This is a genomic window from Duganella dendranthematis, assembly GCF_012849375.1.
GTDB classification, from domain to species: Bacteria; Pseudomonadota; Gammaproteobacteria; order Burkholderiales; family Burkholderiaceae_D; genus Rugamonas; species Rugamonas dendranthematis.
The window spans coordinates 3,823,331-3,938,673 of the sequence record NZ_CP051684.1 but is presented as its reverse complement, the minus strand read 5'-3'; the positions used below and the strand labels follow the sequence as shown (position 1 = coordinate 3,938,673).

Annotated in this window: 95 protein-coding genes (2 of these 95 running past the window's edge); 30 read left to right on the top strand and 65 right to left on the bottom strand. The window is 61.3% G+C overall.

Annotated features, from left to right (window positions below):
* The 21 genes from HH213_RS17940 to HH213_RS29890 all read right to left on the bottom strand — a co-directional run.
* Positions 1 to 1,016: the 5' portion of a phage tail sheath subtilisin-like domain-containing protein gene (locus tag HH213_RS17940; protein ID WP_169113119.1), read on the bottom strand. It extends 466 nt beyond the left edge of the window; only the first 1,016 of its 1,482 coding nucleotides appear in the window; its start codon is at positions 1,014 to 1,016; its stop codon lies off the left edge, out of view.
* Entirely contained in the window at positions 1,016 to 1,216 is a 201-nt protein-coding gene (locus tag HH213_RS17935) for a DUF2635 domain-containing protein (protein WP_169113117.1), read from the bottom strand. Before HH213_RS17935 ends, HH213_RS17940 begins: the two co-directional genes overlap by 1 nt.
* An 8-nt stretch (positions 1,217 to 1,224) precedes the next feature.
* Complete coding sequence (locus tag HH213_RS17930; protein WP_169113115.1) at positions 1,225 to 1,860, bottom strand: hypothetical protein; 636 nt, start codon at positions 1,858 to 1,860, stop codon at positions 1,225 to 1,227.
* Positions 1,857 to 2,183, bottom strand: a complete 327-nt coding sequence (locus HH213_RS17925; protein WP_169113113.1) for a head-tail joining protein — start codon at positions 2,181 to 2,183, stop codon at positions 1,857 to 1,859. The genes HH213_RS17930 and HH213_RS17925 overlap by 4 nt, the downstream gene beginning before the upstream one ends.
* Positions 2,180 to 2,383 (bottom strand): hypothetical protein, encoded by a 204-nt coding sequence (locus tag HH213_RS17920; protein WP_169113111.1) that lies wholly within the window; start codon positions 2,381 to 2,383, stop codon positions 2,180 to 2,182. Before HH213_RS17920 ends, HH213_RS17925 begins: the two co-directional genes overlap by 4 nt.
* The gene (locus HH213_RS17915; protein ID WP_169113109.1) at positions 2,384 to 3,439 is read right to left on the bottom strand and encodes a major capsid protein; all 1,056 of its coding nucleotides are present in this window, start codon (positions 3,437 to 3,439) and stop codon (positions 2,384 to 2,386) included. It lies immediately after the preceding gene.
* Positions 3,440 to 3,511: 72 nt separating this feature from the next.
* Positions 3,512 to 3,925, bottom strand: coding sequence for a head decoration protein (locus tag HH213_RS17910; RefSeq protein ID WP_169113108.1), 414 nt, complete (start codon positions 3,923 to 3,925; stop codon positions 3,512 to 3,514).
* 28 nt (positions 3,926 to 3,953) lie between these two features.
* Entirely contained in the window at positions 3,954 to 4,505 is a 552-nt protein-coding gene (locus tag HH213_RS17905) for a hypothetical protein (RefSeq protein ID WP_169113107.1), read from the bottom strand.
* A 17-nt stretch (positions 4,506 to 4,522) separates the two neighbouring features.
* Positions 4,523 to 5,380 (bottom strand): S49 family peptidase, encoded by an 858-nt coding sequence (locus HH213_RS17900; RefSeq protein WP_169113106.1) that lies wholly within the window; start codon positions 5,378 to 5,380, stop codon positions 4,523 to 4,525.
* Positions 5,381 to 5,382: 2 nt separating this feature from the next.
* Positions 5,383 to 7,002, bottom strand: a complete 1,620-nt coding sequence (locus HH213_RS17895; RefSeq protein WP_169113105.1) for a phage portal protein — start codon at positions 7,000 to 7,002, stop codon at positions 5,383 to 5,385.
* Positions 7,002 to 7,265, bottom strand: a complete 264-nt coding sequence (gpW, locus tag HH213_RS17890; RefSeq protein ID WP_169113104.1) for a gpW family head-tail joining protein — start codon at positions 7,263 to 7,265, stop codon at positions 7,002 to 7,004. Before gpW ends, HH213_RS17895 begins: the two co-directional genes overlap by 1 nt.
* Positions 7,266 to 7,268: 3 nt before the next feature.
* The gene (locus tag HH213_RS17885) at positions 7,269 to 9,170 is read right to left on the bottom strand and encodes a phage terminase large subunit family protein (protein WP_308494546.1); all 1,902 of its coding nucleotides are present in this window, start codon (positions 9,168 to 9,170) and stop codon (positions 7,269 to 7,271) included.
* A gap of 112 nt (positions 9,171 to 9,282) precedes the next feature.
* A complete protein-coding gene (locus tag HH213_RS17880) occupies positions 9,283 to 9,780 on the bottom strand; it encodes a terminase small subunit (protein WP_169113102.1) in 498 nt (165 codons plus the stop codon).
* A 137-nt stretch (positions 9,781 to 9,917) separates the two neighbouring features.
* A complete protein-coding gene (locus tag HH213_RS17875) occupies positions 9,918 to 10,583 on the bottom strand; it encodes a hypothetical protein (RefSeq protein WP_169113101.1) in 666 nt (221 codons plus the stop codon).
* A 237-nt stretch (positions 10,584 to 10,820) separates the two neighbouring features.
* Positions 10,821 to 11,249: a hypothetical protein gene (locus HH213_RS17870; protein WP_169113100.1), complete on the bottom strand. Its 429-nt coding sequence runs from the start codon at positions 11,247 to 11,249 to the stop codon at positions 10,821 to 10,823.
* 195 nt (positions 11,250 to 11,444) lie between these two features.
* Entirely contained in the window at positions 11,445 to 11,942 is a 498-nt protein-coding gene (locus HH213_RS17865) for a hypothetical protein (RefSeq protein WP_169113099.1), read from the bottom strand.
* A 34-nt stretch (positions 11,943 to 11,976) separates the two neighbouring features.
* Positions 11,977 to 12,573, bottom strand: coding sequence for a hypothetical protein (locus HH213_RS17860; RefSeq protein WP_169113098.1), 597 nt, complete (start codon positions 12,571 to 12,573; stop codon positions 11,977 to 11,979).
* A 49-nt stretch (positions 12,574 to 12,622) separates the two neighbouring features.
* Positions 12,623 to 13,681, bottom strand: coding sequence for a YdaU family protein (locus HH213_RS17855; protein WP_169113097.1), 1,059 nt, complete (start codon positions 13,679 to 13,681; stop codon positions 12,623 to 12,625).
* Positions 13,682 to 13,698: 17 nt separating this feature from the next.
* Complete coding sequence (locus HH213_RS17850) at positions 13,699 to 14,142, bottom strand: hypothetical protein (RefSeq protein WP_169113096.1); 444 nt, start codon at positions 14,140 to 14,142, stop codon at positions 13,699 to 13,701.
* A complete protein-coding gene (locus tag HH213_RS17845; RefSeq protein WP_169113095.1) occupies positions 14,135 to 14,623 on the bottom strand; it encodes a YmfL family putative regulatory protein in 489 nt (162 codons plus the stop codon). Before HH213_RS17845 ends, HH213_RS17850 begins: the two co-directional genes overlap by 8 nt.
* Positions 14,624 to 14,727: 104 nt before the next feature.
* Positions 14,728 to 15,033, bottom strand: a complete 306-nt coding sequence (locus HH213_RS29890) for a helix-turn-helix domain-containing protein (protein WP_217363448.1) — start codon at positions 15,031 to 15,033, stop codon at positions 14,728 to 14,730.
* A gap of 27 nt (positions 15,034 to 15,060) precedes the next feature.
* Here HH213_RS29890 and HH213_RS17835 point away from each other — a divergent pair, with 27 nt between their 5' ends.
* The 10 genes from HH213_RS17835 (at position 15,061) to HH213_RS17790 (ending at position 23,503) form a co-directional block, all read left to right on the top strand.
* Entirely contained in the window at positions 15,061 to 15,840 is a 780-nt protein-coding gene (locus HH213_RS17835) for a LexA family protein (protein ID WP_229263051.1), read from the top strand.
* A gap of 148 nt (positions 15,841 to 15,988) precedes the next feature.
* Entirely contained in the window at positions 15,989 to 16,375 is a 387-nt protein-coding gene (locus HH213_RS17830; protein WP_169113094.1) for a zinc-ribbon domain-containing protein, read from the top strand.
* 581 nt (positions 16,376 to 16,956) lie between these two features.
* Positions 16,957 to 17,265: a hypothetical protein gene (locus HH213_RS17825; protein ID WP_169113093.1), complete on the top strand. Its 309-nt coding sequence runs from the start codon at positions 16,957 to 16,959 to the stop codon at positions 17,263 to 17,265.
* A 15-nt stretch (positions 17,266 to 17,280) separates the two neighbouring features.
* Complete coding sequence (locus HH213_RS17820; RefSeq protein ID WP_169113092.1) at positions 17,281 to 19,125, top strand: ParB/RepB/Spo0J family partition protein; 1,845 nt, start codon at positions 17,281 to 17,283, stop codon at positions 19,123 to 19,125.
* A gap of 111 nt (positions 19,126 to 19,236) precedes the next feature.
* Positions 19,237 to 19,881 carry a hypothetical protein gene (locus HH213_RS17815; RefSeq protein WP_169113091.1) on the top strand — a complete coding sequence of 215 codons (645 nt, stop codon included), beginning with the start codon at positions 19,237 to 19,239 and terminating at the stop codon, positions 19,879 to 19,881.
* Positions 19,878 to 20,102, top strand: coding sequence for a DUF4224 domain-containing protein (locus HH213_RS17810; RefSeq protein WP_169113090.1), 225 nt, complete (start codon positions 19,878 to 19,880; stop codon positions 20,100 to 20,102). The genes HH213_RS17815 and HH213_RS17810 overlap by 4 nt, the downstream gene beginning before the upstream one ends.
* On the top strand, positions 20,068 to 21,360 hold the full coding sequence (locus HH213_RS17805; protein ID WP_169113089.1) for a hypothetical protein: 1,293 nt from the start codon (positions 20,068 to 20,070) through the stop codon (positions 21,358 to 21,360). Before HH213_RS17810 ends, HH213_RS17805 begins: the two co-directional genes overlap by 35 nt.
* Before the next feature lie 170 nt (positions 21,361 to 21,530).
* Positions 21,531 to 21,893 carry a DUF6232 family protein gene (locus tag HH213_RS17800; protein ID WP_169113088.1) on the top strand — a complete coding sequence of 121 codons (363 nt, stop codon included), beginning with the start codon at positions 21,531 to 21,533 and terminating at the stop codon, positions 21,891 to 21,893.
* A gap of 60 nt (positions 21,894 to 21,953) precedes the next feature.
* Entirely contained in the window at positions 21,954 to 22,670 is a 717-nt protein-coding gene (locus HH213_RS17795) for a DUF3761 domain-containing protein (protein ID WP_169113087.1), read from the top strand.
* A gap of 470 nt (positions 22,671 to 23,140) precedes the next feature.
* A complete protein-coding gene (locus HH213_RS17790) occupies positions 23,141 to 23,503 on the top strand; it encodes a hypothetical protein (RefSeq protein ID WP_110847034.1) in 363 nt (120 codons plus the stop codon).
* On the opposite strand, the gene HH213_RS17785 is transcribed toward HH213_RS17790, so the two are convergent.
* Positions 23,500 to 23,907 (bottom strand): response regulator, encoded by a 408-nt coding sequence (locus HH213_RS17785; protein ID WP_158288068.1) that lies wholly within the window; start codon positions 23,905 to 23,907, stop codon positions 23,500 to 23,502. The two genes, HH213_RS17790 and HH213_RS17785, sit on opposite strands and share 4 nt — an antisense overlap.
* A gap of 184 nt (positions 23,908 to 24,091) precedes the next feature.
* On the opposite strand from HH213_RS17785, the gene HH213_RS17780 reads away from it, so the two are divergent.
* Entirely contained in the window at positions 24,092 to 24,448 is a 357-nt protein-coding gene (locus tag HH213_RS17780) for a hypothetical protein (protein WP_229263050.1), read from the top strand.
* Complete coding sequence (locus HH213_RS30195) at positions 24,403 to 24,540, top strand: hypothetical protein (protein WP_229263049.1); 138 nt, start codon at positions 24,403 to 24,405, stop codon at positions 24,538 to 24,540. The genes HH213_RS17780 and HH213_RS30195 overlap by 46 nt, the downstream gene beginning before the upstream one ends.
* Positions 24,541 to 24,857: 317 nt before the next feature.
* Here HH213_RS30195 and HH213_RS17775 read toward each other — a convergent pair whose 3' ends face one another.
* From HH213_RS17775 to dusA, 5 genes are all read right to left on the bottom strand, one after another.
* Positions 24,858 to 25,268 (bottom strand): hypothetical protein, encoded by a 411-nt coding sequence (locus tag HH213_RS17775; RefSeq protein WP_110847038.1) that lies wholly within the window; start codon positions 25,266 to 25,268, stop codon positions 24,858 to 24,860.
* A gap of 152 nt (positions 25,269 to 25,420) precedes the next feature.
* Positions 25,421 to 25,762 (bottom strand): energy transducer TonB, encoded by a 342-nt coding sequence (locus HH213_RS17770; RefSeq protein WP_110847039.1) that lies wholly within the window; start codon positions 25,760 to 25,762, stop codon positions 25,421 to 25,423.
* A 68-nt stretch (positions 25,763 to 25,830) separates the two neighbouring features.
* Positions 25,831 to 26,163, bottom strand: a complete 333-nt coding sequence (locus HH213_RS17765) for an energy transducer TonB (protein ID WP_110847040.1) — start codon at positions 26,161 to 26,163, stop codon at positions 25,831 to 25,833.
* A 111-nt stretch (positions 26,164 to 26,274) separates the two neighbouring features.
* Positions 26,275 to 28,026, bottom strand: coding sequence for a methyl-accepting chemotaxis protein (locus HH213_RS17760; protein WP_199240471.1), 1,752 nt, complete (start codon positions 28,024 to 28,026; stop codon positions 26,275 to 26,277).
* Between the two features lie 339 nt (positions 28,027 to 28,365).
* Positions 28,366 to 29,391, bottom strand: a complete 1,026-nt coding sequence (gene dusA, locus HH213_RS17755; RefSeq protein ID WP_169113086.1) for a tRNA dihydrouridine(20/20a) synthase DusA — start codon at positions 29,389 to 29,391, stop codon at positions 28,366 to 28,368.
* A 92-nt stretch (positions 29,392 to 29,483) separates the two neighbouring features.
* On the opposite strand from dusA, the gene HH213_RS17750 reads away from it, so the two are divergent.
* From HH213_RS17750 to HH213_RS17740, 3 genes are all read left to right on the top strand, one after another.
* Positions 29,484 to 30,371, top strand: a complete 888-nt coding sequence (locus HH213_RS17750) for a TIGR02285 family protein (protein ID WP_169113085.1) — start codon at positions 29,484 to 29,486, stop codon at positions 30,369 to 30,371.
* Positions 30,372 to 30,468: 97 nt separating this feature from the next.
* Positions 30,469 to 31,224: a helix-turn-helix domain-containing protein gene (locus tag HH213_RS17745; RefSeq protein ID WP_110847044.1), complete on the top strand. Its 756-nt coding sequence runs from the start codon at positions 30,469 to 30,471 to the stop codon at positions 31,222 to 31,224.
* On the top strand, positions 31,211 to 31,945 hold the full coding sequence (locus HH213_RS17740; RefSeq protein ID WP_169113084.1) for a hypothetical protein: 735 nt from the start codon (positions 31,211 to 31,213) through the stop codon (positions 31,943 to 31,945). The genes HH213_RS17745 and HH213_RS17740 overlap by 14 nt, the downstream gene beginning before the upstream one ends.
* On the opposite strand, the gene HH213_RS17735 is transcribed toward HH213_RS17740, so the two are convergent.
* Complete coding sequence (locus HH213_RS17735; RefSeq protein WP_169113083.1) at positions 31,942 to 32,541, bottom strand: hypothetical protein; 600 nt, start codon at positions 32,539 to 32,541, stop codon at positions 31,942 to 31,944. The genes HH213_RS17740 and HH213_RS17735 overlap by 4 nt on opposite strands.
* A gap of 75 nt (positions 32,542 to 32,616) precedes the next feature.
* Between HH213_RS17735 and HH213_RS17730 the strand changes: the two genes are divergently transcribed.
* A complete protein-coding gene (locus HH213_RS17730) occupies positions 32,617 to 33,069 on the top strand; it encodes a GNAT family N-acetyltransferase (RefSeq protein ID WP_169115249.1) in 453 nt (150 codons plus the stop codon).
* A 17-nt stretch (positions 33,070 to 33,086) separates the two neighbouring features.
* On the opposite strand, the gene HH213_RS17725 is transcribed toward HH213_RS17730, so the two are convergent.
* The 10 genes from HH213_RS17725 to scpB form a co-directional block, all read right to left on the bottom strand.
* Positions 33,087 to 35,327, bottom strand: coding sequence for a DUF3141 domain-containing protein (locus HH213_RS17725; RefSeq protein WP_169113082.1), 2,241 nt, complete (start codon positions 35,325 to 35,327; stop codon positions 33,087 to 33,089).
* A gap of 133 nt (positions 35,328 to 35,460) precedes the next feature.
* Complete coding sequence (locus HH213_RS17720; RefSeq protein ID WP_169113081.1) at positions 35,461 to 38,640, bottom strand: TonB-dependent receptor; 3,180 nt, start codon at positions 38,638 to 38,640, stop codon at positions 35,461 to 35,463.
* Between the two features lie 602 nt (positions 38,641 to 39,242).
* Entirely contained in the window at positions 39,243 to 41,075 is a 1,833-nt protein-coding gene (gene typA, locus HH213_RS17715; protein WP_110847050.1) for a translational GTPase TypA, read from the bottom strand.
* Between the two features lie 88 nt (positions 41,076 to 41,163).
* On the bottom strand, positions 41,164 to 42,090 hold the full coding sequence (truB, locus tag HH213_RS17710; protein WP_169113080.1) for a tRNA pseudouridine(55) synthase TruB: 927 nt from the start codon (positions 42,088 to 42,090) through the stop codon (positions 41,164 to 41,166).
* A complete protein-coding gene (rbfA, locus tag HH213_RS17705; RefSeq protein ID WP_161054032.1) occupies positions 42,090 to 42,491 on the bottom strand; it encodes a 30S ribosome-binding factor RbfA in 402 nt (133 codons plus the stop codon). The genes truB and rbfA overlap by 1 nt, the downstream gene beginning before the upstream one ends.
* Positions 42,492 to 42,569: 78 nt before the next feature.
* Positions 42,570 to 45,458, bottom strand: coding sequence for a translation initiation factor IF-2 (gene infB / locus HH213_RS17700; protein ID WP_169113079.1), 2,889 nt, complete (start codon positions 45,456 to 45,458; stop codon positions 42,570 to 42,572).
* Positions 45,459 to 45,504: 46 nt separating this feature from the next.
* Positions 45,505 to 47,070 carry a transcription termination factor NusA gene (gene nusA / locus HH213_RS17695; RefSeq protein WP_110847054.1) on the bottom strand — a complete coding sequence of 522 codons (1,566 nt, stop codon included), beginning with the start codon at positions 47,068 to 47,070 and terminating at the stop codon, positions 45,505 to 45,507.
* The gene (gene rimP, locus HH213_RS17690; RefSeq protein WP_110847055.1) at positions 47,067 to 47,555 is read right to left on the bottom strand and encodes a ribosome maturation factor RimP; all 489 of its coding nucleotides are present in this window, start codon (positions 47,553 to 47,555) and stop codon (positions 47,067 to 47,069) included. The genes nusA and rimP overlap by 4 nt, the downstream gene beginning before the upstream one ends.
* Positions 47,556 to 47,889: 334 nt before the next feature.
* Positions 47,890 to 50,103, bottom strand: coding sequence for a pseudouridine synthase (locus HH213_RS17685; protein ID WP_169113078.1), 2,214 nt, complete (start codon positions 50,101 to 50,103; stop codon positions 47,890 to 47,892).
* Positions 50,090 to 50,803 (bottom strand): SMC-Scp complex subunit ScpB, encoded by a 714-nt coding sequence (gene scpB / locus HH213_RS17680; RefSeq protein WP_161043751.1) that lies wholly within the window; start codon positions 50,801 to 50,803, stop codon positions 50,090 to 50,092. The genes HH213_RS17685 and scpB overlap by 14 nt, the downstream gene beginning before the upstream one ends.
* A 115-nt stretch (positions 50,804 to 50,918) precedes the next feature.
* Between scpB and HH213_RS30470 the strand changes: the two genes are divergently transcribed.
* Entirely contained in the window at positions 50,919 to 51,047 is a 129-nt protein-coding gene (locus tag HH213_RS30470; protein WP_255458127.1) for a hypothetical protein, read from the top strand.
* 19 nt (positions 51,048 to 51,066) lie between these two features.
* On the opposite strand, the gene HH213_RS17675 is transcribed toward HH213_RS30470, so the two are convergent.
* The 5 genes from HH213_RS17675 to HH213_RS17655 form a co-directional block, all read right to left on the bottom strand.
* On the bottom strand, positions 51,067 to 52,092 hold the full coding sequence (locus HH213_RS17675) for a glucokinase (RefSeq protein WP_169113077.1): 1,026 nt from the start codon (positions 52,090 to 52,092) through the stop codon (positions 51,067 to 51,069).
* Positions 52,093 to 52,335: 243 nt separating this feature from the next.
* The gene (locus tag HH213_RS17670) at positions 52,336 to 53,286 is read right to left on the bottom strand and encodes a VTT domain-containing protein (RefSeq protein WP_110847059.1); all 951 of its coding nucleotides are present in this window, start codon (positions 53,284 to 53,286) and stop codon (positions 52,336 to 52,338) included.
* A 25-nt stretch (positions 53,287 to 53,311) separates the two neighbouring features.
* Positions 53,312 to 54,982, bottom strand: a complete 1,671-nt coding sequence (locus HH213_RS17665) for an ABC transporter ATP-binding protein (protein WP_169113076.1) — start codon at positions 54,980 to 54,982, stop codon at positions 53,312 to 53,314.
* On the bottom strand, positions 54,979 to 55,962 hold the full coding sequence (locus HH213_RS17660; RefSeq protein ID WP_169113075.1) for an ABC transporter permease: 984 nt from the start codon (positions 55,960 to 55,962) through the stop codon (positions 54,979 to 54,981). The genes HH213_RS17665 and HH213_RS17660 overlap by 4 nt, the downstream gene beginning before the upstream one ends.
* On the bottom strand, positions 55,959 to 56,879 hold the full coding sequence (locus HH213_RS17655; protein ID WP_169113074.1) for an ABC transporter permease: 921 nt from the start codon (positions 56,877 to 56,879) through the stop codon (positions 55,959 to 55,961). The genes HH213_RS17660 and HH213_RS17655 overlap by 4 nt, the downstream gene beginning before the upstream one ends.
* Before the next feature lie 472 nt (positions 56,880 to 57,351).
* Here HH213_RS17655 and HH213_RS17650 point away from each other — a divergent pair, with 472 nt between their 5' ends.
* The 3 genes from HH213_RS17650 (at position 57,352) to HH213_RS17645 (ending at position 63,328) form a co-directional block, all read left to right on the top strand.
* A complete protein-coding gene (locus HH213_RS17650) occupies positions 57,352 to 60,129 on the top strand; it encodes a TonB-dependent receptor domain-containing protein (protein ID WP_229263048.1) in 2,778 nt (925 codons plus the stop codon).
* A gap of 190 nt (positions 60,130 to 60,319) precedes the next feature.
* Positions 60,320 to 60,451, top strand: a complete 132-nt coding sequence (locus tag HH213_RS30465) for a hypothetical protein (RefSeq protein ID WP_255458126.1) — start codon at positions 60,320 to 60,322, stop codon at positions 60,449 to 60,451.
* A 210-nt stretch (positions 60,452 to 60,661) separates the two neighbouring features.
* Positions 60,662 to 63,328, top strand: coding sequence for a TonB-dependent receptor (locus HH213_RS17645; protein WP_229263047.1), 2,667 nt, complete (start codon positions 60,662 to 60,664; stop codon positions 63,326 to 63,328).
* An 11-nt stretch (positions 63,329 to 63,339) separates the two neighbouring features.
* On the opposite strand, the gene aroG is transcribed toward HH213_RS17645, so the two are convergent.
* Entirely contained in the window at positions 63,340 to 64,419 is a 1,080-nt protein-coding gene (aroG, locus tag HH213_RS17640; RefSeq protein ID WP_110847065.1) for a 3-deoxy-7-phosphoheptulonate synthase AroG, read from the bottom strand.
* Between the two features lie 335 nt (positions 64,420 to 64,754).
* Here aroG and HH213_RS17635 point away from each other — a divergent pair, with 335 nt between their 5' ends.
* Together HH213_RS17635 and HH213_RS17630 are read left to right on the top strand one after the other, a co-directional pair.
* On the top strand, positions 64,755 to 67,388 hold the full coding sequence (locus HH213_RS17635; RefSeq protein ID WP_169113072.1) for a TonB-dependent receptor: 2,634 nt from the start codon (positions 64,755 to 64,757) through the stop codon (positions 67,386 to 67,388).
* A gap of 255 nt (positions 67,389 to 67,643) precedes the next feature.
* Positions 67,644 to 70,280 carry a TonB-dependent receptor gene (locus tag HH213_RS17630; RefSeq protein ID WP_229263046.1) on the top strand — a complete coding sequence of 879 codons (2,637 nt, stop codon included), beginning with the start codon at positions 67,644 to 67,646 and terminating at the stop codon, positions 70,278 to 70,280.
* A gap of 45 nt (positions 70,281 to 70,325) precedes the next feature.
* Here HH213_RS17630 and tldD read toward each other — a convergent pair whose 3' ends face one another.
* The 3 genes from tldD to HH213_RS17615 are packed head-to-tail and all read right to left on the bottom strand — an operon-like array spanning position 70,326 to position 76,810.
* Positions 70,326 to 71,786, bottom strand: coding sequence for a metalloprotease TldD (gene tldD, locus HH213_RS17625; RefSeq protein ID WP_110847068.1), 1,461 nt, complete (start codon positions 71,784 to 71,786; stop codon positions 70,326 to 70,328).
* Between the two features lie 42 nt (positions 71,787 to 71,828).
* Entirely contained in the window at positions 71,829 to 72,629 is an 801-nt protein-coding gene (locus HH213_RS17620; protein WP_169113071.1) for a carbon-nitrogen hydrolase family protein, read from the bottom strand.
* Complete coding sequence (locus tag HH213_RS17615) at positions 72,626 to 76,810, bottom strand: YhdP family protein (RefSeq protein WP_169113070.1); 4,185 nt, start codon at positions 76,808 to 76,810, stop codon at positions 72,626 to 72,628. Before HH213_RS17615 ends, HH213_RS17620 begins: the two co-directional genes overlap by 4 nt.
* Positions 76,811 to 76,898: 88 nt before the next feature.
* On the opposite strand from HH213_RS17615, the gene glnE reads away from it, so the two are divergent.
* From glnE to HH213_RS17600, 3 genes are all read left to right on the top strand, one after another.
* A complete protein-coding gene (glnE, locus tag HH213_RS17610) occupies positions 76,899 to 79,640 on the top strand; it encodes a bifunctional [glutamate--ammonia ligase]-adenylyl-L-tyrosine phosphorylase/[glutamate--ammonia-ligase] adenylyltransferase (RefSeq protein ID WP_169113069.1) in 2,742 nt (913 codons plus the stop codon).
* 71 nt (positions 79,641 to 79,711) lie between these two features.
* Entirely contained in the window at positions 79,712 to 80,161 is a 450-nt protein-coding gene (locus HH213_RS17605) for a cache domain-containing protein (RefSeq protein WP_110847072.1), read from the top strand.
* 248 nt (positions 80,162 to 80,409) lie between these two features.
* Positions 80,410 to 83,307 carry a TonB-dependent receptor plug domain-containing protein gene (locus tag HH213_RS17600; protein ID WP_169113068.1) on the top strand — a complete coding sequence of 966 codons (2,898 nt, stop codon included), beginning with the start codon at positions 80,410 to 80,412 and terminating at the stop codon, positions 83,305 to 83,307.
* A gap of 66 nt (positions 83,308 to 83,373) precedes the next feature.
* Here the strand turns inward: HH213_RS17600 and gap are convergent, their stop codons facing one another.
* From gap to HH213_RS17585, 3 genes are all read right to left on the bottom strand, one after another.
* Positions 83,374 to 84,384: a type I glyceraldehyde-3-phosphate dehydrogenase gene (gap, locus tag HH213_RS17595; protein ID WP_110847074.1), complete on the bottom strand. Its 1,011-nt coding sequence runs from the start codon at positions 84,382 to 84,384 to the stop codon at positions 83,374 to 83,376.
* Positions 84,385 to 84,432: 48 nt separating this feature from the next.
* Positions 84,433 to 86,427, bottom strand: coding sequence for a transketolase (gene tkt / locus HH213_RS17590; RefSeq protein WP_169113067.1), 1,995 nt, complete (start codon positions 86,425 to 86,427; stop codon positions 84,433 to 84,435).
* Positions 86,428 to 86,614: 187 nt separating this feature from the next.
* On the bottom strand, positions 86,615 to 89,578 hold the full coding sequence (locus tag HH213_RS17585; protein WP_229263045.1) for a TonB-dependent receptor: 2,964 nt from the start codon (positions 89,576 to 89,578) through the stop codon (positions 86,615 to 86,617).
* A gap of 613 nt (positions 89,579 to 90,191) precedes the next feature.
* On the opposite strand from HH213_RS17585, the gene HH213_RS17580 reads away from it, so the two are divergent.
* Complete coding sequence (locus tag HH213_RS17580; protein ID WP_169113065.1) at positions 90,192 to 90,920, top strand: 16S rRNA (uracil(1498)-N(3))-methyltransferase; 729 nt, start codon at positions 90,192 to 90,194, stop codon at positions 90,918 to 90,920.
* 93 nt (positions 90,921 to 91,013) lie between these two features.
* Positions 91,014 to 92,651 carry an NAD(P)/FAD-dependent oxidoreductase gene (locus HH213_RS17575; protein WP_169113064.1) on the top strand — a complete coding sequence of 546 codons (1,638 nt, stop codon included), beginning with the start codon at positions 91,014 to 91,016 and terminating at the stop codon, positions 92,649 to 92,651.
* 2 nt (positions 92,652 to 92,653) lie between these two features.
* Here the strand turns inward: HH213_RS17575 and HH213_RS17570 are convergent, their stop codons facing one another.
* Positions 92,654 to 94,003: a sensor histidine kinase gene (locus HH213_RS17570; RefSeq protein WP_169113063.1), complete on the bottom strand. Its 1,350-nt coding sequence runs from the start codon at positions 94,001 to 94,003 to the stop codon at positions 92,654 to 92,656.
* 312 nt (positions 94,004 to 94,315) lie between these two features.
* Here HH213_RS17570 and HH213_RS17565 point away from each other — a divergent pair, with 312 nt between their 5' ends.
* Positions 94,316 to 97,078, top strand: coding sequence for a TonB-dependent receptor (locus tag HH213_RS17565; protein WP_110847079.1), 2,763 nt, complete (start codon positions 94,316 to 94,318; stop codon positions 97,076 to 97,078).
* Between the two features lie 50 nt (positions 97,079 to 97,128).
* Here HH213_RS17565 and corA read toward each other — a convergent pair whose 3' ends face one another.
* The 3 genes from corA to HH213_RS17550 all read right to left on the bottom strand — a co-directional run bounded on the left by corA (position 97,129) and on the right by HH213_RS17550 (position 99,944).
* Positions 97,129 to 98,097, bottom strand: a complete 969-nt coding sequence (gene corA / locus HH213_RS17560) for a magnesium/cobalt transporter CorA (RefSeq protein ID WP_110847080.1) — start codon at positions 98,095 to 98,097, stop codon at positions 97,129 to 97,131.
* A gap of 71 nt (positions 98,098 to 98,168) precedes the next feature.
* Positions 98,169 to 98,954: an SDR family NAD(P)-dependent oxidoreductase gene (locus tag HH213_RS17555; RefSeq protein WP_110847081.1), complete on the bottom strand. Its 786-nt coding sequence runs from the start codon at positions 98,952 to 98,954 to the stop codon at positions 98,169 to 98,171.
* Between the two features lie 81 nt (positions 98,955 to 99,035).
* Entirely contained in the window at positions 99,036 to 99,944 is a 909-nt protein-coding gene (locus HH213_RS17550) for an AraC family transcriptional regulator (protein WP_110847082.1), read from the bottom strand.
* A 96-nt stretch (positions 99,945 to 100,040) separates the two neighbouring features.
* Here HH213_RS17550 and HH213_RS17545 point away from each other — a divergent pair, with 96 nt between their 5' ends.
* Positions 100,041 to 100,778 carry an SDR family oxidoreductase gene (locus HH213_RS17545; RefSeq protein WP_169113062.1) on the top strand — a complete coding sequence of 246 codons (738 nt, stop codon included), beginning with the start codon at positions 100,041 to 100,043 and terminating at the stop codon, positions 100,776 to 100,778.
* Positions 100,779 to 100,813: 35 nt separating this feature from the next.
* On the opposite strand, the gene ntrC is transcribed toward HH213_RS17545, so the two are convergent.
* The 4 genes from ntrC to glnA form a co-directional block, all read right to left on the bottom strand.
* On the bottom strand, positions 100,814 to 102,316 hold the full coding sequence (ntrC, locus tag HH213_RS17540) for a nitrogen regulation protein NR(I) (RefSeq protein WP_169113061.1): 1,503 nt from the start codon (positions 102,314 to 102,316) through the stop codon (positions 100,814 to 100,816).
* 63 nt (positions 102,317 to 102,379) lie between these two features.
* On the bottom strand, positions 102,380 to 103,492 hold the full coding sequence (glnL, locus tag HH213_RS17535) for a nitrogen regulation protein NR(II) (RefSeq protein ID WP_110847085.1): 1,113 nt from the start codon (positions 103,490 to 103,492) through the stop codon (positions 102,380 to 102,382).
* On the bottom strand, positions 103,489 to 103,974 hold the full coding sequence (locus tag HH213_RS17530) for a DUF4124 domain-containing protein (RefSeq protein WP_110847086.1): 486 nt from the start codon (positions 103,972 to 103,974) through the stop codon (positions 103,489 to 103,491). The genes glnL and HH213_RS17530 overlap by 4 nt, the downstream gene beginning before the upstream one ends.
* A gap of 119 nt (positions 103,975 to 104,093) precedes the next feature.
* On the bottom strand, positions 104,094 to 105,509 hold the full coding sequence (gene glnA / locus HH213_RS17525; protein ID WP_110847087.1) for a type I glutamate--ammonia ligase: 1,416 nt from the start codon (positions 105,507 to 105,509) through the stop codon (positions 104,094 to 104,096).
* 316 nt (positions 105,510 to 105,825) lie between these two features.
* Here glnA and HH213_RS17520 point away from each other — a divergent pair, with 316 nt between their 5' ends.
* Positions 105,826 to 106,284 carry a rhodanese-like domain-containing protein gene (locus tag HH213_RS17520; RefSeq protein ID WP_110847088.1) on the top strand — a complete coding sequence of 153 codons (459 nt, stop codon included), beginning with the start codon at positions 105,826 to 105,828 and terminating at the stop codon, positions 106,282 to 106,284.
* Between the two features lie 35 nt (positions 106,285 to 106,319).
* Here HH213_RS17520 and HH213_RS17515 read toward each other — a convergent pair whose 3' ends face one another.
* From HH213_RS17515 to HH213_RS17485, 7 genes are all read right to left on the bottom strand, one after another.
* Positions 106,320 to 107,699 (bottom strand): TAXI family TRAP transporter solute-binding subunit, encoded by a 1,380-nt coding sequence (locus tag HH213_RS17515; RefSeq protein ID WP_169115247.1) that lies wholly within the window; start codon positions 107,697 to 107,699, stop codon positions 106,320 to 106,322.
* Between the two features lie 178 nt (positions 107,700 to 107,877).
* Positions 107,878 to 110,952, bottom strand: a complete 3,075-nt coding sequence (locus HH213_RS17510) for a transglycosylase domain-containing protein (protein WP_169113060.1) — start codon at positions 110,950 to 110,952, stop codon at positions 107,878 to 107,880.
* A gap of 219 nt (positions 110,953 to 111,171) precedes the next feature.
* Positions 111,172 to 111,957 (bottom strand): competence/damage-inducible protein A, encoded by a 786-nt coding sequence (locus tag HH213_RS17505; RefSeq protein ID WP_110847090.1) that lies wholly within the window; start codon positions 111,955 to 111,957, stop codon positions 111,172 to 111,174.
* 3 nt (positions 111,958 to 111,960) lie between these two features.
* Complete coding sequence (locus HH213_RS17500; RefSeq protein WP_169113059.1) at positions 111,961 to 112,773, bottom strand: EI24 domain-containing protein; 813 nt, start codon at positions 112,771 to 112,773, stop codon at positions 111,961 to 111,963.
* A complete protein-coding gene (locus HH213_RS17495) occupies positions 112,773 to 113,735 on the bottom strand; it encodes a sterol desaturase family protein (RefSeq protein WP_169113058.1) in 963 nt (320 codons plus the stop codon). Before HH213_RS17495 ends, HH213_RS17500 begins: the two co-directional genes overlap by 1 nt.
* Entirely contained in the window at positions 113,732 to 114,487 is a 756-nt protein-coding gene (locus HH213_RS17490; RefSeq protein ID WP_169113057.1) for a polysaccharide deacetylase family protein, read from the bottom strand. Before HH213_RS17490 ends, HH213_RS17495 begins: the two co-directional genes overlap by 4 nt.
* A protein-coding gene (locus HH213_RS17485) for a YVTN family beta-propeller repeat protein (RefSeq protein ID WP_169113056.1) crosses the window boundary here: on the bottom strand, positions 114,487 to 115,343 show its 3' portion. Its footprint extends 97 nt past the window's final position; the window shows 857 of its 954 coding nt (coding positions 98-954); its start codon lies off the right edge, out of view; its stop codon occupies positions 114,487 to 114,489. Before HH213_RS17485 ends, HH213_RS17490 begins: the two co-directional genes overlap by 1 nt.

Genomic DNA, 115,343 nt, shown 5'->3' with positions numbered 1-115,343 from the left:
AGCAGGAAGCGCGACTGCAGCGGCGGCGCCAGCACGCCCTGAATCACCACCGTCTGCAGCGGCGTCGCCGGATCGACGCGCAGGCTGTTGGCGGCGGCGCCGGCCAGCGACGCGGCCCACAGCCAGGTCGGCGTCGGGCTGTCGTACGCGCCAATGATCGAGGTGTGCGGATCGTTGCGCAGCAGGCCGGCCGTGGTCAACGCGCCCACCGTGCCTTTCAGCGCCGCGAAGGCGTGTCCATACAGCTGCGTGGACCAGCTCCAGCGGCCGGTGGTGTCGTTCAGCAGCGCCTGCACAGCGTTCAGACTCGTCGCATCGGTGTACGGGCAGACGATGAAGTCGAACGCCTGATTGGCGAAGTTGGCGAACGCGTTGGTCAGATTCGGCGGGGTCGCACCGCCGGCCATCTGCGTGATGGTCGCCGCGAGGCCTGTCGGCGTCACCTCGCCGCCGCGCGTGCCCAGGTAATTCAGGCGCAGGTCGATGTCGTTGCCGCACGGCCCTTTGTTCAGCGCAGTCAGCGTGACCGTGGCGGTCGACGCCGTTGCGCTGACCGGCAGGCCCGGCGTCGCATTGATCGCCGCAGCAAGCGCCGTGGCCAGCGCCGCCGTGGTCTGCGTCGTCAGCACCGGCAGGGCAACCTTGACGCCACCGACGTACAGGTTCAGCGTGCCGTTGGCACTCGCCGCCGCCGTGAAAGCGATGGAACCGACAGCGGCCGTGGCGGCTGCGTCGTCGGCCAGCGGCAGATACCACACTTCCCCGAAGGTGTCGTTCAGGCGGTAAGCCTGTGTCATCAGGTGCAGCATCGAGCCGACGCCGCCGACCTGTGCGGCGTCGGTGACACCCTGCGACATCACCGGCACGTTGGCCACGCCATTGCCGGCGCTGGTCATCTGGCCGATGATCAGCGCGCGCTGCGTGGACTGGCCGCTGTTGGCCTGCGAGTTGTCCGTCTCGGCGTAGAACAGCGGCACGCGGATGTTGGCGGGAACGTTTTTGAAGCTAATCGCCATTATTGCTCACTCCCTTCGGTGACGGTTGGCGCCGGCTCCGGCGCCTCGTCTTGCGCTGGCGCTTCCGCCACGAAGACATCCTTGTCGCGCACGCGGCGCAACCAGTAATCGGTATCGGGCACCAAGCGGCCCGATTCCGGCAACAGGTCCTGCAGATCCGGGTCACGGATGCTCAGGCCCTGAGCGGGTATGACGTACATAACATCTCCTATTGAGGAAAATTGATAGACAGACCGCCTTCGTCGCGGCCATCCGGTCCGGCGCTGCGCGGCGCCGGCTTTACCGCGTCTGAAAACGCTGCGTTCGGATAGGTACGCGTGGGGTCATACACGTTGGCCAGATCGGCGTGCACATCCATGCCTTGGAACGGGATAGCGACCGGCTGCGCCCCGGACGGCGCTTCATAGATCGGATCGAACATTTCAGCCACCTCGCAGCGGATCGACCACTTCGAGCCGCCGTAGTGGTGGCGGCCCTCCGCGTTGATCTCGGATTCGATTTCGAAGCTCATTTGCTGCGTCATCGCCACCAGATTGTGGTTGGTCAGCAGCGCCACTTCGACTTCGGCGTCAAAGGATTCCAGCAGGTCCTGCGCCTCGGCGCCGGTCTTGCCCACCACCTTCGTCTCGATCTCGATCAGCACCACCGACGTGTACGACGGCGCACCGCGGCCTAATGGTTCTTTGCTGCCCCTCGGCGCGCGCACCTGAATTGCAGGCAGGCTGGCCAGCTGCGTCGTCCAATCGCCCGGCGAATCGATGTCCGTCGCGCTGGGCACATTTTTCAACGCCGCCACGACGGCAAGCCGGATCTCGCGCCGCGCGGTGATCGGTACGGCGCTCACAGGCCCGGCCCCACGTAGTTCAGGGACAGCACCACGCCACCCTTTCCGTCGTCGTCGACATCGCTTACGGCAAATTCTTCGCCCGTTCCTTTGATCAGGATACGGTCGCCGGTTTGCGGCTCGACCGGGAAGACCGACATCTGGCCGCTGACGATGGGGTTTGAGGAGTTGAGCGGCGTACCACCGGCCAGCGCCACATCCTTGTTGCCCTCGTCGTACACCAGATCGATTTCCACCGGGTCGCCGCCTACCGGCGTGAAGATGACCGGCTCACCGAACACCCCGACGCACGGCCCGATCACCAGTGCGTCCCAGTCGATCATGCTGCGGCGCTGCCGATCTGCGCGGGCTGGTCGCTGCCGTCGTCGTCGGGATCGACCACGAAGCCCTTGCCGTGCAGATCCTCGGCATCTTCCGGCGTCAGGTCGATCAGGCTGCCCGGACCTTTCAGTTCGGCGCCGACGTAGACGGATTTGCGCGGGGCCACTTTGACCGTGACCATGGTTTGATCATTTTTTGCCATTTAGAGCACCTGTGCGGACATGGCCGCGTTGACACGGGCCGGGATTACGATTGGGGCCGACTGCATCATCAGCATGCGCTGCGCCGGGTCTTTCTCCACCCAGGTCTTCGGCGCGTACGGCAGCGACTCGTAGTTGTGTTCGGGGTCGAGGATCTGTCCGAACGCGCGCGTACCCTGCAGCTGGGCGCCGGTCATCACCAGCGAACCGTCCGGAATCATCGGCTGCTCGACGTTGTTGTCGTCGACGTACCAGTCGTTGTAGACCCACAGGTCGTACTGACCCCACTTGCCTTGGTACTGGGCGCCCAGTTGGATCTGCGCGGCGGCGTTGATCGAGTTGCCCGAATCGCTCATCTTCGGATAGATGATTGCGCCCTGCAGCGCCGGGTCCAGCTTGAAGGCGTTGAACGCGCTGGTCGAGAACACGATGTCGGTCGGCGCGGCGCCCGATTTCTTCAGCATCTGCTGCGCCCAGGCGGCGACGTCGTTCGACGGCGACGCGGTGCCGGCGCTGATATTGGACTGCGTCCACTTGCCGGTGCTGGTCTTGGCCACGGTCAGAGTAGCGTCGCGGCCGTAGTCCACGACGACGGTAGGAAAACCCTCGCCGGTGATGGTGACGGTGCCGTTGATCAGCGCCTGAGCCGCCATCCACTCCAGACGGCGATCCAGCATGTCCAGCTGATCGGTCATTTCCAGCTCAACGTTGGCCGCCTCGCGCTCGGCGCCGGTCAGCGTGCCGCCGATCTGCTCACCGATGGCGCGGCGCACTGGCTTGCGCAAGTCAGGCGCGCGCTTGTCTTTGATGTAGGCCGGCTTGAACTGGTTGGTCTGCACGCGGCGCTGCTCGACCAGCTTGCCTTCGACCAGTGGCGAGACAAACGGCGACATGCGGCGCTTGCCGACGTCAACGTCGATGGACACATACTCGGTGTCGCTCATGGTGACGTTGGGGAAAAAACGGTCCAGCAGGAACTGCTGGGAGCGCTTCAGGTTCGGCACCACGGCAATCAGGGCGTTGGTGTCGAAAGCGAACGTATTACCACTCAATGGCATTGCGATTCCTTCAATAGGAGAGGATAAAAAAAATCCCGCGTGAAGCGGGACCTTGTGCGGCGCGGACGGGCGCTAGGCCGGATCGACCGCGCTGACCACGTTCTTCAGGAACATATCCAGCGGACGCAGCGCGGTCTTCAGCGTTGCCGGCGTCCAGGTCGCGTCGTAGGTCAGCGCGGTCACGTTGAACTCGCCGGTCAGGTACACGCCCGTGGTGACGGCGCCACCGCTGGCGTCGGTCGCGTCAGCCAGGATGGCGCTCGGCACTTGACTGCCGTCCGTGGCGCTCTTGACCGACAGGATGTAGTTGCCGCTAGCGGTGATCTGGCCCAGCACCGCGCCGCGCGGCAGGTTGCCCGCACCCAGCGTGACGGTGTCGGTCACCAGTTTGAAATTGCCGCCGATCAGCTGATCGGGATTGAACACTTGCGCCACGGCGCCCGGAAACTGCGGGTTCGCGCCGATGGTAGTAGTAGGAACGGCCATACTATCCTTTCGTTGTCAAAAAGAGGGATTACTTCTCGCCGCGACGCGCGCGGCCAGCGGCGAGGATCGCGTCAGCCGCCGCTTGCGTGGCGTTCGGCGCAGCAGCTGCGGCAGCGCTGGCGCCGACGTTCGGCACCTTGACGCCGGCCATACGGCTGCCCAGCGACTTGGGCTTGGCGGCACCGGCAGGAGCGCCGGCAGCGAAGGCGTTCAGCATGCCCACGGCCTGCTTGGCGCTCATGTCGGTCTCGAAGGCCAGGTGCGCGGCGAAATCGGGACGGGTAGCCGCAGCCTTGGAGCCAAAGATGGCGGCGCAGCGCGCGCGTTCGCTGGCGCGCGCAGCCTTTTCCTTGTCGCTCTCGCTCTCGTCCTCGACGTCGGGGTCGTCGTCGTCATCGTCCTCGGCTTCCTTCTTGTCCAGCTCTTCCATGCGCTTCGCGTATTCCTCGTCGGTTTCGCCGTCGCGCTGTTCGCGTTCGTCCTGCTCATCGCCGTCCTGATCGCCGTCAGCGCGCGCGGCGCCAATGCCGATCAGGTGAGCGAACGAGAACGCCTTCTTTACTTTGGTGCCCTTCTTCATGCTTGGTCCTTCTGTGGTTAGTTAATGTCTGCGAGCAAAGCCCTGAATGCCGCGTCCGGCGCCATCACGCCGTCTGCCAGCCCCTGCGATACACCGGCCGCCCCCATGTAAGTTGCGGCCTGAGTTGCCCGAACCTGCGAGGCCGGGATGTCTCGATTGCGGGCGACGGTTTCGACAAACAGTTCGCCCATGCTGTCGATCTGCGCCTTGAAGCGCGCATACGCTTCCGGCGACAGTTCGATTTCGGGATGGCCGTCTGCCTTGCTGTCGCCGTACGTCACAAACGTGACCTTGAAGCCCGCCGCATCTAGCGCCTTCGACCAGTCCATATGCATCCAGATCACGCCGATGCTGCCGGTGCCCCCAGTGCGCGGCACATAGATGCTGTCGGCAGCGCTGGCGATGGCGTACGCGGCGCTGTACGCGGCCTCGTTGAGGATGGCGCGGACCGGCTTCGTGCCGCGCGCTTTGTAGATCGTGTCCACCAGATCGAAGCAGCCGGCCACCTCGCCGCCGGGACTGTCCACGTCCAGCACGATGGCCTTGACCTTGGGGTCCGCCAGCGCGGTCAGGAAGTTTTGCCGGATGCCATCGTAGCCGGTCATGCCGGAATACGGCCGCAGCGTGCCCAGCTTTTGCACCAGCGTGCCGGCAACGGGCACGATGGCCGTGCCGGCGACCACGTCATAGCCGGTGCGCGGGTTGTCGCCCGGACCGGTATAGTCGTAATCGTCATCGTCCATCATGCTGACGCTGCGCTGCATCTGGGCGATGCCCATGCGCTCGGCCAGCGCCGCCATGATCACCTCTGCCTTGCCCGGCGTAATCGCCAGCGGCGTGTTGAACAGCCGCTGTGCCAGGAATGGAAATTTCATACTTATGCCTCCGATGATGATGTGGCGCCGCCCTCTTGCGCGCCGATAGCCCACTGCGGCAGAGCGATGCCGTGTTCCTTGAAGCGCTGGATCTCGATGGCGCGCTGCGCAACGTTCTCGCGCCAGTCGCTGCCGCCCATTTCGCCGGCTTCATCCTCCAGCGTGGACAGGCCCGAGTCCATGCCCAGCACGGCGCCCTGACGCTCTTTCAGCGAGTCGATCACGCCACGGCCCGGCCCCATCCACTTGGCGCGGGTGTAAGCGCCACGGAACAGGTGGAACGCGGGCGCGCCGGCCGGCAGCGGCAGATCGTCCACTTCCATCGCTTCCTCCGCGAACGCCGCCACAATCGGCTGACCAAAGCCGGCCCCAAAGTCATGCCGGCGCCGCGAGAGCGTTTTCCACGCCTCCAGCAGCGCACCGCGCGCCGAGGAGTAGTTCACGTCCGACCAGTCGTTGCTCAGCTGCTGGGCCGACAGGCCGGTGGCGGCAGCCGCGTTGCGCAGCACCGCCGCCTCGAACTGGCGGAAGTTCGGGTTCGGCCGCGTCGCCGTCACGGCGTTGATCTTTTCGCCCGGATACAGGATCGGCAGGCGCGCGTTGTTCAGCTTCAGGCCCGCCGACTGGTGGTACGCCACACGGTCTGTCTGGTAGGCGCCCAGGTCGTCGTCGCCGGCCAACGCGCCTTCGACCATCGCGTGGTCATAAGGCGATTCGATGTACGCAGCGAAGATCGCGTTGATCAGCGCCGCGTCCAGTTCGGCGCCGTCATATTTGGCCAGCATCTTGAGCCGCTGCAGCACAGGGGCAAAAATGCCGGCGCCGCCGCGATGCTGGCCGGCGCGCTCCAGATCGAAGTCGTGCACGACGATGGGGCGCCCCCACTCGGTTTCGCGCTCCACGCGGTCCCACGTCGCGGACTTGGCCGCCGCGAAGTAGTCGCCTTGGTGCGCGCGGCGGAAGTGATACGCGACCGCCGCGCCATAGGAATCGATCTCCACGCCGCCGCGCATGGTCTGCGTGTCGAGCTTTAGCTGGGGATTGGACAGCCGGTCAGGGTCCATGAGCTGCACCGCCGTGGCATAGCGTGCGCGGCCGGGCGCCACGCGGTCGGGCAACCAGTGGAGCATGGCGATTGCGTCGCCCTCCACCACCTTGTGGCGAAAGCCCAGCCGGAACATCTGCGCCAGTGTCTGGTTGCGCTGCGTGTCGCAATACTTGCCGACGTCGCCGGCCCACGTGCGGTAGCTGCCGCCCAGCTGCTGACTGAATTCGTCCGCCCACACGTGGTCAAACGCCTTGATGCCGGTGTGGGCCGCCAGCGCCAGATAGTCCGGCTTGAAGATCGGCCGGAAGTTGGCGCCGATCACGTTGTCCAGCATGCGCGTGACCGCGCCGGATGCCCAGCCGTCATTGCGCACCAGGTCGCGCACGCGGGCGACGATGATGTCGCGGTGCACGTTGAGGTCGCCGTCAGGCGAGCCCAGGTACGGATTCCATTCCGACATATGCTGGCCGGTGCGGTCGGCGGCGTCGTATGGCACGTTGCTGCCGTGGAGCATCGACGGGCGCCGGGACGCTATCGGCTTGCCGTGAGCGTCGAGCAACGAGACGGCTTCCATCAGAACCTCAGACCGATGGCGCGGCGCGGACGGGGCACGATGCCCAGCTGCACCTGTAACGACTGGATCAGCGCCGACAGTGCCGGCAGATCCGCCTTGGTGTACGTCACCGATTTTGAGCCGTCACCCTGCGTGTACGAGTACGACTCGCCCTTGGCGCCCGTGGACAGGTCGATGTACGCCTGCTGCGCGGCCTTGATCGCCGTTTGCAGTGCAGACGTCTGCATACCGGCCAGCAGGCCGCCGCGTGGATTGAATTGCATGTTTTACCCCTTATTCAGTAATCCGGCGAGCCGGCTTCGCTTCGCCGTCGGCGCGGCTTTCACCTGCACGGTTGGCCCCTCCTCGGCCACTTTCCTGACCGCTTCCAGCACCTGCACCACGCGCTCAGCCAACTCGCCCACAGGCAGCGGCTCCGCGACGCTGGCCTGAGTCGGCGGTGGACTGTCGAACAGGTCCGACATCGGCGGATTGACGACGCTTTCCAGCTTCGCCCACATCTTGTCGGTGTAGCGGTGCAGGTCCAGACTGTGCGCGGCGAAGACGGCGTACACGGTGCAGTCCAGCGCCTCGTTGCGCTGGCGCCGCTTCACCCAGCGGTACTGCTCGCCCGTGGCAGTTTTTTGCAGCACGCGGACCTCTGCGGTCAGCTGCTCATAAAATTCGTCGGACAGGCCGGCGCCGAAGTGGACGAAGCCGGCGCCGTGCTGCTCGACCTGCAGGCGGCCGTGGATCAAGTCCTTCGCCGTGTCGGTGCCAACCATCCACAGCTTTACGCCTCGCTTGATGACTTGGCCGCGATGATTCACGTCCTGCAAGCTGCTGCGGCCCTTCACAGGCTGGCCTTGTCGGCTGTCGCCCTTGACGGCGTACACCTTGCGGCGCGCACGCGTGCGGCAGAAGTTGTACGCTTGGTGCGTGAAGTGGCCACCGGTATCGATGGCCGTGCATTCAATCGGCAGCAGCTGGCCACCCTCATGGCGGAACACCAACTGCAGGTACGGATCGAGCTTTTCCTCCCAGTCGCGCTCGTCGGCCGGGTTGGCGTCGATGATGTGGTGGTCGACCAGCCACATTTCCTCGCCCCTGCCGTGTGCCCACACGACAATCTCAAAGCGGTTGCTTTGCACGTCCACGCCGGCAGTCAGCACCAAGCCGCCGCGCGGGACGGTGCGCAGCGCATACTGTTCGGCACGCCGCTTCAGCGCATCGGTTTCCGTCTGCTCCACTTCCTCCTGCCAGGTCTCGCCCAGCGTGGTGTTGGTGAACGTCTTCAGTTCGCTGGTGTCGCCGGCACGGGCCTTATCGACCGCAGCGAGGTAGTCACGCACCATCTGCTCCCATGTGGCCTGCGGGCTGTATCCGGTCCACACGAAGAACGCCACGGAGCGCGGCGGCGGCACAATGTCGCCGGCCTCATTTCGGAAGCGCGCCTCGGCATCGATCCACGTGCCGTCCTGCGCGATCCAGCGCCCACGCTGCCAGACGTTGAGGTAATCGGCCTGCGTGTACAGTGTGGCGCAGTGTGGGCAGACATGCCCCACCGTGGCAGGGTTGCGGTCCACCCACTTGAACCCGTAGCGCTTTTCCTTGCCGCCCCACTCTACCGAGTGGTATTCGTCGCATGACGGGCAAGGCACATGGAAGCGCATTTTCAGATCGCACTGTTCCTCACGCGCCTCGATCCGGCTGAAGCCTTTCAGCTTCGGCGTCGTCCCCATGATCTCTTTCGGGAACACCGCGCCCTCCACCCGCTTGCCGGCCAGCTTGTCGGGACTGCCTTCCTTCTCGATGTCGATATCGAAACCGTCCAATTCGTCCAGGATGGCGTAGTCCACCGAGATCCGGCGGTAGCTGCGCGCGGCCTTGCCGCCCTTGGTGTAAAGGCGCGAGCCCAGGAAAATCTTGCCGCTCAGCGTGTCGCGCTTGTCGTGCCCACGGCCCTGCGGGAACACCTCGCGCATGACCTTCACGTCGCGCAACATAGTGTCCAGTTCGGTTTTGACGAACTCGTCCGAGTCATCGTCGGTGGGCTGCCACACCGCCTGATTGCGGCGCTTGTGGTGCGCGATGTACGCGATTAGTGCCACCAGCATCTTCGTGTAGCCGATACGCGCCGACTTCTTGACGACAACGACCTCGATGTCGTCGTTGCTGAATGCGTCCATGATGCCCGGCTGAAACGGGTACGCTTCCCACTTCCCCTCGACGTAGGACGATTCGGCGCTGAGGTAGAAGTGCTTCGCCGCCCATTCCGACAGGCGGATCGGCTCTGGCGCCTCAAGCGACTTCAGGCCGCTCCGTATCGCTCTCTGAATCTCGCTTAGATCCATCGGGGTCCTCCATGTCGAACTGGGCCGAGGCGGCGATGTTGCGCGCCTTGTTGATTTCGGCGGTAATGATTTCGATGTCCTCGGCGGTCAGGTTCTTGCTGCGGCGTTTGATCTTCACCGGGACCGCCTCCAAGATCGCCGCGACTTTCCGGCCGACCGACGCCAGCGCGATTTCGAGCAGCACGACCGGCGCGCTCTCGCGCCGCGTTTCCGCGTTCTGCATCTCGATGCGTTCGGACTGGGCGCGCGCCAGGCGCGCACGCTCGCCGGCCAGATCCAGTTCGCCGGCAGCGGCGCGGCCAGCTGCTTGCTCGCGCAGGTGCGCACAATACTGATGGAGCCAGATTTCGCCAGTGCCGCCAGCGTGCAGCACCTCGCGGCGCAGCAAGTCGCTGACCGCTTGCTGACTGATTCCGACCAACAGGCCGAACGCTGTCTGCGTCATGGGAGACTGAAGGTCCACCATACAACCCCCTTAGAAAAGTTTTTGGCGTAGCGCGAGATCGCGGCGCGCAATGCCCGTGATACAGAGACCACCAGGAGGGACCCGTTGCACATCTATTGGGCAGTTGCGGCCTTCGCTCAGCGCGCGGTCGCAGTCGCGCGAGCCAGGGCGCGCGTGAATTCGGCCTGAAAGTTCCTATCGATGCTGGTCTTGGCTGTCGTCCGGTAGCCGAGGCGCTTGGTGGTCTGCTGCGGATCGGTGAAGCGCACCAGCAGCTTGAGCGCGCCGGAAGTGTTGTAGCCACGACCAAGCTTTGAATTGCCCCGCACCTTGCCGCTGCCGCCGCGCATGTACGGGCGCTGCCATACACCGTTGATTACCTCGCCGCCCTTGGTCTTGACCGGGCCGATGAACACATCAGAGCGCCCCTTCAACCGGGCAATGAGGTTGCGGGGCAAGTTGCCATACTGGTTGACCGGCGACGCTTTCGGGTTCAGCACCGCGCGGCCGTTGACCTTCTGGACGTCGCCGCTCTCGTACGGCGCCAGATACCCGGCGGCTTTATCCTTGACGTACACGATTGCGCGCAGATCGCTCTTGCGTGCAGCTTTGACGCCGACAGCGTTCAGCGTGAACGGCGTAGGCCTGTCCAGCACGCGGCTGAATTGCTTCTTCTCGTCCGCCTGCACATGCTTGCCCAGCGCGGTCAGTGCCGTGGCTGTAGCAAAGGGCAACTGCTTGTCGATGAGCGCACCAAACTGGCGCTGGATCTGCGGCAAGTTTGTCTGTACTGAGATGTCCATACGCACCCTTGTGCAGACGTCTGCACTACTGGAATAAAAAAGCCCGGAGGACCGGGCAAAGGAGAAACGCAGCTTGTATCCACCGCTTTACAGCGGATTGAGACAGATCACCACCTTTCGTCATTGAGAATTCTTGCGCTTTAGGTTATCGCCCAACGCCGCCGTGCTCATGGCCACGGCCGAAAAAAAAAGCCCGCGAGACGCGGGCTATATATAAGTCCATCTTACCGTGGATACCTATACAAAGAATGCATGAACCTCACGCTTCACTATTTCGTCGACGATATCAATTACTGGTTGAAGCGGTTGCGAAATCTCAGTCTCATCAGACCGCAGATCGACTGTTCGCACCTCATTCTTAAAACTAAATCGCAAGATCTTATCTTGGGGCAGGAGTTGCATACGTATGCCGACCTCGACTCTCAACGGCAGCAGATCGGTCTGAAGCTCCATATCATCGAATTTAAATGCCAGAATAAAATCTAAACCGCCATTTTCGTACTTTCCCCAATCGGCGGAAATATACCTGTCATCAACACCCGCGTCAGCCTGCATTCTTCCGACTAAGTTGCCCAGAACGTTCAAGAGCATTGTTTCATATCGCGGAGCAAGCTTCACCTGACTTACGACCCGCTTTCTTAGCGCTTCAAATTCGGTTTTGTCCATGATTTTCCTCGGTGATTAAGAACACCGATTGTATCGTCATGAAGCGGAACATCAAGAAAAAAGCCCAGTCAATATTTGACTAGGCTTTATCGGTCTCATACTACAGACGAACAAACGCCTCCATCAAGGAGACGCCTAATCGGCTGTAGGCACGGGACACCCCGGCAGGCAAGTTGAAGACCGAATGGTATTCGGCTATTCAAAACTTTTCAAGATCGTTTTCAAATTATTTTCTGCGCGAGCGATCACAAGGCGCACATGCGATCCACGGACGCCCTTGAGACGAGTGCGAGTTCTTGCGTCATCGAAGACGTAAATGTGGCGGCACTTCAACGCCATGCGGTCGTTGAAATCGCCAAGCTTGCGGTAAGCCTCCTCAACGAGCCAACCATCCAATTCATCGGCCGAAACCAGCGGACGTGGTGGCTTGTACTTCTCGTCCAGCACGTCCTGATGTGGCGGCGCCTCGGAGGTGCGAAGCGCGACATACCAGCGTGCCCAACTGGCGCACACGGCCGCCGATGATCCGCCGCCGCCCATCACCACGCGACGCCAGTTCTCCATGCGGGCGTGAAATTCACGCTGCGCCATCGGCGGCAGGCCGTGCGTGCGCACAGGCGCGACAGGTTTCCCCAACACGTCCGCCTTTTCTTCGACAAACACCAAGCCGTCAATCTCCAGCACTGCACCCATTACAACTTCCTTTCAACCCGTTCATTCGTATTCGTTATGGCCTGAGCCCTTTTGCCTGCTGCGCAAATTCCAGCGCTGCGATGCTGACGTTTTCACCTCGTTCGTGCCGCTCCAGCACGGCATCGGCCCAGTCCGTCTGCCGCAAGCCTGAGCGCATCGGCATCGACTTGACGCGCAGCTGCGCCAGCAACTCTCTCGCCCGCTCAGGTTGCAGCCGTGTCTTGCCAGGCGCCCCTAGCTCTTGCCGCTTCACCGGCACCGGAGGCAAATTCGGATCGTCCGCGTATTCCCTCAACACTTCCATCCACCGCTGCCGCAGCACCTGATACCCCTGATTCGCTATCGCGAACGCTCCAATCTTCACCCACGCCCAGTAAATCGCCGCATGCGACCAAACGTCTGGCTCATTCGGATTGCCCAACTCCCGCTTTCGCCCCTGCTCCAGCGCCTCATAGAACGCGACTTCAGGATCGAGATTCGGCCGGCACAACTTGATGAATTCCGGCAGCGTCGGCGGCCAATCGCGCGACTCCAACATCCGGTATCCGGTCGTCAATTCCGCGTTCGACAGTTCACCCAGCCTATGCGCCCAATACTGCTTCAACTCCACCGGATCGACACCTGCCCACATGTCCGCGAATCGGGAGCCGTATGCCCACGACATGCGTTTGAACAGCGATTCAACCCAGCTGATGGGCAGCGGTTGGTGTGTCGATGTCGATGATGTAGCCGGCTGCACCATGCACGCCTCCTCCCGTCAATCCTGCAATCGTTGCTGCTCGCGCAGCCGTTACACCGCCTACGGGCTGCCGGCCCTGTGGCCGCGCCCCTGCCACGCTGATCGTGGCGGCTTCACGCGACCAGCGCTCCAAGATGCCCTTGACGTAGCCCAGGTTCAAACCGTCCGGTTTTGTGCGCTTCGCCTCCTCGCACGCTGCCGCGACCGTCTCAGCCGTGACTCCCTGCGAAGCCATTTCGAGCAAGCGAGGGTCTGCCGGCTGAGTTTTCACGCCGTGCTTGCGAAACTCGATGCTGAGGGCCACCGCCCCGCGCGCGGGGTCTTCGCTCTGTGTTGACGGTGTTGGGGTGTTAACTTGGTTTTGGTTATGGTTTTGGTTTTGGTTTTGGTTGGCTTCAGCGTTTGATAAACGCGGATCAATCGCGGTTGCATCGCGGTTCGCTTGCGGTTCGATCACATCCGAACCGGGGTTGTACCGCGCATCAATCGCGGTTGCATCGCGGTTCTTTACCGGTTCAAAGTCGAATCCAGTTTGCGGCGGACGCTTCAAGCTGGCCAGCAGTTCGGTCATGGCTACGGTTTCAGGCGAGTCATCGAAGCGCTCTACAAATTCCAGCAGGCGCCGCTCAGCACTGACAATGTCACCAACCTTGATATCCGCACGCAGACGCTTTTCTTCGGCCGCCCAAGCGCGCGCGCGCCCACCAGCTGCTGCTGCTTTCAGATTCGCATGGTAGTCGGCAATGACCGCTGCGCAGCGCTCGTTGAACCATCCTTCGTCCGTGAGTGTAAAGAAGTCGGCCAGCACTTGCTGCGCTGCCTCGACTTCTTCGGGCGAAATCACCAGCAGGCGGCGAAACAGTGTTCGTTCGTCGGCGGGCAATGGGCGTTCCTTCTCGTAATACAGATCAAGCATGTCTCGGAAAATGCCGCGCTCCATGCGCGTCAGGTGCCGGGTCGAGCTATTGAAATCACCGATGTGATGTGGGTAGTAGTTCATATTGAGAGGGATAATTCCTATGTGACGGAGCCAGCTATCGCGCTGGCGGCGATCTGCCCTTTGTAGGCAACGGACTCAACGCCGATGCGAGAAGGCAGTTTCATATAGTCCAGCGCGCCGGCGCGAATAGGCCGCGGTGCGCAGTGGCGAGACAGATTCAGGGGGTTCTTGGTTCCGGCGTACGGTGCGCCGACTGGCTCAGGCGGTGGGCCGGATACGACTGGCGCCACGCCCAAATAGTCCAGGCCCTGCTTGGTCAGGACCAACCAATCGCCGGTGACATCGATCAGGCGGCAGCGCTTCAGGCGCTCGACCACGTCCACGCGGAAAGCGTCGGCCTTGCCACGCCAGTTACGCACGCGCATCAGATCCTGCACCGAGGCTTCGCTGCCAATATTGTGTAGTGCGCGCAGGAACAGGAAAGGCGTGCTGCTGCGGCGTGGAAGTTCGAAGTTATGCATGGGCCGCCTCCGCGTGCGAACCAACCTTTACTTCGCCAGTGTCGCGGCTATACATGCCCAACATGAGCGCTTGCAATTGCGCCACCGTGCGATGGAGTTCCGCGCCGTGGGCCTGAATATCTTTTCGTTCAGCTGAGTCGATCACGCCATCTTCTACAGCTGCCATAAAGAGCTTGAAATGCTCCCCCAGCTGCGAGTACATCTGGTTAAACATCACATGCACAGAGTCGTGCTCCAGCTTACCCATATCGGGCAAGCGCACGAAGGTGCCGCCGCTTGCAGCGGCAAAGGCCTCAACGAAATGTGTGGTCCCGGACAAGTCCTGCAATGCTAGCTTGTCGTTATCAGACAGTTGCTGCCCCTTTGTTTCATACACGCGGTTACGCAAGGCGTTTTCCGTCATGCCCAAGTGGGCGGCGACGACCGTCCACCCTCCATTCACGGAATTCACCATCTTCACTACTGCTTTACGGAGATCCATACAATTTCCAAAAAATTATGGTTTCAAAAAAATCTTATGAGGATTAAAGTCTCAAGTACGTCAGCTGCACAGCGACCTGAATCCCTGCTGATGCGGGCACGGCTTTAGCTCGTGCCCGTTCCGCTTTTCTCGCCAACAGCTGGCATCCGCCGTTCCGGGACCGTTCGCCGCTCACGACCTTGACGGCGCTCTGCGCGGATGTACGCCCAATCAACGCCGAGCGGGCAAAGTTCTTCACACAGCAAGGCGCGCTGTGATTCACGCTCTATGTTTATAGCGAGCGCAGGTTGACACTCACGATGTCCGTAAGCGATCTGACGAAGGTAGCCGACTGTAGTTGAGCATCGCTTTGCAAAACTTTCCTGATCAGCTACCGGCATTTTGTTTAGATAGTCGAGAAGTTTTTTCATGCCGCAACTTTAGCAACTGATAGGTATATGGTCAAGCAACTGATAGTGTCGCAAATGCTAAATTTCGTTTTTAATCCCGACATGGACATGAATTCAATCCGCCGCAAGAACCTCAGAGCCGAAATCAACCGTTGCACGGAAGGTAATGTCGCGGCGTTCGCCCGTCAGTTCGGCATTGACGAAGCCCGCCTGTCGCAAGTGCTATCGGAAAAATATCGAGGAGGCAAAAATTTCGGTGAAAAGGCCGCAAGAGCCATGGAAAAGGCAGCGGGACTAGCTCCACTGTCGCTCGACAAAGTGGAGTCCACGCCCGAAGTAATTAGTGGTAAATTACCGCCTCTTTCTGAGCGGAAAGAGGAATTCGACATCAACGTGGCAGCGGCCGCGTTAGGAAAAAGGGTAATACCCGTAATTTCGGCGATACAGGCAGGTGCTTTGAAGGAAATAACTCAACCGTATGAGGTGGGCGACGGCTTCGCCGCCATCTTCACCGACGAGACTTACTCGCAATGGGCATTTGCCCTTGTGATAGAAGGACACTCCATGTCCCCGGAGTTTATGCCCGGCGACATTGTGGTAATCGAACCAGAATGGGAGCCAAGGCCAGGCGAATATGTCGCTGCTAAAAACGGCCGCGAAGAGGCAACTTTCAAGAAGTACCGACCTCGCGGGATCGACAAGGACGGCAAGGAGGTTTTTGAACTCGCGCCCCTTAATGATGACTATCCCACGTTGCGCAGCGATACTGAACAATTAAGAATTATCGGTGTCATGGCAGAGCATCGCCGTAAAGCACGGCGACGCTGAAGTACCCCTCCTGTCCGCAAATGCGGACATTTTTTTGCATAATAGTGTGACATTTGGTTACATTTCCCTTTGGAAATTTTGATATCATCCAGTCACTATTATCGTGCATATAGGGATTGTCCCTGCGTGCCCACCAAAGAGGAAAAAAATGGCGTTACAAGCGTGCCACGAGTGCGGGACGAAGATCAGCAGCGAAGCTAAAACCTGCCCGCAATGTGGGGTTAAACCGAAGAATAAAACCAACACCACCTCTGCAATATTCGGTGGCTTAGTTGCGGTCGGCGTACTTTGGTTCTACTTCGGCGGCGGACTGGAGAAGCAAGCAGCAAAACAACTCGGAGACATTCATAATCAGGTGGCGGCTGACTCGGTTGCTCAGTACGAGATTGCTAAAGCTTCAGGCACCCCAATGGACCGCTGTGTCCAGGCCGGCTTGGTAACGGCAGCATACCTTCAGGCGAAAGACGACGCGAATTACAAAATTTGGAAGCAAGTGGAGAGTGCCGACTGCTCTACTGCTGGCGTCCCACGTTAGCACTTAGTGCGTTCCGATCTAGCCCGCCTTGAGCGGGCTTTTTTTCTATATATCCAAACGCGCACGATTCAGCGTGCCTTTATTCCAAAAAAGTCCTAGCAAATGATTTAGATAAACCTAGCATTTGCTTGTCCATAAAGCCTATCATTTGCTATAGTTTGTCTCAGGCAACTTAACCGTCTGAGAGGACTGAATGAATAGTGCAGGCTCCAAAACTTCTATAAGTGACCGTGTCCGCGTGATTCGGTGTGTGGACGATCCCTATGCAGGGCTCACAGGCCATGCCTACATCGCAGCACGCAAACTTAATCCGCCCGTTCAACGTGTGCAGACGTCTGCACATGGTCAAGCGCCGATCCAACCTCAGGTGCCCGCATGACTTCCGCTGACCACATTGCCCCACTCGCACTTGCGGAGTGTGCAGCAGCGGTCGCATCGTCGTTCGTCGCAGTTGCTGTCGCGGCCAGTAATGCCGTCGAATTGCTTCGCGCTAGCGGGAACGGCGGGCATCAGGTGACACTGCTGATGATCTGCGGTGCGCCGTCGAAAGCCAACAGCGTTTACTCAACGATTTCTGCGTAATGGTCCGCACTGCGGCCACGACGCTGACCTACCAGACGAAGGCAGCAAGCAGCATCGAAGCCTATGAAGCTGCCGCGCACAAGCAGGGCGAAACGCCTTGCGCTATCAGCGTGCGCCCGGCCGAACCCGACCGCGCGAGCCTCGAAGCAGCACGTAAGGCGTTGCGCATCGCGGCGCCGCTGGAGACGGCATTGAGCCATCCCACCTTGGGCGTCGCCGTTCGCACTTACGCCCGCAAGCCGCCACGTCGCAAATCCAGCCCCCAACAGATCGATTTCAAAAGCCTCGCGGCCAACGACCGCGATTAACTGAAAGCCCGAACCATGTCGAAACTTGTCGTACTTCCTGCACCCATTGTGCCCATGCCAGCCGACCGAGTCATTGTCGTTGACGAACTCGTGACCGAGGGCTATCAATTCCAACCGCTGTACGAACTCCGCGTGTCGCCCGACAACCGCAAGTGGTTCAACGAGCAGACCCTTAACGAGTTGGCCGAAAGCATGCTGTCTGTGGGCGTGCTGCAGCCGATAGTTATTCGCCCAGTTCCAATTACCTCGCAGCATCCGCAGCGCTTTGAAATCGTGGCGGGCGAACGTCGGTTCCGCGCCGCCATCATCGCCAAGCTTGCCATCGCACCGGTAATCGTGAAGCGTCTTAATGACCAGCAAGCAGCAGAAATTCGACTGCTGGAGAACATCCAGCGCGAGGACCCACATCCGCTGGAGGAAGCGGATAGCTATCAGGCATTGATGCAAGCCTTTAATTTCGGCGTGCCAGAGTTGATGAAAATCACGAAGAAGAGCAAGGCGTATATTTACGCCAGCCTGAAACTTTGCGCGCTGTCGCTGAAGGCGCGCGAACTGTTCATGGCCGACAAGGAAGCGCTGCCCGCATCTACCGCGCTACTCGTCGCACGCATCCCCGTACCAGAGCTCCAAAACCGCGCACTTGACGAGATCATGACGCCGCGCGGCAAGGCCGGGGCGATGTCCGTCCGAGAGGCAAAAGACTGGATTCAAGAGCGCTACATGCTCAACCTGAAGAAAGCCGCGTTCCCGATCAAGGATGCCAAGCTGCTACCCGAAGCTGGCAGCTGCACGGCATGCCCTAAGCGCGCCGGTAACCAGCCCGAGGTGTTCCAAGGCATTGGTGCAGACGTCTGCACCGATCCGAACTGCTTTGCTGACAAAGGCAAGGCGCATCAAGCGAACGAAGAAAAACGCCAGGCGTCCGTCGAAGTCCAGGCACGCAAAGCCGGTATTCCCGTATTTGAAGGCGACGCGTGCCGGCCCTTTTACAACCGAATCTTCGTGGCAGGATTTGATGAGGTAGGGATGGGCACGCCGCTATACACGTTCAAACGAGTGAACCCGAAAACCAAAATGGAAGGCAACGTCGCTACGTACCTGCGCGCCGACGATATGCCTCCGGCAATCGGCTACCTCAAGGAAGCCAGTGGGCTTGCCGCCCTGTACTCACGCGCTGCCGTACAAGCAGCGCTTGAAGCCGCGGGGGCCTGCCTCGCGGAAGCGCAACAACCTCCCGTGACGGACCAAGCTGACGCGTCCGCACCCGATCAACAGATCGCGGTCCAGGACACAGCAAAGGTTGATGCGCATGTCCCATCCAAACCTGAAGCGAAGGAATCGGTCGCCGCCGCGACGACCCGCCGCACCAATCTCTATCTCGCCATTCGCGGCCGGGCACAGAAACACGGCATGTCCACGCAGTTGCTGCGCGAATTAACGAAGCTGCTGCTCAGGGACTATAACAATAACTGCACGTTCCCTGACGACCTCATAGGCCACCTGTTTAATCCAGAGGACTTTGGGGGCAACTTCAGTGACGAGGCCGTCTGCAAATTTATCGACAACGCGCCGATGGCCGAGGTGCAGCTGCTGCTGATGGATATTGTCGTGTCTGAGCAGCTGAGCGCTGGCCTCTATGACAAGCGTACTGACTTGGCTGAGCGCACTTTGGACGCTATGGACGTCGCGATGCCAGATGCCGCAAGCGACGAGGCGCCCGTACGCAAAACGCTGACTCTGACGCGCAAGCCACCAGCGGGCACGCCGGAACCGTCCACAGCCGGACCTTCTGTCACCGTCAAGAAAACGCGAGTCATACCTCCGGCAGCGTGGCCATTTCCAACCCCAAGCCGAGCCTGACCCGTGAATAAAGAACTGATCCTTGATTTGGTGATGCTCGCCATTATGGCCGCCAGCAGCACCTACCTCGTGCTGTTGGTCACGGCTTAAAATCGTTACACGACAAACTTTATGACCAATCTCTATCCTCGCACCAATCCGGCCCTACCATTAGATAGCCAAGATCTAATTTACAGGCTCCGTACCGTCGCCGGTCAAACTGTCGTCCAGCCACCTGCACTGGACCTCGAAGCGGCAGACCACATCGAAAAGCTGGCCATTGCGCTGTCTGACCTGCGGTCCACCGTCGCTGCTGGCAACGAGCCTCAGCAGTCGCCTTACGAAGATATCACGCTTGCCAATCTGCGCGCGGGAAACCTGTCCGCCGCTAGAGTATATGTAGGCTACTGCGAAGTCAGCGAGGCGCTTAAAGCCGCAAATGGCGCGATTAAGCGCTACTCCGATCTTACCCAAGAACTGCGCCGCCGCGCTGCCGGCGGATGGACTAGCGTCAAGGACGCGCAGCCCAGCACCGGCCACGAATGCACCGGTCGAGAAATGATGGTCTCCAACAGCTTCTTTGTCCGTGGCGTCACTATAGATGGAAAAGAAGGGTTCGGCATGGCCGACTACCAAGAAGACGGCAACTGGAAGTGCTACGGCGGCGATTATGACTTCATGCATATCGCGGAGGTCACGCACTATCTCCCATGCTTGCCCAGTGAGAACACTCCCACCAAACAGCCTGACAAAGCGCCAGAAAGGACCGAACCGTGAACTATCTCACCGCCAATGAACTGGCCGAACTGATCGAGTGTAAGCCGAACCAGCGAAGCAAAATGGTTTCTTGGCTGACTTCGAACCGCTGGAAATTTGAAGTCGGCTCAACGGGCCTGCCACGCGTGGCCCGCGCGTACCACGACCGCAAGCTGGGTATCATCGAAACGAAAGTAACTATAAAACATGCCGAAGCACCAAACCTCACCGCGTTCGCGTAGGGAATTTCTGTCCGGCGCCGAGCGCATCCAGAAATATGTCGGAAAGCGTAAAGTCTCCTTCTACTATCAGCACGTCGATAAAACGACCGAAACGTTATCAACGGCGCCGCTTGGCGACCGCCAGGCCATTGCCGAGGCCGAACGCATCGCTCGTCGCAAAGCGCTGGACATTCAACAGGGTCAAGTGATCGCGGGGTCTGTTGCATCTCTGATTGAACGCTTCGAAGACGAGGTGGCGCCTACGCACTACCGCGATCAGTCCAAGGAAGGGAAATCAGTGCGGTCATCTGGCTACAAGAACCTTAAAGCGTTCTTCGGTCAGATGGCGCCGGCCTCACTCAAGACCGTGCATGGCTATCAGTATCTGGACGCGCGTGCCAATGCCGGCGCCCCAGCCAAGGCGAACAAAGAACTATCACTCATGTCTACCATTTGCCATTACGCTGTGCGGTGGGGCGTCATGGAGGCAAATCCTTTCACGGACATGATGCTGAACAAGACTGAAAAGAACACACGCAGCATCAGCCGGCGGCAAGTGGTCAGATTCTATCTCTGGTGCAGGCGGCAGGAAAATCGCACCACAAGGTTGATGGGCTGTATGGCACTGTTTACCTACCTGACCGGCTTCAGGACCGCAGAGGTCCGCCCCATGCAAAAAGCAGCATGTACACCACAGGGCGTCATCGCCACTGGCGCCAAACGAAAGCGCGGCGAAGCCGAGGTCGTGAAACTGCGCGAATGGTCGCCTCGCCTACGGATGGTCGTGAAGCGGATTTATCAGGCGCAAAGCTTCATGCCAGCAGTGCCAGTAGAGGTCAATGAACTGATGGCGCGCATTGCCATTCGAATAGCCAAAGGCGAAAGTGCGAAGCGTGCCACCGCCGCCGTCGGCATGAAAGAACCGACCTATTACTACTGGATCAAGCGTATTAAGAGCGACCACCGCGTTAGGCCAACGGAGTCGGCCTTCATGTTCCCAGCAGTTGGCGGACGGTGCTATACCAAGGGCGGTTTGACCTCCTCTTGGCAGGAAGTGATGTTCGCGTACGTCTCGACCATTGACGAAGCCGTCACCGAGAAGACCTTAACCCAACATGAGCAGTATTTTGCGCCGCTCGACATCAGGCCGGCCGCGATCACGACTAAGTTGGACAAGCGCTCAGCCGATGCATACGATTTTGCTGCGCACGCCAACCCGTCCACGACCCATCGACATTACGACCGCCGCAAAGTTCGCAAGGCAAGTCCAACGGAGTGACAGAATTTTATGCTACTAGCCCCACTTGGCCTAGCAACGATTCTAGGCAGACCGCTTTCGGCTACAATCTGCCGCTCGCCTTGTCGTAGCCATTGTGACAATTCACGTATATTCCCAGCAGGAAAGCAAGTAAGATATTGGAACGATAACTTATTTTACTGGGGAGTGATATGGACGAGCGCATTTTCTTCGAGTATGGCGATGTCAAAGTGACAAACTCACGTTTTATCAACGGCGGCCAGACCTACGCGATGAATAATGTCACCTCGGTCAAACCTTATGAAAAAAAACCTAGTCGAACTGCTGGAGTTATAGTTTTACTTATCGGCATCATCATTATGGTTAATTCTAGTTTGGCCGTGGGACTAATCATTAGTGCTGTTGCTGCTTACTATCTTTATCAACAAAAAACCATCTACCATATCTTGTTGTCTACCTCAGCCGGAGAGACGACAGCGCTGGTGACATACCAGCGCCATTATCTAAATGACGTTATCGCAGCCTTGAACAACGCAATTATTCATAGGGGCTAGAGATTGAAGATGAGAACCCATCCATTTAGTTCTTCACATCATCTACCTAGGTAAAATTTTATGAAATTTATTGCACATGTAATTGTTGCGATTACCATCTCTAGTGGACTTCTTGCGTGCGGAGGCGGAAGTGGTGGCGGGTCATTTGCATATTGCGCTGACGGGACTACGACCGAATCGGCAGGTAAGCAAGGTGCGTGTTCGCATCACGGAGGTCTTGCAACGACACCTACAACCCCTACAACCCCTCCTGTGGTGGTGACACCTCCTGTTGTGCAACCTTCCGTGCTTTATCGGGGATTTAAGAAACCAGTTATATCGGGATTGAACTATACAGATGCAACTGGTCAAAGTGGAACGACCGACAAAGACGGATTATTTCCTGTTACCGTTAACGGGACAAAACTTTTAGAATTTCATATCGGCTCAATTCGGCTATATCAGATGACCGAACTCAACGCTCAGGCGTTCACCTTGGAAAATTTGTACCAACTTGAATTCTTTGCAGTTAGCGGCATCCCTAATGATGATGCGGTGCAAAACCTACTCGCCTTCCTCATGATTGTTGACGACGATGGTGACTTGGCGAACGGCGTAAATATCCCAAGCGCTGTTGTGAATGCTGCAGCGGGGTTATCCATCAACTTCAATGTAAGTTCCGCTTCATTCTATGCAGATTCGTCGGTGCAGAAGACTGTTCAGCTTCTGTCGAGTCACACTTCTAAGGGAGTGCGGCCTCTTCCACCGTTAACTGAAGTAAAGGCAGCGTCGAGATAACCTCAATAGTGTGCCTGCGGTAGTCTTCGTGGCTGTGGCGGCTTTGAGGCGCTAGCGGCCCTTCCCACTGACGGATAAAAGTGTAATGCCGCCGTTAAAATTTACCGACACCCCTCACCAAACCCGCATGGTTTGGTGAGAAAAATCGTGTTGGCGTCGGAAAAACTTATCGAAAAAACCGATGACAATCAAATACTTAATGTCAATGTGCAGCGGGATTGTGATTCCTGTTGTCGTGGGTTCGAGCCCCATCAGCCACCCCAAAGAATTAAGTGAAAAGCCCAGTCTTCGGACTGGGCTTTTTGCGTTTCAGGCCGGCGCTTGATCCACCTCTACGTCTGCGCCGACAGCGGCATGTATGCGGCATCGATAACAAGACGGAGGCTGCCATAGCGCACACGAGCTTGCTTGACATCGAATCAGAGGGGCCAGATGATCATTCATCTTCTACAGAAAGAAAGTCTGCGGCCATGGACGATCTCATCACGTCGGTTGCGGTTATCAAATCCAATTACGCGACCAAGGAAGAACTAGCCATTATGAGCGGCAAGCTGGATGCCCTTCTGAGCCTCCAGCACAGCTACGCCACCAAGGAAGAGCTAGCAGTCATCAATGGCAAACTTGATGTTCTCATCAGCCTCCAGCAAAACTACGCCACCAAGGCGGACGTGGTCGCCATCAGCTCCAATCTGCAGGCGTTCCAGACGCACGCTACTCAAACGTTTGCCAGCAAGGCCGAACTATCCGATGCGATTTACCACCTCACTTGGCGCATGGCAGGCTTCGCCGTGGCGATCATTGGCGCGATGGTGGCTTGCGTGCGCTATCTTTAGGCTTTGCCGGCGGCGCGCTGGGCGTGGATTTGGGCGGCGATTTTATCCAGCGTATTCATCACGGTGCCGGGATTGAAGGGTTTGACGATGTAGCCCTTGGCGCCGTTGCGCAGGGATTGTTCGACCGTGCTGCGGTCGGTGCTGGCGGTGACCATCAGCACGGCGGCCTTAGGCTGCTTCTCGCTGATCCAGTTCAACAATTCCAGGCCGTTACCATCCGGCATCACCACATCCAGACAGATGATGTCGGCGCGTAGCGAGCGCAGTCGCAAGCGCGCCGATTCGGCGGTGCCGGCGTCGCCCACCACATCGTAGTGGTCGCCGTGTATGATCACGCGCAACAGGCTGCGCGTGATGCCGTCGTCGTCGATGATGAACACGCTTAGTCGCTGGTGTGCTGGCATGCCGGCCTCCGTCGCTATCATGTTGCCAACTATAGCCGAATGTCCTTACTAATGCGTAACGTTACAACATTTTGACCACGTCTATTGCCCGTTGGAACTAGGTTAACGCTACAATAGAACGGTCGTTTGCATCCCCATGCAAACCCCGCCTAGCTCGACTTATCCCCTGAAAACGCGTAAGTGTATGTCACAAGAAAAACCTATTATTGAAGTCAGCACCTATAGCAAAGACACGCCGATTGGCCGTCCGGATACCGACGGTCGCGCCGCAGTCTTTGTCCCGTCCGAAGCGTTTGACGCCGGCAACAACGCCGCCATCCGCATGGGCTCCGGCATCGTTGGTTTCGGCAACCCGGATGGCACGCTGACCGTTTATTTCGAAGCCAACCGTTTCGACGAAACCAGCCTGCACAAGTGGGAGAACAAGGCGCGCAAGGCCTACGACCGCATGGTCATGGGCGCCCCACCGTCTCCAAGGCCAAGATCAGCGCCAGCATGCTGGAACAGATTGGCATCATCGATGGCATGGGCATTCACCTGAAACAGCCGGAACGTCTGGAGCAGTGGCTGAGCGTGTCCAACGCGCTCGACACCGCCCCCGCCGGTCCGGTCACCCTGTGGAAAACCAAATAAAGTTGTTGAAAAGCTAGAGACGAGCTTTTGTCCTACATTTTGTCGGACATTCGGCTGATGCCTGAAACGTGGATCGTGGACTATTCTGAAGTCATTCCAGTTTCCACCTTCTTTTCAGGAGCCCGTCATGGCACGCTATCTACACATCGCATTTGGTGCTTTGCTGCTTGTCGTGGCGGGCGCTTCGGCTTACGAGTTATGCTCGGAAAACGTCCTGAGCCAGGCATCGATCTACGTGCTGCGTTAAGCGGCGCTATAAAAAAAAATCCCGCTGTGCGCCCCAAGGCGCCAGCGGGATTTTTTACGTCCGCAACTGCTTAACGGCGGTGATAGCCACCCCAGCCGCGACCACCCCAACCACGGCCACCGCCACAGCACCAGCGGCCGAACGAGAAGTCGAGGCCGATCGATACCGGAGGGTAATAATACGATGGTGCCGGAGCGTAATATACCGGCGCCGGCGCGTAGTACGCCGGCTGCGTCACATAGACCGTGCTGGTGCTATAGGCCGGCTCGGTGCTGTAGACTACGCGCGACTGCTGCTGCGGCTGCGGCGGCAATTCCTCGGTCCACGTGCCCGATTGCGCCTGCGAACCCGACGGCAACACCGACACGGTGTGCCATTGATACGGATCCTGCACGCGGGCAGTGGTGTAATAAGCTGGACGCTGCGTAGCGCAGCCGGTCAGCGCCGCCAGCGCGGCAACGGCGATAACAAAAGTTTTCATGGCGGTTTTCTCCTCAATCCAGATCGTACTATATAAGGAAGTCGCGCGGCACTCTTGCGCCATTACAGTTGCTTACAACCCTCATGAGAGCCGAAAAAAAAGGAACCGCAGTCGGTTCCTTTTTGCTCAGCACGCGGCCACCTTCGGCCAGATTAGTCCAGTTTCCAGGCGTAATCAACCTTGGTCCAGGTTTCGGCCGGTGCGCCGTCCTTGGTGCCTGGTTTGAACTTGCAGGCGCTCAGCGCCTTGATGGCGGCCTTGTCCAGATTCTTGAAACCGCTGCTTTTGTCGACTTTGGAATCAGCAACGCTACCGTCCGGCTTGACCAGGAAGGACATCGACACGGTACCCTGCTCTTCATTCATCAGGGAGGCTTTTGGATACTCAGCCTTGCAGTTCTTGGCATCGAACGATGCAGGAACTTCGGCGGCAAAAGCGGTGCCCGACATCAGCACTGCTGCGATCACACTCAACCAACGCTTATTTGTAAACATCTGATTTCCCCAAAAGTGTAAGAATCCGGCGTGCAGGCTCTACCCATGCAGAGCCTGTTTGAGACTAATTACAGCTTCCAGCTGTAGTCGACCTTGGTCCAGGTCTGGGCTACAGCGCCATCCTTGGTGCCTGGTTTGAATTTGCAGGCGCTCAGTGCTTTCAGCGCGGCTTTGTCGAGGTTTTTGTAACCGCTCGACTTTTCCACTTTGGAATCCATCACGTTGCCGTCGGCGCCGACCAGGAAGGACATCGAGACGTCGCCCTGCTCTTCGTTCAGCAGCGAGGCTTTTGGATATTCCGCTTTGCAGTTCTTGTCGGACAGCGAGGCTGGCACTTCAGCAGCAAACACAGCCGAGGTGGCGACGGACAGGATGACAGCGGCGAATACAGACTTGTTCATATTACGATTTCCCAACAATTTGTTATTAATGACTGGTTAAACGAACTCCACAGCGGGCCATCTGTCCACAACAGCGGACGGCAGACTGCGGCAAATAATTTTCAGAACTGCTTAGAACTCTTCCCACTCATCGCTCCCGGCGGTGCTGGCTGCTGCGGCGACTTTTTTCGGTTTGGCGGCCGGTGCAGGCGCCGGCTTGGCAGCCAGTTTCTTCACTGGCGTACGGGCGGCAGCGATAGGCTTGACCACGGCTGCTCTGGTGGCCATTGCGGGCGCTGCCACCGGCGCGCGCTCCTCGCCTTCCACCAATTTGAAGACACTGACCACGCGCGACAGCTCGCTGGCCTGATCTTGCAAACTTTGTGCTGCGGCGGCGGCTTCTTCCACCAGCGCGGCATTTTGTTGGGTCATGCTGTCCATCTCGATGATCGACTGGTTGACCTGGGCGATACCGGCGCTCTGCTCCTGGCTGGCGTTGGCGATCTCACTCATGATGTCGGTCACGCGACGCACCGACGACACTACCTCATCCATCGTCACACCGGCCTGGCCGACCAGCTTGGTGCCGGCGCCGACCTTCTCGACCGAGTCATCGATCAGCATCTTGATTTCTTTTGCCGCACCGGCCGAACGTTGCGCCAGGTTACGCACTTCCGACGCCACCACGGCGAAGCCACGACCTTGCTCACCGGCACGGGCTGCTTCCACTGCGGCGTTCAGCGCCAGGATGTTGGTCTGGAAAGCGATACCATCGATCACGCCGATGATGTCAACAATCTTCTTGGCCGATGCATCGATCGAGCTCATGGTGTCAACTACTTGCGAAACCACCTGGCCACCCTTGACCGCCACATCCGAAGCGGCCGAGGCCAGTTGGTTGGCTTCACGGGCGTTGTCGGCGTTTTGCTTCACGGTCGAGGTCAGCTCGTCCATGGCCGATGCAGTTTTTTCCAGCGACGATGCCTGCATTTCGGTACGCGACGACAGGTCGACGTTACCGGCGGCGATTTCACGCGAGGCGGTGCCGATGGTTTCGGTACCGGTGCGCACCTGGCTGACGATGTCGCGCAGGCTGTTGCGCATTTCACGCATTTCCACGACCAGGCTGTTCTTGTCGGCGCCGGTGGTGTTGATCGAGATCGACAGGTCGCCAGCGGCGATGCTGCCGGCGATCGAGGCGGTATAGTCCGGCTCGCCGCCCAGCTGCTTCAGCAGGCCGCGGGTGATGACCAGCGCCGCCACCACCGAGATCGCCACGGCCAGCAGGCCCATGATGATCATGAAGGTACGGGCGCTGGAGAAGCCATTGGCGGCATCCACCTGCATCTGCGCGTTCATCTTGTCTTCCAGCGCGCCCAGTTGTTCCAGCGACGCCATCCATTTTTTCTGGGCTGGACGAATTTCTTTCACCAGTACGCGGGTGGCTTCTTCAGGCTTGCTGGCCAGCCAGAGTTCCGACGCTTTGGCGATCGCCGGCATGGCGACCGATTCCGCTTCCTTGACCGCGATCAGCAGGTTTTTCTCTTCCGGCAGCGATTCTTCCGCGAACTGCTTGCTCAGCTTGTCCTGGAACTCGGTGTAGGCGCCGGACAATTCCTTGATGCGTTTCATGTCCTGTTCCATGTCGGCCGGATCGGCGATCATGGTCAGCACGCGCAGCGAGTTAATGCGCTCGGCGACGTTGTTGCGCATATCCAGCACCAGGCGGGAGACGACGTTGTTGACGCTGATAACGTGGTCCAGACGGTTCTGGATCTGCGACATGCGCAGGATGCCGACGGCAGTCACGGCCACCAGGAACACCAGCACCAGGGCGAATCCAAGGCCCAGACGGGTACCGACTTTCATTTTTGCTAAATTCATTTCGTCTTCTTCTTAAGGGACACAGTTGATAGAAGTTGCCATGGATGACACCACCCTTAGGGATGCCATCGGAACAAAACCCTTGCTGCTAAGTAATAAGCTATGACAGTAGCAAACAATGACTGCGAATGCAAAAATTTGCAGCTCCACCAGCAGAATGCGTGTCGTTTTTTGGAACCCCAATACAGCACGAAAGTCGGTGGATATGTGTGTATATTCAGGAATTATAGATGCAAATTTTGCCTCAAAGCAAGCAATTACTGCCCGGAAAATACGCAAACGAACTTTCTGTGTGGAAATGCCACCACAGCCAATGAAAGTTTGTCAATATACGTAGTTCTACGCAGCAATACGCAGCCGGGCTGCGGCTTCGAGCAGGAGATTGGCGTCGCCGAGGGCGAGCTTTTTGGAGTTGGACAGGGTCTGGCGGAACGCGCGCGCGCCCGGTAGGCCGGTCATGATGCCGAGCATATGACGGGTGATGGAGTTGAGCTTGAGGCCCAGCGGGCCATACTGGGCCTGCTGCGCCTGAATGTAGGGAATCATGGCTTCCAGCACCTGTTCGCGGGTCAGCGGCGCTGTGGTGTCTCCGTAGTAGCGCTGGTCGAAGTTTGCCATCACGAACGGGTTGTGATACGCCTCGCGGCCGAGCATCACGCCGTCCAGATGTTTCAGGTGCTCATCGATTTCGGCTTCGGTCTTGATGCCGCCGTTGATGATGATTTCGAAGTCAGGGAAGTCGCGCTTGAGCTGGTAGGCATAGTCATACTTCAGCGGCGGGATTTCGCGGTTTTCCTTCGGCGACAGCCCTTTCAGGATCGCATTGCGGGCGTGAACGATGAAAGTCGTACAACCGGCATCCGCCACTTTACCGACGAAATCGCGGACGAAGTCATAACTTTGCACGTCATCGATGCCGATGCGGTGCTTGACGGTGACGTCGATCGACACCGCGTCGCGCATCGCCTTGACGCAGTCAGCCACCAGCTGCGGTTCGGCCATCAGGCAGGCGCCAAACGCCCCCTTCTGCACGCGTTCGGACGGGCAACCGCAGTTGAGGTTGATCTCGTCGTAGCCCCACTTTTCGCCCAGTTTGGCGCTGGTGGCCAGATCGGTCGGATCGCTGCCGCCCAGTTGCAGCGCAACCGGATGCTCTTCCTCGTTGAAGCGCAGGTGGCGCTCAACGTCGCCATACACCAGCGCGCCGGTGGTCACCATCTCGGTGTACAGCCACGTGTGCTTGCTGATATGACGGTGGAATACGCGGCAATGGCGGTCGGTCCAGTCCATCATCGGCGCCACGGACAGGCGGCGGCTTGGCACTACGGGTGCTTGGTCGGCGGTCGGCAGAGTGATGATGGTCATGATGGCTACGCAGTGGAATCGCGGAAGGGTCGACATTATAGCGCAACTTCAGTTACCCTTACCGGACACCTCCCCAAGCAAGGACGCCAGCCGTGTGGTTGTTACTCACTTCCAGTGCACTCATCGCCGCACTGATGCTGGCAAATGCCCCTGCGCGGGCCGCCGAGACCATCACCTGGCTGATGTCGGACTTTCCGCCGGTCGGCGAACTCATCGACGGCAAGCCGGGCAATGGCATGGCCGATCAGGTGGTCCGCTATCTGGTCAGCCGCTGGCCGCAAGCCGAGCACCGCTTCTTGTATGCCAATCCCAACCGTGTGTGGTCGCAGCTCGCTTCGGGCCAGCATGCCTGCTTTGCCAACGCGCTGCGCACGCCCGAGCGGGAAAAGCTGGCGTATTTCCGCAATGCCTACCTGCTGCCGCCACCGCAACTGATCGTCCGGCCGGCGGTGCTGGCCGCCCTCCCCGTCAATGCGCGCGGCGAGGCCGATCTGGCGGCCTTGCTGCGCGTGCCGCAACTGCGCGGCCTGGTGGTGGAAAAGCGCTCCTACGGTCCCGCCATCGATGCGCTGCTGGGTGATGCCGCTTCGGCTCCCGGCCTGAAACGGGTCGCACCCGGCAACTATGGCCGCAACATCCTGACCATGCTGGCCCTGAACCGCGCCGATTACACCATCGAACTGGACTTTGTGATGACGCACGCCATCCTGCAAAGTCCGGAACTGGCCAGCCTGAAATCGGTGCCGCTGGCCGGCGGGCCGGGGTTGCTGGTGGGTGGCATTGCCTGTCCGCGTACCGCCTGGGGCCGCGAGGCGATCCGCCACCTCGATCGCCTGCTGGCCTCGCCCGAAGGCGCCGCCGTGCTGTCGCAGGCGCAGATGCGCTGGATCAGCAAGGATGCCACGCAGCGCTATGGCGCCGCCATGAAGGAGTTCTTCCGCCAGCTGGAAACGCCTCAAGTGCAGGAATACCGCCGCTAAACGCTGAAATTCTTGCATATTCCACCATATTCACCTTTCCATTCTTGCATGAATACCCAAGAATACGTTTCATGTCCACCCTGGAAAGGTCTTGAGAATGAATTTTGGAGAGAAGCTGAAACAGATCCGCACCGATAAAAATCTGACGCAGCCGCAATTCGCGGAAGCGATCGGCATCGAGCAGTCGTATCTGTCCAAACTGGAAAATGACAAGTCGCAGCCGTCGGCCGATATGTTCAGCACCATCGTTAAATCGCTGCAACTGACGCCAAGGGATTTGCTGGCCGATATCGACCGCACCATTCTGCAAAGCTCGTTGCGCCACATTCCGGAAGTCAGCCAGTTCCTCAACGGCGAGGTGCAGCGCCGTGTGCACGACACCCGCAAATACGTCTGGAGTGCGGCGGCCGCCTGCCTGCTCGGCTTTGCGATGATGCTGGCCGCCAACGACGGCATTTTCTTCGCCAACAATCTGTATAAATACAAGTCGCAGGGCGTGATCCTGGACGGCGAATCGGACCAGATTTTCGAACAGTTCCCCAAAATCGAGAGTCTGAAAACGGCGGCGCGCGCGGTCACCGCACAGGAATCGCTGAAATCGCAGGCCGACTTCGAAGCCAACCGCGTCAAGGTGCAGACCATCGAGGTCTGGGGCAATCGCGGCGGCGTGTTTTTCGAGCCTGCCAGCAACGGCAAGCGCAAGTTTGAGCTGGCCGACGTCGCCTATGTGCATCCGATGCAAAACAAGATCCTGCAATATCTCGGCGCCCTGCTGATGTTTAGCGGATTCTTGCTGGTGGTGGTCGAATGGCGCATGCGCAAAGCCGGTGGAGGTCGCCATGTCGCAGCTTAAGGCCTTCTTTGCCGGCGCCGCCACCATGGCCGGCGGCCTCATCGCCGTAGTCCTGCTGACCGGCGCGCGCGATCCGGGCAAGCATGCCGAGTTTGACGAAATCACCGTCGGCCGCATCAACATCGTCGAACCGGACGGCACCAAGCGGCTGGTGATATCGAACCGCGCGCAATTCCCCGGCGACTTCATGCAAGGCAAGGAAGGCGCACGGCCCGACCGCCGCGCCTTCGCCGGCATGCTGTTCATCAACGACGAAGGCACCGAGAACGGCGGCCTGATCCAGAAAGGCAGCATCAGCGACGACGGCAAGGTCTCGTCCGGTCTGTCGCTGACCTTCGACCGCTTCCGCCAGGACCAGGCGCTACAGCTGATGAACAACGACAGCGCCAACCACCAGCAAACCGGCGTCAAAATCAACGATGTGCCCTACTTTCAGAAAACCTCGATGGCCGACATCCAGCGTTTCGGCGACGAAGCGCGCAAACTGCCGGCCGACCAGCGCGAGGCCTACTGGCAAAAGCTGAGCGCTGAAGAACGCCTGAGCGTCAACCGCATCTGGCTGGGCAACACGCGCGACAAAGGCTCGGCGCTGCAACTGAAGGACGCCCAGGGCCGGGTGCGCATGATGCTGCTGGTCAGCGCCGACGGCGCGCCACTGATCCAGATGCTCGACGAACACGGCAACGTCAGCAAAACAATTTCGCCAGGCTCGAAGGACTAGCCTGCAGGACGAGGACGGCGGAGTTCGCTATGCAGGTAAATGCCGACGCCCGCCGCCCCCATCCAGCCGAATAGAACGGCAATCAGCGCCAGCGCCAATGCCAGCAGCTGTCGCTGGCTGCGCGCGGCGATCAGGTAGACCAACACGGCGTTGAGTACCAGCATGAGCAAGGTCAGCCACCGCAGCGCCGTATCCGCCGCCGGCGACAAGTCGACATGGGTGAACGCCAGCAACAACGGCAATAATTGCGCCAGCAAGGTGAGCGCCAGCACCACGCGCCACTGCGTCACCAGGCGCGCTGGCGGCGCGGCGGCCGGTACGACAGCAGCGTCCCGCCCGCGACGGAAATACAGTGCGGCGGCACCGAGAAATAACAGCGGCCACAGCAACACGGCCACGCCGGCAGCGGTCCACAGCGCACCGTAACCGCACGCCCCTTCAAAACTGGAGCCGAACCATTGACACGGCATCCACTCCAGCGCGAGATAAGCGACGATGACGGTCACCAGGCCGGATAACAATAGCATTGCCACCAGCATGGCGATGGAACGGGCGGGCGTGCGGGGCGACGGATGGGGAGCAATAGGCAGGTTCATACGTCAATGGTAGCGCGTGAATTTATTCCGGTCCACGCGATACGCCCGGCGGCGCCGGCGGCTATACTGACGCGCATGCACATCACCTTTGAATCCCCCAACCAGCCGGAGGTCATCGCCCTGATCGCCGATCTCGATGCCTACCATCTGACCTTGTATCCGCCGGAATCCGTCTACGCGCTCGACCTGAACGCGCTGATGCAGCCGGAAGTAAAGTTCGCCGTCGCGCGCGATGTGGAGGGCGTGATCGTCGGCTGCGGCGCGGTGGTGCTGTCGCCGGAATATGGCGAGATCAAGCGCATGTACGTGCAGCCGGCGGCGCGCGGCCAGGGCCTGGCGCGCCGGCTGATGGACACACTGGAACAGGCCGCGCGCGACGCCGGCTGCCCGCTGATGGTGCTGGAAACCGGGCCGTCGCAACCGGAAGCCATCGCCCTCTACCAGCGCCACGGCTTCGAGCACTGCGGCCCGTACGGCGGTTATCCGGATGATCCCCACAGTGTCTTCATGCGCAAGGAGCTGCGCTAGAACGCTGTGTGGTCTGACTAGCCGCCCTTCTTCTTGCCGTTCACCACCGCCAGCTTGGGCGCCGACGGACCGAACATTTCCGCAATTCGCTCCAGCCGTACCGCAGCGTCGCCAGTCAGCGTGCCGGTGGCGCCAGCAACCTGGCGCACGATGCCCAGCGCGTTGGTGCGCGCTTCCGGCTCTTCCGGCAACAGCAATGGCAAATCAGCCAGCGCCGCCGCCTCGTTCAACTGCAGCATCACGTACTGCTCGCGCACGATCTGCTTGAGCGAGGTCACGCTCATTTCCTTGTCATCCGAGGTGCGCAAGCGCAACTGGCGTATTGCCGCAAACGCGCGCTCGTCGGCCGCGCTCATTTCAGGACTGCGGAAGATGTACAGCAAGCCGCGAATGATGGCTTCGGTCAGGCCGCCCTCTTTGGTCCTCAGCGCCGCCGCCGCGCGATTGGCGCTGGTGGCGGCTTCGCGCGCGATGTCGCGACCGATGCGCCGCGGCTTGCCGCCGTCCGTGCTCAAGCCCACCAGCGCCTGCAACACCGGCGAACCGTAGACGCCGAGGAAAATGCTTTCAGTGGCCTGGTCGCGGATATCGCGGTAACGGTCCAGCGACTCGACGATCTGCTTCGACCACGCCTCCTGCATCTGCAGGAAGACATTGTCCTTGGCCACCGGCCGGCGTTCGGCGCGCACCTTTTCGGCCAGCGCCGGAATATTGTTGAGCAGCGGATTCTTGCTGGAGAACGCCGTGTAGCGGCGGCGCAGCGGATGCGCCTCGCGCAGGTGTTCGGCGCTGGTTTCGGTCACCAGGCTTTTGACGAGCGGACTGGCGAAGGTCTGGTACAGACCCTTGTTGATTTCCGACACGCGGGCGACGGTGGCGAAGCGGCGCTCATCGGCCACATCGTTGCCGCCCAATGCGCGCAGCGCGTCCAGGTTGCGGCGTTCAAACCGCATCACGTAATCGCCGGCCGCCAGGTCGCCGGCAGCAATTTCCGCTTGCAGCATTTCCTCGTCTTTATCGAGGAACACCGCTTCGTACAGGCCGGGCGGCATGATGTCGATCATGTCCATGGCGGCGGTGAATTCCTCATGCTCCTTGTTGGCCACCGAGGCCGATACGAAGATGCCCAGGTGACCTATGCTCTGGTGCATGGAATAGATAATGGTCTGGCCGCCGGCCACCAGCGCCGCGTCGTCCTCGTACAGGTCCAGCACCCAGCCCAGCGCCTGCTGCGGCGGCGTGATGTCGTCACCCCACGAGCAGAACACCACGATCGGCGACTTCACGTTGCGCAGGTCGATGCGGTGGCCGGCGCTGTCGAGCAGCGCGGCGTCGCTCAGTCGGTTGCCGACGAACAGCGAGTCGGCGATGTACTGCATTTCGCCGGCGTTCAGCAGCACCGGATTGCCCCACCATTTTTCAAAGTCGAGGAAGCGCTGCGCTTCGGTATCGATCTTGGAGTAGACGTTGTAGTTCTTGCTCCACAGTGTATTAGACGGATTCATCTTCTCGAAATTTTCGACCAGCTGCGCGCCGTCGAAAATGCCGTTGCCCAGGTCGCCGGCCAGCGCCGTCATCCAGGTGCCGCCGAGGATGCCGCCGAGATAGCGCAGCGGATTCTTGCCGCGCACGCCAGCCCAGTACGACAGCGGCGCACCGGCCAGCACCAGCGGCCCGACCAGGTCGGGATTGAGCGCGCTGGTCATCATGATCTGCCAGCCGGCCTGGCAATTGCCGATCAGCGCCGGCTTGCCGTCGGCGTGCGGATGCAGCTCGGCCACCTTGGCGATGAATTGCGCTTCGGCGCGGCACACGTCTTCAATCGTCTGGCCCGGCACAGGATGCGGCGTGAAGCCGACGAAATAACATGGATGGCCGGCTTTCAGCACCACGCCGATTTCACTGTCATGCTTCATGCCGCCGATGCCGGGACCATGACCGGCGCGCGGGTCGAACACGATGAACGGACGCTTGGTGGGATCTGGCTGGACGCCGTCCGGCTGCTGGATGTGCAGCAGGCCGTAGTTGACCGGACGCTCCAGGTGACGGCCGTCCATCACCACGTCGAAGGCAAAGGTCAGCACGTGCGGCGCGGTCTGCTCGGCACGGTGGTTGCGTTCATCGCCGCGCTGGCGCAGCACGTCCATGAACAGGACCGAGCGCTGCGCAGCGTCGATCCAGTAATCGCTTGCCTGCTGGGCAAGGTTGAAGGGATTGCCTGGCCAATTCAGCCAGGGATTGCTCTTGTCTTCGCTCACCGAGATCCTCCGTTGCGTTTATGCTGCCACGCACAAAAGTACCCAGCGGAACGGAAAAGGCAAACAAAAACCGCAGCCGAGGCTGCGGTTTCTGGTGGAGTGGCGCCCTGTTGCCGGCGCCATTACACAGGGCTTAGAACTTGTGGTTGTATTCCACCGTGAACTTGGCATAACGTGGCGATTGGTAGCTCATCACTTCACCGTATTTGGCGGTGATCACGCTGCTATCGCCGTCATCATAGGTTGGGTTGGTGCTGATTGGCACTTGCTTGTTCAACACGTTGAACACGTCCACTTTCACCGTCAAACCTTTGATCAGTTGTGGCGAGTAAGCCAGGTTCAGATCCAGACGTTTTTCCCAAGGCATACGACCCAGGCTGCCGCGTGGGCTTGGCTTGTCGCCGCAGTAGTAGTACTCGGCGCCATAACCAGGACCGCCGTAGATCTGACCCAGCGGGTAAGCCGGATCGCTGCCGTTATCGGCCGCGTCGTTGGTGCCCAGGCACAGCTTAGGACGACCCGATTGCAGCAGCGCGAACGCACCCACGGTCACTTCAGGCGTGATCTGGTAGAAGCCGTACATCTTCAGCTGATGCTTGCGGTCGTTCGGCAGCAGGCCGTCCGAACCCGGCGCAAACTCTGGGAAGTCCCAGCCTGCCGAAGTGCCGACGTCGGTCTGGCCGGTGTCGGAACGGGTCTGGCCTTCCATGTTGCCGGTGCTACGCGACAGCGTGTAGTTGATGCGGCCATACCAGCCGTTGCGCATCGGGTGCTCGGCGAAGAAGTCCAGTGCGGCGTAGGTACGCTTGGCGTCTGGCTCGCCGATTTCCGCAGCGGTGAAGTGGGCAATCTGGCCTTTGCCGGTGACCACCGGATTACCGGCTGCATCGTTGCCGTCCACCCACAGGCTGACATCGCGGCCTGGATTGAAGATGAAGCAGTTGACGGCCCCGGTGTTCTGAATATCGATACCGTGTTCGGCTGCGAATTTCAGAATTGGACGGGTATCGCAGCTATCATCGATACCAGCGCCCAGTTTGCGGTAGGTGCCTTTGACGCCGAAGTTCAGGTCAGGGCTGAAGGCTTTTTCGAAGCCCAGCGTGATTTCGTCCTGATAGTTAGGCTTCAAATCGGCCGCCACCACCGACTGCACGTTCTTGGCCTGGCCGTATTCGCCGTCCGACGAGACCGGGGTGTTGACTGCCTTCAGGCCCAGCGGTACGCCGGTATTCGGATCGATGCCGGTGTAGGTGAACTCCTGGGTGGTGTAGGTCGAACGGCTGGCGGCACGGGCAGCTACCTGGGTTGGCAGTTGCAGGTAGTAACGACCGGCGCTACCGTAGATCTTCAGCGAGGCGTCGCCGTTGGCATCCCACGACGCCGAGAAGCGTGGCGCCACTTCGTGCTTCATGTCGACGAATTTGGCGCCGTCACCGGTGGAGTTGCTGTACGAATCGTTACGCAGACCCAGCGTCAGCAGCAGATCCTTGCGCACTTGCCAGCGGTCTTCCACATACTGCGCCGATTGCTTCGCAGCAGCCGAGGTCAGCGAGTTGAAGATCGATTGCGACACGTAGTAGCCGGCGGTACCGGAGCCGCCGAAGTCGGCGACGTTGCCAGGACGGGCGCCCGACAGGTTGATGGTCTGGCCGACGTTGGCGGCGCCAACGTATTTATATGCCCACGACGAACCGCCACTGCGGACCTGACCGGCTGCCGATGTATTCAGCTTCGCGGAGTCGATACCGGCGCGCAGCGTATGGTTGTCCAGCTTGTATTCCAGATCGAAACGTGCCGCTTTGGTTTCATCTTCGCCTGGGCTGCTGATGTAGCCAGGGAAGATATTGTAGTTGCGGTACAGCGCAGGATCGATCGCGCCCCACTTGGCAGTGGTGCCGTAAGTAATGGTCGGCGGTACGCCACCGGTGCCGGCATTCGCGCCCAGTGCTTCGTAGCTGACGCCGTGTTTGCTCTTCAGTACGCCGTACAGGCCGGTGATCACCAGGTTGTCGGTCAAGTTGCCGGTGTACTTCAGCATGTTGACGGTGGCGCCTGGGGTGCCTGGGAATTCAGGATCGGTTGGCCCCAGGTTTTTGCCCACGGCCGAGGAGTACAACTGGCCGTTCGGTACGCCGTCCAGCTGCGCGGCAGCGTTAGGATTGTTCGGATTCAGCGTGTAGCCGTATTTCTGGTAGCGGGTCTGGCTGCTGTCGCCGGCGCTGGTGAACTCCAGGCGGTGATCGTCATTGATGTTCCAGTCCAGCTTGCCCAACCAACGGTTTTCCTGCGAACGGTTCTGGTTCCAGCCGCTCTGGTTGATGGTGGCCGGGTTGGTGACCGAGGTCGAACCGACATACGAATCCTTGCCGATGGTCTGATCACCGGCAATGAACATGAACAGCTTGTCCTTGATGATCGGGCCACCCAGGTAGGCGCCATACTGCTGGCTGCTGACCGAACGGTTGTCGCGGCGCAGGTCCAGCTTGCCGTCGGTGCCAACGTTGTTGACGTCGCCGGTCTTGGCGTAGTTGATGTTTTTATAGGAAGCGCGCATGCTGGACGGCTCGATGCTGTACATCGCGCCGCCTTCCCAGGTATTCGTGCCGCTCTTCGAGGTCACGCTCAACACGCCGCCGATCGAACGGCCGTATTCGGCGCCGAAGCCGCCGGTCATCACCGATGCTTGCTGGATCGCGCCGAATGGCAGTTCCATCGAACCCAGCTGGCTCAGCGGATTGGTGATCGGGAAGCCGTTCAGGTAGAACGAGTTTTCCGACACGCCCGAACCACCAAACGACGAGGTGTTGCCGAACGCGGAATCACCCTTGGTGGTGTTCGGTGCCAGCAGCACGATGGCATTCAGCGTCTGGGCGACTGGCAGTTTTTCCAGTTCCTTGGCGGTGAAGATGGCGCCGTTGTTGGTGTTGGACACGTCGATGCGGTTGCGGCGACCGGTCACTTGCACGGCCTGGACGGCGGCAGCGGCGAAGGACGCGTTGGCGCCTTGACCAGCCAGAACATCGACTTCGGTGGTTTGCGCAACTTTGCCATCGCGCAGCAGTTCCACGCGGTAGTGGCCGGCTGGCAGCGCGGTTGCCTGGTAACGGCCACTGGCGTCCAGGCTGATGGCACGCTTCAGGCCGGTTTCGGTGTTGGTCAACGATACCGAGGCGCCGGCTGGCGCATCGATCGAGCCGTAGATGTTACCGCTGGAGTTCGACTGCGCCATAACTGGCTGGACGACACCCGCAGCGACGATAACGCTACCAAACGCGATTGTTAAAGCGCGCGCGATCACAGTTTTTCTCAACATAGTTTTTTCAATTCCCGATTAGTAGGCTGGCGGTAGTAAGTGGGTGTGTTTTCCACCGTCCAGCTTTTTTAGTAATACGACTCTTTGTAACCAAAAAGCGCTTTTTCTACCAACTTTTAGAGAGCGTTTCTTAACAATCTAAGAATGAGCCCGTGGAATGATCAGACCATGTTGCCTAAAGTGATGTCAATTGCACAGGAATAATTTCATCATTAATACAACGTTGCAGTGTTGTTTTGATGAGAAATGTACCACGCTGGTGCACAAAATCACCATTTTGCAGCGTCACTGCACCGCTATTTTTAGGCATTTATTTTACTTAACATGGATTAACAACGTTTTAAATTAGCTTAAACAAAATATTTAAGAATTTAATTTAGATAAATACGCTTTAACCAAAATGGTGCATCCCGGATACGAAGCGCCATATGCGTCCCATTGTATCGTCATGCACCGTTTTGTATCGCGGGTAACGGAATGTAAATTCCTGCGTAACGTAATGTAACCGCCAGTAACGCCAAGTATCGAAAAATACCGTTAGAAATAAAAAAAACCGCCCGGTTTGCACCGGACGGTTTCTTTAAAAGCGCTCTCAGGGAGGCTTATGCTTCGCGCGAAGCCTTCTTGCGCTCGTGCTCTTTCAGGAAGCGCTTGCGCAGACGGATCGATTTCGGGGTGATTTCCACCAGCTCGTCGTCGTCGATAAATTCCACGGCGTACTCCAGCGACATCTGGATCGGCGGCACCAGGCGCACGGCTTCGTCGGTACCCGACGAACGCACGTTGGTCAGCTGCTTGCCCTTGATCGGATTGACCACCAGATCGTTGTCGCGCGAGTGGATACCGATGATCATGCCTTCGTACACTGGGTCGTTGTGGACCACGAACATACGGCCGCGATCCTGCAGTTTCCAGATCGCGTAGGCCACAGCGGCGCCGTCGTCCTGCGAGATCAGCACGCCGTTACGACGGCCGCCCAGTTCGCCCTTGGTGTTGTCTACCGGAGCGTAGGCGTCAAACACGTGCGACATCAGGCCGGTACCGCGGGTCAGGGTCATGAATTCGCCCTGGAAGCCGATCAGGCCACGTGCTGGAATACGGTATTCCAGACGCACACGGCCTTTGCCGTCCGATTCCATGTTTTGCAGATCGCCACGACGACGACCCAGTTCTTCCATCACGCCGCCCTGATTGGCTTCTTCAACGTCAACCGACAGTTGCTCGAACGGCTCATGGCGCACGCCATCCACCATTTTGAACACCACGCGTGGACGCGATACAGCCATCTCGAAACCTTCGCGACGCATGTTTTCGATCAGGATGGTCAGGTGCAGTTCGCCGCGACCCGAAACTTCGAAGGTGGTGTCGTCTTCGGTTGCCGCAACGCGCAGTGCCACGTTGGCTTTCAGTTCTTTGTCCAGACGGTCGCGCAGTTGACGCGAGGTCACGAACTTGCCTTCGCGGCCAGCCAGTGGCGAGTTGTTGACCATGAAGTTCATGGTCAGGGTCGGCTCGTCGACGGTCAGCATCGGCAGCGGATCAGGGGTGTCGGTGGCGCACAGCGTCGAACCGATACCGATTTCATCGATACCGTTGATCAGGCAGATGTCGCCGGCAACCGCTTCGTCCACCAGCACGCGCTCCAGGCCCTTGAAGTTCAGCACCTGGTTGATGCGGCCCTTGATTGGGGTAGCGCCTGGGCCATTGATGACCAGCACGTCCTGGCCGACCTTGACGGTACCGCGGTTGACGCGGCCAATGCCGATCTTGCCGACGTACGACGAGTAGTCCAGCGAGGTGATTTGCATCTGCAGCGGACCGTCCGGATTGTCGTCACGGACTGGCACGTGTTCCAGGATGGCGTCGAACAGCGGCTTCATGTCGCCCGAACGTACGTCTTCGGTCAGGCCGGCGTAGCCGTTCAGGCCCGAAGCGTAAACGATAGGGAAATCCAGTTGTTCGTCAGTGGCGCCCAGCTTGTCGAACAGTTCGAAGGTCTGGTTGATGGCCCAGTCGGCGCGCGCGCCCGGACGGTCCACCTTGTTGACCACGACGATCGGCTTCAGACCCAGGGCCAGCGCCTTGCGGGTCACGAAACGGGTCTGTGGCATTGGGCCTTCCTGGGCATCCACCAGCAGCAGAACCGAGTCAACCATCGACAGCACACGTTCCACTTCGCCGCCGAAGTCGGCGTGGCCTGGGGTGTCAACGATGTTGATGTGGGTGCCTTCGTACTCAACCGCGCAATTCTTCGACAGAATCGTAATGCCGCGCTCTTTTTCGAGGTCGTTCGAGTCCATCACGCGGGTATCAACCGCCTGGTTTTCGCGGAAGGTGCCGGACTGGCGCAGCAGTTGGTCAACCAGGGTGGTTTTACCGTGGTCAACGTGGGCGATGATTGCAATATTGCGAATTGCGCGTTTAGTAGTAGACATGGTCGTTATCTTGGGGAAAAACTTCAGGTGCGTACAAGTCGTACGGGTAGCCAGCTAGTATAGCATGTTGCGATGCAACTTCACCGCTTTATTCGGCGACGAAGGCGATTAATCGTTCCGGCTGCAGGATGCTGTATTCGCCGAGGATGGCCGTGCCCAGCAGCTTGGCGTCCAGGTACACGCGTACCCGGCCCTGCTGGGCCGGCACGCTGACCGACGGTTCCTTGCCCAGCGCCAGGCGCTGGCCATTGAGGAAGCGCTTGGCCAGTTCGGCGTTCAGTTGCACCGCCGGGAAGCTGGACAGCAGCGCGTCGACCGGCGACAGCAGCGTCAGCGGCGTTTCGTGGGCGACCAGTTCATCCAGCGTAATCATGTGCTCGGTGGTCAGCGCGCCGACTTGCGTGCGGCGCAGCGCGTTCAGATGGGCGCCGCAGCCGAGCGCTTCGCCGATGTCCTGGCCCAGCACGCGGATATAGGTGCCCTTGCTGCAGGTGACCGACAGCTTCAGGAACGGCGCTTGATACGCAATCAATTCCAGCTTATGGATGGTGACGTCGCGCGCTTCGCGTTCCAGCGTGATGCCTTCGCGGGCGTATTCGTACAGCGGCTTGCCGTCGCGCTTGAGCGCCGAATACATCGGCGGCACCTGCTTGATCGGGCCGCGGAACTGCGCCAGCACGGCGTGGATCTGCTCCAGCGTGACGTTGACGTCGCGCGTGTCGATCACTTCGCCTTCGGTGTCGCCGGTATCGGTGGTCTGGCCCAGGTGCACGGTGGTGTCGTAGGTCTTGTCGGCTTCCAGCAGGTCCTGCGAAAACTTGGTGGCCTCGCCGAAGCACAGCGGCAGCAGGCCGGTGGCGAACGGATCGAGCGTGCCGGTGTGGCCGGCCTTCTTGGCGTTGAGCACGCGCTTGGCCTTGATCAGCGCATCGTTGCTGGAAAAGCCCACCGGTTTGTCGAGCAGCAGCACGCCGTCCACCAGATCGCGGACGCGTTTGGTACGGGCTTGGTTCATTACGCTTCGCCGTCTTCCTTGCCGTCGTCCAGCGAGCGGGTGCTGTTGGCCTGGTCGATCAGCGCCGACATCGCCATGCCGCGCGCGGCCGAGGTGTCGTGCACGAAGTGCAGCTGCGGCAGCGTGTGGATATGCAGGCGCTTGCCCAGCATATTGCGCAGGTAGCCGGCGGCGGCGTGCAGGCCGGCCAGCGTGTTTTTGACCGATTCCGGATCATCCTTCAGCATGGTGAAGAAGATTTTCGCGTGCGCGTAATCCGGGGTGACTTGCACCTCGGCCAGCGTGATCATGCCGACGCGCGGGTCCTTGAGTTCAAAAACGATCAGTTCGGACAGGTCTTTCTGGATCTGATCGGCCACGCGCAAACCGCGCTGGGGGATGTTTTTACTATGTTTTGCCATGATGATTCCATAAACGGCAAGTGGACGGGAGCTGATGCCCCCGTCCACTTTACCAGATGCTGCTGTGTGCGTCCGAAATTACAGGGTACGAGCGATTTCCTGTACTTCGAACACTTCCAGGGAGTCGCCCACCTGGATGTCGTTGTAGTTCTTCAGCGACAGGCCGCACTCCAGACCGGCGCGTACTTCCTTGGCGTCGTCCTTGAAGCGTTTGAGCGAGTCGATTTCGCCAGTCCACACCACGATGTTGTTGCGCAGCAGGCGAACCGACGACGAACGTTTGACCACGCCATCGGTGACCAGGCAACCGGCAACCGCGCCGACTTTCGACACCAGGATAACCTGGCGTACTTCGACCTGACCGATAACGGTCTCGCGCTTCTCTGGCGCCAACATGCCCGACAACGCCGATTTGATCTCGTCGATCGCATCGTAAATGATGTTGTAGTAGCGAATGTCCACACCGTTCGACTCGGCCAGCTTGCGGGCCTGGGCATCAGCACGGGCGTTGAAGCCGATGATGACTGCTTTCGAGGCCACCGCCAGGTTGACGTCCGACTCGGTGATGCCACCGACCGCAGCGTGGACGATCTGGACCCGAACTTCCGAGGTCGACAGTTTCTGCAGCGAACTGACCAACGCTTCCTGCGAACCCTGCACGTCGGTCTTGACGATCAGCGGCAGGTTTTTGACTTCGCCTTCGGCCATCTGGCCGAACATGTTTTCCAGCTTCGCCGCTTGCTGCTTGGCCAGTTTCACGTCGCGGAACTTACCTTGACGGAACAGACCAATTTCACGTGCTTTACGCTCGTCGGCCATGACCATGACTTCTTCACCGGCTTGCGGCACTTCGGTCAGACCCTGGATTTCGACCGGAATCGATGGACCCGCTTCGTTGATCGGCTTGCCGTTCTCATCCAGCATCGCACGAACGCGACCGAAGGACGAACCCGCCAGAATCACGTCGCCGCGTTTCAGCGTACCGGACTGCACCAGCACGGTCGCAACCGGACCCTTGCCTTTATCCAGACGGCCTTCGACCACCAGGCCACGGGCCGGCGCATCGATCGGCGCTTTCAGTTCCAGCACCTCGGCTTGCAGCAGCACTTGCTCCAGCAGGTTGTCGATGCCTTCGCCGGTCTTGGCCGATACCGGCACGAATGGCGATTCGCCACCGTATTCTTCCGGCACCACACTCTCGGCAACCAGTTCTTGCGTCACGCGGTCGACGTTGCCACCTGGTTTGTCGATCTTATTGATCGCCACCACCAGCGGTACACCGGCTGCTTTCGCGTGAGCGATCGCTTCTTTGGTCTGCGGCATCACGCCGTCGTCGGCTGCCACCACCAGGATCACGATGTCGGTCGCTTTCGCACCGCGGGCACGCATCGCCGTAAAGGCTTCGTGACCCGGCGTATCCAGGAAGGTGATCATGCCGCGCGGGGTGTCCACGTGGTATGCGCCGATGTGCTGGGTAATGCCGCCGGCTTCGCCCGACGCCACTTTGGCGCGGCGGATGTAATCCAGCAGCGAGGTCTTACCGTGGTCGACGTGACCCATGACGGTGACCACCGGTGCGCGCGGCACCGATTCAAAGTGCGCATGCTCGCCCTGGTCGGCCAGGATCGCTTCCGGATCGTCCATCTCGGCAGCGTGGGCTTTGTGACCCATCTCCTCGACCACGATCATCGCGGTTTCCTGATCCAGCACCTGGTTGATGGTGCACATCTGGCCCAGCTTCATCAGCTGCTTAATGACTTCGGACGCCTTGACCGACATCTTGTGCGCCAGTTCGGCCACGGTGATGGTTTCCGGTACGTGCACGTCTTTGATGACGGCTTCGGTCGGGGCCTGGAAGTTGGTCTCGCGATCATCCGACTGATGATGACGACGACCGCCGCCCTTGCCACCGCGCCAGCTGTCGCGACCGGTGCCGGCGCCTGGACCGCTACGGCCTTTGTTCGGGCCGCCTGGTGCGCCACGTTTCTTGGCGTCGTCCGACCAGGTCGACGACACATTGGCCGACTTGATCGATTTCTTGTCCGCAGTGCCGACCGCAGGTTTCTTGTCGCCTGGCTTGTCGCCCGGCTTGGCGGTCGCGCCGGTGGCTGGCTTGTGCAGCGTGCCTTCGGCGACTTTCGGCTTGACTGGCGCAGGCGCAGGCTCAGGCGCCTTGATGGCGCGGCGTGGCGCGTTCATCATGGCCTTGATCTGGGCCACTTCGTCGGCAACAGCCTGACGGGCGCGCTCAGTGGCAGCGGCTTGATCAGCAGCTTCCTTGGCGACGATAGCAGCCTTTTTCTTGGCTTCTTCGGCAGCAGCTTTTTTCTTCGCGTCTTCCGCCGCGGTGTCGACCGCAGGCGCGGCCGGCGCAGCCGAAGTCGGCGCAGCAGTCGCGGCCTTGGCGGCGGCGGCAGCTTTCTTGGCTTCTTCCTTGGCTTCGGCTTCCGCTTCCTTCTTGGCGGCGGCGGCGGCTTCGGCGTTGGCTTTGTCCTGGGCGGCTTTATCCGCTTCCAGCTTGGCCAGACGCTCCTGCTTTTCGCGCAGTTCCGCTTCCTGACGGGCGATCAGTTCAGCTTGTTTCTTGACGTCCTCTTCGCGGCGTGCGACTTCGGCCGCATCGACCACGGGCGCAGGCGCTGGCGCCGGCGTGGTGGTCAGCGGTTCGTCGCGCTGCACGAAGGTACGCGTCTTCTTGACGGCGACCTGGATGGTGCGGGCCTTGCCATTGGCGTCGGCCTGCTTGATCTCGGTGGTTTCCTTGCGCGTCAGCGTAATTTTCTTCTTCTCTTCAGCACCGGCGCCATGGGTACGGCGCAGGTGATCGAGCAGCTTATCCTTATCCTCTTTCGACAATGGATCTGACGCCGAACTTTTTTCGACGCCGGCAGAACGCAGCTGCGTCAGCAGCAAGTCTGCAGGCATCTTCAGTTCGGTGGCAAATTGGGCTACGTTGTTACTCGCCATTCAGTCCTCTTTTCTATGTGTCGCGGAGATGATAAAAATAATCAAATTAAGCCTTTGCAGATTCAGTCAGACTCCAGGCCTTGGCTTGCAAGCCTTTGGCACGGTCGTCGTACTTCGCATCAACCAACTTCATCTCATCGTCGGTCACATCTTCAAATTCACTCGTAATCAGTGCGCGTGCACGGTCAGACGACAGGGCCAGAATGGCGCCGAACTCGTCATAAGCCAGGCCGGCAAACGCTTCTACCGTTTTGATACCAGCCAGGCCCAGCTTGCCGGCGGTGATGCGGTCCATACCTTCCAGACCGACCAGCGCCTCGTCCATGCCTTCCAGGCCTTCTTCCGAAGCGATCGCTTCGGTAACCAGGGCGTCACGGGCGCGGGTGCGCAGTTCGTTGACCGTATCTTCGTCAAACGATTCGATTTCCAACATTTCGGAGATCGGCACGTAGGCGATTTCTTCCAGGCTGGCAAAGCCTTCTTCCACCAGGATGTCGGCCACTTCCTGGTCGACATCCAATTTTTCCATGAACAGCGCGCGAATCGCGGCGGTTTCCTGGGCTGCCTTGTCGGCCGATTCCTCGGCCGTCATGATGTTAATTTTCCAGCCGGTCAGATCGGACGCCAGGCGCACGTTCTGGCCCGAGCGGCCGATGGCGATGGCCAGGTTTTCCTCGTCCACCACCACGTCCATGGCGTGCTTCTCTTCGTCAACGACGATCGAGGACACATTGGCCGGGGCCAGTGCGCCGATGACGAACTGCGCCGGATCTTCCGACCACAGCACGATGTCGACGCGCTCGCCGCCCAGCTCACCGGTCACGGCCTGCACGCGCGAACCGCGCATGCCGACGCAGGTACCGATCGGGTCGATGCGTTTGTCGGCCGTGTAGACCGCGATCTTGGCGCGCACGCCAGCGTCGCGCGCCGCCGATTTAATTTCCAGCATGCCCTGTTCGATTTCCGGCACTTCCAGCTCGAACAGCTTGGCGATGAATTCCGGCGCGGTGCGCGACAAGATCACTTGCGGGCCGCGCATATTGCGGTCAACGCGCAGGATGTAAGCCCGCACGCGGTCGCCGATACGCAGATTCTCTTTCGGGATCATCTGGTCGCGTGGCAGGCGGGCTTCGATCTTGCCCGATTCCACGATGGCGTCGCCGCGCTCCATGCGCTTGATGGTGCCGGTGACCAGCGAGTCGCCGCGTTCCAGGAAGTCGGCCAGGATCTGTTCACGTTCAGCATCACGCACGCGCTGCAGGACCACCTGTTTGGTGTCTTGCGCGAAGCGGCGGCCGAATTCCACGGATTCGATCGGCTCTTCGATGTGGTCGTCCACTTCGATATCGGCGATCTGTTCCTTGGCTTCGAAATGCAGGATTTCCTGGTCCGGCAGTTGCAGGCCAGCTTCATCCGGCACCACGTGCCAGCGGCGGAAGGATTCGAACTCACCCGACTCGCGGTCGATCGAAACGCGGATGTCTACTTCACCCTCATACCGTTTCTTCGTGGCTTGCGCCAACGCGAATTCCAGTGCGCCGAAAACGACATCTTTATCGACGTTCTTCTCACGCGCCAGCGCGTCTACCAATAACAAAACTTCGCGACTCATGCTTTGCGTCCCTTAAAATCCACCTGCGGCACCAAGCGTGCCTTATCCACATCGGCGAGCGTAAAATCCAACTGCGCCGGACCTTCATTACTTTCAAATTCCAACGACAAATTCTCGCCGACGGGTTCCAGCAGGACACCCGTGAACGATTTCCGGTTGTTCGTACCCGGCATGGCTGCGCGCAGTTTGATCACGACTTCACTGCCGGCAAAACGGCTGAAATCGGACAGCTTGCGCAGCGGACGATCGAGGCCCGGCGACGAGATTTCGAGACGCTCGTAATTCACGTTCTCGACCGTCAGCACGTGCGACAACTGATGGCTGACCGTGGCGCAATCTTCCACGGTGATCATGCCTTTTTCTTCGGCATCTTCCGCGTTGAAATCGATAAACACGCGCAGCAGTCCGCGCTCGGCCCGTTCGACATCAACTAGCTCGTAGCCCAGACCGACAACGGTCTTTTCAATTAAATCCAGAAGCTGCAAGAAATTCTCCAGTCCAAGGCTTGTTTATATGGTGCAAAACAAGCCGTTTAAAACGGTTCAACAAAAAAAAAATGGGCATCTGCCCATCTTTCTAAAACACCCAGCCAGATGAAGAGTTCCGCTGCGAGACGCAATTGGAACTTCTACTAGGCTGCATATTATAACCTTATATGAAGTTCGCTGCAATGCCGCACAGGCGGCATAGCAGACTTACAACAAGGCGAAAGCTGCCTGAGGTTGCTTCAAAATGCACGCAGCGAGGCGCGGCGACGAAGGCAGTGCACCTGCACGACGAGGAGCCGCAACGAAGCTGCGGGCTTTTTGAAGCGACCTCTCAGCCTTTGCGGCGACGTGGCATGCCATGATCGGCAGCACCGCCGCGCGGCGGTTGGCCACGGCGCGGCGCGCCACTGGATGCGCCGAAACCGAAGGTGGTTTGCAGCGGATCCGGCTGACGCGGACCACGGCTCGGACCCTTGGCTTGCTGACCACGTGGCTGACCCTGGCCGCCCTGGCCCTGACCGCCCTGACCTTGCGGACGACCGCCCTGACCTTGCGCGCGCGGCGCCGGGCCTTCGCCCAGCGGACGGCCGCCGGCGTAACCGCCGATACCCTGCGGACGACCACCCGGACGGCTGGACGTCTGCCCCTGGCCGCCTTGGCCAGCCGGACGACCTTTGCCGCCGCGACCGGCATTGCCGCCGCCGGCGCCACCGCCAAAACCACCACCCTGGCCACGACCGCCGTTGCGGGCTGGCTTGCCGAATGGCAACGCGTTGGCGTTGCTGGTGTCGGCGCGGTTGAAGTTCGGCTCGTTCTCGTCATCTTCGTCGTCATCGTCGAAGTCACGCTCGTCGCGACGGTTACCGCGTTCAATATGCTGATCGCCCTGACCGTTGCGGCCGCGCTTTTCCGGCCCCTTGTTCTGGGCAGGCTTGGCTTGCTGCTGGCCCTTGCCGCGCGGCGCGGCGGCAGCCGCAGCTGGCGCAGGCGCATCGCCACCACCTTTTTTCTCGATGCTGTAGGCAGCCATCAGGCCGCGCACCGCATTCTCTTCCATCTCTTCCCAGCGGCCGCGTTTCAGGCTGCTTGGCAAGGTCATCGCGCCGTAACGGGTACGGATCAGACGCGACACGGTCAGGCCGATCGCTTCAAACATGCGGCGCACTTCGCGGTTACGGCCTTCGCCGATGATCACGCGGTACCACTTGTTGATGCCCTCACCGCCGCCGTCGGCGATCTTGGAGAACTGCGCCACGCCGTCTTCCAGCTCGACGCCGCCCAGCAGTTTCTGGCGCATGCCTTCTTCCAGCGGCCCCAGGGTACGCACCGCGTATTCGCGGTCGATGCCGTAGCGCGGGTGCATCAGGCGGTTCGCCAGGTCACCGGAGGTGGTGAACAGCAGCAGGCCTTCGGTATTGAAGTCGAGGCGACCAACGGCCAGCCATTTACCAGCCTTCATGGTCGGCAGGCGATCGAACACCGATGGGCGGCCATCCGGATCATCCATCGAGACGATCTCGCCGGCTGGCTTGTGGTACACCAGCACGCGCGGCGGCTTCTTGCTGACGCGGCGCTGGATCAGTTTGCCATTGATGCGCACAGCATCGGTCGGCAGGATGCGCTGGCCGATGTGGGCCGGCTCGCCGTTGACCGACACGCGGCCGGAAACGATCAGCTCTTCCATGTCGCGGCGCGAACCCAGGCCGGCTTCCGCCAGCACCTTGTGCAGCTTTGGCGCATCGTCATCCGCCGTCAGGTCGCGGCGGGCCGCTTTCTGTGGCTGGCGACCCTTGCTGTCGTCACTGTCGAACGCGTCCGACGTCACGTAGGAGAACGCGGCATCCGCGTCGTTTGGCTTGCCGCCGGCGTTCTGACCGCCGCGCTGCTTGCCGTTCTTGCCGCCGTTGCGCGGCGGCTTGCCGTTGCGCGCATTGTTGCGGTCGCCGCGCTCGTGGCGTGGTTTGCCGTCGGTAGCGGCTGGTGCTGCACCTTCGGCGCCCTCAACCCCGCTCGGCGCTTGCGCCTCGCCCGCTTCAACGGCGACTGGCTCAGGACGCGGGTTCAGCGCCTCACGGACAGCGCGCTGTTCGCGCATCTGGCGCGGACCACGTGGACGCTGCTGGCGCTCAACGCGCTCACCGGCCTCGGCCGGCGCTGCATCAGCGGCAGGCGCCGATGCCGGCGCGGCGGATGCCTCGGCGACAACCGCATCAGCGGCTGGTGCGGCTTTCTTTGCTCGCGGCTTGGCGGCTGGCTTGGCGGCCGGCTCGGCAGCTGCTGCTTCCGCTGCCGGTGCGGCGGCTTCCACGGCGACGTCGGCTTTCTTGGCGCGCGCTTTTTTCACTGGCGCCAGCGTGTTGGAAGCGACTGCTTCAGCAGCTTCCGCTTTTGGCTTGGCCTTGGCTTTCGGCTTGGCGGCTGGCGCGTCACCGGAAGTGGCGGCGGCAGCGTCGGCCTCGATTTGGGCTTTGGTACGGCGCTTAGGCTTGGCGACTACGTCCGCCGCGGGTGCGTCGATGATCTCTGGGGTATCAGGTTTGTTCATTATTCGTTTCTTGGTTGTGCTCAGCGTCAACCGTTAAATCTGGCGCAGGGCCGGGTTCTTGCTCAATGTCCGCATGGTCGGCACCGTCCTGCTGCGCCGCTTTCTCAAAGTTCTCTTGCAGAGCCGCTTCCAGGGTTTCCATCGCGTTCTGACCATCACTGATTTGCTGCAACGGCGGCAGCTGGGACAGCGAATTCAAGCCCAAATCATCTAAAAACTGTTTGGTGGTGCCCAGCAAGGCTGGACGGCCGACCACATCGCGATAACCGATGGCGTCGACCCAACCACGGTCTTCCAGCATCTTGATCGTCTGCGAATTGACGGCCACGCCACGGATTTCCTCGATGTCGCCGCGCGTCACCGGCTGGCGATAGGCGATGATGGCCAGGGTTTCCAGCGTGGCCCGCGAATACTTCGGCGGCTTTTCCGGATTCAGCCGTTCAAGATACAGCTTCATCTCCGGCCGGCTCTGGAAGCGCCAGCCGGTCGACAGGCTGATTACCTCGACGCCCTTGCCGGCCCAGTCCAGCCGCAATTCTTCCAACAATTCCTTGATCGTATCGGCGCCTACACCGGGGCCGCGCGGCCGGTCCTGATCGTCCAGCTCGACAAACAGTTTTTTCAGACTGTGGATCGACAACGGCTCACGGGCGCATAGCAAGGCGGTTTCGAGGACTTTTTTAGCCTCAACTGTATCCATAAGCAAAATCGAAAGAAATCAATCACATTCAGTGAGTCAATGACACGTGCGGGAGGACTCGCTGAACTGCTTTTCCGACACCAAGGCCTATGCGCACCCGGCGGGAAGGAGGGACTTGCCGGCAACCGCCGAAGCTGTTGCTTTCTACGTAAAACGTGGGCAGGAAGCCAGACGTTTCATCCAACAACGCGAATTGTACCTGATAAAAGCACAAAAAGCGCATTTCACCGACATCGAAATGTAACGGAAGCTGGCAATCTAACTTACACGGCGGCAAGTCGATCCGAAAGAATGGCAGAAACGCCAACAAATGCCGGGTATTCCGCAGTAATCACCCAGGTCGGCACCGCCGCCAGGTATTTGTCGAAACGGCCTTTGGCTTCAAAGCGGGCACGGAAACCGGAGCGGTCGAAACGCTCGCCCAGCTTCGGGACGATGCCGCCGCCAATATAGATACCGCCCTGCGCACCTAACGTGACGGCGATATTGCCGGCAATCGTACCCAGCATGCAGCAGAACGCCTCGATGACTTCGTCGCACAGTGCGCATTCGCCGGACAGCGCGCGGCGCGAGATTTCGGCGGCGCTCAGCTTTTCCGCCGGCAGGTCGCCGATATCGGCCAGCGCGCGGTAGATCAGTTCGATACCGGCGCCGGACATCAGGCGCTCGGCCGACACGTGTTCAAATTCTTTCCATGCAAATTGCAGGATCGCCAGTTCGGTCGGATTGGCTGGCGAGAAGGTCACGTGGCCGCCTTCGCTCAGCAGCGCGGTCCAGCCGTCCTTGCCTGGAATCAAACCGGAGACACCGAGACCGGTGCCGGCGCCGATCAGGCCCAGCGGGGTGCCCGGCACGCCGACGCCACCACCCACCTGATGCTTCTGCGTGGCCGACAGCTGCGGCAGCGAGCTGGCCAGCGCGGTGAAATCGTTGACCACCACCAGCGTGTCGAAGTTGACTTCGCGGCGCAGCGCCTCGATGGAGAACGCCCAGTGGTGATTGGTCATGCGCACCATGTCGCCGGTAACCGGGTTGGCAATGGCGATGGCGCCGTTGCGGATACCGGTCACGCCAGCCTCGGCGACAACCGGCGAGGCCAGATACGCAACCAGGGCGGCGGCCAGGGTTGGATAGGCGGCGCACGCCAGCACTTCGATCGCTTCAATCCGGCCAGGTGCGGTTTCCAGCGCAAAGCGCGCGTTGGTGCCGCCGATGTCCGCCAGCAGACGCGGGCCACCAGGGAATACAGTGGTCAGGGAGGGAGGCGTTTGTACGGACTGAGCTGTCATGATTGAGCGAAAATAGTTGAGGCTTAAGCTTAAGGTAACTCGCCCCAACAGGCAAGCGAAGTTTGTAGTTTTAGTACAGTTTGCTACAGAAATTGGGAAATGCGGGAATTAGCCGCGTAGTATGACTACCGGCATGCTGGCGAGTGGACTTGACTGGCGGTAAAAGCGTGCGGCACCTGCGAAACCCGCAAGGCGCTGCGCCGGGGTCTGACCCCGGACGGGGTCAGACCCCTTCTGTTCGGGTTAGACCGACGCGGGCGTATCCTGCGGCAGCGACTCGCTGCGGAAAGCGGCATTCCACGCCTCCAGCCCGCCATGCAGCGGACGGGCGCGATGGAAGCCCTGCCCGATCAGGCTCTTGGCCACATGCGCGGCGGTCACGTCGTTGGGGCAGCTGCAATACACGATGATCGGCCGGCTCTTATCCAGGCCAACAATCTCCGCACTCAGCTCGCCGCCATTAAACAGCAGCGCGCCGGGCACGGCCGGGTCCAGCATTTGCGCCGTGGCGCTGCGGGCGTCGATCAGGATCGGCTCATGCCCCTGGTCCATTAGCTGCTTGAAGTCCTCGACGGTGATCCGGTCGATCTCCACCGACTGGCGGAAACGCTTGCGCTCGACATACTTAAACGCCACGAACAGGGCCAGCAACACCAGCAGCACGATCAACGCGGTCGAGCCCATCGTGCTGAGAATATCCAGCAACTGATCGACACTGGTATGGAAGAAGGCGCCGATGCCGATGCCGGTGCCGGCCCACAGCAAGCTGCCCATGACGCTGAAGCACAGGAAGGTGCCACGGCTGGTACCCAGCGCGCCGGCCAGCGGCGGCGCAATCACGTTAAACCCGGGGATGAACTTGGCGACGATCAGCGCCTTCGGACCCCAGCGCTTGAAATTGTCTTCCGTCTGGCTGACGCAGTAATCCGGCGACAGCGAAATCTTGCACAGCAGCTTGAGGATGCGCTTGCCGTAGAAACGGCCGGCGCGGAACCAGAAGCTGTCACTGATCAGACAGGCGAGCATGGCCACCGCCAGCACCGAGATCCACGGCGTGTCGCCATCGACCGACATGGCGCCGGCCACGATCAGAATCGGGAACGCAGGAATCGGCATGCCGATCTGTTCGACCAGCACAATCCCGAACACAATCAGGACGCCATATTCTTGGAGCAGGAGGATTAAATTCGCCATACAGATATCTTAACTTAAAAAACGCTTAACCGCTGCGGGGGATCGCCGCCAGCAAGGCCCGCGTGTAAGGATGTTGCGGGTTACGATACAACGCGTCGGCGTCGGCCAATTCCACGACTTGTCCTTGTTTCATCACCATCACCTGATCGGCCATGTACTTCACCACCGACAGGTCATGCGAGATGAAAATGTATGACAGGCCCAGCTCATCCTGCAAATCCTGCAGCAGGTTCAGCACCTGCGCCTGCACCGACACGTCCAGCGCCGACACCGACTCGTCGCACACCAGGATTTCCGGCTGCAAGGTCAGGCAGCGGGCGATGGCGATGCGCTGCCGCTGGCCGCCGGAGAACGCGTGCGGATAGCGGGACATGGCAGATGCGGGCAGTCCCACCTTTTCCAATAGCGCTAGCGCCATCGCCGTGCGCGCCTGCTCATCGGCGCCGATGCGGTGGATGCGCATCGGCTCAAGCAAAATATCGCCCACCGTGAAGCGCGGGTTCAGCGACGCATACGGATTCTGGAACACGATCTGGATGCGCCGCTTGTACGCCTGGAACTCCCGCGCGGACAGGCTGAGCAGGTCGCGACCATCGAACAGCACGCTGCCGCCGCTGGCCTGATGCAACCGCAACAAGGTCAGCCCGACCGTGGTCTTGCCGGAGCCGGACTCCCCTACCACGCCCAGCGTCTTGCCGCGCGCTAGCGTGAACGACACGTCCTTCACCGCGTGAAATTCGCGCTGGCGCCACCAGCCTTCACGCAGCGTGAAGTGCTTGCTGAGGTTGCGCACTTCTAGCAGCGGCATATCGTCCGGCGAAGCGCCGCGCCGGCGTTCGGGCTGCGGTGGCGGCGTCGCGCCGTCCAGATAATCGGCGATGACCGGCAGCCGCCACGGCCGCGCCTCCAGTGTCGGACGGCAATGCAGCAACGCCCGCGTGTAGGCGTCGGCCGGCTGTTGCAGCACTTGCTGCGCCGGTCCCGCCTCGCGCACCTCGCCGTGGCGCATGACGATGACGTGGTCGGCAATCTGCGCGACCAGCCCGAGATCGTGCGTAATAAACAGCACCGACATCGCCCGCCGCTTTTGCAGGCGCGCGATCAGCTCCATGATCTGCTGCTGGATAGTGACGTCGAGCGCGGTGGTCGGCTCGTCGGCGATCAGCAGCCGTGGTTCGCAAGCGATGGCCATGGCGATCATCACGCGCTGCTGCTGGCCGCCGGACAGTTCGTTCGGATACGCATCGATGCGGGCGGCCGGATCGGGAATGCCGACCTCCTCCAGCAATTCCGTCGTGCGGCGGCGCGCCTGGGCACGGCTCATGCCCATGTGCAGCTTGAGCACCTCGGCGATCTGCGCGCCGACCGTGAAGACCGGATTGAGCGACGACATCGGCTCCTGGAAAATCATGGCGATGTCCTTGCCGCACAGCGCGCGGCGCTGCTTGCCGTCCAGCGCCAGCAGCTCCCGGCCGTCAAAGCAGATACTGCTGGACGGATCGACCATCGCCGCCGCCGGATCGAGCAAGCCCATCACGGCCAGCGACGCCACCGACTTGCCGCTGCCCGACTCACCCACCAGCGCCACGGTGGCGTTGTGCGGCACGCTGAAGCTGACGCCCTTGAGCGCCTCGGTAGTGCTGTGGCGGTCAAGGCGGAAGGCGACGCGCAGGTTGCGTACTTCGAGCAAGCTCATGATTTCACCTTGGGGTCGAGGGCGTCGCGCAGCGCGTCGGTGAACAGCGAGAACGCCGTCACCAGCACGGCCATGGCGCTGGCCGCCGCCGCCAGTTGCCACCAGCGTCCCAGCAGCAACTCGTTCTGCGCCTCGTTCAGCATGCTGCCCCACGAGACGGTGCCAACCGGCACGCCAAAGCCGAGGAAGCTCAGGATCACTTCCGCCTTGATGAAGCCGACCACCAGGATCGACAGCTGCACCAGCGCCACATGGCTGACGTTGGGGAAAATATGCGTGAACATGCGGCGCCAGTGCGAGGCACCGATGGCGTCGGCGGCCAGCACGTACTCGCGCGTCTTGTGCTTCAGGTATTCGGCGCGGATCAGGCGGTACGGACCGGTCCAGCCGGTCAGGCCGAGAATCAGCACGATGGTCAGCACGCCCTTCTGTTGCAGCACCGCCGCCACGGCCAGGATCATCAGTACCGACGGAATTGCCGTGAACACGCTGTAGAACCAGTTGAATACATCGTCCACCACGCCGCCGCAGTAGCCGGACAGCGCGCCGAACAGCGAACCCAGCCCTACTGCCAGCGCGGCCGCCACCAGCCCGACCACAATCGAAGTCTGGCCGCCCTTGATGGTTTTCTTAATGACGTCGTGACCCCACTTGTCGGCGCCGAACGGCAAGGTCGCGCGCCGCTCAGCGCCGGCCGCGGGCCCGCGCGCCGTTAGTTGCGCGCGCAGTTCGCGGATATCCGCCGCCAGCGGATCGAAGGGATTGTCGGGCAAGGCTTGCTGCTGCGTGGCCGCTGCCGCCGCGGTGGCAGTGTCAGCACCCAGGAAAGTTGGCGGGGCGTAGCTGACGCCGGCCTCCTCCTCCCAGTCTGCCGCGACCAGCCCGATGGCCGACAGCACCACCATCAGCAGGAACGCCGCCACTACCGCCAACGACGCCATCGCCACCCGGTCCGCGCGCAAGCGCTGCCAGGCCGTCATGCGAGTTTCACCCGTGGATCGACCGCCTGGTACAGCAGATCGGTCAGCAGATTGAACACCATCGTGGCAACCGCCACGTACACCGTAATCGCCTTAATCACCGGAAAATCGCTGCGCTCGACCGCCAGGATCACCTCCCTGCCGATGCCCGGAATGCCAAAGAAACGCTCCAGCAAAAACGCGCCGATGAACAAGGCCGGCAGGTTGGACATCACATGCGTCAGGATCGGAATCGCCGCGTTGCGCAGCACGTGCACCCACATCACGCGCCGCTCGCTCAGCCCCTTGGCGCGCGCCGTACGCACATAATCCTGCCCCACCTCATCCAGCACAAAGCTGCGGAACAGGCGCAAGGTCGGCGCCAGCGACACCGCCAGCCCGATCAGGATCGGCAGCACCGCATAGCGCCAGCCGCCCCAGCCCTGCACCGGAAACCAGCCCAGCCGATACGCCAGTCCGTACTGGCACACGATGATGTAGACCAGGATGCTGATCGACATCCCCACCGTACAGGCCAGCATCAGCGCGCGGTCGGTCAGCGAACCGCGCACAAAGGCGACCGCCAGTGCCAGCGCGATGCCGATGCCGGTTTCCAGCACCGTCAGCGGCGCCAGCACCGCCAGCGACGGCCCCAGCCGGGTGACGATCAGCTCGGCAACCGGCTCACCGGTGGCCCAGCTCAGACCGAAATCAAAACTGGCGATCTGCTTGATGAAAATCCACAACTGCACGTAATACGGCTGATCCACACCCAGCTGGCGACGGATATTGGCGATGCTGTCCGCATCCGCCATTTTGCCTGCCAGCAAATAAGCCGGATCGCCGCCGACCCAGTTAAACAGCACGAACAGCAGCAGCACCACGCCCAGCATGGTCGGCAACATTTGCCATAGGCGGCGAATTATGTAAGCAAACATGCAATCTCCGGTGAGGTTGCAAGGCTACATGATTTTACCTGTGTGGGGCTAATGCAACGAAATGTAACAACATGAACGTGGATTAACAGAAATTTACATTCACCAAACGAGTGCACGCGCCTTGCGGCACACAATATTTTTACTCACTTTTAAATCACAACCCTGTCTTTCTTTCGACGCGCTAACGCGGCTCACCAAATTAGAGCGCGTCCTTCCCGCATTTGAGGCGCGCTGATCCCGCCTCGACTGACGGCGACCTTTCATGCTCGTAAGGGTTTCCACATTGACAGTAATTTGTCCCAAATGTTCATATGAATTAACGAAAGGGATGGACACGTCCTCATTCGGATAAAAAAAATTACACACATACACCCGTTGTTTATCGTTTTAATTGGGAGCTACATCAATGATGGTTGAAACCGTATTATCGCGGTCGGTCCGCCTCATCTGCGCCAGTGGTCTGGCGCTCGGCATGCACACCGCCCTGGCCCAAAGCACGGACGACGCACCGATCCAGCGCGTGGAAATCACCGGTTCGAGCATTAAACGCATCAGCGCCGAAGGCGCACTGCCGGTGCAAACCCTGTCGAAATTGCAGATCGAACAGAGCGGCGCCACCAACGTGGCCGACCTGATCGCCACGCTGCCATCGATGCAAGGCTTCACCACCTCGTCGATGTCGGTCAACGGCGGTGGCGGCGGTCTGCAAACGGCCTCGATCCACGCCATCGGCGAAGGCTACACGCTGGTGCTGTTGAACGGCCGCCGCCTGGCGCCGTCCACCTCCGGTTCCACCGTCAACCTGGCCAGCATCCCGCTGGCGGCCGTCGAACGCGTCGAAATCCTGACCGACGGCGCCAACACCCTGTACGGTTCCGACGCGATTGCCGGCGTGGTCAACTTCATCCTGAAGAAAAACCAGACCGACGCCATCATCGAAGCGTCCTACAACCAGCCGCGCAGCACCGGCGGCACCACCTCGACCGCCTCGATTTCCAAGGGCTGGGGCGACCTCGACAAAGACGGTTTCAACATCCTGCTGTCGGCTTCCCACGATGAAAGCACCGCCTCCTACGCCAAAGACCAGCCGTTCTCGCAAAGCGGCGTGATTCCGTTCTACGCCAACGGCAAGGCTTACAACCTTTACCAGCTGAGCTCGAACTCGATCCCCGGCACCGCCACCGTCAAATACACCAAGGCCGACGGCACCGCCAGCAGCGTGGCGTTCAGCCCTAACCTGCTGGCCACCGGCGCCTGTAACGGCGCGAACCTGTTCAAGGTCGGCAACCGCTGCCTGTACGACTACGCCGCCACCGTGGAAAACACGCCGGGCCTGAAGCGCGACAGCGGCTTCGCCTCGCTCAACATCAAGGTCAACGACAACACCAACTTCTTCGCCGAAGGCCTGATCTCGTCGTTCAGCAACACCGCGCAATACGCCGCCCCGGCGCAACCATTGGGCCTGCCATTGAGCAGCCCGCTGTACGCCAAGTACATCACGCCCTACCTGACCAAGCTGGGCGTGCCAGCCGGCGCCACCGTCAACAGCGTGACCATGAACCTGCGCCTGGTCGACGCCGGCGGCCGCGCCGACGAATACAAGACCGTCGCCAAGCACGCCGCCTTCGGCTTCGACGGCAGCTACAAGGGCTACGACTGGCGCGCCGCCTACACCCACTCGGAGAACAAGCAGACCGATACCGCCGCCGGCGGCTACATGTCGCTGAACATGTTCGACGCGCTGGTCGCGTCCGGCAAGTTCGACCCGTTCGCGCCATCGGGCAGCTCGCAGGCGGTGCTGGCCCCGGCCGTGCTGCATAACGAGTTCAACGTCACCAAGTCGAAGATCGATATGCTGCAGGCCAGCGCCTCGACCGAAGTGTTCAAGATGCCGGCCGGCGTCGCCCAGCTGGCGCTTGGCGCCGACTTCACCCAGCAGAAATATTCGGAAGCGCCGGATGCGTTCTCGCAGGGCCAGAACAAGCAGCAGCCCGACTTCACCGACGCCATCGTCGGCGGCGGCGCCGGCGCCCTGCCGATCGACGCCAAGCGCAACAACTGGGGTACCTACGGCGAGCTGCTGCTGCCGGTGCTGAAGAATATGGACCTGACGGTGTCCGGCCGTTACGATGACTTCAGCGCCGTCACCAATAACCAGAACTTCGACACCGACGGCAACCTGATTGCGCCGGGCAAGCAAGGTGAATCGGCCAGCAAGGCCACCTACAAAGTGGCGCTGCGCTGGAATCCGGTGGAATCGGTGCTGATCCGCGGTTCGTACGGCACCGGCTTCAAGGCGCCTACCATGACCAACATCGTCAAGCCGCTGGTCAACGGTGGTTCCTCGGCGTTCCACGCCTGCCCGATCACTTCGGCCAGCGACCCGCGCTTCAAGCTGTGCAACCCTGGCTCGTCGGAATACGGCCTGCTGTCCGGCGGCAACGCCGCCACCGGCGCCGGCGCGCTACGTCCGGAACAGTCGAAACAGGCCACGCTCGGCATCCGTATCGAACCGGTTAATAACCTGTCGATCGGCTTCGACTGGTGGGACGTGAAGCTGCGCGACCAGATCCAGACCCTGTCGGAAGACCTGGTGTTCAACAACCCTGCCGTGTACGACAGCCTGCTGCGCACCTACTTCGATCCGATCCAGAAGCAGAACGTGCTGGTCGCCGCACTGACGCCGTTTAACCTGGCCAGCTCGCACTACCAGGGCATCGACTGGGATCACAGCTACAAGGTCAAGACCGCGCTCGGCAAGGCCGCACTGCAGTGGACCGGCACCTTCATGACGAAAGCCGAGCAGACCACGCCCGGCACCGGCCTGGAGAAAAACATCGGCCGCTTCAACTCCTACTCGGAAGTGACCTTCCGCTGGATTTCCAAGCTGACCGCGTCGCTGAACACCGGCCGCTTCACCCATGCACTGACCGCCAACTACCACTCCGGCTACACCGACCAGGTGTACAACGAGGATGACTCGGTGGTGCGCGAAGTGCTGGCCGACGGTTCGCTGGGCAACTACGTGCCGATCACGCGCCAGGTGTCGTCGTACACCACCTTCGACTGGCAGACCAAGGCGCAACTGGGCAAGAATTTCACCCTGACCGGCGGCATCAAGAACCTGGCCGACATCGCCCCGCCATTTACCATTCGTAACGCCGGCGGCGGCAACCAGTCAGGCTACGACGGCCGTTATGCCGATCCGCTGGGTCGTCAGTTCTACCTGAATGGTTCCTACAAGTTCTAAACAAACGCAATAACAATACCTTTGGCCGGCGCACGCCGGCCTTTTTTATTATTCACACTGCGCATATCTCATATGCTCAGAGATATCCACTTTCGCTATGAAACGTATCAGAACATAGAATTATATTTATATCTGAGCTTCCTGTAATCTACACCCATCGACATTCACTGCAGTACACAGGAGAGCTTCCATGACCACCGCTACCGCCACCTACGCCGCCAAACCAGCCAAGCCAGCAACGACCCCATCGTGGAAACGCATCATCCGCCGCGCCTTCGAAACGCTGGGTAAGCACTACTCGCACGGCCCGTACATGCTGTAAAGCAGCCGCTGCAAAAAACATCAAGGGCCACACGGCCCTTTTTTTTCGTCGTTGTTTTTTACAAACAGATAATCTTTACATATTTGACACCCCACCGCAGGCAGTTAATTATCAGGCAATGGCTTCCTTACCGGCGGTCATAACCAGCCACCAACTTTCCATCAGGAAGTTGATTTGATAATAAGACGATTACGCTTTGGGAGTAGAGCAATGACGAAAGAGACTGTACTGTCCCGTTCCATGCGCCATATCTATGCGGGCGGCATGCTGGGCCTGGGACTGATCGCGCCGATGGCGCACGCACAAACCGACGCGCCGATGCAGCGGGTGGAAATCACCGGTTCGTCGATCAAGCGGCTGGCGGCCGAAACCGCCAATCCGCTAACCGTCATCAGGGCCGACGACTTCATCAAGCAGGGCCTGACCACGGCGCAGGAAGTACTGGACCGGATTCCGTCCAACAGCTCCAGCTTCGGCTCCAGCAACGTGGTGGGCGGCAACAGCTCCGGCCTGCCGACCGGCGGCCAGGCCAGCGCCGACTTGCGCGGCCTCGGCGGCGACAAGACGCTGGTGCTGCTGAACGGCCGCCGCATCGCCAATCACCCGTACGACGGCGCCAGTGTCGACCTCAACATCATCCCGGTGTCGGCGCTGGAGCGGGTCGAAGTGCTGCGCGACGGCGCCTCGGCCATCTACGGCACCGACGCCATCGGCGGCGTGATCAACTTCATCACCAAGCGCTCGGTGCAGACCACCACCATCACCGCCGAAGCCATCCTGCCACGCAAGGACGGCGCCGACGAGAAACGCGTCAACCTGTCGAGCGGCTTCGGCAACCTCGACACCGACGGCTACAACGTCTTCGGCGTGTTCGATTATCACAAGCTGGACATCCTGACCTCGCAGCAGCGCGACTTCTCCAAGACCGGCGTGATTCCCGACCGCGGCCTGAGCCTGACCTCCGGCACCACTTTCCCCGGCAACTACTTCGACCCGACCTCGGGCGCCACCGGCAATCCGTACTTTGCCGCCGGCTGCGACGCCCCGCTGTCGCTGCCGATCTCCAGCAACGGCACCTGCCGCCAGGATTACACGCGCCAGATCGACGACCTGCCGGAACAGAAGCAGACCTCATTCTTCGGCAAGGCCACCTTCAAGCTGAACGGCGACCACCTCGCGTCGATCGAATACCTGCACTCGGAAAACGACGTGGTGTCGCACACCGCGCCGCCGCCGCAAACCGGCCTGCTGCTGCCGATCACCAGCAAATACTATCCGGGCAATTCCGGCGGCGTGCCGGCGGTGGCCGGCCTGTCGGGCGACCCGCTGTCGGTCAACTGGCGACCGACCGAAGCCGGCCAGCGTGAGATCAACTCCAAGGGCGCGGCCGACCGCCTGGTGTTCAGCGCCGAAGGTCTGTTCAAGAGCTGGGACTACAAGGCCGGCTTCACGCTGTCGGAAAGCCGATCGGCGGAATACTTCACCAACGGCTACGTCAACGACGCCAAATTCGCCGCCGGCGTGGCCAACGGCATCCTCAATCCGTTCGGCAAGCAGGACGCCACCGGCGCCACCTACCTGGCGAGCACCGCGCTGCGCGGCCAGGTGCAGAACGGCAAGAGCCGCAACACCGGCATCGACGCCAAGGCCAGCCGCGACCTGATGGACCTGGCCGGCGGCAAGCTGGCGGTCGCCATCGGCGGCGAGCTGCGCCGCGAAGAAGCCGACTTCTTCGTCAATCGCGACATCGCCGGCCAGGCGTCGTCGTCCGGCCTGTCGGGTTCGCAATCGACCGACGGCGCCCGCACCATCAAGGCGATCTTCGGCGAGATCAACATGCCGCTGCTGCAGGACCTGGAAGTTAACCTGGCCGCCCGCTACGATGACTACAGCGACGTCGGCAGCACCACCAATCCGAAACTGGGCCTGCGTTACCAGCCGACCAAGGAAGTGCTGCTGCGCGGTTCGGCCTCGACCGGCTTCCGCGCGCCGACGCTGTTCGAGAAGAACGCGCCGCAGTCGAAGAACGATACCAACAACTCGTACAACGACCCGATCCTGTGCCCGGGCGGCGTGCTGTCGTCCAACCCGATCGCCAACCCGCTGCGCGACTGCGACCTGCAACAGTTCAAGCTGCAAGGCGGCAACCAGAACCTGAGCCCGGAAAAATCCAAGACCTTCTCGGTCGGCGTGGTGCTGGAGCCGGTGCCGCAAGCCACGGTGGCGATCGACTACTGGAACATCCGCCTGAAGGACAAGATCAACGCGCTGCCGGAAGAAGCCATCTATGGCGACTACGCGAAATACCAGGCGCGCTTCCTGCGCAATCCGGATGGTTCGCCGTATGCGATTCTGGACTTGAAGGAAAACCTGGGCAAGGTCAACACCGACGGTGTCGACGTCAGCGTCACGCTGCGTTCGGGTGCGACCCAGGCCGGCAATTTCACGCTGACGCTGGACGGCACTTATGTGCACAAGTATGAGTACCAGGACGAACGCGACGGTCCGTTCATCCAGAACGTCGGCCGGTATGCGGCCAACAATCCGGTATTCCGCTGGAAGCACAACCTGGCGCTGAACTGGCGTCTGGCTGACTGGAACGCGACGCTGGCGCAGTCCTTCAAATCCGGCTATACCGACCAGAACCTGGACATCGAGGACCAGTACCTGAACAAGGTGCCGTCGTATGCGCTATGGAATCTGAGCGGCAGCTACACCGGCTTCAAGGGCTTCATCCTGACCGCCGGCGTCAAGAACCTGCTGGACAAGGAGCCGCCGTTCTCCAACCAGGGCACCTTGTTCCAGAAGGGCTACGATCCGCGCTACACCGATCCGGTCGGCCGCGCGTTATACCTGCGCGGAACCTATAGCTTCTAGGACCAGGCAGCTTACTTGGCGGCCGCTTCGGCGGCTTGCGTCGCCAGACGGCGCTGACGCACGGCGGCCGCCAAGCCCTGCAGCACCTGCACGCTGCTGTCCCAGTCGATGCAGCCGTCGGTAATCGACTGACCGTACGTCAGCTCCTTGCCCGGCACCAGATCCTGCCGCCCCGCCACCAGGTGCGACTCCACCATCACGCCGACAATCCGCGTATCGCCCGCCGCCACCTGACCGCCGATATCGGCGCACACCGGCACCTGGTTCTCCGGCTTTTTAGAGCTATTCGCGTGCGACGCATCGATCATCAGACGCGGCGCCAGGCCCTGTCCGGCAATCGCCTTGCACGCCTCGTCCACACTGGCCGCATCGTAGTTCGGCGCCTTGCCGCCGCGCAGGATGATGTGGCAATCCTCATTGCCATTGGTCGACACAATCGCCGAATGGCCGCCTTTGGTCACCGACAGGAAATGGTGCGGCTGCGAGGCCGCCTTGATCGCATCCACTGCAATCCGCACATTGCCATCGGTGCCGTTCTTGAAGCCGACCGGGCACGACAGGCCAGACGCCAGCTCGCGGTGCACCTGCGACTCGGTGGTGCGGGCGCCGATCGCCCCCCACGAAATCAGGTCGGCGATGTACTGCGGCGAAATCACATCCAGGAACTCGGTGCCGGCCGGCAGGCCCAGTTCATTGATGTCGCGCAGCAGCTCGCGCGCCATGCGCAGGCCGTCGTTGATGCGGAAGCTGTTGTCCATGTACGGATCGTTGATCAGGCCCTTCCAGCCGACCGTGGTGCGCGGCTTTTCGAAGTACACGCGCATGACGATTTCCAGGTCGCCGGCCAGCTGCTGGCGCAGCGGCGCCAGCAGGCGCGCGTATTCCATCGCCGCCTTCGGATCGTGGATCGAGCACGGGCCGATCACCACCAGCAAGCGGTCGTCCTGGCCGTGCAGGATGCGGTGCAGCGCCACGCGGGCGTTGGCGGCAGTCTGCTCCGCTGCTTCCGTGCACGCAAACTCGCGGATCAGGTGGGACGGTGGCGTCAATTCCTTCATCTCGCGGATGCGTAAATCATCGGTACGGGGCATTGCTGTTCTCCAAGTGATCTAAAAACATGGGTAAAAAAAAACCGCCTCGGGAGGAGGCGGTTTTTTGAGGATTCTGCTGGGACTCGTCTTGCTTCTACGTGCACCGGCCGCTATCCACCGCCTGAAGGGTTGGAAAGCTAAAGTAAAACCAGCCGGTAAAGAAGAAGTGGGTCATGTCGGTCCGTAAAGTGTTCAACGACTATAACAACAACTTGCGCCGTTTGGCAAGCGCTTTATCGCGCACATCTGATGCAGATCAGGTTTCACCTAATTGAACACCGCAAAACTGAAAGGCTGCGCATGCATCCGCAATGCGGCTACTTCCCCGGAGAAACATGATGACCAAACGACTTTACACGCAGCTCGCCATGGCGTTGTTGGCGGCCAACGCCGCCGCCCAGACTACGGAACCGGAACCCACCATACAACGGGTGGAAATCACCGGCAGCTTGATCCGCCGCATCGCCAGCGAGACAGCACTGCCGCTGACCTCGATCCGCGCCGAAGACTTCGCGCGCCAAGGCATGACCACCGCCCAGCAGGTGCTCAACAGTATTCCGATGAACCAGACTTCGCTGTCCAGCGCGCAGTCGATCGGCTCCGGCACCGGCGGCCAGTCGCAGGCCGATTTGCGCGGCCTCGGCGGCGAGCGCACGCTGGTGCTGCTGAACGGCCGCCGCATCGCCGCCCACCCGATCATCGGCGACAGCGTCGACCTCAACGTAATTCCGCTGTCGGCGCTGGACCGGGTCGAAGTGCTGCGCGACGGCGCCTCGGCGGTGTACGGCAGCGACGCCATCGGCGGCGTCATCAACTTCATCACCAAGCGCCAGGTCAAGGGCGGCGAAGTGACGGTGGAAGCCTACCAGCCGCAGGAGGAAGGCGGCGGCAGCGAGCGCCGCCTCAACCTCAGCGGCGGCTTCGGCGACCTCGCCACCGACCGCTTCAACGTCTTCGGCGTGCTGGACGTGCACCGGCAACTGGCGCTGCCGGCCACCGCGCGGCCGTTCTCGGCCACCGGCGTGATCCCCAGCCGCGGCGTCAGCCAGACCAGCGGCACGCCCTTCCCCGCCAACTTCTTTTCCGACAACGGCATCAGCGGCAATCCCGGCTTCGCCAGCGGCTGCCTGCCGCCTTCGTCGATCCCCAACACCACCGGCTCACCGACCTGCCGCTACGACTACACGCGCGAAGTCGACGACATTCCCTACACCAAGCAGGAATCGTATCTGGGCCGGCTGTCGTACAAGCCGAGCGACGACCACACGCTGGCGCTGGAAGCGTTGCACGCGCGCAGCACCAACACCGCGCGGGTGGCGCCGCCGCCCTTGGCCGGCATCGGCCTGATCATGCACGGCGACAGTCCCTACTATCCGGGTGGCAGCGCCGGCGTGCCGGCCGTGGCCGGCCTGACCGGCGAAGACCTGGACATCAGCTGGCGGCCGCTGGTCACCGGCCGCCGCGCCGACTACTCCACCAGCACCGCCGACCGCCTGGTGCTGAGCGCCGAAGGCACGCTGCAAGGCTGGGACTATAGCGCCGGCCTGAGCCATTCGATCAGCCAGGCCGCCAGCGCCTTCGCCGGCGGCTACGTGATCGATCAGCGTATGATCGACGGCGTCGGCAGCGGGCTGCTCAATCCCTTCGGCGAGCAGAGCGCGGCCGGCCTGGCTTACCTTAACGACTCGCTGCTGATCGGCGAATACCTGCGCGCGCGCATGCGCTCGACCGCGCTCGACGCCCGCGCCAGCCGCGACCTGACGCAGCTGCAAGGCGGCGCACTCGGCTTCGCGCTGGGGGCCGAGGCGCGCAAGGAACGCGCGCTGTATTCCGTCAACCGCGCGCTGGCGTCGCAGGCTTCCAGCTCGGGCTTTGCCGACGCCCAGGACCAGTCGGGCGACCGCCGCATCTACGCACTGTTCGCCGAACTCAACGCCCCTGTCGTCAAGAACCTGGAACTCAACGCCGCCGCCCGTTTCGACCACTACAGCGACGTCGGCCGCAGCTTCACGCCGAAAATCAGCGCGCGCTACCAGCCGGTCACGCCGCTGCTGTTGCGGGCTTCGTGGAACCGCGGCTTCCGCGCGCCGACGCTGTTCGACCTGCACGGCCCGCAGACGGTGACCAACACCTCCGATCCGTGGAATGATCCGGTGCTGTGCCCGGGCGGCGTACCGGTGGCCGGCGCCAATCCCAACCTGTCGTGCGACCAGCAGCAGAACAAGCGCCAGGGCGGTAATCCGGACGTCAAGCCGGAGCGCTCCAAGACCTACAGCGCCGGGGTGGTGTTTGAGCCGGTGCGCGCGCTGACGCTGTCGCTCGACTACTGGAACATCCGCCTGCGCGACCAGATCAGCGCGCTGGCCGAGCAGACCGTGTTCAACGACTACGCCAAGTACCAGAGCCTGTTCCACTACAACGCCGCCGGCACCCGCCTCGACGATGTCTCGCTGATCACCAACAACCTGGGCGAAGTCAAGACCAGCGGCGTCGACGCCAGCGCGCTGTGGCGCATGCCGCAAGGGCCGTACGGCGCCGTCTCCTTGCAGGTCGACGGCACCTGGGTGCGCAACTACGATTACCAGAACGAGCGCGGCGGCGTGTTCACCGAGAATGTCGGCCGCTACGCCGACGCCACGCCGGTCTTCCGCTGGCGCCACAACGCCACCATCAGCTGGAACAAAGGGCCGTGGGGCGCCTCGCTGACCAACCGCTATATGTCCGGCTATACCGATCAGAACGGCGTCGATCCAGAGTTCTTCAACCAGGTCAAAGCGTATTCGGTGTGGTCGCTGTCGGGCAATTACACCGGCATCAAGCACGTCGATGTGACGGTGGGCGTGCGCAACCTGTTTGATGAAGACCCGCCGTTCACCAACCAGAGCACCACCTTCCAGCAGGGCTACGATCCGCGCTATACCGATCCGCTCGGCCGGACGTGGTATGCACGCATCACCTACAAGTTCTGACATAAATTTACACTGCGCACACTCAGGTAAATTTCCTTGGAACTGTAAGCAGTTGTAATGCGGGCGGGACGGCGGCGGCGCGCGCCTTCCCGCCCGTTCGGCCGCGCCGCCGGTGCAACGCCGGCTTTACATCTGTAACGTTTTGCACGGCGCGGTCTTGTTCAAGCGTCATTGTTCGCCTCCTGTCCCAATGGTCTGATGGCCTTTGCTCAAAAAGCAAACACCCATTCCCATATCCATGCAGGAGTTAAAACAATGATGATTGAAAGAGCGATGTCCCGTACCTTGCGTGCGCTGTTTGCCGGTGGCCTGTTGGTCGGCATGCACGCAGCACAAGCGCAAACCGATGAGGCACCGATCCAGCGCGTGGAAGTGACCGGTTCCAGCATCAAGCGCCTGGCCACTGAAACGGCGCTGCCGATCACCACCATCAAAGCCTCCGACTTCGAAAAGCAAGGCCTGACCACCGCCGCCGAAGTGATGAACACGCTGTCGATGAACCAGAGCGTCACCGGCAGCAGCCAGTCGGTCGGCTCCGGCACCGGCGGCATCGCCACCGCCGACCTGCGCGGCCTGGGCAGCAACAAGACACTGGTGCTGCTGAACGGCCGCCGCCTGGCCAGCCACCCGTTCAACGGCTCGTCGGTTGACCTCAACATCATTCCACTGTCGGCGCTGGAACGCGTCGAAGTGCTGCGCGACGGCGCCTCGGCCATCTACGGCACTGACGCCATCGGCGGCGTAATCAACTTCATCACCAAGCGTTCGGTGACCGGCGCCACTGTCAGCGTCGAGCGTTACCAGCCGCAAGCCAGCGGCGCCGGCGCCGAGTCGCGCCTCAACCTGTCAGGCGGCTACGGCGACCTCGACAAGGACGGCTGGAATGTGTTCGGCGTGATCGACCTGCACAAGCAGACCGCGCTGCAGGCCGCCGACCGCGACTTCTCCAGCACCAGCGTGCGTCCCGACAAGGGCATCAACAACAGCAGCGGCACTTCGCAGCCGGGCAACTTCTATTCGGACAACGGCATCACCGGCAACCCTTACTACGCCAGCGGTTGCGTCGGCAAAGGGCTGATCAAGAACGCCAACGGCACCTGCCGTACCGACACCATCGCCTACATCCAGGACATTCCGAAGACGCAGCAGGAGTCCTTCCTGGGCAAGGCCACCTTCAAGCTGAGCGAAGACAATGTCGCCACGATTGAATACCTGCACAGCCGCTCGACCAACCAGAGCAGCATCGCGCCGTCGCCGCTGACGGGCATCACCATGACCTCGGCCAGCCCCTACTATCCAGGCGGCAGCGCCGGCGTGCCGGCCGTGGCCGGCCTGACCGGCGAGGACCTGACCATCAACTGGCGCACGGTCGCCGCCGGCAACCGCATGGGCTACGACACCTCGATCTCTGACCGCCTGGTGGTGGCATCGGAAGGCCTGGTGGGCGGCTGGGATTACAACGTTGGCCTGACCTACGGCATCAGCAAGGCCGCCAGCGCCTTCATCGGCGGCTACACCAATGACTCGCTGATGAAAGCGGGCGTACTGAGCGGCATCCTGAATCCGTTCGGCGAACAGTCGGCCGCCGGCACCGCCTACATCGACGCGGCCCAGCTGCGCGGCGAATACCTTGCCGCCAAGATGACCAGCGTCGGCGTCGACGCCAAAGTCAGCCGCGAGATCTACCAGCTGCCGGCAGGCGGCGTCGGTTTCGCGATCGGCTCGGAATTCCGCCACGACAAGGCCACCTACGACGTCAACACTGCGCTGGCGTCGCAGGCGTCGAGTTCCGGCTACGCCGACGCGCAAGACCAGGCCGGCCAGCGCAACATCGCCGCGCTGTACTCGGAGATCAGCGTGCCGCTGACCAAGACGCTGGAACTGTCGGGCGCCGCCCGTTACGACCATTACAACGACGTCGGCGGCAGCTTCAATCCGAAGATCGGCCTGCGCTGGGAAGCCAGCAAGCAGGTGCTGTTCCGCACCTCGTACAACACCGGCTTCCGCGCGCCGACGCTGTACGACCTGCATGGCCCGGCCACCTCGACCTTCACCAGCAATGCGTACGACGATCCGAAACTGTGCCCGAACGGCGTGGCCGGCGATGGCGTCAATCCGAACATCGCCTGTAACCAGCAGCAGTACATCCGCAGCGGCGGCAATCCCAACCTGAAGCCGGAGAAATCCAAGACCTTCGCGCTGGGCGTGGTGTTCGAGCCGGTCAGCGCGGTCAGCGTGTCGTTCGATTACTTCAACATCAAGATCAAGGATTCGATCGGCACCGTGTCGGAGTCGACCATCTTCGACAACTACGACAAGTACAAGAACTACTTCGTCTACTCGGCCGACGGCAAGACGCTGCAGTACGTCAACGCCGTGCTGGACAACCTGGGTGAAGTGAAGACCTCCGGCATCGACACCAGCCTGCGCTGGAAACTGCCGCGCACCTCGGTGGGCGACTTCGGCTTCCAGTTCGACGGCACCTGGGTACACAGCTACAAGTACCAGAACGAAACCGGTGGCGAGTTCGTGGAAAACGTCGGCGTGTATGGCGACAATGCGCCGGTGTTCCGCTGGAAGCACAACGCCACCATCAGCTGGAAGAAAGGTCCGTGGAGCGCCAGCTTCTCCAACAAGTACCTGAGCGGCTACGTGGATGAGAACGATGTGGCGGATGCCTACTACCACAAGGTGCGGGCGTACTCGACCTACTCGCTGTCGAGCAGCTACACGGGCTTCAAGAATACCGACCTGACGGTGGGTATCAAGAACCTGTTTGACAGCGCGCCGCCGTACACCAACCAGGGCACGACGTTCCAGAGCGGTTACGATCCACGCTTCACGGACCCGCTGGGCCGCACCTTCTACGTGAAGGCCAGCTACAAGTTCTAAGGAACTAAGGATGTTAAAAAGCCCGGCATGCCGGGCTTTTTTGTTTTAGGCAGTACCGCCGACGGTCACGCCGTCGATCCGCAGGGTTGGCTGGCCGACGCCCACCGGCACGCTCTGGCCTTCCTTGCCGCATACACCCACGCCCGGGTCCAGCTTCATGTCGTTGCCGATCATCGATACGCGGTTCAGCACTTCCGGACCATTGCCGATCAGGGTCGCGCCTTTGACCGGATAGGTGATCTTGCCGTTCTCAATCATGTACGCTTCGCTGGCCGAGAACACGAACTTGCCGTTGGTGATATCGACCTGGCCGCCGCCGAAATTGACCGCATACAGGCCGTTCTTCACCGACGCCAGGATTTCGCCCGGATCCTTGTCGCCACCCAGCATGTAGGTGTTGGTCATGCGCGGCATCGGCAGGTGCGCGAACGATTCGCGGCGGGCGTTGCCGGTCACCGGCATCTTCATCAGGCGCGCGTTCATGGTGTCCTGGATATAGCCCTTCAGGATGCCGTCTTCGATCAGCGTGGTGCACTGGGTCGGATTGCCTTCGTCGTCGATATTCAGCGAACCACGGCGATCCGCCAGCGTGCCATCATCGACCACGGTGACGCCCTTGGCCGCCACCCGTTCGCCGATACGGCCGGAGAAAGTCGACGAACCCTTGCGGTTGAAGTCGCCTTCGAGGCCGTGGCCGATCGCTTCGTGCAGCAGGATGCCCGGCCAGCCAGGGCCCAGCACCACGGTCATCGGACCGGCCGGCGCCGGACGCGCGTCCAGGTTCACCAGCGCCGATTTGACGGCCTCGGTCGCATACTCTTCCAGCAGCGTATCGCTGAAGTAACCATAGTCGTAGCGACCGCCGCCGCCGGACGAACCCATTTCCCGACGGCCGTTCTGCTCGACGATCACGGTCAGCGACACGCGCACCAGCGGACGGATATCGGCCGCCAGCACGCCATCGCTGCGCACTACCAGCACCACATCGTATTCGCCGGCCAGACTGGCCATCACCTGCACCACGCGTGGATCCTTGGCGCGCGCCATCTTCTCGATGCGCTCCAGCAGCTGCACCTTGGCGGTGGCGTCCAGCGACACCAGCGGATCATGCGGCAGATACAGCGAACGGCCGCCGACCTGGTTCATCGCGCCAGCCACCTTGATCTTGCCAGCGCCAGCACGGGCGATGGTGCGGGTGGCGGAGGCGGCATCCATCAGCGCCGCTTCGGAAATCTCGTCCGAATACGAAAACGCGGTCTTGTCGCCCGACACCGCGCGCACGCCGACGCCCTGGTCGATCGAGAAACTGCCGGTCTTGACGATGCCCTCTTCCAGGCTCCAGCCTTCGTTTTTGGTAAATTGGAAATACAAGTCGGCGTAGTCGACTTTGTGGGTGAACATGCTGCCCAAGGTCTTGAGCAGCTTGCCTTCGTCCAGCCCGAACGGCGTCAGCAGGATATCGCGCGCTACGGCCAGGGTGGACAGGTTCGGTTCAAATGGCTTCATGGTGATGCTTTCTGTTAGGTGTTACCGGCATTGTAGTGGATATCACATGGTCCGGTGTTTGAGCGCCGGCAGGCTGTCGCGCACGCCTTGCATGTATTCGGGGTCGATCACGCCCTGCACCACGCCCTCGCCCTCGGCCAGCACCGACTTGACCGTGCCCCATGGGTCGATCAGCATGCTGTGGCCCCAGGTGCGGCGGCCGTTCGGATGGATGCCGCCCTGCGCCGCCGCCAGCACGTAGCACTGGTTCTCGATGGCGCGCGCGCGCAGCAGGATTTCCCAGTGCGCCATGCCGGTGGTGTAGGTGAAGGCGGCCGGCAGCACGATCAGCGACACCGGCCCCATGGCGCGGAACAGCTCCGGGAAGCGCAAGTCATAGCACACCGACATGCCGACCTTGCCGAACGGCGCCTCGAACACACCGATATTCGTGCCTGGCACAATGGTCTTCGATTCGTTGTACGACTCGGTACCCTTGGTAAAGCCGAACAGGTGGATCTTGTCGTAGCGGCTGACGTGCTCGCCTTGCGGGTTGTACACCAGCGTGGTGTTGATGACCTTTTCGGCATCGTCCGACGCCAGCGGCAAGGTGCCGCCGATCAGCCAGATGCCCAGCTCGCGCGCCAGACCGGCCATGAAGTCCTGGATCGGCCCGGTACCCAGCGGCTCGGCCACCTTGACCTTGTCGCTGTCGGCCAGGCCCATGATGGCCCAGTATTCCGGCAGCAGCACCAGCCCGGCGCCGTCGTTGGCGGCCTGGGTGACCAGGCGGCGCGCGGTGGCGATGTTTTCATCCACGGTGGGCGAGGAAATCATTTGTACGGCGGCGACGGTATGGTTCATGGCGATCCCTTTGACGGTTCCAGCTTGGTGGCGTCCAGCTTGGTGACGACCGGCGCCTTCCACGGCCCGGCAACTTCCATATGATAGGTCAGCGCCTTCATCACCGGCGCACTGAGGAATAGCTGGGCCAGGAAACTGCCGAGGCCGATCACCGGATTGACCGCCAGCGCGTACACCAGCGGCGCCGTCCCCAGATTAACCTCAGGAATCACCACCACATGCAAATTGGTGGTCTCATTGGCGATGTCGGCGCTGCCGTCCATCAATACAGTGGCGGCCACACCGTGCATTTTCAAGTTGTCGGTCTTGAGGATGCCGTGATTCAGGGAGGCATTGGCGGTAATGCCGTCAAACGCCAGCCCTTCCGAGAACACATCGTGGAAGTCCAGCTTGAGCAGACGCGGCAAGGCTTGCAGGCTCAGCACGCCCAGCAGCTTGGCCGCGCCCGGGTCCTGCTTGAGGAACTGGCCCTTTTCCACATTCAGCGTGATCTGGCCGGACAGGCTCGGCAGGTCCAGCGAGTACGGCAAGCCCTTCCAGGCGATATCGCCTTTCAGCGAGCCCTTGCCGCCCTTCAGCGTATCGAGATAGCCAAAGCGCTCCAGCAGCTTGCCGGCATCGATGATGCCGAGATTGAAATTCAGGCTGGTGTCGTGCACGCCATCCTTGCTGACCCACTTGCCGGTGCCGTTCAGCTCGCCGTCGGCATTGATCAGCGACAGCTTGCTGACGCGCCATTCGCGCGCATTGGCCAGCTGGGCGTTGTTGGCTTGCAGTTCCAGCCGGCCCAGCGGCTTGTTGAACAGTTCAAAGCGTTCAACCACCACGTCCAGCGCCGGAATGGTGGCGGCCGCGCTCTTGTCATCCAGCAGCGCCTGCACGTCGCTCGAGGCCGACTCTGGAATCACCAGCGACGACAGCCGCGCCGTCACCTTGCCGAGGCCGGCGCCAGTGGATGGTTCGGCCCAGGTGACGTAGCCGTTGGCCTGGGTGGAATCGATGCTGGCCTGCCACATGCCTTTCCGGTGGGTGACGCCGACCACCACGTTTTCCAGCTTGCGGCCGCCAATCACCAGTTCGCTGGTGCGGGCGGCGATGGCGTCGGGCATGACATATTGGGTGAAATCGCTGGCTTCGGACGGCGCCGCCAGCGCCGCCGCCGAGCCGGCAGCGGCCGGGCCGGCGATCACGTCGCCGAAGTCCAGCCAGTTGTCGACGCTCAGCTGGTTCATGCTGATATTGAAGGCCAGGCCGCTGTCCGGCTCCGGCGCTGGCGTATTGACGCCGATGCCGCCGCGCACCAGCTTCCAGTGCTGCTTGCTTTGCTTCTGGCGCTGATAACGCGCGGCAATGCCGCTGCCGAGGTTGATGCGGATATCGTCATGCAGAAAGCCGACCGCGTCCGCCGTCAGGCCGCTGGTCAGCACGAAGCGCAGCGGCATGCTGTCGGTGGCGGTTTTGTTGGCCGGCGCCGGCAGGTCCAGCGCCAGGCCGGTCAGTGACGACTCGACCGCGACGATGACCTGGTGATCGCGCGCGGTCACCGTGCCGCTGTAGCGCGTGCCGCCGTTGAAGTGGTCGGCCAGGCGCTGCATGGCCGGCATCTGGAAGGCCTGGCGGAAGCCGTCTGCGGTCAGCAGGCCGCCGAGTCGGACGATGATCGCGCCATCCTTCTGGGTGCCGCCGGTGATCGATACCGGGCCGCCGAGGAAATTGCCGCTGATCTGGTTCAGGTTGACGCCGCGCTCGTTGAATTCAATCTTGCCCTGCGACGACTGCACCACCGGCAAATCGTTCATCAGCACGATGTCGTTGTTGGCCAGCTGCACCGTCCCCTGGACCTTGGTGTCGATCGCGTGCGCCAGCGGAATGCGCAGGCTCAGCGTCAGCTTGGCGTTGCCGCTGGCTTGCGTCTCGTCGGTGAAATGCGAGATCCAGTCCAATACCGGGCTGATGGTCAGGTAGCGCAGGAACTCCTGCATCGGCGCGGCGGCGTTGCCGTCGATCTCCAGCATGGAATCGTGCACGCTCAAGTCCGGAATCACGGCCTTGACATTGCTCAGCGCAGCGCCAGCGGTGGTGGCGGTGTCGCCGCGGATTTCCATGCGCGCGCCTTCGAACAGGAAGCTGCCTTTGATGTGTTCGGCTTGCGGCCACAGCGGCAATGGCTGGCCATCCTTACCCAGTTCCTTGCCGTCGTGCAGATAGTAGCCCGGCTCGTAATTCAGCTTGGCGTCGGTCAGCTTGCCGGCCACACGGAATTCGCCGCGCGCCTTGTCGTCCTTGAACGGGAAATGCGTCAGGTCGCCACGCAGGCGGATCGTGACATCGCTGGCGACGCCGCCTTCCAGCGCGCCGGTCAGCCAGTGAGTCAGGTCGTGCGGCGTCTGCATCGGCAGATAGCGACCGATGCGGTTGATCTGGAAGCCGGTCAGCGTGCCGCTCAGGTCGGCCTTGCCCGGTCCCTTGCCGGCCAGCGAAATGGTGTGCGTGCCCTGCAAGGTGCCGCGCATGCCTTCCTGCTCGAAGTCCATCGAATCGATCTGGAACAGCAGCTGGTTGTCGTCCTCAAACGACCAGCGCGCCTTCAGGTTCAGGTGATCGAACGGCATCGACGCCTCGGCGAAATAGTCCGGCATCTGCAGCACAAGTTGCTGCGAGGTCAGGCTGAAACTGCCGCCGCGCTCGGTGGCGTCGATCGAGCCGCTGAGGTTGTCGAAACCGGGAATCGCCGGCATGCCGGTAATTGCCGGCGTCTTGCCGCTCTTCGGCTGCGCCAGGCGCGGCGGCTGCGGCTTCAGCCCCAGTCCGACCACGTCACCTTTGACGCGGTAGGTCTGCAAAGCCGGAAAGGCGCCCTGCCATTCGGCGGAGAAATTCTGCAACAGGCCGCGCGGTGCAAAGCCCGCCACCATCTTGTGCTGCCGTTCGGTCAGCGGCAAGCGCTCGGCCAGGCCGGCCAGGGTTTGCAGGTCCAGCTGGCGGGCCCGTACTTCGAAGCGCTCCGGCTTGGCGCCGGCCGCGGCCACATAATTTTCCGACAGCGAGGTCGGCGCCATCACCAGCCCGTCACGTGTGGTCAGCATCAAATCGTGCAGTTCCAGGCTGTGGCCGAGCGCGCCGAAGCGCGGCGTGGTGGCGCCCTGGCGCGCCGCCGGCGGCCGGATATCCTCATGCACGGCGATGCGGCCGCTCATCTGCTGCAAGTCCAGCAACGGCAAGTCCTTGCCCAGCACGGCGGTGATGTCGCTCAGGCCGACATCGGCGGTCAGCCCGGTCAGGCGCGACTGGTCGACCCCGACCCAGGCGCGCAAGGAGCCGTGGCCCTTGCTCAGGTCAAACGGATAATCGACCCAGGTCTTCCAACCCTGTAAATCGGTATTGCGGATGTCGGCGTAAACCTCGCCCTTCCACATGGAGAAGTTGGAGATGCGGGCGCCGAATGCCGGATGGGTGAAGTCGGCCCGCAAGTCGAGCGGCTGTGCCAGCGCCGCCGGCGGCGTGGCGCGTACCGACAGCTGGTGGTGCAGCCACTCGTTACGCAGCACCAGCTGGAAGTTGTCCAGCGCCAGCGGCGGCGCATTGCGCAGGCGGTCGGTCCACTGCAGGCGGCCGTCGCGGATAACAATGTCGCGCTGCAGCAGCAGCCAGTCCAGCCCTTTGCCGTCGCTCGGCTTGTTGGGATCGATGAACATGCCGGCCACATACAGGCGGCCGTCGGTCTCGCGCACGATGGACAGGTCGGGCCGCGTCAGTTCCAGCGACCGGAAGCGCAGATTGCCCGTCACCGCCGTCCACCACGACAGCGTGGCCGACACGCTCGGCAAGCTCAACGCCGGGCGCCCCTGCGGGTCGTACAGCACCACATCGCCCAGGAACAGGTTGGGACGGAAGCCGTTCCATGAAGCATACACACGGGAAATCGTCACCTGGTTGCCGACCGCGCTGCTGGCGGCACGCTCGATATCGCCCTTGTAATGGTCGATATTCGGCAGCACCAGATAGCGCAGTGTCAGGAACAGGATGGTGAAGGCAAAATACAGCAGCAGTACCAGCTTCAGGATGAAGCCCAGCACATGATGGGTGGCCAGATTGCAGATCCGATAGGCGGTACGGAGCCGGTGCCAGCGCGCGGCCAATGGCCCTTCGCCTGTCACGGTCTCCTCTTCTGGTTTTTGCATTAATACGCTAATAAATCAGGCCATGCATCAAATAAGTACGAAACTCGCGCTAAACTCGGTTGTCAAAGCAATTCTACCTTATCCCTCTATGAGTTCATCGCCCGTATCCCCGACAGTTTCCCGTTTTTATCAACGCTGGCTGGCCGCCGCGCCCGATCGTGCTGTGAAAATAGATGAACTATCGCAATTATCGCTTGCCGACATCGATTTGGCGGATTATTTACGTAAAGAAGCAGAAAACAGTCTGCCGCTGGTGCGTTCCATGCGCCGCCTGCGCAATCTGCTGGTCTGCACTCTGATCCGGCGCGACCTGGAAGGCAAGGCCAACCTGGCGGAAGTGGTGACCACCATGACCCGCTTCGCCGATTTTGCTATCCAGCAGCACATGGTCGAGCTGCACGCCGAATTGGTGGCGGCCCATGGCGTGCCGACCGGACACGAATCCGGCCTGCCGCAGGAAATGATGGTGCTGGCCATGGGCAAGCAAGGCGGCGGCGAACTCAATGTATCGTCCGACATCGACCTGATCTTCGTCTACCCGGAAGATGGCGACACCATCGCCGCTGCGGGCCAGCGCAGCCTGTCCAACCACGAATTCTTCATCCGCCTCGGCAAGAGGTTGATCGCCGCTTTGGCGGAGATCACCGAAGATGGCTACACGTTCCGCGTTGATATGGCCTTGCGACCCAACGGCAACTCGGGTCCGCTGGCCGCCAGCCTGGGCATGGTGGAGCAATACCTGATCGTCCAGGGCCGCGAATGGGAGCGTTATGCCTGGGTCAAGGCGCGCGCTGTCACCGGCCGCGCCGAGGATATTGCCGCACTGGACGCGATTGTGCGGCCCTTCGTGTTCCGCCGCTACCTGGACTTTGGCGTGATTGACGCCATCCGCAATATGCACGCGCAGATCCGCGCCGAGGTCAACCGCCAGGAGCGGCTGCACCCGGACCGCAGCAACAACGTCAAGCTGGGCCGTGGCGGCATCCGTGAAATCGAGTTCCTGGCCCAGGTATTCCAGCTGATCCGCGGCGGCCGCGACGCCGCCCTGCGCGACCGCTCGACCCGCACCACGTTGCGCATCATCGCCGAGAAAGGCTTGCTGAGTCACGCCATCGTCTATCAACTGCTGGCTTCCTACACCTTCCTGCGCAATCTGGAACACCGCCTGCAATACCTGGACGACGCCCAGACCCACACGCTGCCCGCCAACGACGCCGACCGCCAGACCGTGGCCGAAATGATGGGTTTGCCGGATGTCGCCACCCTGCTGACCCAGCTGGAAGCCCACCGCCAGTTCGTCGCCGGCCAGTTCGACGAAATGTTCTCGGACAAGACCGAAAGCAGCGACAATGATATCGACCTGCAATCGAGCAACGAATGCGCCGATCCCGACAACCGCGAAGCCATGGTGGCTCGCTTCACCGCACTCGGCTTCGAGGCGCCGGAAGACGCCACCAAGCGCCTGCTCGCCACCTGGCAGGCGCCGCGCCTGCAATCGCTGCCGGAAGCCAGCCGCAACCGCCTGCAAGGACTGATCAACAGCGCGCTGCCGCTGATCATCCAGGCCGCCAGCGAATCGAGCGGCGGCAACCAGCTGGCCACGCTGGGCCGGCTGCTGGATTTCCTGGAAGCCATCGCGCGCCGCTCGGCCTATCTGTCGCTGCTGACCGAATATCCGCACACGCTGGCGCGCGTGATCCGCATGGTGCACGCCAGCGGCTGGGCCGCGCAATTCCTCAGCCAGCACCCTATCCTGCTGGATGAGCTGCTGGACGACCGCCTGCGCAACGCCGTGTTCGACCCGGCCGCGCTGGCCGCCGACCTCGACCTGCAACTGGCGGCCGATCCCGGCGATACCGAGCGCCAGATGGATATCCTGCGCGAAGTGCACCACGTCCAGCTGTTCCACCTGCTGGCGCAAGACCTGGCCGGCGACCTGACGGTGGAAAAGCTGGCCGACCACCTGTCGGCGCTGGCCGACACCATCGTCGCCGCCACCATCAAGGCGGTGTGGCAGACCGTGGCCACGCGCCACCGCGCGGTGCCGCTGTTCACCGTCATCGCCTACGGCAAGCTGGGCGGCAAGGAACTGGGCTATGTGTCCGACCTCGACGTCATCTTCCTGTATGACGACCCCGACCAGGAAGCGCCTGCCCAGTACGCCAAGCTGGCGCAGCGCTTCATCACCTGGATGACCTCGCACACCTCGGCCGGCATCCTGTTCGACATCGACACCGCGCTGCGGCCCGACGGCGCCAGCGGCATGCTGGTGTCGTCGGTGTCGTCGTTCGAGAAATACCAGACCAGTGCGGCCTGGGTATGGGAGCACCAGGCCCTGACCCGGGCCCGCTACTGCGCCGGCGACTTGGCGATCGGACAACGTTTCGAGCAGATCCGCGAAGCCGTGCTGCGCAAGGAACGGCCGGCCGACGGTCCGCTGAAGCAGGAAGTGCTGGCGATGCGCAAGCGCATGGTGGACGCCAAGCCGAACCACAGCGCACTGTTCGACCTCAAACAGGATCCGGGCGGCATGATCGATATCGAGTTCATCGTCCAGTTCCTGGTACTGCAACACGCGGCCGCCTATCCTGAACTGACCGCCAACTTTGGCAATATCGCCTTGCTGCGCATCTGTGCCGAACTGGGCCTGATCGACGGCCCGCTGTCGGCCAGCGTGGCGGATGCCTACCGCAAATACCGCAAGCTGCAACACCAGCTGCGGCTGCAAGGCCAGGACCTGGCGCGCATCGATCCGGCGCTGGTGGCAACCGAGGCGGCACAAGTGCGGGCTCTGTGGAACAGCTTGTTCGGCGAGGACGTTGCCAGTTAGCAACAGCCAGGACTACACCATCCGCCAGCTGCGCTAATATGGATAGACATAATCATAAGAGGAGAACTTGCATGAAGACCTTATTAGCAGCGGTAATCAGTCTGGCATTATGTGGTGGTGCAGTGGCTGCGGAAAAAGGCAGCAAGGAAGAAGCTGTGGCCATGGTTAAAAAAGCGGTGGCCATGGTGAAATCCGATGGCAAGGAGAAAACCTTCGCGGCGATTTCCGATCCGACCAATACGACTTTCCACGATCGCGATTTATATATTTATGTGTACGACTTTAATGGCGTCGCACTAGCGCACGGGAATAATCCCAAGATGGTGGGTAAATCATTAATCGGCCTGAAAGATAATGAGGGAAAGTTAATGATCAAGGAAATGATTGAAGTCGCTAAAACCAAAGGCTCAGGCACCGTAGATTTTAAATGGCCGAATCCCGTCACTAAAACAGTGGAATCGAAAGCAGGTTATGTCGAGCGGGTCGACGATTTTCTGATAGGGTCTGGCGCGTACAAATAAGCATGCAGCACCACCAGGCAGCCGGGTTAATCCCGGCTTTTTTTTCGTCCGCAGCGCCCAGCCCATGCCAAAAATTGGCTTAATCACACCAACAATCGGCACACCTAAACCGTGCAGGTGTTCTCTATGCGACATCTTGGTGCAGATGGTGTTGTTTTTCAGGCCATCATGCTGTTTTTCTACGATACGTCACCTATACTGACTTTGTAATTAAAAAAATAATCTTTTAAAAACCCCAGGGAGCTTGAATGAATAAAATTGCCTTGAAAAGCGGCGTGATCGCCGTCGCCTTAACATTAGCTTCATCGCACGTGGTATTGGCCCAGGATGAAGGCGCCAAACCGCTCGAAAAAGTTATCATTACCGGTTCCAATATTAAACGGATTGATACTGAAACGTCGACACCGGTGCAGATTCTGCGCCGTGAAGATATTGCACGACTTGGTGTCAATTCGGTGCGCGATATTATCGACACGCTGACTTCCTCCAATAGTTCCTTGTCCGATATCGGCGGTTCCAATTCGTTTGCCAGCGGCGCCTCCTCGGCATCGTTGCGCAATCTCGGCAAGCAGTCGACACTGGTGCTGTTGAATTCGCGCCGCGTGGCGCCTTATGCGCTAGCCGATTACAACGAGGTATTTACCAATCTGGATGCGCTGCCGCTGGACGCCATCGAGCGGGTGGAAATTCTGCGTAATGGCGGCTCGGCGATTTATGGCTCCGACGCCGTCGCCGGGGTCATCAACATCATCACCCGCAACGATTTCCAGGGCGTGCAGCTGCGCGGCAACTACGAGCAGTCAGTAGCAAATGAGCAATTCAAGACCAAGACCGCCAGCATCACCGCCGGCTTTGGCAATTACGCCAACGACGGCTACAACGTGCTAGCCAACGTGGAAGTGTTTCACCGGGACAACGTCATCTGGCGCGACGTGCTGGACGACATTAACCCGGCCTACGGCGACAAGTTCGCCACTGTGGCGCCTAAAAGTGGCCTGATGTTCGGCAACCGCGGCGCGCCGTCGACCTTCTCCTACCCCGGCAACCTGATCGGCCAGGGCCCGATCGCCGGCTGCGCCACCGTCAGCGCCGCCGGCCTGTGCGTGTTCGACCGCTTCGCCCACTTCGAGGCGGTGCCCAAGGCCGACCGCGTCAATGCTCTGGTATCCGGCAAACTCAATCTGGGCAACGGCACTGAAGGCTACGCCGAAGTGCTCTACTCCAAAACCAAGACCACTTATACCGGCGCGCCGGGCACGTACGGCTCGAACAGCTCGGACTCGATCTGGGGCGATCCGCGCACCGGCCTGGGCAAGGCGTTCGGCTACCGCTTCCTGTCGCCGGACTCGCCGCTCAACACCACCGGCGAACCGCTGGAGCTGCGCTACCGCTATGCCGACGCGCCGGATCAGAATCCCAACGACAGCGACCAGTACCGGGTGCTGGCCGGCGCGCGCGGCAGCTGGGCCGGCAAATACGACTGGGACACCGCAGTCGGCGTGATGGGCAGCAAAACCAAGTCGCGCAACAACGGCGCCATCAGCGACAGCGGCTTCAAGGCCCTGGTGGGCGATTACACCAAGACGCTGGCAGGCGACCCCAACTGTGAAGCCAATTTCCCCGGCTATTGCGAATACACGGCGGCGGACCCGAACTTCTTCAACCATGGCTACAAACTCGGCCAGGTCAACTCGCCCGAGGTGCTGCGCCAGTTGTTCCCGGAACAAGGCTATGACGGCAAAATCACGCAATATTTCATCGACGGCAAGATCACGGGGGAAATCGGCAAGATCGGCGACCGCGCCATCGGCATCGCCGTCGGCGGCGAAGTCCGGCATGAAAAATTCCACATCACGCCGACCGACAACCTGCTGTCCGGCGATATCGTCGGCTATGGCGCCGCCACGGCGGATGCCAGTCGCACCACCGAAGCGGTGTTTACCGAGCTCAATTTACCGGTCACCAGCCAGCTGGAACTGGTCGGCGCCGCCCGCGTCGACAAATTCCCCGGCTTTAAAACGCACGTGTCGCCAAAAGTGGCGGCCCGCTTCGAGGCCTCGCCGGCGCTGATGCTGCGCGCCACCTTCGAGGGCGGCTTCCGCGCCCCCAACCTGACCGAGAGCGCGCAATCGAGCAAGTTCGCCTTCGTCAGCGCCCAGGATCCCAAGCGGTGCGACCAGGCCCAGGCACTGGCGCGCGACCTGCGCACCGCCGGCAACGCCCTGCCGTCCAGCGATCCGAACCAGGCCCTGCTGCTGGCGCGGGCCGATACCGTTCAGCAGAACGAGTGTGCGGCCGGTGTGGCCAGCATCGTCAGCAACAATCCGAATCTGAAGCCGGAAATCACCCGCAGCGCCACCGCCGGCTTCGTGCTGGAACCGGTCAAGGGCACCAGCGTCTCGCTGGACTACTGGCACATCGAGCGCAAGGATGAAATCGGCCTGAAATCGGTGGACGACCTGCTGGCGGCGGAAGCCGACCAGGCGCCGGGCGTCATCAACCGCGCGCCGCTGTCTCAGGACAAGACCTTCAGCGCCGACGAGCGGGCCAAGTACGGCGTGACCGCCGGCAAGCTGCTGTCGACCACGGGCCAGTTCGAGAATGTATCGCGCACCAAGACCAGCGGCCTCGACCTCGCCGCCACGTCGCGCTTCGACACCCGCTACGGCCGCCTGGACCTGGGCGCCAACGCGACCTACCTGTTGGACCTGAAGAATTTCAGCTCGACGCTGAACGACTACGGCGACAACCTGGCCGGCCGCTACGGCTACTCGAAAACCGTCGCCAACTTCACCGCGGCGCTGCAGACCGGCAAATTCACCAACAGCCTGCGCCTGGTCTACAACAGCAAAACCAAGCTGAACACCGACTATTTCGACGACAAGTACACGCTCGAAGGCTGCAAGGATCTGGGCTGGAACGCCAACGACTGCCAGATCAAGGCCTATGAGCGACTGGATTACAACCTCAGCTACGCCGGCATCAAGGATCTGACGTTGTCGATGTACGTGCGTAACGTAACCAACCGCCCGCCGCCGGTCGACCTGCGCGCGTTCAACTTCGACGGCGGTGCCGTGATTCCGCAAAGCACGGCGGACGTCCAGGGCCGCATGGTGCGCGTGACGGCGGAATACAAATTCCGCTAAGCGTCATGGCATAAAAAAAACCCTCGCGGCGCAGGCCGTGAGGGTTTTTTTATGGAACAGCGGGAATTACTTGGCGTTCATCAGCGCCACGGTGGTGTCCAGCATGCGGTTCGAGAAGCCCCACTCGTTGTCATACCACGACGATACTTTCACCAGGCGGCCCGACACTTTGGTCAAGGTCGAATCGAAGTTCGACGACGCCGGGTTGTGGTTGAAGTCGACCGACACCAGTGGTTCGGTCTGGTAGGTCAGCACTTCTTTCAGGTCGCCTTCAGCAGCGGCCTTCATCAGTGCGTTGATTTCTTCCACGGTGGTGTCGCGCTTGGCGATGAACGACAGGTCCACCAGCGAAACGTTGATGGTCGGCACGCGGATCGCGTAGCCGTCCAGCTTGCCGTTCAGCTCAGGCAGCACCAGGCCCACTGCGGCGGCGGCGCCAGTCTTGGTCGGGATCATCGAATGGGTGGCCGAGCGCGCGCGGCGCAGGTCTTCATGCATCACGTCCGACAGCACCTGGTCGTTGGTGTACGCGTGGACGGTGGTCATCAGGCCGTTTTCCAGACCGATAGCGTCGTTCAGCGGCTTGACCAGCGGGGCCAGGCAGTTGGTGGTGCACGAGGCGTTCGAGATCACGGTATCCGACGCTTTCAGCACGTGCTGGTTGACGCCGTAGACGATGGTGGCGTCGACATCCTTGCCGCCCGGGGCCGAGATGATGACTTTCTTGGCGCCGCCTTTCAGGTGGGCCGACGCTTTTTCCTTGGTGGTGAAGAAGCCGGTGCACTCCAGCACCACGTCCACGCCCAGCTCGCCCCATGGGATTTCCGCCGGGTTGCGCTGCGCGAACACACGGATCACGTCGCCATTGACGATCATCTTGTCGCCGTCCACTTCCACGGTGCCAGGGAACTTGCCGTGGGTGGTGTCGTAACGCGTCAGGTGGGCGTTCGACTTGGCGTCGCCCAGATCGTTAATTGCCACGATCTGGATGTCTTGTTTTTTGCCGCCTTCGTAGAAAGCACGCAGTACATTACGGCCAATACGGCCATAGCCATTGATTGCAACTTTGATCGTCATACTTTGCTCCTGATTAGAAATATAGTTAATGCAACCAGCAATTATAGATTAAGCAATGACCGCTTTGACTTTTGCCACGACATTTTCCACCGTGAAGCCGAAGTGTTTGAACAATACGCCTGCCGGGGCCGATTCGCCGAAGGTATCGATGCCGACCACGGCGCCTTCCAGACCCACGTACTTGTACCAGAAATCGGTGACGCCGGCTTCGATCGCTACGCGGGGCACGCCTTTGACCAGCACGCTGGCCTTGTAGGCGGCTTCCTGGCGGTCGAACACGTCGGTCGACGGCATCGACACCACGCGCGCGATGATGCCTTCCGAAGCCAGCGCCGAAGCGGCGGCCTGGGCCAGTTCGATTTCCGAACCGGTGGCAATCAGCGTGATCACGGCGTCGGCCGCTTCGCGCAGCACGTAGCCGCCACGGGCGATATCGGCGATCTGTTCGGCGCTACGCTCCTGGTATGGCAGGTTCTGGCGCGAGAAAATCAGCGTCGAAGGACCATCCTTGCGCTTGACCGCCGCGCCCCACGCCACCATCGATTCGGTGGTGTCGCATGGACGCCAGTTGTCCAGGTTAGGAATCAGGCGCAGCGACGAAACGTGCTCGACCGACTGGTGGGTCGGGCCGTCTTCGCCCAGGCCGATCGAATCGTGGGTGAACACAAAGATCGAACGCTGTTTCATCAGCGCGGCCATGCGCAGCGCATTGCGGCTGTAGTCGGCAAACGTCAGGAAGGTGGCGCCGAACGGGATGTAACCACCGTGCAGGGCAACGCCGTTCATGATCGCCGACATGCCGAATTCGCGCACGCCGTAATTAATATGGTTGCCTGGCTGGCCGGAACGCACTGGGGTGATTTCTTTCCAGTTGGTCAGGTTGGAGCCGGTCAGGTCGGCCGAGCCGCCCAGAAATTCCGGCAGCACCGGCGCCAGCGCCTGGATGGCGTTCTGGCTGGCCTTGCGGGTGGCGATGTTTTCTTTCTTCTCGACCGTCGCGGCGATCCCGGCCGCCAGCGTCGCGTCGAAGTTGCCTGGCAGTTCGCCGGCCATGCGGCGGCTCAGTTCTGCGGCTTCTTGCGGGTATTTCGCGCTGTATTCGGCGAACTTGGCGCTCCAGTCGGCTTCCAGCTTGGCGCCGGCCGATTTGAAGTCCCACGCTGCGTACACGTCGGTCGGCACTTCGAACGGGGCCGAGGTCCAGCCGATGTATTCGCGCACCGCCGCCACTTCCTTGTCGCCCAGCGCGGCGCCGTGCACCTTGTCGCCGCCTTGCAGGTTCGGCGAACCCTTGCCGATGATGGTTTTGCAGCAGATCAGGGTTGGCTTGTCCGCTTTTTTAGCGGCTTCGATGGCGGCCGATACGGCGGCCACGTCATGGCCATCGACGGCGCGGATCACGTTCCAGCCGTAGGCCTCGAAACGGGCCGGGGTGTCGTCGGTGAACCAGCCTTCGACTTTACCGTCGATCGAAATGCCGTTGTCATCGTACAAGGCGATCAGTTTTTTCAGGCCCAGCGTGCCGGCCAGCGCGCATGCTTCGTGCGAGATGCCTTCCATCAGGCAGCCATCGCCGACGAAGGCATAGGTGTAGTGGTCGACCACATCCAGGCCCGGCTTGTTGAATTCGCTCGCCAGCAGCCATTCCGCCAACGCCATGCCGACCGCGTTAGCCAGACCCTGGCCCAGCGGACCGGTGGTGGTTTCCACGCCCGGGGTGTAGCCGACTTCCGGGTGGCCCGGGGTCTTCGAATGCATCTGGCGGAACGACTGGATGTCGTCCATGGTCACTGCGTAGCCGCTCAGGTGCAGCAGCGCATAGTGCAGCATCGAACCGTGGCCGTTCGACAACAGGAAGCGGTCGCGGTTCACCCATTTCGGGTTGGCCGGGTTATGGCTGTAATGGCCACTCCACAGTGCAACGGCGATTTCGGCCATGCCCATCGGCATGCCTGGGTGGCCGGAATTGGCCTTCTGGACGGCGTCCATTGCCAGCGCGCGGATCGCGTTAGCCTTTTGTGGGTGTGGGAGCGTAAAAGTCATCGTAGATATCACGGAAGTATGGAAACTGTGAGCAAGAGCGGCGCTTGCAGAGCCCATTATTTTACCAGAGCCAGTCTGGCTGGCCTATAAATGAGCACTTGGGACACACAAATGACAAATGCCGCCCGGTTCGCACCGGGCGGCATTTGGCGTCAGACACTGCCGGCATGCCGGCGGCCCTGATCGTTTAGAACTTGTAGTTGTACTCCGCAGTCAGCTTGATCGAGCGGGGCGCGGTGTAGCTGATGACGTTGCCGTACAGGGCGTTGACTGCCTTGCCGGTGTTGTACGACTCGGTCTGGTTCTGCGCGGTCTGACGGTTGAAGACGTTGAACACGTCAGCCTTCAGTACCAGGCCCTTGACCAGGCGCGGCTGGTAGGCCACGTTCAGATCCAGACGAGTGTCCCAAGGCATACGGCCACGGGAACCGCGTGGTGCAGCTTCGCCGTTGCAGAAGAAGAACTCCGAGCCGTAATCCGTTGCCGGGTTGCCTGCGGTGTAGTACGAGTCAGGCAGGTTGCCGATGCAGTTCTTCGGACGACCGGAAGCGACCAGCAGATTGCCGCCAACGCTCAGTTCATCGGTGAACTGGTAGAAGCCATACGCCTTCAGCTGATGCTTGCGATCGTTAGGCAGCAGGCCGTCCGAGTTCAGGGTCAGCTCTGGATAGTCGAACACGGCGGTGGTCGACACATCAGCCTGGCCCGAATCGGAACGGGTCTGGCCTTCCGTGTTGCCGGAGTTGCGCGACAGCGTGTAGTTGATCTTGCCGTACCAGCCGTTACGCAGCGGGTGCTCGGCAAACAGGTCCAGCGCGGCATAGCTACGCTTGACTTCTGGATAGCCCAGCTCGGCAGCGGTCAGGTGCACATTGGTCAGTTTCACGCCATCGCCAGCGTAGTCGACCAGGAAGTCGTTGTCCTTGCCTGGATTGAACAGTGCGCAACCGAATACGAAATGATTTTCGATACCGTGCTCGGCAGCATACTTGTCGAACGGACGCTGGTCGCAGAAGTCATCGATGGTCGATTTCAGTTTGCGGTAGGTCAGCTTGGCGCCGAAGTTCAGGTTAGCCGAGTAGGCACGCTCAAAGCCCAGGATCAGCTCATCCTGATACAGCGAGTCCATGTTCTGGGCCGCTACCTGGCGCGGGTCTTTCGACTGGCCGAACTCGTTGTTGGCGGAGAACAGGCTGCCCAGTGGCGTCAGGCCGGTCGGCGCACCGGTCACTGGATCGGTACCGGTGTAGGTGTAGTACTGTTGGGTATTCAGCGAAGCGCCAGCTGCACGGACCGCCACGTTGGTCGGCATTTGCAGGTGATAGCGACCAAGATTCCCGAACACTTTCAGCGACGAATCACCCAGCGCATCCCAGGTAGCGCCCAGACGCGGGGCCAACTGGTGACGCATCGAGATGTACGCCTGGCCGTCGCCGTTGAAGTTGGTGAACTGCTCATTGCGCAGGCCGCCCTTCAGGATGATCTTCGGCGTGACTTGCCAGGTATCCTCGATGTATTGCGCATCCTGGTCGACCGACGGCGTCGATACGCCCGAGGTCAGGTTGCGGCTCACATAGTAGCCCTGGGTGCCGTAGCCGCCGTTGCTGGCAGGCGCAGGCACGGAACCATTGATCGGCAGGTTCGGGTTGGTGGCAATCGCGTAGACCCACAGACCGCCGCCGGCGCGGCTGGTACCGGCCACCGAGCTGATCTTGTTCTGGTCCATACCGGCGCGGACGGTGTGATCGCCAACCTTGTATTGCAGGTTAAGGTTCATCACCTTCTGCTTGTCTTGCGCGCCGTCGGTCAGGATGCTGCCCGAGGTGGTCTGGGTGGTGGTGTAGTTGAAGCCAGGAATGCGGGCGGCGGCCGGGGCCGACACCTGGAACACATTCGGGTTGTAATTAAACGGCGTAAACACGTGACGGGTGGTGCTGCCGCCGATCATGGCGGTTACCGTCACATCGTCGGACAGATTGCCGGTGTAGTTCAGGATACGGATGTCGGCGCCGACGCGGGCCGCCACCGGGGTCGGACCATAGCTTTCATAGTGCGCACCGCCATTCTTGGTGCTGCCATGTGTCAGATAGCCGGCGGTGTCCGGCGTGTAGTTGAAGCCGTAGTACGAACGTTCCGACTTCGGATCGTCGGTGATGTACGTCGCTTCCAGGCGGTGGTTGTCGTTGATGTTCCAGTCGACTTTGACCAGGCCGCGGTTGATGGTGTCGCGCCGCTCTTCCCAACCGGTCAGGGCTGCCGTCGCGCTGTCCGCATTGACGCGGGTGTTGTCCATGTCGGTCTTGGTGCGCTCAAGGTTGGCGTAGAGGAACAGCTTGTCCTTGATGATCGGGCCGCCGACAAACACGTTGGCGATGGTGCTGTCGCGGGTGTTGTCCTGGTTCCAGGTGTACAGCTTGCCATCGGTGGCCTGGCCGTTTTTACCATAGTAGATGTTCTTGGCTTTCGCACGCAACGAGTTCGGCTCGGTACTGACGCTGCCGCCCACTTCCCAGGTGTTGGTGCCGCTCTTGGTCGAGATGTTGATCACGCCGCCGGTCGAACGGCCGAATTCCGCGCCGAAGCCGCCGGTCAGCACTTGTGCCTGGCCGATCGCGCCGAACGGCAGCTCGGAGGTACCGACCTGGAACAGCACGTTAGTGACAGGGAAACCGTTGATGTAGAAGGCGTTTTCCGATGCCGCCGAACCGCCGAAGCTTGGCGCGTTGCCGTCGCCGTAGCGGGAGTCGCCACGGGTGGTGTTCGGCGCCAGCTGGATGATCGACGCCACCGACGGGGTGATTGGCAGCTTGGCCAGTTCCTTGGCAGTGAAGGTCGCGCCACTGTTGGTGCTGGACACGTCGATACGGCTGCGGCGGCCGGTCACCTGCACTGCTTGCACAGCGGCGGTAAACGACGCGTCCACGCCCTGGCCGATCTGTACCTCGACTTCGGTGGTTTGCACGGCCTTGCCGTCGCGGATCAGTTGCACGGTGTAGCGGCCGACTGGCAGCGCCGACAATTGGAAGCGGCCGCCCGATTCCGGCAGCGCCGTACGCTTCAGGCCGGTTTCCTTGTTTTCAACCTGGATCGAGGCGCCGGACGGCGAGTCGATCTGACCGAAAATGTTACCGGAAGCATTGGACTGCGCCATAACTGGCTGCACAACTGCGACCGACAGGGCTGCCGCGCTAAAGGCGAGCGACAACGCGTTCACAAGAACAGTTTTTCTTAACATATGAGTGTATTCCCAATTTGAATAAATTTTGCCTTGTAGGCAACAATACCCTTTGTCTCTCTTTGGAGATCTATTTACAAACATTACGGACGTGTAATCTTCGCCCATACATTCATAAAAACATGCAGCAAACAAGTGTGTCAACAATACAACTTTTGTTATGCAATAAAACAACGGGAATTGGAAAAATTGGCGAAAACCGTATTAATTTTATGTAAGTATCGCGATAAATAATTTATGATGAAACGGCAGATTTCATGCGTCTGATCCGCACAAACCTCCGTGGATTATTTTGAACAAAATCCGCATATCGATATAAAATTTCCCGCACAAGGCCTTTCAGGCCACCTGCCAGAACAAAATTCTGCGGCTTGATTTCCGTGAAACTTGCTGGTGCATATGAAAGTTACTTTGCACCAGAACGGAATTAATATGCACCGTACCGGGGCGTTATTTACCAGCGGTTGCTCGACTTCTTCACGGCTGCGGCAGCGATTAAAATGGCGGCTTACCATTTGATCGGATCCTCATGCCCCGCTTTTATGTCTCCCAGCCGCTGGCCATCGGCCAACTGGTCGCCCTGCCCGAGGCGGTCGCCCACCATGTGCAGGTGCTACGCCTGGCCCAGGGCGATCTGATTACCCTGTTCAACGGCGACGGCGGCGAGTACACCGCCAGCCTCAGCGAACTGGCTCGCCGCAGCGCCAGCGCCGACATCAAGGCCCACACCGCGCGCGAGGCTGAACTGCCGTTTGCCGTCACCTTGGCGCAGGCCCTGCCCGAGGGCAGCAAAATGGAATGGATTATCGAAAAAGCCATCGAACTGGGCGTCTCCGGCTTCCAGCCGCTGGCGGCGCAGCGCTGCGTGGTGCGGCTGTCGGCCGAGCGCGCGGAAAAGAAGCTGGAGCACTGGCGCGGCATCATTGTCTCGGCCTCTGAGCAGAGTGGCCGCAACCGGCTAGCCCAGCTGGCCCCGCCGCAGGACTATAAACAGTGGATCACCCAGCAGGACATGCACCGCCGCATCATCCTGACGCCGCGCGCCGAACAGTCGCTGGCCGACTGGGCGCGTCACCAGCCGCCGCAGGCGGTGACGCTGGTGGTCGGTCCCGAAGGTGGCCTCAGCGAGCAAGAGGAAGACCTGGCGCTGCGCCACGGCGCGCTGCCGCTGGCCATGGGGCCGCGCATCCTGCGCACCGAAACGGCGGCGCTGGCGGCGGTGTCGGTGCTGAGCGCGGCCTGGGGCGGTCTGGCCTGAGCGGCTGACCTGACGCCGGGGTCGCCAGTCAGGGTAAAATATCGCCTGAATCTCCGCTAGCTACGGAGCCGTGCAATTTCTGGAACCCCCATCATGCTGCGTTTAAACGAAGTCAAACTCCCGCTCGACCACAGCGCGGAGCAACTGCCGGCCGCCATCCTGGCGCGCCTGGCCATCCCGGCCGCCGACCTGCGCGGCTTCACCATCTACAAGCGCAGCTACGACGCGCGCAAGAAATCCGCCATCGTCCTGATCTATTCGCTGGATGTGGATGTGGTCAATGAAGCCGAGGTCTTGCAGCGCCTGCACCACGATGTGCACCTGATGCCGTCGCCGGACACCGGCTACAAATACGTCGCCGACGGCCAGGCGCTGGCCGCGCACCCGGATTTCCAGCGGCCGGTGGTGATCGGCATCGGCCCGTGCGGCCTGCTGGCGGCGCTGATCCTGGCCCAGATGGGCCTGCGTCCCATCATCCTCGAACGCGGCAAGATCGTCCGCGAACGCACGGTCGACACCTTCGGTTTCTGGCGCCAGCGCAAGCTCAATCCGGAGTCCAACGTGCAGTTCGGTGAAGGCGGCGCCGGCACCTTCTCCGACGGCAAGCTGTACAGCCAGATCAAGGACCCGAAGCACTACGGCCGCAAGGTGCTCAACGAGTTCGTCAAGGCCGGTGCGCCGGAAGAAATCATCTACGTCAGCAAGCCGCACATCGGCACGTTCCGGCTGGTGAAAATGGTCGAATCGATGCGCGAAAACATCGAGGCGCTGGGCGGCGAATACCGCTTTAACAGCAAGGTCACCGACATCGACATCGAAGAAACCGCCGATGGCCGCCAGGTGCGCGGCGTGATGCTGGAAAGCGGCGAGAAAATCGTCACCAACCATGTGGTGCTGGCGATCGGCCACAGCGCGCGCGACACCTTTGAAATGTTGTACGAACGCGGCGTCTACATTGAAGCGAAGCCGTTCTCGATCGGCTTCCGCGTCGAGCACCCGCAGTCGCTGATCGACACCTGCCGCTTCGGCCCCAACGCCGGCCATCCGATCCTCGGCGCCGCCGACTACAAGCTGGTGCACCATGCGTCCAACGGCCGCGCGGTGTACAGCTTCTGCATGTGCCCGGGCGGCACGGTGGTGGCGGCGGCGTCCGAGCCGGGCCGCGTGGTCACCAACGGCATGAGCCAGTATTCGCGCAACGAGCGCAACGCCAACAGCGCCATCGTGGTCAGCATTTCGCCGGAAGTCGACTATCCGGGCCACCCGCTGGCCGGCGTCGCCTTCCAGCGTGACCTCGAAGAAAAAGCCTTCCACCTGGGCGGCGGCACCTACAATGCGCCGGGGCAGCTGATGGGCGATTTCGTCGCCGGCCGCGCCTCGACCGACTTCGGCGCCGTGGTGCCGTCGTACAAGCCGGGCATCACGCTGACCGACCTGGCGCAGATCCTGCCGGAATTCGCCGTGACGGCGCTGCGCGAAGCCTTCCCGGCGTTCGACAAGCAGCTCAAGGGCTACTTCAAGCATGACGCCGTGCTGACCGGACTGGAGACGCGCACCTCGTCGCCGATCCGCATCAAGCGCCGCGACGACACGCTGCAAAGCCTGAACACCAAGGGCCTGTTCCCGGCCGGCGAAGGCGCCGGTTACGCGGGCGGCATCCTGTCAGCCGGCGTCGATGGCATCAAGGTGGCGGAAGCGGTAGCGCTGTCGCTGGCCGCGCAGCAAGCCTGACCTTAGTCGCGCACCGGCAGCCGCAGCTTGATGCGGCAGCCGGCGCTGTCGGGCGCGGCGGGCGCCACCGCCACGTGGCCGCCCATCTGGTGCACAATCGTGTACACGATATGCATGCCGAGCCCGGAACCGCCCTGCCCGCGCTTGGTGGTAAAGAACGGTTCAAACAGCCGCTCGCGCACCTCGCCGTTCAGGCCGACGCCATCGTCGGCAAACTCCAGCAATAGCCAGCGCACGCCGCCTTCCAGCGCCAGCCGCGCCGCCAGCGTCACCTGGCCCGGCCCGCCGTTGGGATAGGCGTGCTTGGCGGCGTTCATCAGCAGGTTGGACAGCACCTGCGACCAGCGTCCCGCATCCAGCCGCGTGCGCAGCTCCGGCGCGATGTCGACCTCGACACTGATCCCCACCTTGCGCAGTTCCGGCCCATGCGCCGACACCACGCTCAGCGCATGCTCGCGCACCCCCACTTCCGATACATGGGCGCTGCCCTGGTCCACCGCCAGTTGTTTGAAGTTGCCGATCAAGTCGGCCGCGCGCGCCAGGTTGCGCTCGATCAGCTGGGCGCCCTCGCGCAGCCGCTGTGCCGTGTTCAGCAGTTCCGACCGGCTGACGCGCTCGCCGCTGACGCACTTGATCAGGTCGTCGGCATAGCTGGCCATGGTGGAAGCCGCCGTGACGGCGACGCCGATCGGCGTGTTGACTTCATGCGCCACACCCGCCACCAGCGTCCCCAGCGCCACCATTTTTTCCTGCTCCACCAGCGTCGCCTGCGCCGCCAGCAGGGCCTCGGTGCGGCGCTGCACGGTCGCTTCCAGCTGCTGCTCGCGGTCCTGGTGCTGCAGTTCGGCGGCGCCGCGGGCGGCAAAGATCGACAGCAGCGACAGCGCCAGCAGGCGCTTGTCCTCGTCCATCGGTTTGATGTCGATGGCCGACAGGATGCCCAGCGTCTGCCCTTCGGTGTCGATCATCGGCATGCCGATATAGCTCTCGGCCTGCATCTCGACCAGCAGCGTGTCTTGCGGATAATCGGCCTGGATGCCGCTGCCGTGGAAGCACATGCACTGCGCGGTGACATCCTGACATGGTGTGTGGCGTAGACTGTATTCCAGGTTGGGCAGGTAGTCGGCGCCGCCCCACACCGCCAGCGTGCGGATGCCTTCGCCATCGGCCAGGGTGGCCACGCGGCCGGCGATCACGTACTGCACGTCCAGCGCCTGGGCCAGGTCGCGCACCAGGATGCGCAGGAAATCGTCGCCGCGGGCCCGGGCGGTCGAGTCGGTAATCGAACGCAGCGCCGCCTCGGCCAGCAGGCGGCCGTCCTCGGCATCGAACAGCCTGTTTTTATCGCTCATGGCCTGGCTCCGGGAGTGGCTAAGTGCCTCATTGTAACGTTACCAGCCATGAATCTGGGTGAAGAAAAAACGGGTAACTATCACATTTAGTAGTTTATCGACGAAAGACTTTGTATTTTTGTGTAAAAGTGGTCCCTATTTTGGGTAAGAAATGACCGAAAGTGTTGTTTATTCTGTTGTCATTACACATTGACAATTGACCGCCAAGGACTTCCAGTGGTTTCATGCTTATCTTGGATAATTTACTAAGAAAAATTATTCCTGGCACGTCTTCCAATGTGACGTTACACAACAATCCTAGGAGCTCAACCAATGATGATGGAAACCGCAATCTCGCGTGCAGTGCGCCTGATGTTTTCGGGCAGCGCGGCGCTGATCGGCGCCGGCCTGCTGGCCCAGCCTGTATTTGCACAGGATACCCCTGTGATCCAACGCGTTGAAATCACCGGTTCGTCAGTCAAGCGCGTCGATAATGAAACGTCGCTGCCGGTGCAGGTCGTTACCAAGGCTGATATCGCCAAGACCGGCGCCACCAGCACCGAAGAACTGCTGCAATCGATCTCGGCATTCTCGTCGGCCGGCGGCACCACCAACGCCACGGGCGCGGGTAGCTCGACCGGCGGTCTGTCGTCGATTTCGCTGCGCGGCCTGGGTTCGACCCGGACGCTGGTGCTGGTCAACGGCCGCCGTCTGGCCGCTTTCGCCGGTAGCGATGGCGCCTCGGTCAACATCAACGCCATTCCGCTGGCCGCCATTGAGCGCGTGGAAATCCTGAAAGACGGCGCTTCGGGCGTGTACGGCTCTGACGCCGTGGCCGGCGTGGTCAACTTCATCCTGTCGAAGCGCGTGGAAGGCATCGAAGTCACCGGCACCTACGGTTCGCCAAGCGAAAGCGGCGGCGGCCAGAATGGCCGTGCCTCGATCACCGGCGGCTTTAACAACGACAAACTGAACGTCGTTGCGTCGGCCTCCTACGAGAAGGAAAAAGCACTGTTCGGCCGCGACCGTTCGTATGCTGCCTCGGCCACCCGCCTGCCTTACTACAACTCGACCGCTACCGGTCAGGGTAACATCCAGGGCGCCTGGGATCTGCAAAACGGCCCGGTTACCGGCTTCAGCAACGGCGGTTCCGGCTTCGGTAATCCGCTGGCCATCGGCGACAAATGCAGCACCATCAAGATGAGCACCATCGCCGTCGGCGCCAAGGGTGCACCTTACTGCGCCTACGACAGCGGCCCGGACGTCGGCCTGACGCCGGATCGTGAACTGTACAACTTCACCAGCAACCTGACCTACCAGCTGAACGAGAACCATCAGCTGTTCGCCGATCTGCTGTACTCGCAGAGCAAGGTGACCCAGACTTATCAGCCTTCGCCGGCCCGCGCCGACTTCTTCGCCACCGACGGCGAGTTTGACAAGCAAGGCGTGACGCCAGCCCTGCTGCTGATGCCATCGAATCCCGTCTACCAGTCGATCGCCGTGCCGTACCTGACCAGCCAGGGCTTCACCTCGCTGATCGGCCAGCCACTGTCGATCACCTCGCGCGTCTTCGACTACGGCCCACGCCAGAACGTCGACACCGCCAAACAGGCACGCATCGTGGTCGGCGCCAAGGGCACGCTGAGTTTTGCTGACTACGAAGTCGGTCTGAGCCACAACGAGTCCAAGCTGGAAAGCGCGGTCACCACCGGCTACTTCTCGCAAGTTGCCTACGCAAAAATCATCAACAACAGCAACTGGAACCCATGGGCGGCAGGCGGCGTGCAAACCGGCGCCCTGGCTGACCAGCTGAAAGGCGCAGCCTTCAGCGGCACCTTCCTGAACGCCAAGTCGACCAGCGACGCCTTCGACGCCAAGATCACCGGCGATTTCTTCAACGTGGCCGGCATCACCCCGCAATACGCGCTGGGTCTGCAGTCGCGCAAAGAGAAATATACGACCGATCCAAGCGCAGCCTACGAGTCGGGCGACATCTCCGGCCTGGGCGGCTCCGTGGTGCCGATCGACCGCAGCCGCACTGTCAACTCGGCCTTCGGCGAATTGAGCATTCCTGTGCTGAAATCGCTGGAAATCAACTTGGCCGCACGTGACGACAAGTACAACGACGTCGGCAACAGCGCCAACTGGAAAGGCAACTTCCGCTGGCAGCCAGTCAAGGAACTGGTGCTGCGCGGTTCCTACGGCACCGGCTTCCGCGCACCGTCGCTGGTCGACCTGTGGACCCCGCAAACCCTGGGCACCTCGGAACAGTTCAACGATCCGGGCACCAAGCAAAACGGCCTGCAAGTCAATTCGCTGACCGGCGGCAACCCGAACCTGAAGCCAGAGAAGTCGAAACAGTATTCGCTGGGCGTGGTCTGGCAGCCAGTGGCGTCGACCAGCATCGGTGTTGACTTCTTCAACATCAACATCCGTGACATCCTGGCCACCCCGTCGGCACAGGAAGTGGTGTCGCGCTTCCGCGCTGGCGATCCGGCCTACGCCGGCCTGGTCACGCTGCTGGGCAACGATATCCAGAGCATCAAGCAAACCCTGGCCAACACCGGCAACGCCAATGTGCAGGGTCTGGACGTGTTCGCCAACTGGAAGGATAACTTCAGCTTCGGTAAGCTGGACGTGAACCTGAACGGTACCTACATGGATGACTTCGACCAGACCAGCCCAGGCGGCGAAATCTCGCACAAAGTCGGCACCATCGTTGACGATACCGGCACCCCGGTCATCGGCGCGCAGAACGGCGGCGTGGTCCTGCGCTGGAAACACCAGCTGGCTGCGACCTGGAGCCAAGGTCCATGGGCCACCACCCTGATCCAGAACTTCCGTACCGGCTATCAGGTTGGTCACGACCTGAACGACGACAAAGTGTTCATCGGTGCTGAAGCGACCTACGACGCCAACGTGACCTGGAAAGGCATCAAAAACCTGACCCTGGCACTGGGTGTGAAGAACCTGTTCGACAAGCAGCCACAACCGATTGGTACCGCAGTGACCAACCAGTTCCAGGCCGGCTACGACATCAACCAGTATGATCCACGTGGCCGCTTCGTCTACGTGACCGCTGGCTACAAGTTCTAATCGCTAGCGTTTGAATCAGGCCCGCGCGGTGCAAGCCGCGCGGGCTTTTTTTATAACCAGCCGGCTTTCTTGAAACGCCGATGCAGGTACAGGCACACGCTGATCATGACGGCAATCGCCATCGGATAGCCGAACTTCCATTCCAGTTCCGGCATGTATTTGAAATTCATGCCCCACAGCCCGGCAAACGCCGTGACGATCGCAAAGATCGCCGCCCATGCCGCCAGCCGCTTGTTCACTTCACTCTCGTCAATCGCCACCATCGACAGGTTGACCTGGATCGCCGTGGCAATCGTGTCGCGGATCCCGTCCAGTGAACTGCTGATGCGGTGCAGATGATCGTGCACGTCGCGGAAGTATTCCTGCGTGTCCTGGCACATCGCCGGCACGCGGCCGCCGTGCAGCCGGCCCACCGCCTCCATCAGCGGCGCCACCACATGGCGCACCGTGGTGACCTTGCCCTTGAGCTCGTACAGGCGCTGGATGTTGTCGCGCTGGCGGCCCTGGGTGAAGATCAGCTCCTCGATTTTTTCCAGTTCGGTTTCCAGCATGTCCAGCACCGGGAAGTAACGGTCCACTACCGTATCCATCAGCGCGTACAGCACGAAGGCCGGGCCCAGCCGCAGCATGTGCGGCTCCTTCTCGGCGCGTGCGCGCACGCTCTTGAAACCTTGCTGGCTGCTGCCGTCGCGTGACGACAGAATATAGTTCTGGCCGACGAAGATATCGACCTCGCCCACCGCCACCTCGCCGTCGTGGCACTCGATGGTCTTGACCACCACAAACAGCGAATCACCATACTCCTCAATCTTGGGCCGCTGGTGGCCGCGGCTGGCGTCCTCCACGGCCAGTTCGTGCAGACCGAACTCGTGCTGCATCACGGCCAGCTCTTCCGGCTCCGCATCGTGCAGGGCCACCCAGACAAACGTCTCCGGTTTCTCGACATATTCGCTGATGTCTTCCACCGCAATGTCGGCCAGTTTTTTACCGTCCTGATAGGCCACACAATTAATCAGCATACGCATTCCATGAAAAAGAAAAAGCCCCTGGCTTCACAGCCAAGAGCTTACCTCAAGCGCGCTGGGACGGCTTAAGCCGCTTTGAAATAGCGTGCGGCCGGCCTGCTATGCGATAGATTCGGCGCCAGCGCCTTGCGCGCGTCATCCATGCGGACGAAATCGTTGACGTCGGGCAGCGATGGCAAGGTCACCAGTTCACGCTGGTCGAAACCGGCCAGCGCAGCGTCCACCAGGTCTTCCGGCGTCATGACGATCGCGGTGTCCAGATGTTCCAGCGGCAGGCCGGAGCGGCCCCAGAACGGCGTGCCGATGGCGCCCGGCAACACCGCCTGCACCTGCACGCCCTTGTCGCCCAGCTCGTGGTGCAGCGATTGCGTCAGCGCCAGCACGAAGGCCTTACTGCCGCCATAGGTGCCGTTCAGCAGCTCCGGCTTGAGCGCGGCAATCGACGAGATGTTGATGATCGCACCTTCGCCGCGCGCCACCAGGCCGGGCGCGACCGCGCGGGTCAGGCGCGTCAACGCGGTGACGTTCACGTTGATCAGCGTATCAAGTTCTTCCGGCGTGGAATCGACCAGGGACTTGACCGCGCCGAGGCCGGCGTTGTTGACCAGCAGGCTGATGCTGCTATCGCTGGCCAGGCGCTGCTCGACGCGGCGCAGGTCGGCTGTCACGCTCAGATCGGCGGCGATGGTGTCGACCTGGCGGCCGGTGGCGGCGTGCAGCTGCTGTGCCAGCGTCGACAGCTTGGCGGCGTCGCGCGCCACCAGGATCAGATCGTAGCCACGGCGCGCCAGACGGTCAGCGTAGACTGCGCCAATGCCCGAGGACGCGCCGGTAATGAATGCGGTTTTCATATTTTTTGCTCCCGTCAAAGTAAGTTGATGGAAGCAGTGTATGCCGCACCGCAGTGGCCGAGAGGACGAAAAAACCTCTTTTCAGGCCATTGTGGCGGTGGGCGACGACGCATACCGGGTCGGCGACACGCCGACGTGCCGCGTGAACGCCACACTGAACGCGCTGGCCGAGCCATAGCCCACCTGCCCCGCCACCTCGGCCACGTTGCCCTGCTGCCGGCGCAGCAGGTTCTTGGCCTTGGCCATGCGCCAGCGCAGCAGGTACTCCATCGGCGCCACCCCCACGGCGCGGCTGAAGCGCTCAAAGAACGCCGAGCGCGACAGCGCAGCCTCCTTGGCCAGCTGCGCCACCGTCCACGGCGCGGTCATTTCCTCGTGCATGCGCCGCAACGCCAGTGCCAGCCGTTCATCGGCCAGGCCGCGCAGCAGGCCCGGCGCGGCGCTGATGGCGCTGGCGCGCAAGGCTTCGATCAGCAGCACTTCCAGCAGATGCGCCAGCACCACTTCCCGCCCCGGCCGCCGCGCGCGCGATTCGTCACCGACCAGCTGCACCAGCGTCGACAAGCGTGCTTCGCCGCGCACATGGATCAGGCGCGGCAGCAGCGACACCAGCAGCGCCGCATCCGGCGAATCGAAGGCGCAATGGCCGATCAGCAGCACCGCCTCGGGTGGACGGTCCGGCGGGCCGAAGCGGAACTCGCCGTTTGGCAAGGCCAGCGGCGCCATGTCCAGTGCGGCGGCTGGCGGCGGCTGCACGCTGCTCATCGAGAACGCATGCGACTCCGGGATCAGCACGAAATCGCCCTGCTGCAACGGCAGCGGTTCCCGGTCACCGACCGTCAGCAGGCTGGCGCCTTCCAGCACCGCGCAATAAAACGGCTGGCCTTCATGCGAGCGCTGCACACGCCACGGGCCGGCGGCGCTGACGACTTTGGAATAGCGGATGCGTGGCTGAAGCAAGCTCACTACTTCATCGAGGGGATCGGTCATGTCTGGACGCTTGCTAACGAAAAATGGACTATCGATTGTAGCAAGTCCGGCGATGGGTAGCTACAGTGCTGTCATACCCACCCAACAGGAGTTCCCATGAAAACCATCCTCATCACTGGCTGCTCGTCCGGCTTTGGCCTGGAAACCGCCCGCTACTTCCTGGAACGCGACTGGAAAGTCATCGCCACCATGCGCACGCCCAACGCCGATCTGCTGCCGGCATCGCCACATCTGCGCGTGCTGCCGCTGGACGTGACCGATCCGGATAGCATCAGCAAGCTGATCGAAACCGCCGGCCCGGTCGACGTACTGGTCAACAATGCCGGCATCGGCTTGCTGGGTGCGCTGGAAGGCATTAGCCTGGACAAGGTGCGCGAGGTATTCGAGACCAATACCTTCGGCACCATGGCAATGACGCAGGCGGTGCTGCCGCAGATGCGCGAGCGTAAGGCCGGTGTGATCGTCAACGTAACCTCCAGCGTGACGTTGAAATCGCTGCCGCTGCTGTCGGTGTACACGGCCAGCAAGGCGGCGGTGAATGCGTTCACGGAATCGCTGGCGCTGGAACTGGCGCAATGCAATGTGCGCGTCAACCTGGTGCTGCCGGGACGCGCGCCGACCACCAGCTTCGGCGCCAACGCGCAGCCGCGCATGCAGGGCGCGATTCCGGAAGCCTACGCGGCCATGGCGCAGCATGTGTTTGCCGGCTGGGCACAATCCACGGAAGAAGTGACGCACGCCATCGATGTGGCGCAGGCGGTGTGGCAAGCCGCCACCACCGCCGACGCACCGATGCGGATTGCCGCCGGCGCCGATGCGGTAGCGCTAATGTAACGTCGTTCCCGCACACGCGGGAACGACGGGTGGCGTCAGTCGTCCTTGGCGCCGTCGATGCCGAGTTCGGCGATCTTGCGGGTGATGGTGTTGCGGCCAATCCCCAGACGTACCGCGGCGTCGTTCTTGCGGCCGTGCGTGTGCTTGAGCGCGGTGCGGATCAGCGCCGACTCAAACTGCCGTCCCAGCACCGCCATCACCTCCTGCTGACCGCCGCTGAGCATGCTGGCAGCCTGCATCTCCAACAGTCCCAGCCACGCGTCCGGCGACACGTGCGCGCTGCCACCCGTCTCCGCCACCGGCGCCGGTGTGACCGTGCCATGATGCTGCGGAGCGCCATAGCTTTCGGCTGGCGTCGCCGTCAGCGCTGGCGTGCTGCCCGCCTTCTCCTGCGACAGTTCCAGCGGCAGATCCTTGATCTCCACCGTTTGCCCCGGCGCCATCACCGTGATCCAGTTGCACAGGTTTTCCAGCTGGCGCACATTGCCCGGCAACTCCAAGCTGCACAAGAACTGCAACGCCGCATCGCTCATGCGCTTGGCTTCCACGCCCAGTTGTTTCGCGCTCTGCACCAGGAAGTGACGCACCAAAATAGGGATGTCCTCGCGCCGCTCCCTCAAACTGGGCAAGCGCAAACGGATCACATTCAGGCGATGATACAAGTCTTCGCGGAACAAGCCTTCGCGCACGCGCTGTTCGAGATTCTGGTGCGTAGCGGTAATCACGCGCACGTTCGCCTTCAGCGGCTGGTGGCCGCCGACGCGATAGAAATGGCCGTCCGACAGCACCCGCAGCAAACGCGTCTGCAAGTCAAACGGCATGTCGCCGATCTCATCGAGGAACAGCGTGCCGTTCTCGGCCTGCTCGAAGCGGCCGCGACGCGTCGTTTGGGCGCCGGTAAAGGCGCCGCGCTCGTGGCCGAACAATTCGGACTCCAGCAAATCCTTGGGGATCGCCGCCGTGTTCAGCGCGATGAACGGCTGTGCCGCGCGCGGCGAGTGCTTGTGCAGCGCGCGCGCCACCAGCTCCTTGCCGGAGCCGGACTCGCCGGTGATCAGCACCGTCACATTCGATTGAGAGAGGCGACCGATCGCGCGAAAGACCTCCTGCATGGCCGGCGCTTGGCCGAGGATTTCCGGCGTTTCCGCCGGCCCCGATTCAACGCTGGTTTCGCGCAGGCTTTCGTCCAGCGCGCGCCGGATCAGCTCGACTGCCTTGTCGATATCGAACGGCTTGGCCAGGTATTCAAACGCGCCTCCCTGGAACGCCGCCACGGCGGAATCCAAGTCGGAGAAGGCGGTGATGATGATGACCGGCAGGCCGGGGAAGCGTGACTTCACCAGCTGCAGCAAGTCCAGGCCGGAGTCGCCCGGCATGCGGATGTCGGACACCAGCACCTGCGGCGTCTCGTACTCCAGCGCGGCGATGGCGTCGCGCGCATTGGCAAAACTCTTGGTCGCCAGGTTTTCCCTGGCCAGTGCTTTTTCCAGTACCCAGCGGATCGATTCGTCGTCGTCTACTATCCAGATTGGCTTCATGTGTTGTATTTTTTCCGCGATGATCGTCAATCAAGGGACACGGTCCGCAATGCCCGCCGCGGCTTATGGCAACGGCAGCAAAATACGGAAATCCGTACATCCAGGCCGGCTCTCGCACTCGATCACGCCCATGTGCTGTTGCACGAAGGTCTGTGCCAAGGTCAGTCCCAGCCCACTGCCGCCCTCCCTGCCTGAAACCAATGGGTAGAAGATACGGTCGCGGATCTGGGGTGCGATACCCGGTCCATTGTCAATGATATGCAAGTCTAATGCCAGCCCGTAGCGGACCTTGGCCAAGGTCACCTGGCGCGCCACCCGCGTCTTGAAAACGATCTGCGCTTCGCCGCCGTCGATCTGTGCCGCCAGCGCCTGAGCGGCGTTGTGCGCGATGTTCAGCACGGTCTGGATCAGTTGCTCCTTATCGCCGCGGAACTCGGGAATCGACGCATCATAATCGCGCAGAATCGTCAGGCCGGACGGGAACTCCGCCAGCATCAGGCTGCGCACCCGCTCCAGCACTTCGTGGATGTTAACGTCGCCGACGATGTGCGGCCGTCGGTGCGGCGCCAGCAGGCGGTCCACCAGCGTTTGCAGGCGGTCGGCTTCCTTGATGATGACCTGCGTGTACTCGCGCAGCTGCACCGCATGCGCACCGGGCAGTTCCATCTCCAGCAACTGCGCGGCGCCACGGATGCCGCCCAGCGGATTCTTGATCTCGTGCGCCAGGTTGCGGATCAGTTCCTTGTTGACCTGGCTCTGGTCGAGGATGCGCTCTTCGCGGTCCAGCTTGAGATGCTGCTGGTTCTCGCGCAGCTCGATCAGCACGCCGCCAACCGGATCTTCTACCGCCGACACGATGCTGTGCACATGCAGCGGTTCGCGGCCGGGACGCTCCAGCGCCAGGTCCTGGCGCAAGTCGGAGAATTTGTGTTCGCGCGCTTGCGCGCAGGTATGTTCCAGCTCGTCCGGATTGAGGAACTGCGCGCTCAGCGTCTGGCGCGACAGCGCCTTCAGCGAGCTTTCCAGCAGGTTCTCGGCGGCCGCGTTGGCGTAGGCGATATGGCCCTGCGCGTCGAGCAGCACCACGGCCGAAGCCAGCAGTTCCAGCCCCGCCAGCGACGGCGGCCGGTGGATGGCGGCGGCCGCGCGGGCCGCGATCTTATTCACTATGCTCATCGGATATTCGCGATCTCACGTTTCAAGGCATCGACATTCTTTTCCGAGCGGCTGATGCTGTCGCGCAGCGCGGCCACCCGTTCCTGGTACTTGGCGTAGTTGCGTTCATCGCCGCGCCGCTCCGGCTCGCCGCCGTTGAATTCGCGCCGCAGCTCGGCCAGCTTTTGCTGCTCGTTCTTCAGCTCGTCTTCGAGAATGCCGCGGCGGTCGGCGTCGCGCGCCTTCTGCTCCGCGCTGTCGACACGCGGGAACTCGCCCGGCGTGGCAAGCGGTTGCGCAGCACGCGGCGCCGCAGGAGCGCTACGCCGCGCCGGCGCCGGCACCGTCATGCCGGGCAGATCCATCAGCTTGCAGTAGCTGCCACGGTTGATGTCGGTGAACTCGACACTGCCGCCGGGCGGCTGGCATTTATAGATCTGTCCATGCGCCGCCGCCGAGGCCAACAACGCCAGCAACACACTCAGTTTCAAACTCATTGTCATTCGTAAATCCGTGGGTGGAACAGTCCACCCGAATATACAGCATCCAAATAAAAACGCGGGGAAAGCATCAGCTCGCCCCGCGTTGGATACCGCTTCACCAGCGCCGTAGCGCCCGGTGATTACAGCGAGTAGTACATGTCGAACTCAGCAGGGTGAGTGGTCATGCGCATGCGCTGCACGTCCTGCATTTTCAGTTCGATGTAAGCATCGATCATCGAATCGCTGAACACGCCGCCACGGGTCAGGAACTCGCGGTCTTTGTTCAGGGCGTCCAGCGCTTCTTCCAGCGAGGCGCACACGGTTGGGATCAGTGCGTCCTCTTCCGGCGGCAGGTGGTACAGGTCTTTCGACGCTGCTTCGCCTGGATGGATCTTGTTCTGGATACCGTCCAGACCCGCCATCATCAGTGCCGAGAAGCACAGGTAGACGTTGGCCAGTGGATCCGGGAAGCGGGTTTCGATACGGCGGCCTTTTGGATTGGCCACGTGTGGAATACGGATCGAAGCCGAACGGTTTTTCGCCGAGTACGCCAGTTTGACTGGCGCTTCAAAGCCTGGCACCAGGCGTTTGTACGAGTTGGTGCCTGGGTTGGTGATCGCGTTCAGTGCCTTGGCGTGCTTGATGATGCCACCGATGTAGTACAGCGCGGTATCCGACAGGCCGGCATAGCCGTCGCCGGCGAACAGGTTTTTGCCGTCTTTCCAGATCGACTGGTGCACGTGCATGCCCGAACCGTTGTCGCCAACGATAGGTTTTGGCATGAAGGTCGCGGTTTTGCCGTAGCTGTGGGCGACGTTCCAGACCACGTATTTCAGGTTCTGGGTCCAGTCGGCGCGCTCAACCAAGGTCGAGAACTTGGTGCCGATTTCGTTCTGGCCAGCGCCAGCCACTTCGTGGTGGTGCACTTCAACCGGGATGCCCAGCGATTCCAGGATCAGGCACATTTCCGAACGCATGTCCTGGAAGCTGTCCACTGGTGGCACTGGGAAGTAGCCGCCCTTGACGGTTGGACGATGGCCGCTGTTGCCGCCTTCGATTTTTTCGCCGGTCGACCACGACGCTTCGTCGGAATCGATCTTGACGAAGCAACCCGACATGTCGATCTTCCAGCGCACGCTGTCGAAGATGAAGAATTCTGGTTCCGGGCCGAAGTAGGCGGTGTCGCCGATGCCGGACGATTTCAGGTAGGCTTCAGCGCGCTTGGCGATGGAGCGTGGATCGCGGTCGTAGCCCTTGCCGTCCGCTGGTTCGATGACGTCGCATTGCATGAACAGCGTGGTCTCTTCCATGAACGGGTCGATGTTCGCGGTGTTTGGATCAGGCATCAGAATCATGTCGGATGCTTCAATACCCTTCCAGCCGGCGATCGAGGAACCGTCAAATGCGTGACCCGATTCAAACTTGTCGATGTCGAAAGCCGACACAGGCACGGTAACGTGCTGTTCTTTACCACGGGTATCCGCGAAACGGAAATCAACGAATTTGACTTCGTTTTCCTGGACCATTTTCAGAACTTCTGCGGCTGTCATTGCCATGCGTATCTCCTAAAGGGAATGTGTGGAACTCGTGAGGCCTTACTAAGCAGTATCCATGCCAGCCACAGAACGACTATCGATATGTTGGTAGCGTCTTTGAACGCGCGGCCAAAATCATTCTAAAATTGGCGGGCGTGTTCAAGTGCCACAATTTACAGCAGAACAATCACGCACCTATTTAGTGCGTTTCTCACATTTTGCACCTTATAAGTGCATTTTAGGATATTTACTGAAAAGCGCATGGTTTTGGTGCGTCGCAGTCGCGGGCCGGGCACGGACGCCTATAATAAACTTAAACTTATTACCGGAACACCTTATGAGCAAAATAGATGAGATCCTCGCCCTTGCCCGTAGCCGCAGCAAGGACTGGCCCTATGCCGGCGCGGTGACGCCGCAGGAAGCCTATGAATTGATCAGTGCGGAAAACGCCGTCAAGCTGATCGATGTGCGCACCAATGCCGAGCGTGACTGGGTGGGACGGGTGGCGATCCCGGAAGCCCAACATGGTGCGGTCCAGTGGGCGACTTATCCAGGTGGCAATACCAACCAAGAATTTATCGAGCAATTGAACGGTATCGCCCGCAAGGATCAGGTGATTTTATTCCTGTGCCGTTCCGGCGTGCGCTCGCGTGGTGCAGCCAAGCTGGCGACCGAACACGGCTACCAGCACTGCTACGACATCCTGGAGGGCTTTGAGGGCGACAAGGACGAGCATGGCCACCGCAAGAACATCAGCGGCTGGTGCCACGCCGGCCTGCCCTGGATCGGCGCTTAACCCACGGCCGCCTCGACCGGCGATCGCCGCGTATTCTAGGGTCTGACCCCGGCCGGGGTCAGACCCTGCGTCGCAGTGGGGTTGGCCTCCGCAATCAGGAACAGAATGCGCTTGCGCACGAACTGGATGTGGCTGCGCAAGCCATACAGGCCATCGGCAAACGACAGCGGGATCGAGACCTGGTTGACCAGCTCCTCGATCTCGTCCAGCCGCTTCAGCTGCTCTTCGTAGACCTGCATACGGGTGGCTTCCTGGGCCTCCTCCACTTTCTGCTCCACCGCGCGCAGCTGGCCATACCACTTGTACACGCGTGAGCGGATACGCCACACATACAGCGGCGGGATCACCTTCGACAGCGGCAGGATCAGCGCGCCCAGCGCCACCACCAGCACCCACATGCGGTCGAAGAAATTGGCCAGCCAGAAGGTCATGTAGCGCTGCAGGAACGGCGGCCCGCTCTTGTAGAACTTGGCCGCCTCCGGATCGACCGGAATCTCGGTGTACTTGGCCGACGGGAACTGGCCCTGCTGCTGGAACCAGCCGGCGCCGCTATGAATCGTCGAGGCCGCCTGCACGAACAAATCCACCAGCGCCGAATGCAAATCATCGCGCGCCACCAGCGTGGCGGTCGGCGCGATCAGGTTGTAGTCTTCGGACGGGATGTTGCGGCCTAGATCAACAATGCCCTGCGGCAGCACCACGTGCGTCAAAAACGGCAGCTTGCGCGAATACGCCTCGGCCTGGCTGAAATCGAACAGCTTGATACCCGGCGTTTGCAGCAGCATCTGGATCAGCGGCGCTTCCGGCGCCGAGGTAAACACCAGGCCGTCGATGCGGCCTTCCAACAACTCCACCGTGGCCGGCGTGTTAGCCAGCGAAAACTTCTGCACCTCGTCTTTTTCGACGCCATTCAGCTCCAGCACCTGGCGGAATAGGCGCGGCGAGCCGGCGCCCTTGGCGCCGTAATTGATCTTCTTGCCGCGCAGCTGCGTCAGCTGGGTGATCGGCGGCTTGCCCTTGTCTTCGCGCAGGAACAGCCACAGCGGCTCAACGAACAGGCTGCCCAGCGACGACAGGCCTTCGCGCTCGGCCGCTTCCTCGTTGGTCGAGCCGCTTTGCACGAAGGCGATATCGACCTTGCCTTCTTTCAGATTGCGCAGGTTTTCGCTGGAACCGGCCGATGGCACCAGCGTGACTTTGACGCCGTGCTTGGCCAGCGCTGCCGCATATTTCTTGCCGAAGTCCTCGTAGGCCGAGTTTTCCTGACCCGTGCCCAGCCGCACCGTGCGCGGCGGCGCCGGGTCGACCAGCCAGTAGGCCAGCAGACAGATGCCGACGATGGTCAGCACCGTCGGCGCGGCCGCGACGATCAGATCCCGGAAGGAGAACTGGGTAAACTTGAGGATCTTGGACATGTGGTGGCGCATAGGTTTCATGGGCTCACACCTTGCCAATAAATCAGCAACTATGCAAGGGAAACCCGCAAGACAAAAAAAGGGTCTGACCCCGAACGGGGTCAGACCCTGGTATGCGGTGGGCGGGGTAGAAATTACCCGCCGCAGGCCTGCAGTGGCGCTTTCGCGACTTCGGGCGCTACGCCCCAACCTTCACCACCGGCAGCGTTGTGCCGGGCTTCGGCGCCGCATGCGGCTCAATCAACGGCATCAAGTTCGGCGCCAGCACCACCAGCAGCTGCACCGGCAGCGCGCTGGTGAAGTCATAGTTCTTCGATTCCGGCCCGTGCACATACGCCGTCATCGAACCAAAGAAGCGCTCGCCGATATTGAACACAAACGTCGCCGACCGGTTCACATAGCGCGATTCAATCAGCCGTCCGCCACCGCCATACACATCAAAGCGCTGGTCGCCGGTACCGGTCTTGCCGCCCACCGGAATGATCGAACCATCGGCTGCCACAAACGCCGACTTGACCCGCTTGGCGGTACCGTCCGACACCACGCCACGGATCGCATCCGCCGCCACCCGCGCCACTTGCGGCGCAATCACCTGCTCGTTGGTGGTCGGCGGCGCCTTGGTCACCAGCGTGTCGTACGGCGTATCCTTGGCGAAGTGCAGCGAGGTGATGCGCTGCGAACTCTTGCGCACACCACCGTTGACGATAATCCCCATCAGCTCCGCCAGCGCGGCCGGCCGGTCGGCCGAGGCGCCCAGCGTGGTCGCATACGACGGCACTAGCGATTCAAACGGATAGCCCATTTTCTTCCACTGCTTGTGGATTTCCATGAAGCCTTCCACCTCGATCAGGCCGGCGATGCGCTTGTCCTGCGCGTGCTTGCGGTGCGTCTTGAACAGCCACTGGTAGACATCCTGACGCTCCTGCTCGCTGGCCTTGGTCATCTCGCTCAAGGTCGCGCCCGGATGCAGGCGCAGATAGGCCGCCATCCACAACTCCAGCGGATGCACGCTGGCCAGATAGCCACGGTCGGCCAGCGACCAGTTGCCGATCGCATACTGGTCATACAGCTTGGCCACGCGCTCTTCCGGCACCTCGTTCTGCGACGGCAAGTTCTCTTTCAGGAAGGCCGCAAACTGCTCCTGCGTGGCCAGCGGATACATGGTGCGATGGATCACCGCCAGCCGCACCGGCGTGCTGCGGATGTTGGCCAGCAGGGTCTTGTCGATCTCTTCCGGCGGCTTGCCCTTGTACTTGGCGTAGAAGCGCCCCAGGAATTCCTTGCCTTCCTTGTCGGCGAAGCGCGCCAGGTAGCCGGCGCGGCGCGGATCGTCCGCGTCCGCCAGCAGCGACGCCGACGAGCCCGGATTGGAGAACATGTAGAACTTGGCCACGTCCCGCATCAGCCGCACGAACACCAGGTTGGTCGAGTGGCGCAGCGCTTCGGTCACGGTCAGGATCTTGTTGTTATCTTCCTTGGAGAAGTTGCCGAAGTGATGCAAGCCGCCGCCGGTGAAGAAGCCCTCACCCGGATTGCCGGAATACTTGCGCTCCATGGCCGCATTCAGCATCGGCGTCAGCTCGCGCTGGCCGACCGGCAGGGTCTTGAAGTAATCCAGTGCCCACTGTGTCAGCTTGTCCTGCGGATCGACTTTCACCTGGCCCAGCGCCGCGTTGTCCATGCCGCCGTACTTCTTGTGCAGCTGGTCCATGATGTCCAGATAGGTGATCAGCGTGCGCAGCTTGGCGGTCGAGCCCAGATCCAGCTTGGCGCCTTCGTTGATGTCCAGCGGCTGGTCGAAGTTATCGGTCTGCAAGCGCAGCAGATTGTTCTGCTCGCCCTTTTCCAGCAAGGTGAAGCTGTACACCACGTTGGCCGGATCACCGTTGCCCAGCATGCCTTTGCCGGTCAGGCCGGCCGCCTTGGCCTTCTCCGGATCGCGCAAGTCACGCAGCACCTGCGTAACGGCGGTCTGCGCCTGCGCGTCCAGCGTGCTGACCACGGTCAGGTCCAGCCGGTCGAGGTTGTACATGCGGTTGTCGCCCAGCAGATTGGCCAGGTGGTTGCGGATCGCGTTCGAGGCCTTGCGGCTGACAAAGGTCTGCGCTGGCGCCGATTGCAAGCCGTTGCCGGTGGCCGGATGCAGTACCTGCTTCAGCGCGACGTCGCGCATGGCCGGCGTGATGGCGCCGTCGCTGGCCAGAATCCGCAAGTGGCTGTTGGCCAGCACTTCCAGGTCGGCCGCGCCGTCGCCCAGATAGTAGCTCGGGCGGCGCTGCGCAATCATCAGGCTCAGCGCCTCCTTGAACACCAGCGCGGTCACCGCATCGGGATTGTCGAGCTTGCCATTGAGGCGTTTGTTGACGTCGTCAAACGAGCGGCCGTACCACACCCACATGCCGTCGCCGATACCGTTCACTTCGCCATAGCCGGGCTTGGCCGACAGCGGCACCGTGTTCAGGTATTCGAGCACGATGCGGCGCCGCGCCTTCAGCGTCTCCGGCCCGTCCTGGTACGAACGCAGGCTGGCCGACACCATCTGCTGCAGCTTGTCCTTCATCGAACCGGTGCGGCCTTCCGGCGAGTGGCGATACTTTTCGATCTGTGTGGCCAGCGTGCTGCCGCCGGCCGCGCGATGGCCGCCGCCGACTGCGCTGGCGGTCTTCTCCAGCACCGCCTTGCCGAGCCGGTCCCATTCCACTGCCGGGTTGCGCTTCGGATAGGTGTTGTCCAGCAGCTCGCGGTTTTCGATGAACAGCAGGCTGCTCACCAGCACCTTAGGCGCGGCGTCGAACTTGTTGTAGATGCGTTCGGGATAGCTGGCGGCAAACAGTTCCTGTGCGCGGCAATCGTAAATCGTCAGGCCGGTCTTGGTCTTTTCGCGGTAGGTGGCGAACACGCCCATGTCGGCCAGCTCGGCCATCTTAGGCGAGATGCGCGCCTGCGCCGCGACCTTGTAGTCACGCTGGCTGAGCTTGCCGATGTAGTCCGGCAGGCCGGCATAGCCGAGCCGCTCGTCGTACGGACTGTCGTGCGGGAAGCGGATCGATTTGCTCGGGCCCTTCTCGACCTTGTACGTCATCTTGCTGGCGAGGTCGGTAAAGATGCGCGCCTGCATCGATGAGGTCAGCGTTTCGCGGTAGCCCCAGTAAATCGTAAAGGACACGCCGACCAGCAGCACCAGCAGGAAGGCATTGCGGGTGCGTTTGCTTTTCTTGGGTGCGCCTTCGTCCGGCGGTAGTGGTGGGTCCATCTGTGCTTGCGCCAGATGGGCCTCGGATGATTCAGGTGTATTTGGAGGGAGCATCGCGTGTTTCAAGTCAATCTTGCTAGCTTCCATTGCACCACATCGGCGCGATGCCGATGGGAGCAGACGCACAATAAATGCAAAGCACCGTTTGTTTTTCGCAAAAAAACAACGGCGCTCTCTCCGAAGAAGGAACGCCGTGTCATTCGACTGTCACAAAGCGGACTAAGTCGGCTTGAACTCTACCTGAAGCTTGCGCAATTCGTCGCACAGTTGGATGAAGGCCGTGGCCGTCTGCACGGGTTCGCCTTTGACGCCCAGTTCGATGTGACGGCGCGTATTGGCGTCGCCGACGCTCGGTAAGCTGAACACTTTCACGCGCGCGAACTGCTGCTCGATCGCCACCATCAGCGGCGTCAGCGCCGACTCGGCCGCTTCGTACACCAACACCGATTGTTCCAGGTGCGGTTCGCGGTTGAACAGGTCGGCGTAGTGGTTGTCCAGCACCCATTCCAGCATCGGCCACGCCATCACCGGAAAGCCCGGCACGAAGTAATGCTTGCGCAGCGCGAAGCCGGCGATGTTGTTGTACGGGTTGGGGATCAGCGCCGCGCCTTCGGCAAACTCGGCCATCTTGAGGCGGTGCAGGTTTTCGTCGGAATTGAGGTCGGCGGTCTGGCCGGCCTCCTGCGCCATTTGCAGGATGCGTTGCTGAATGTTGAGCTTGCCTTGCTCGTGCAGCACCAGCGGCAGGCCCAGCGCGTCGGCCGCAGCCTGGCGCGTGTGGTCGTCCGGCGTGGCGCCGATGCCGCCGCAGCAGAACACGATGTCGTCGGTGGCGAAGGTGCGTTGCAGCGTGGCCGTGATGCGCACCGGATCGTCCGGCAGCACCTCGGCCCAGGTCAGCTGCAAGCCACGTGCCGCCAGCATCTGCACGACTTTGGGGAAATGCTGGTCGACGCGCCTGCCCGACAGGATTTCGTCGCCAATGATGATGAGTCCGATTGCCATCGTCTATTCCTTTTCTATGACTTCCTGAGCTCGCAACCGCGCCAGCGCATCCAAACAATAGTACGCGAACCACAAGCCGGTAAAGATAAAAATCAGTACATACAGCCAGATCGAGATGGCCGCGAGGAAGGGGAACATCACCACCGCCATCACGCCCCCCAGCCAGATCGCGCCCGGCAATGCGCCGGCCGCGCCCGATACCACGCCGATCACTAGCAGGCGCCAGCGGTGTTCGCGCAGGATCTGCTGGCGTTCCTCGGTGCTGGCGTAATCGGCAAGCGTGTCGTACACCATGACGCGGCAGGTCAGCCAGCCCCACAGCAGCGCCTGCACCAGCACCGCCAGCGGCGGGAAGGCGTACAGCGGCAAGGTCAGTATCCACAGGCCGATAAAAATCGCCATGCCGCCCAGCGCCACGCCAACGCTGCCGACAACCGACCCGCCCTTGCGCTGCTCCAGCTGCGGATAGTGGCGCAAGCCGACATGGCGGCCGATCAGCGGCATCGCCACCACGCCGATAAAGATCAGCGCGGTCAAAATCATCAACGGCAGCAACGCCAGCATGGCGATCAGCGGCACCACCACCGAGGTCAGCGTGCCCAGCCCGAGGCTGCGCAGCCAGCTGGTGCTGGTGGCGAACAGATTATGGTCGGCAAACTGCGCATGCAGGTAATCGACCAGCGGCTGTAGGTAGAAATACAGCGCCACCGCCCAGACGCCCAGCGCCAGCAGGAAGGGAACGATGCTCATCATCAGCATCTTGCCATGCCATTGGGACAAGAAAGCGCGGCCCCATGCGCGGAAAACGTTACTCATCAGACGACATCCTTACGTGCGTATTCAATCATGCGGCGCAACCCCAGCGCCTGCTGCGACCAGAAGCCGCGGCCGTAGTCGCGGCCTTGCAGCTGGTCGCGGATGCCGGTGGCGACAAACTGCGGCGTGAAATTGGCGGTGCGGAAAATGATGTCCCAGACCGGCAGCAGCACGGCAAAATTGCAGCCGCCCGGCTTGCCATCCCTGCCCTCGTGGCCAACGCCGATGGCATGGTGCATGCGGTGATAGCGCGGCGACACCAGCAGCCGCTCGCCCAGCCAGCCGAAATGGATGCGGACGTTGGCGTGTTGCAGGCTCTGCAAAATGCGCGACAACGACACCAGCATCACATACTGCGCCGGCTCGACGCCGATGCCCAGCGCGATCACGCCCATGTAAACATCGCGCAGCAGGTCGTCGAGGATGTGATTGCGGTCGTCGCTCCACAGGTTCATGTTCTGCTGGCTGTGGTGCAGCCCGTGCAAGCCCCACCACCAGTTGAAGTGGTGCGAGGCGCGGTGATACCAGTAATCGAAGAAATCCAGCACCACGAAATAGACGGCGAACGCCGCCAGCGGGCTGATGCCAGGCCACAGCGCTTCCAGGTTGAACGGATGGAAACCGTCCAAGCGCAGCCAGCCGGCCAGCCCGTCCATCAGCGGATCGAGCGTAAAGAAGATCAGCACCGAGAACACGCCGATCCGGTGCAGCACCGTGTACAGGAAATCGTTCCAGCGCGCGCGCGGATCGGTGATCTGCTGCGCCGGAATCAGCGACTCCAGCGGCCGCAGCACCAGGAACAGCAGCGCCAGTTCCAGCAGGCCGATCAACAGCCACTCGGTGCCCTCGAACGCGTCCTCGACGAATGCGCCGAAGCCGAGCTGGAACACCAGCGGCTGGATCGCCGTTTCAAACAACCAGCCCTGCGCCACGCCCAGCCAGTCAGAGATTGCTTCTATCATTTTTTATAATCCGGATGCGCGCGCAGCGTGTCAAAACACAGGCCCTTCTGCTCAAGACCGCTAATCAGAAGTTCAAGATTGGCCGGCGCCCACGCATCCTTGCGCGACCAGATGCCCATATGGATCAGCACGATATCGCCGCCGCGCAGGTCGCGCAACGACTTCTGCAAAAGTACCGGATTCGGATACTTTTCGCTCGACAGTTCATCGCCCGAGAAGCCGGCCGGCGACCAGCCCACATGCGCATAGCCACAGGCCTTGCCGATGTCCAGCAGGCGCGGCGAAGTGCGGCCGGCCGGTGCGCGCCACAGCGGATCGAGATGCGCACCGGTCAGTTCGACAAAGCGCTGATCGACGCGCTTGAGCTGCTCGCAATACTGCTGCGGCGTCCAGCTGGCCAGCTTGCCGGCTTGCGGGCCGAAGCCAGGTTTGACCACCACCGTGCCGTTGGCGCCATCGCGCGCGAACACCGCGTGGTCCCAGGTATGCGCGCCAACCGCATGGCCCTCCGCCACCCGCGCCTTCCAATATACAGACCAGGACGGATCGAGCGAGTAATCGCCGCGCACGGTTTTCTCGTTAGCCAGGAAGAAGGTGGCTTTGATCTGGTGCCGGTTCAGCGTATCGGCAATCAGCTCGGCCTGCGACTGGCTGCCGGTGTCGAAGGTCAAATAGACCGTACCCTTGCACGCCGGCGCCGCCTGCAACGGCGCCGCCAGCGTCAGCATGACCAGGGCCGCAGCGCGCTTCATCAGCGTTGTGCGGAGTTAAAGAAGAACACGCCGTGCGGCGAACGGCCGACCGGAATCGTCTTGATCACCTTGCGGCTTTGCAGGTCGATCACCGCCACTTTTTTAATCCAGCGCAGCGTCACCCACATGGTCTTGCCGTCGTCGGTGATTTCCATGCAGTCCGGGCCGCCGGGCACGTTGATCTGGCCGACGTTTTCCAATGTCTTCTGATCAATGATGTTGATCGAATTGGAAACACGGTTGGAGACGTAGGTATAACGTCCATCGCCGGCCGAGCGGAAGTTGTGCGCACCCATGCCGGTCTTGATGCGCTTGACGGTTTTCTGCGCTTTCCAGTCGATCACTTCCACGTAGTCGCTGCCCATGATGCCGACCAGCAGATAGTTATCGTCCGGCGTCATGGCGATGCCGGCCGGCAGTTTGCCGACCGGCAGCGTCCACTTGACGGTCTGCGTGCTCAGGTCGATGGCGCTGACCTGGTCGCTGCCCTGCTGGGTGATGAACACCATATTGCTGGCGGCGTTGAACGCCATGTGGCTCGGCAGCTTGGCCAGCGGCAGGCGCTTGGCCAGCGTCATATTGGCGCCGTCGTATTTATACAGGTCGACGCGGTCCAGCCGCAGCGAGTTCGACACGAACCATTTCTGGTCCGGCGAAAAGCCGATCTGGTACGGATCGAGGATGCCCTTGATGGTGCGCTGTGGCTGGCCGGTTTTCGGATCGAGGAAAATCAGCTCGTTGCCGACCGAACTGGCGACGATCAGCGATTTATTGTCCGGCGTCGCCATCAGGTGGTGCGGCTCCTTGCCGACCGGGATGGTGTTCAGATCCTTGTAGGTCGCCTGGTCCAGCAACT

What these genes read in the sequence shown, in the direction of transcription:
- HH213_RS17935 (WP_169113117.1), bottom strand. Translation starts at nt 1,216, where the DNA reads ATGTACGTCATACCCGCTCAGGGCCTGAGCATCCGTGACCCGGATCTG.
- HH213_RS17925 (WP_169113113.1), bottom strand. Translation starts at nt 2,183, where the DNA reads ATGATCGACTGGGACGCACTGGTGATCGGGCCGTGCGTCGGGGTGTTC.
- HH213_RS17920 (WP_169113111.1), bottom strand. Translation starts at nt 2,383, where the DNA reads ATGGCAAAAAATGATCAAACCATGGTCACGGTCAAAGTGGCCCCGCGC.
- HH213_RS17915 (WP_169113109.1), bottom strand. Translation starts at nt 3,439, where the DNA reads ATGCCATTGAGTGGTAATACGTTCGCTTTCGACACCAACGCCCTGATT.
- HH213_RS17910 (WP_169113108.1), bottom strand. Translation starts at nt 3,925, where the DNA reads ATGGCCGTTCCTACTACTACCATCGGCGCGAACCCGCAGTTTCCGGGC.
- HH213_RS17905 (WP_169113107.1), bottom strand. Translation starts at nt 4,505, where the DNA reads ATGAAGAAGGGCACCAAAGTAAAGAAGGCGTTCTCGTTCGCTCACCTG.
- HH213_RS17900 (WP_169113106.1), bottom strand. Translation starts at nt 5,380, where the DNA reads ATGAAATTTCCATTCCTGGCACAGCGGCTGTTCAACACGCCGCTGGCG.
- HH213_RS17895 (WP_169113105.1), bottom strand. Translation starts at nt 7,002, where the DNA reads ATGGAAGCCGTCTCGTTGCTCGACGCTCACGGCAAGCCGATAGCGTCC.
- gpW (WP_169113104.1), bottom strand. Translation starts at nt 7,265, where the DNA reads ATGCAATTCAATCCACGCGGCGGCCTGCTGGCCGGTATGCAGACGTCT.
- HH213_RS17885 (WP_308494546.1), bottom strand. Translation starts at nt 9,170, where the DNA reads ATGGACGCATTCAGCAACGACGACATCGAGGTCGTTGTCGTCAAGAAG.
- HH213_RS17880 (WP_169113102.1), bottom strand. Translation starts at nt 9,780, where the DNA reads ATGACGCAGACAGCGTTCGGCCTGTTGGTCGGAATCAGTCAGCAAGCG.
- HH213_RS17875 (WP_169113101.1), bottom strand. Translation starts at nt 10,583, where the DNA reads ATGGACATCTCAGTACAGACAAACTTGCCGCAGATCCAGCGCCAGTTT.
- HH213_RS17870 (WP_169113100.1), bottom strand. Translation starts at nt 11,249, where the DNA reads ATGGACAAAACCGAATTTGAAGCGCTAAGAAAGCGGGTCGTAAGTCAG.
- HH213_RS17865 (WP_169113099.1), bottom strand. Translation starts at nt 11,942, where the DNA reads ATGGGTGCAGTGCTGGAGATTGACGGCTTGGTGTTTGTCGAAGAAAAG.
- HH213_RS17860 (WP_169113098.1), bottom strand. Translation starts at nt 12,573, where the DNA reads ATGTGGGCAGGTGTCGATCCGGTGGAGTTGAAGCAGTATTGGGCGCAT.
- HH213_RS17855 (WP_169113097.1), bottom strand. Translation starts at nt 13,681, where the DNA reads ATGAACTACTACCCACATCACATCGGTGATTTCAATAGCTCGACCCGG.
- HH213_RS17850 (WP_169113096.1), bottom strand. Translation starts at nt 14,142, where the DNA reads ATGCATAACTTCGAACTTCCACGCCGCAGCAGCACGCCTTTCCTGTTC.
- HH213_RS17845 (WP_169113095.1), bottom strand. Translation starts at nt 14,623, where the DNA reads ATGGATCTCCGTAAAGCAGTAGTGAAGATGGTGAATTCCGTGAATGGA.
- HH213_RS29890 (WP_217363448.1), bottom strand. Translation starts at nt 15,033, where the DNA reads ATGAAAAAACTTCTCGACTATCTAAACAAAATGCCGGTAGCTGATCAG.
- HH213_RS17835 (WP_229263051.1), top strand. Translation starts at nt 15,061, where the DNA reads ATGGTCAAGCAACTGATAGTGTCGCAAATGCTAAATTTCGTTTTTAAT.
- HH213_RS17830 (WP_169113094.1), top strand. Translation starts at nt 15,989, where the DNA reads ATGGCGTTACAAGCGTGCCACGAGTGCGGGACGAAGATCAGCAGCGAA.
- HH213_RS17825 (WP_169113093.1), top strand. Translation starts at nt 16,957, where the DNA reads ATGGTCCGCACTGCGGCCACGACGCTGACCTACCAGACGAAGGCAGCA.
- HH213_RS17820 (WP_169113092.1), top strand. Translation starts at nt 17,281, where the DNA reads ATGTCGAAACTTGTCGTACTTCCTGCACCCATTGTGCCCATGCCAGCC.
- HH213_RS17815 (WP_169113091.1), top strand. Translation starts at nt 19,237, where the DNA reads ATGACCAATCTCTATCCTCGCACCAATCCGGCCCTACCATTAGATAGC.
- HH213_RS17805 (WP_169113089.1), top strand. Translation starts at nt 20,068, where the DNA reads ATGCCGAAGCACCAAACCTCACCGCGTTCGCGTAGGGAATTTCTGTCC.
- HH213_RS17800 (WP_169113088.1), top strand. Translation starts at nt 21,531, where the DNA reads ATGGACGAGCGCATTTTCTTCGAGTATGGCGATGTCAAAGTGACAAAC.
- HH213_RS17795 (WP_169113087.1), top strand. Translation starts at nt 21,954, where the DNA reads ATGAAATTTATTGCACATGTAATTGTTGCGATTACCATCTCTAGTGGA.
- HH213_RS17790 (WP_110847034.1), top strand. Translation starts at nt 23,141, where the DNA reads ATGGACGATCTCATCACGTCGGTTGCGGTTATCAAATCCAATTACGCG.
- HH213_RS17785 (WP_158288068.1), bottom strand. Translation starts at nt 23,907, where the DNA reads ATGCCAGCACACCAGCGACTAAGCGTGTTCATCATCGACGACGACGGC.
- HH213_RS17780 (WP_229263050.1), top strand. Translation starts at nt 24,092, where the DNA reads ATGTCACAAGAAAAACCTATTATTGAAGTCAGCACCTATAGCAAAGAC.
- HH213_RS30195 (WP_229263049.1), top strand. Translation starts at nt 24,403, where the DNA reads ATGCTGGAACAGATTGGCATCATCGATGGCATGGGCATTCACCTGAAA.
- HH213_RS17775 (WP_110847038.1), bottom strand. Translation starts at nt 25,268, where the DNA reads ATGAAAACTTTTGTTATCGCCGTTGCCGCGCTGGCGGCGCTGACCGGC.
- HH213_RS17770 (WP_110847039.1), bottom strand. Translation starts at nt 25,762, where the DNA reads ATGTTTACAAATAAGCGTTGGTTGAGTGTGATCGCAGCAGTGCTGATG.
- HH213_RS17765 (WP_110847040.1), bottom strand. Translation starts at nt 26,163, where the DNA reads ATGAACAAGTCTGTATTCGCCGCTGTCATCCTGTCCGTCGCCACCTCG.
- HH213_RS17760 (WP_199240471.1), bottom strand. Translation starts at nt 28,026, where the DNA reads ATGAATTTAGCAAAAATGAAAGTCGGTACCCGTCTGGGCCTTGGATTC.
- dusA (WP_169113086.1), bottom strand. Translation starts at nt 29,391, where the DNA reads ATGACCATCATCACTCTGCCGACCGCCGACCAAGCACCCGTAGTGCCA.
- HH213_RS17745 (WP_110847044.1), top strand. Translation starts at nt 30,469, where the DNA reads ATGAATTTTGGAGAGAAGCTGAAACAGATCCGCACCGATAAAAATCTG.
- HH213_RS17740 (WP_169113084.1), top strand. Translation starts at nt 31,211, where the DNA reads ATGTCGCAGCTTAAGGCCTTCTTTGCCGGCGCCGCCACCATGGCCGGC.
- HH213_RS17735 (WP_169113083.1), bottom strand. Translation starts at nt 32,541, where the DNA reads ATGAACCTGCCTATTGCTCCCCATCCGTCGCCCCGCACGCCCGCCCGT.
- HH213_RS17730 (WP_169115249.1), top strand. Translation starts at nt 32,617, where the DNA reads ATGCACATCACCTTTGAATCCCCCAACCAGCCGGAGGTCATCGCCCTG.
- HH213_RS17720 (WP_169113081.1), bottom strand. Translation starts at nt 38,640, where the DNA reads ATGTTGAGAAAAACTGTGATCGCGCGCGCTTTAACAATCGCGTTTGGT.
- typA (WP_110847050.1), bottom strand. Translation starts at nt 41,075, where the DNA reads ATGTCTACTACTAAACGCGCAATTCGCAATATTGCAATCATCGCCCAC.
- truB (WP_169113080.1), bottom strand. Translation starts at nt 42,090, where the DNA reads ATGAACCAAGCCCGTACCAAACGCGTCCGCGATCTGGTGGACGGCGTG.
- rbfA (WP_161054032.1), bottom strand. Translation starts at nt 42,491, where the DNA reads ATGGCAAAACATAGTAAAAACATCCCCCAGCGCGGTTTGCGCGTGGCC.
- infB (WP_169113079.1), bottom strand. Translation starts at nt 45,458, where the DNA reads ATGGCGAGTAACAACGTAGCCCAATTTGCCACCGAACTGAAGATGCCT.
- nusA (WP_110847054.1), bottom strand. Translation starts at nt 47,070, where the DNA reads ATGAGTCGCGAAGTTTTGTTATTGGTAGACGCGCTGGCGCGTGAGAAG.
- HH213_RS17685 (WP_169113078.1), bottom strand. Translation starts at nt 50,103, where the DNA reads ATGAACAAACCTGATACCCCAGAGATCATCGACGCACCCGCGGCGGAC.
- scpB (WP_161043751.1), bottom strand. Translation starts at nt 50,803, where the DNA reads ATGGATACAGTTGAGGCTAAAAAAGTCCTCGAAACCGCCTTGCTATGC.
- HH213_RS17675 (WP_169113077.1), bottom strand. Translation starts at nt 52,092, where the DNA reads ATGACAGCTCAGTCCGTACAAACGCCTCCCTCCCTGACCACTGTATTC.
- HH213_RS17670 (WP_110847059.1), bottom strand. Translation starts at nt 53,286, where the DNA reads ATGGCGAATTTAATCCTCCTGCTCCAAGAATATGGCGTCCTGATTGTG.
- HH213_RS17665 (WP_169113076.1), bottom strand. Translation starts at nt 54,982, where the DNA reads ATGAGCTTGCTCGAAGTACGCAACCTGCGCGTCGCCTTCCGCCTTGAC.
- HH213_RS17660 (WP_169113075.1), bottom strand. Translation starts at nt 55,962, where the DNA reads ATGACGGCCTGGCAGCGCTTGCGCGCGGACCGGGTGGCGATGGCGTCG.
- HH213_RS17655 (WP_169113074.1), bottom strand. Translation starts at nt 56,879, where the DNA reads ATGTTTGCTTACATAATTCGCCGCCTATGGCAAATGTTGCCGACCATG.
- HH213_RS17650 (WP_229263048.1), top strand. Translation starts at nt 57,352, where the DNA reads ATGCACACCGCCCTGGCCCAAAGCACGGACGACGCACCGATCCAGCGC.
- HH213_RS30465 (WP_255458126.1), top strand. Translation starts at nt 60,320, where the DNA reads ATGACCACCGCTACCGCCACCTACGCCGCCAAACCAGCCAAGCCAGCA.
- HH213_RS17645 (WP_229263047.1), top strand. Translation starts at nt 60,662, where the DNA reads ATGACGAAAGAGACTGTACTGTCCCGTTCCATGCGCCATATCTATGCG.
- aroG (WP_110847065.1), bottom strand. Translation starts at nt 64,419, where the DNA reads ATGCCCCGTACCGATGATTTACGCATCCGCGAGATGAAGGAATTGACG.
- HH213_RS17635 (WP_169113072.1), top strand. Translation starts at nt 64,755, where the DNA reads ATGATGACCAAACGACTTTACACGCAGCTCGCCATGGCGTTGTTGGCG.
- HH213_RS17630 (WP_229263046.1), top strand. Translation starts at nt 67,644, where the DNA reads ATGATGATTGAAAGAGCGATGTCCCGTACCTTGCGTGCGCTGTTTGCC.
- tldD (WP_110847068.1), bottom strand. Translation starts at nt 71,786, where the DNA reads ATGAAGCCATTTGAACCGAACCTGTCCACCCTGGCCGTAGCGCGCGAT.
- HH213_RS17620 (WP_169113071.1), bottom strand. Translation starts at nt 72,629, where the DNA reads ATGAACCATACCGTCGCCGCCGTACAAATGATTTCCTCGCCCACCGTG.
- HH213_RS17615 (WP_169113070.1), bottom strand. Translation starts at nt 76,810, where the DNA reads ATGCAAAAACCAGAAGAGGAGACCGTGACAGGCGAAGGGCCATTGGCC.
- glnE (WP_169113069.1), top strand. Translation starts at nt 76,899, where the DNA reads ATGAGTTCATCGCCCGTATCCCCGACAGTTTCCCGTTTTTATCAACGC.
- HH213_RS17605 (WP_110847072.1), top strand. Translation starts at nt 79,712, where the DNA reads ATGAAGACCTTATTAGCAGCGGTAATCAGTCTGGCATTATGTGGTGGT.
- HH213_RS17600 (WP_169113068.1), top strand. Translation starts at nt 80,410, where the DNA reads ATGAATAAAATTGCCTTGAAAAGCGGCGTGATCGCCGTCGCCTTAACA.
- gap (WP_110847074.1), bottom strand. Translation starts at nt 84,384, where the DNA reads ATGACGATCAAAGTTGCAATCAATGGCTATGGCCGTATTGGCCGTAAT.
- tkt (WP_169113067.1), bottom strand. Translation starts at nt 86,427, where the DNA reads ATGACTTTTACGCTCCCACACCCACAAAAGGCTAACGCGATCCGCGCG.
- HH213_RS17585 (WP_229263045.1), bottom strand. Translation starts at nt 89,578, where the DNA reads ATGGCGCAGTCCAATGCTTCCGGTAACATTTTCGGTCAGATCGACTCG.
- HH213_RS17580 (WP_169113065.1), top strand. Translation starts at nt 90,192, where the DNA reads ATGCCCCGCTTTTATGTCTCCCAGCCGCTGGCCATCGGCCAACTGGTC.
- HH213_RS17575 (WP_169113064.1), top strand. Translation starts at nt 91,014, where the DNA reads ATGCTGCGTTTAAACGAAGTCAAACTCCCGCTCGACCACAGCGCGGAG.
- HH213_RS17570 (WP_169113063.1), bottom strand. Translation starts at nt 94,003, where the DNA reads ATGAGCGATAAAAACAGGCTGTTCGATGCCGAGGACGGCCGCCTGCTG.
- HH213_RS17565 (WP_110847079.1), top strand. Translation starts at nt 94,316, where the DNA reads ATGATGATGGAAACCGCAATCTCGCGTGCAGTGCGCCTGATGTTTTCG.
- corA (WP_110847080.1), bottom strand. Translation starts at nt 98,097, where the DNA reads ATGCTGATTAATTGTGTGGCCTATCAGGACGGTAAAAAACTGGCCGAC.
- HH213_RS17555 (WP_110847081.1), bottom strand. Translation starts at nt 98,954, where the DNA reads ATGAAAACCGCATTCATTACCGGCGCGTCCTCGGGCATTGGCGCAGTC.
- HH213_RS17550 (WP_110847082.1), bottom strand. Translation starts at nt 99,944, where the DNA reads ATGACCGATCCCCTCGATGAAGTAGTGAGCTTGCTTCAGCCACGCATC.
- HH213_RS17545 (WP_169113062.1), top strand. Translation starts at nt 100,041, where the DNA reads ATGAAAACCATCCTCATCACTGGCTGCTCGTCCGGCTTTGGCCTGGAA.
- ntrC (WP_169113061.1), bottom strand. Translation starts at nt 102,316, where the DNA reads ATGAAGCCAATCTGGATAGTAGACGACGACGAATCGATCCGCTGGGTA.
- glnL (WP_110847085.1), bottom strand. Translation starts at nt 103,492, where the DNA reads ATGAGCATAGTGAATAAGATCGCGGCCCGCGCGGCCGCCGCCATCCAC.
- HH213_RS17530 (WP_110847086.1), bottom strand. Translation starts at nt 103,974, where the DNA reads ATGACAATGAGTTTGAAACTGAGTGTGTTGCTGGCGTTGTTGGCCTCG.
- glnA (WP_110847087.1), bottom strand. Translation starts at nt 105,509, where the DNA reads ATGGCAATGACAGCCGCAGAAGTTCTGAAAATGGTCCAGGAAAACGAA.
- HH213_RS17520 (WP_110847088.1), top strand. Translation starts at nt 105,826, where the DNA reads ATGAGCAAAATAGATGAGATCCTCGCCCTTGCCCGTAGCCGCAGCAAG.
- HH213_RS17515 (WP_169115247.1), bottom strand. Translation starts at nt 107,699, where the DNA reads ATGTCCAAGATCCTCAAGTTTACCCAGTTCTCCTTCCGGGATCTGATC.
- HH213_RS17510 (WP_169113060.1), bottom strand. Translation starts at nt 110,952, where the DNA reads ATGGACCCACCACTACCGCCGGACGAAGGCGCACCCAAGAAAAGCAAA.
- HH213_RS17505 (WP_110847090.1), bottom strand. Translation starts at nt 111,957, where the DNA reads ATGGCAATCGGACTCATCATCATTGGCGACGAAATCCTGTCGGGCAGG.
- HH213_RS17500 (WP_169113059.1), bottom strand. Translation starts at nt 112,773, where the DNA reads ATGAGTAACGTTTTCCGCGCATGGGGCCGCGCTTTCTTGTCCCAATGG.
- HH213_RS17495 (WP_169113058.1), bottom strand. Translation starts at nt 113,735, where the DNA reads ATGATAGAAGCAATCTCTGACTGGCTGGGCGTGGCGCAGGGCTGGTTG.
- HH213_RS17490 (WP_169113057.1), bottom strand. Translation starts at nt 114,487, where the DNA reads ATGAAGCGCGCTGCGGCCCTGGTCATGCTGACGCTGGCGGCGCCGTTG.